The organism is Labrenzia sp. C1B70 (assembly GCF_000475395.1).
In the GTDB taxonomy this organism is placed as follows: Bacteria; Pseudomonadota; Alphaproteobacteria; order Rhizobiales; family Stappiaceae; genus Roseibium; species Roseibium algicola.
Genome location: NZ_AXCE01000011.1, coordinates 113,739 through 209,225, shown reverse-complemented (window position 1 = coordinate 209,225; position 95,487 = coordinate 113,739). Strand labels below are relative to the sequence as shown.

Below are 95,487 nucleotides of genomic sequence, written 5' to 3'. Positions count from 1 at the left end.
TGCGAATGAGTTGCAATATCATTCTTGTCTTCATGTGCCGTCGCCGGGCGACCCACCTCAGGAAGAACGCGGCGTCACCGGGCAAGCCCAACCTTGTTCCTGCATTAAGGTTGAAGCGTGTCACGCCGATGTATCAATCGAATAAAAAGCACCCCACCGGATCGGAGCCCAGTGGGGTGCCGAAGTGTTGCCTTTCCCGTTTGCCGTCAAGCTGCTGCAACGCGGGCCAGGAAGGTTTCAATTCCCTGCTTCAGAGCGTTGCTGCGGTTGCTCAGGTCTCCTGAAGCAGCCAGAACATCCCCCGATGCTTCCTTGGTATCGCCAACCGCCCGGGCGAGGCTGGACATATTGGTCTGAACAGCCTGCGTACTCTGGGCTGCCCGCTGCACATTTCCGGAAATCTCGTTGGTGGCCGCGCCCTGCTGCGTAACGGCTGCCGAGATTCCCTGAGTGTAACCGTTGACCTCTTCCATCGTGTCGGAAATTGCCCCGATGGCCGCGACGGCTTCGCTGGTGGAGTTCTGAATGGTCTGGATCTGGGACGAGATTTCTTCGGTTGCCTTCGAAGTCTGTGTCGCCAGTTCCTTGACCTCGGCGGCCACAACGGCAAAGCCCTTGCCTGCTTCGCCTGCACGAGCGGCTTCGATGGTGGCGTTCAACGCCAGAAGATTGGTCTGTTCCGCAATCGCCTGGATCAGGCTGACCACTTCGCCAATCTTCGAGGCAGCTTCCGCCAGTCCTTGAACCTTGCCATTGGTCTCGTGTACCGCGCTCGTCGCCGACGTGACGATGTCGGAAGACCGGCGTACCTGTTCCCCGATTTCGGCGATGGATGCCGACAGTTCCTCGGCCGCACCGGCAACGTTTTCAACGCTCATGCTGGCGTCTTCAGTGACCCTGGAAGTATCGCCTGCCTGTTCCGCACTGCTTTCCGCGATGCCGCCAAGTGCCGAAGCTGTGTTGGACATGCCGGCGGCCGTTTCGTCCAGCGCACCAAGAAGTCCCTGGATTTCACCTCGGAAGTTCTGGATCAGATCCTCGATGTCCTGCTGACGCGCATTCTGGGCCTCGCGATGGGCATTCGCTTCGATTTCCAGGCGAATCCGTTCGCGGGCGTTTTCCTGGAACACCTGAACGGTGCGGCTCATGTCTCCGATTTCGTCCCGCTGATCAGTCGAGGGAATGGTAGCGTCGATATCTCCCTCCGCGAGGCGGCCCATGGCTTCGGTCAAAGCCCGTGTCGGGCGCGTGATCACGAGAGAAAGAACAAAGGCCAGCAATCCACCGGCTGCAACGGCGACGACGAGTGCGACCGCGATCAGCCCAAGCGCGGTATCGGCCCGCGAATAAGCTCCCGCGGACTGAGCCTCCGTGAGGGCCGTGATGACACTGCGAACCTTGCCGGACAGTGCAACAAGCTCTGTCCGTCTGACATCGAACGCATCCTTCGCGGTGACCATGGCGGCGAATTCGGCCTCATAAGTGCCAACCTCCGCCTCGATCGAGGCAATGGCATCCGCGATTTCCGGGAAAGCGGCACTGTCCGCCTTCAGCAGATTGGCGAGGTAGCGCAGCGTTTCGATACGGTTGAGAACCTCTTCCGCACCAATTGTATCGAAGCCGGCAAAATACTCCATTGTCGCAGAGCGAATATCCAGGGACGCGTTCTGGTACTTGTTCACGTTCACATTGACGAGATCGACGATACCGAGTTTCGACGTTGCCGTGCCGGCAATCGACTTGGCGTCATCGGTTGCCGCATAAACCGTCTTGCGCAAGGCAGAGGCCTGAGTGTGGAGTTTCTCCAGTCCCGCTAAGAGATCCGCAGCAACGGCAGCCGACACTGGTGCCGGCCGAGCACCGTCCGCTTCCGGCTTCGGCAGTTTTTCACCGAGCGCTGCCGCCATGTCCGCCAATTCCTTGACCTTTGCCGGGTCGACGCCGTCCACCTTCAGCTTTCCGGCCTTCGCTGCCGTCTTTGCCAGGGTCTGCGTGCCCTCCACAATGGCCGCCACCGTTTCAGGCGGAAGATCAGCACCTTCACTCACCTCGGCGATCCTGGCTTCCAGACCGGCGACGAGGTCTTCCATATCCGACAACATGCGCCCGACCTTGTCAGCCCGGTTGCGTGTGCCTGATGCGGTCTTGGCGGCGCCGCCCGCATCACGCTGGATCTTGCTCATCTTGTCGTTGATCTGGGCAGCGATGGTTGCCAGATTGACAGCGGACCGCAGCAACTTGTCGACCTGAGCCTGCCTGTTCTCGACAGCCTGCACGACACCATCAAACTCGCCACCAAGCTGACCTACCAGCGAGATGGCCTCTGCGGTGGCCGTTTCGCCCTCTCCTGGCCCCGAGACGCCATCAAGCGTGACCAGCGCAGTTTCCAATTGTTCAATCTGAAACCGGGCTGCGTCAGCCAGCTCCGGTGTGCGATCCGAGAGATAGGCTTCCTGCGCTTGTGCGACCTGCTGAAGGTTTGCCATTGCGGTTGTTGCCTTCGCACTGACATCCGACTGTGTTCTGAGGCCGAGAATAGCGACCGCACCCACGGCACCGACCGCGGCGGCGACCAGAATCATGGCTGCAAAGCCACCGCCTACTTTCGCAGAAAGGCGCACATTCTTTAAAGGTGTAAGTAACCTGGACATTGTTTCCCCCGCACTTTCCGCGATTGAAGGTGTGGGCAGATAAACAATTGGTGAAAAATTTCGGGTTCGACTTTTGTTAGCCGTCACGAATTAAATCGGGCGTTTTTTAGTCTTTATCGACAAGGCGATACTGGACATTTTTCTAAAAATTATTTTTGCCCAAAATAATTCCGATTACCTGCATCGCTATCAGGTGAAACTGAAATTCTACCGAGGGTGTGATTGGGCGAATCTCTCACACCCTCGTCAAAAGCCTCGATGCCTACGGCAACAACACCTGCGCGACGCCCTGTTCGACCTATTGTTTGGCGGCCTCAAGCAGCTTTTCGAGCACCTGCCGCTCACCGATCTGGTTTGCCATCAACAGGATCAGCCGGGCATTGAACGCATCGCTTTCGGCCTTTGTGAGGCCTTCATGAGCGGTCAGCAGGTCAGCATAAAACCCGTCGGGCGTTTCAAGGTTCGCTTTGGTGACAATCTCCGCCATTAGGCCTCTCCGCCTTTCCCGAGTGCAATTGCAAATGCGTTTTCGACCGCGGTGCGGTCATAGCCTGTCCAGCGCGACGCCACATGCTGGTCTGGCCGGATCAGATAGACAGCCGAAGGCTCGTCGCCGAGATAGCGGTCCTTAAGCTCTTCACCGGCTGCGGAAGTCGCAATGCTGACACCGGTAATTTCGATACCGTCGATCAGAAGCTTCTCGGGTACTTCGGTGCCGATGCCAAGCAGATGGAAGCCGCTGCCAAGCCAGTCCAGCAGCCAGCCGTCTGCCAGAGGCGCATCCACAGCCGGGCTTCCCGGTCTTGTGCGCGCGGGCAGGCCTTCCACATCCGGTCCATTGAGCTTCGAACCGTCATAGACGCAAGGAACGGACAGTCTCCCGGAATTGACCAGTGGCCGGGCAAAGGCGTGATGTTCGGAAAGGTCCAGCACCGCATCACGGAAAATACGGCTGATTTCCGATTTGGGAGTAATGAAGTCGGTTGAACGCGAGCTTTGCAGGATATTCTCGTCTGCGGCCATTTCGCGCTCAAAAGCATAGCTGTCCAGAAGGCTTTCCGGAGCCTTGCCGTCAATGACCAGCTTCAGCTTCCAGCCGAGATTGTCGGCATCCTGGAACCCGGAGTTGGCACCACGCGCACCGAAAGGCGACACCTGGTGAGCACTGTCGCCGGCAAAGATCACCCGGCCATGGCGGAACTTTTCCATCCGGCGGCACTGGAATGTGTAGATCGACACCCACTCCAGATCGAATTCGACATCCGCGCCCAGCATCTGCTTGAGCCGGGGAATGACGTTTTCCGGTTTCTTTTCTTCTTCCTTGTCGATGTCCCAGCCCAGCTGAAGATCGATGCGCCAGACCCCGTCCGGCTGCTTGTGCAAAAGAGCCGACTGGTCCTTGTTGAAGGGCGGATCGAACCAGAACCAGCGTTCGGTCGGGAAATCCGCCTTCATGATGACGTCGGCAATCAGGAAGTTGTCTTCAAACACCCGGCCGACGAAATCGAGATCGAGCATCCGGCGGGACGGCGAGCCTGCCCCGTCGCAGGCAATCAGCCACTCCGCTTCCAGATTGTAGGCGCCATCGACCGTTTCAACGGTCACCAGCGTGTGGTCGTCCCGCTGGTTGAGGTTCGCAACCCGGCTGCCACCGCGGATTTCCACCGGCTTGCCTTCCACCTGCAGAGCGCGAATGCGCTCGACCAGATGAAGTTCGCAATAATATTGCTGCAGATTGATGAAGGCCGGGCGCTTGTGCCCCTGCTCCGGAAGCAGGTTGAAATCGTAGACCTGCCGGTCACCGAAAAACACCTTGCCGACGTTCCAGACGACGCCCTTGTCGACCATCTCGTCGCCACAGCCCAGCCGGTCGAAGATTTCCAGCGAGCGCTTGGAAAAGCAGATTGCCCGTGAGCCCACGCTAACCTTGTCGTTGTCATCGAGAACGACGACCGGCACATCCGCCTGAGCCAGATCGATAGCCGTGGCGAGGCCCACCGGTCCGGCTCCAATGATCACCACCGGATGGCGAACGGGTGTCGCTGCATCCTGATCCTGGGACCGCTTGTACGGATAAAGCGGCGCTTCAAACAACTTGGTCACAGGCGTTTCTCCCAATTGCCGAGGCGTACCGGCATCGTGAACCGGTTCGCCTTTGCCTGTTTCGCGGAACCCGCAGGGGGGCTTGCGCGTTTTCGTTAGACAATCCCCCAAGAAGGAGGTGTGACATGCCAGTCCTGACACGTCAGAACATGTTGACATCCGGCCGACGCTGGACATTCCGGTTGATTGCCGGACTGATGTCCGCGGTCGCCCTTGCGCTTCTCATCGCCGCTCCCGCCACCGTCCTTGCCGACAACTGGAGCATGGTCGGCATCGCCATCGTGGTGAGCGAGATCATAGTTCTTGCAGGTGGCCTCACCTGGCTCGCCCTTTTGATCCTTGCACCGAAGCGCTAGCCAGTTTCCCAGAAACGTTGCGCCGACTGGTGGCGATCGAACTCCAAAAAGAACTCGTCAAGTTGAGGCGGCGCAACACTGGTGCCTGCCAGCATGGCATGCACCTGCCCCCGGTGATGGATCTGGTGCTGAAAGAGATGCAGCAACGTGTTGGCGATCGTCTCGTGAAAGACACCGCTCTTGCCCCGGTCCTGAGCGACATTCCGGTCCAGGTCTCCTTCCACCACCCGGTCGCAGAATGCGATCAGAGCCTCGTCGGCACTCTTCTGGGCCGGTTTCAGCTCTGCTGCAGAGGCAAGATGCGGCGTGTCGAATACCGACAGCCCCTGCCCCTCTTCCTTCAAGGCATCCAGATAGTATCGGTCCACTTCCCAATTGTGGTTGAGCGTTTCCCGGATCGAGGGAAAGAACCCGGTTCTTTCCGCCTCGAACTCCGCCTGCGACAACCGGCAACAGGCGTCGTAAAGACGTTCGTTCGCGTAGGCGTTGTTGCGAGCCATCAGGCGGAGGTGGTCCAGGACAGTGTTCATGGGTCAGCCCTGCAGGTCCGCCCACATCTTGGCGTCGCGTTCCGCCGTCCAGATGCGCGGCGTGTCGATGCCGAGAGCCTCGTCATAGGCCCGGGCAACGTTGAACGGCAGGCAGTGTTCGTAGATGGCGTAATCCTTGAACTTCGGATCGCATTCGGCACGGCAGGCGTCCCAGGCTTCTTTCAGCGATCCGCCACCCTGGGCGACCCGGGCCACCGGCCGATAGGTCGAGGAGACGAAATCGGCGGTGTTGGTCAGCGCTTTGCCCACCATCTCCTTGCCGACCAGCGCATCGCCGCGGCCAGGCGCGATTGCCTCCACATCGAAGGAACGGATCGCTTCCAACGTTGTCGGCCAGTCGTTGAAATGGCCGTCGCCGCAATAGCAGGCCGAGTGGTATTCGACGATGTCACCGGTGAACATGACGTTCGCGTCCGGCACGTGGATAACAATATCTCCGGCCGTGTGGGCGCGACCAAGGAAGCTGAGGTCGACCCGGCGCTTGCCGAGATAGACAGTCATGCGGTCGTTGAAGGTGGTGGTCGGCCAGGTCAGAGGCGGAATGTCGTTGACGTTTTCATAGCCCATGAAAAGACGCGGGAAACGCATGAATTCGGATTCCCTGTCTTCCGCGCCCCGTTCCACGACCATCGAACGGGCCTTCTGGCTCATGATCACGGTCGGTGCCCGATAGGCGGCAGCCCCCAGCACGCGAACGGCATGGTAATGCGTCAACACAAGGTGGCTGATCGGCTTGTCGGTGACGGACCGCACTTTCTCAATGACCTTGTTGGCGAGTTCGGGGGTCGCCTGCGCCTCGACGATCATGACGCTGTCGTCGCCGATGATGACGCCGGTGTTCGGGTCACCTTCAGCGGTAAAGGCCCAGAGATCCTTGCCGATCTCGGTGAAGGAGATCTTCTTCTCGGTCATGTCTCCGGCGGATGCGAATTGCTTGCTCATTCAGAGGCTCCGTGTTTGCCTTCGTCCCATGCGGGCATCGCCTTTTTGGCGACGGCAGCCGGATGGGCTTCCATTGTGGTTGCCATGGTGTCATTCCACCGGTTGAGGTAGCCAAAGAGCGCGATCGAAGCGACGATCTCTACAATCTCGGCGTCGTTGAAATGCGGCTTGAGCGCCGCAAAATGAGCTTCGGTCACGTCGTTCGGAACACCGGCAGCCTCGCGGGCCAGCACCAGCGCCGCTTTTTCGGCCTCCGTAAAGAGCGGCGAAGTCTCGCATTCCCATACGGCGGCAATCTTTTCGTCCGGTACATCGTAGACGTGGCTCAGATTGGCCATGTGGCCCTGGCAATAGCGGCAGCCGGTCGCCATGGACGTCATGAGTGCGACCATCATCTTCAGGTCTTCCGGCACCGTGCCTTCATAAAGGATGGCCTGGTTCAGTTCCATGAACGCCTTGGCGATATTCGGCCGGCGCGCCATGGTGAGGATCGAGTTCGGCAGAAAGCCGCGGATTTCATCGTAACGCGCGAATTTTTCCTCGAACTGAGGCAGATCCGCCCGGTCAAGCGGGTCGACGTGAGGCATTGCCCTCTCCCTGAAATATTCTGGCGGCGGAAGGGCTCAACCCAACGCTGCGCTCTTGTCTTTCTCCTGGATGGAAAATCGCATCCCCGAGCCCCTCCCCACTAGGCGGAGGGGCTACTTGCCGAAAATGGTGTCGAGATCCCGGAAGGTCCGATCACTACCCTTCGTATTTCTCCACGGTCTGCTCGATGGCGCCGAAGATCGAATGGCCTTCGGTGTCGAGCATCTCGATGCGGACAGTGTCTCCGAACTTCAGGAAAGGCGTCTTGGCTTCGCCCGTGTTGATCGTTTCGATCATCCGGATCTCGGCAACGCAGGAATAACCGACGCCACCGTCTGCCACCGGCTTGCCCGGACCACCGTCCAGCTTGTTGGAGACCGTGCCCGAACCGATGATCGTACCGGCACTGAGCGGCCGGGTCTTTGCCGCATGGGCAATGAGCTGGCCGAAATCGAAGGTCATGTCGACGCCCGCGTTTGCGCGGCCGAACGGCTGACCGTTGAGGTCGACATGCAGCGGCAGGTGAAGCTTGCCGCCCTTCCAGGCATCGCCGAGCGCATCCGGCGTGACGGCAACCGGCGAAAAGGCGGAAGACGGCTTGGACTGGAAGAAGCCGAAGCCCTTGCCGAGTTCTGCCGGGATCAGGCCACGCAGGGAAACGTCGTTTACCAGAAGTACAAGAAGGATGTGATCGCGCGCGGCTTCCGCGCTGACACCCATCGGTACATCGCCGGTGACGACAGCAATTTCGCCTTCCATATCGATGCCCCAGGCCTCATCGCGCATGGAGATCGGATCGCGCGGGGCGAGGAATGTGTCGGAACCGCCCTGATACATCAGCGGGTCCGTCCAGAAGCTTTCCGGCATCTTCGCACCGCGCGCCTTGCGCACGAGTTCGACATGGTTGACGTAGGCCGAACCATCCGCCCACTGGTAAGCACGCGGCAGCGGTGAATGAGCGTCGTGTTCATGGAAACGCAGCGTCGGTACGACTTCGTGAGACAGGCTCTCGGCCAGCAGTTCCAGCTTCGGCGCCACATGTTCCCAGTCATCGAGCGCTGCCTGCAAAGTCGGCGCGATGTGACTTGCGTCGGTGCAGAAGGTCAGGCGGTCGTTGACCACCACCAGCTTGCCGTCGCGGCTGCCATCCTTGAGCGTTGCCAGTTTCATCGGGTTTTCAGCTCCTAATGTTCGCCAGACCGTGGTGCCCGGCGATGTTTCTCCCGGGAAGCCTCCAGCGGCTTCCTGCCTTTGTTCTTGTCCGCCCCCGGCGGGACGCCGGAGGTTCAGGGTAACCTACCGGTGCGGATCAATCTGCCGTTTGCGGTTGGTCAAATCCTGGATGATTTGGCTATTTGTTCCAGGTCCCTTCGGGCGTGCCATCGAATTTTTTGCCCAGCGAGTCCCAGCAGTCAATGTAATCGTCCTGCAGAGGAGCATCCTTGGCGGCGAATTCCGTGAGGTGCTGCGGGAAACGGGTCTCGAACATGAAGGACATTGTGTTGTCGAGCTTTTCCGGCTTCAGGTCGGCATTCGAAGCGCCTTCGAAGGCATTGTTGTCCGGCCCATGCGGCAGCATCATGTTGTGCAGGCTCATGCCACCGGGAATGAAGCCCTGCGGCTTGGCATCGTACTGGCCGTAGATGTTGCCCATCAGCTCCGACATGATGTTCTTGTGATACCAGGGTGGCCGGAAGGTATCTTCCATCACCATCCAGCGCTCGCGGAACAGCACGAAGTCGATGTTGGCGGTGCCCGGAACTCCGGACGGAGCGGTAAGCACCGTGAAGATCGACGGATCCGGATGATCGAACAGGATCGACCCGATCGGGCAATAGTTCCTGAGGTCATATTTGCAGGGCGCATAGTTGCCGTGCCAGGCAACAACGTCGAGAGGCGAGTGACCGATCTTTGTTTCGTGGAACTGGCCGCACCATTTCACTGTCACCGTCGACGGGGCATCGCGATCCTCGTAGTGCGCGACAGGCGTCTTGAAGTCACGGCGGTTTGCCATGCAATTGGCTCCGATCGGCCCCCTGCCCGGCAGTTCGAATTTCTGGCCGTAGTTCTCGCAGACGAACCCGCGCGCCGGACCTTCCACCAGCTCGACCCGGTAAACAAGGCCGCGCGGAAGGATTGCGATTTCCTTCGGCTCCAGCTCGATCACGCCCAGCTCGGTGCAAAACCTGAGGACACCTTCCTGTGGAACCACCAGCAATTCGCTGTCGGCGGAGTAGAAATATTCGTCCTCCATCGACTTGGTGATCAGGTAGATGTGGCTGGCCATGCCAACCTGTGTATTGACGTCGCCGGCTGTCGTCATGGTGCGCATGCCGGTCAGCCAGTTGAGGCCTTCATCCGTGTGTGGCACCGGGTCCCAGCGGTACTGGCCGAGCGAAACCACGTCATCGCAGACATTCGGAGCCGATTTCCAGTAAGGCAGGTCGATCTTCCTGAACCGGCTGGTGTGCTTGACTGACGGGCGGATGCGATAGCACCAGGTTCGCTCGTTCTGATGGCTTGGCGCGGTAAAGGCGGTGCCGGACAACTGCTCGCCATATAGGCCGTAGGCACATTTCTGCGGGCTGTTCATGCCCTGCGGCAGAGCGCCTGGCAGAGCCTCGGTTTCAAAATCGTTGCCGAAGCCCGGCATATATTCCAGATCCGCCGTGTTACGGCCGTTTCCAGCTAGATTTTGATTGCTGTCGGTTCTCTGATCCATGACGTCCTCCCGGTTCGGAGATGAATTTAGTTGCATATGTAACCATTTTGATCCCCGGGATCAAGCGGCATGTCGATGCTTTTGCGAACGCGCCGGATTTTCTCCTGCCGCAATGCAAAAAAGCCGCAGAACGTAAGCTTTGCTTTACGTGCGTCTCATAGGGTTCCCGCAGTCTCACCGTTGGAGCTTTTCATGTCTCTTAGAAATCGAATCTTTTTCGCCTCGAGCGGCGTGTTCCTGGTTGGATTCCTGACGCTTATTCTTGCCGTCACCTTCATGACCCAGGCCACGTCGCAAAAATCGGGTGAAGATCTCATCCGCAAGACTGCCGAGGCACTTGCTCTGGATGCCGGCAAGACACTGGCCCAGGCACAGCTTGCGGCCCGCGCTGCGGCCGATGCCCTGGAGGGAATGCAGCACGCAGGCGTCAGCGATCGCAATGCCTATGCAGCCGTGATGCAGCATCAGATCAGCCAGAACAAACATTTTGTCGGCGGCGGTGCGATCCTGGAACCGGACATGGCCGGCAATGACGCGGACAATGCAGGCGCCAACTTCTCCGACGACATGGGACGCTTCATTCCGTATTTCTATAACGACGGTGCAAAAGTCGCTTGGGAACCGCTCCTGTTCGGTGGCGATAGCGGCTCTGAAGAGTGGTACGACAAGCCGAAGAACCTGGGTCACGACACGGTCACCGAACCCTATCTCTACCCGGTCAATAATGTCGACGTGCTGATGGCGACGGCCTCCTCGCCGATCAAGGATGCTTCCGGACGCGGCATCGGTGGCGCCACCATCGACGTGTCGCTGGAAGGCCTGCAGAAGGCGGTGAGCGCCGGCCAGACCTATGAAAGCGGCTATGTCGGCCTTCTCAGCGAAACCGGTGTCTGGGTGTCCCATCCGGACGCAGCCCTCCTCGGCCAGAAGGCCGATGCGGCAATGGTCGGCAAGATCCAGTCGATCAAGAATGAAGCTGCCTTCACGACCCAAAACGGTACCGTGGAAGCCATCAAGGGCTTCGAACTGGACGGCACCGGCCAACACTGGTTCATCGTTGTCGCCGTTGACGAGAGCGAACTTCTGGCAAGCGCCAATTCCACCATGCAGATGAGCCTGCTGCTCGCCCTCGGCCTGCTGATAGCCGGCACGTTCCTGATGTGGATGCTTGGTTCCACAATTGCCGGACCGGTGCAGATGCTGACCGCTCGCATGCGCAAGCTTGCCGAAGGCGATGTCGATACGCCGGTGGCCTATCTCGACCGCAAGGACGAAATCGGCCAGATGGCCGGTGCGCTGGAAATCTTCGTTGAAAACGAAACCGAACGGCGGTCGCTGCAGAACGACACCGAGCAGGCCCAACACAGCCAGCTGGAGCGCCAGAAGACTGTCGAAGCCCTGATCGAAACTTTCGAGCGCGACGTCCACGCCGTTCTCGACCAGGTCAGCGGCAACAGCAAGCGCATGGAGCAGACCGCAGCGTCTCTCGATGCGATCGCGCGCGACACTTCCGCCAAGGTTTCATCGGTTGCCGGGTCTTCCGAAGTTGCACAGAGCAGCGTCCAGACAGTGGCCTCCGCCGCTGAAGAGCTGTCCGCCTCAATTTCCGAAATCGGTCGCCAGATCGGCCAGACGAAGGAAGTCGTCACGAGCGCAACCCGTGCCGCCAACGATTCCAACGACAAGGTCGGAAGCCTCGACAGCGCCGCGCAGAAGATCGGTGAAGTGGTCAGCCTCATCCAGGCGATCGCCGAACAGACCAACTTGCTGGCGCTGAACGCCACCATCGAAGCCGCTCGCGCCGGAGAAGCCGGCAAGGGCTTTGCGGTGGTTGCCGCGGAAGTGAAGGAACTGGCCACGCAAACCGCCAAGGCGACGGAAGAGATCTCCACGCAGGTCACCGGTATCCAGTCCTCGACACGCAATGCCGTCGGCTCGATCCAGGAAATCGCCAGCACCATGGAAGAGGTCAACCAGTTCACGGCAGCCATTGCCGCGGCGATCTCGCAGCAGGGTGATGCCACCAACGAGATCAGCCACAATGTCCAGCAGGCAGCCAGCTGCACCAGCGACATGAGCAACAGCGTTGGCGACGTGATGCAGGCAGCCGAGGAAACCAGCAGCTCGGCAGCCGACGTCCTGTCGGTCTCCCAGTCGGTTTCCGAACATGCCCAGGGCCTGCAGGCCACTATTGCAGACTTCCTGAGCCGCGTTCGCGCTGCTTAAGTCAGGCACACAACCTCACGAACCGGGTTCGCGCAAACCCTTGTGCGAGCCCGGTTTTTTGTTCTGTCCGGCATATTTCCCGTTCTCGGAAATAGCTGTTTTGAGATTCCACACTTGAATGAAAATACGAGCTGACGTAAAAAGAACAAAACAGGAACACTGGAGAAGATCGATGCGGCTCGCCGACACTGCTGTTGCGCATTCCTGCGCTGTTTCCTCCGCTGCCGCGTCGACGCCAGGCACGGAACAACTGACCTCCGTCACGCGCGGCGAGGTCCGCACCATGATTCTTTACCTGCGCAAGGCGCGGGAGCGGGCTATCGCGATCCGGGACAGGTCTCCTGGCGGCAGTTATCTGGAAAGCGTGCTCACACGCACGATCGACGGCATTTCGGTGGAGCTTTCACAACTCGACTATCTGCTGGCATCGAAACCGGCGGAAGTAAACCGGACTGAGCCGGGCCGCAGGATGCGTCCGGCGATTTGATTGTCATTGCCGTCCAGACTTTCGGCCCCCAAAGGGCAGACTGCACATGAGGAGCGTTCAGATTTCAGTGCCTGCGTGAACAGCGCCAGATCTGGCGGGGAACCATTGCCAGTCACCCTTCCCGCTTCAGTGGCCCGAAGAAGCCGAAGACCGCGCTCAGCTTGCCGCTTTGTGCGTCAATCCAGACGACATCAAGTCCTTCCGGCAGCACCGTTCCGTCCGCATTGACCATCTGCCACGCGAACCGCGCTGAACCGTGGTGGCTGTCGACACTGCTGGTCCGAAGGATCTTCGCACCGACCCTTTTGGCCAGAACGCCGGAGATGTGATCAACCAGCGCAGCGATACCGGTCACATCGGTTTCCGGGTCCGTGTATCTGACATCTTCCGCTACGGACCTTCCGAGCAGATCCTGCCGATAGGATGGGTCACGTTCAGACCAGGCTGCACAATAGATGTCGATGGTCTCTTCCAGCGTCATGTTTGCCTCCCTTGCAGTCTTCTGCAGAAGCATGCGCGAAAGTTTGCCAACTCGCCAGTCAGTGTGCTGGAAAGGCCGCGTCAGGCGGCGGCTTCGTCACCCGGTGCCGTCTGCCAGCCAAGGTCGGTCAGCGTCACGATACGATTGCCGCGCAAGTCGGTGGCGCAGACAAGAAATCCGCGTTCTTCCATATGGCTCAACAGCCAACGCGCCCTGCCGGGAGACCGTGTGCCGTAGGCGGTGGCAATTTCAATATTGCCGGGACATGGCGCCTTCGCGATCGCGGCCTTTGCCAGCAACAGGTACACACCGCGCATGTCTTCCGGCAGTTCGGAGGCGATCAGTTCCGCCTGGGCCCAGGCTCCGTCGTCCATTTCGCCCTTTTCGACGCCCGCACGGGCAACGGAGAGCTTTTCTCGGAAAGTCTGCAGGTCCGGTGCGCCGCCCGCCAATTTGGAAATGCGACAGCGGACCTGGAAGTCCTGATAGAGCGTTGCAATCGGCTGGAACGCAGCTTCCTCGTCTTCCAGAATACCTGCAATGATCTCGGAAATTTTCTGCTCGCGTTCGCCGAAATCGAGCAGGCTCTCAGCCTGTGGCACGTCTTCAGCGCTAGCTCGTTCTGCACTGCTGAGCTGGTCGAGCACGTCGCCGGTCGAAACCACAGGCTCGACGAAACGCTGGCGGACCGGCTGAACTTCGTCCGCTCCCGGCGTGAAGATCAGATCCTTGGCGTCTTCCTTGGGCTGCTCCGGCAGTGGCAGCAGTTTGTGAGTTCCGCCCCGCCCCATCGTCTCCACCGGGCCGATCTTGACCGGAACGGGACGGCGCGACATGGCCGGTCCGAGAGCGATGAAGTGGCCCCTGTCGAGATTTCTGAAACTTTCGGCCTGGCGCCGCTCCATGCCGAGAAGGTCGGCAGCACGTGCCATGTCGATATCCAGGAACGTACGGCCCATCAGGAAGTTGGACGCTTCTGCGGCGACGTTCTTGGCAAGCTTGGCGAGACGCTGGGTGGCAATGACGCCGGCAAGTCCGCGTTTGCGGCCGCGGCACATCAGGTTGGTCATGGCTCCGAGTGAACGGCGCCGGGCCTCCTCGGTCACCTCGCCGGCAGCGGCAGGTGCAAAGAGCTGTGCTTCATCAACGATGACCAGCATCGGATACCAGAGATCGCGGTCCGCATCGAACAGGCCGTCGAGAAAGGTTGCAGCCGCTTTCATTTGCCGGTCCGCATCAAGGCCTTCCAGGTTGAGTACCACCGACACCCGGTGCTGGCGCACACGTGCGGCGATCATCTGAAGATCCTTTTCGGTGCCGACCGCATCGACAACGACATGGCCGAACTTATCTGCCAGAGACACGAAGTCGCCTTCGGGATCGATAATGGCCTGCTGGACCCAGCTCGCGGACTGTTCAAGAAGCCGGCGCAGGAGATGCGACTTTCCCGAGCCGGAATTGCCCTGCACCAGAAGGCGCGTTGCCAGCAGTTCTTCCAGATCAAGACCGGCGCGTGCGCCGCCTGTCATTTCCCCGATATCGATTTGTACCGTCATGCGACCACTTTTCTTGCAGCCTCGGCAGCGCTGCGGCTTCTCCGTTTTCTGGATTTCGTGCAGTGCGGTAGTCAGCACGATTCCGTGCCACTTGCAAAGCCAGCCTGCCGGGAAAGCCGGGTTTTCCCAGAATTCCACCGAATAGCAACCTTTAACTGACAGGCTGTCTCCAGAAGAGGCCGAAAATCCGGTTCGGGCCTGCGTTAAGCAATGTCGGCTTTGCCAGGTGCCACGCAGGACTTCTGTGCTAAGGTTGGTAGAACGGGAGCTTTTTCAGGGAAATCGCTGTGACAGTCAATGGATTGGCAGGCTCTTCGTGCCGGCTCGTTTTAATACAACTCAAAACGCTGCTTGCCGGCGCTGTGTTGTCGATCCTTGCGCTTGCGGTGCATCCCGCCAAAGCCGATATCGTCCGTATCGCCGTCGGTGAGTGGCCCCCTTATTTTTCCGAAAGTGACGAAGGATACGGAACCTACGCCAAGGTCGTCGCAAAGGCCTTCGAACTTGAAGGCCTTACGGTGGAGTACGGCTTCTTTCCCTGGAAACGTGCCTTGCTGGAAGCCCAGTCCGGCCGCTGGCAGGCATCTGCAGGTTGGGGCAAAACCGCTGAGCGAGAACCTTTCTTTCATTTCTGCGACGCAGTTCTGGTTGAGCGCGAGCAATTCTTCTATTCGTCAGACCGACCTGTGAATGCGCAAAATGTGCAGGACCTCAGCGGATTGAGCCTTGGCGCACTTGACGGGGCAGCCCTTGGGGAGGACCTGGATAAACTGGTTACCGCCGATCAGATCACCGTCTATCGCCAAAGTTCCCTGGCAGACCTTTTCAAGATGCTTGATGTAGGGCGTGTCGATGTGGTCATGGGCAACGGAGAGGTGGCTGCCGATGCATTGGCTGACGCTTTTTCTCCCGAGGAGACCGCGCGTTTCAAGTCGTTGGAAAACGTCAACGTCCTTTGGGACTACCGTGTAATCGTTTCCAGGAACATCGAAAGCGGTGAGGAACTGTGCACCCGGTTCAACCAAGGTTTGAGGAAGCTTCGCGACACCGGAGAATATGACCGCCTTTTGTGGCCGGAACGCGATGGGGAGGGTCAGTCCCAGGCCAGCCCGTCCTGAGGCCCGGGCAGCCGAAAGAAAGAAGCAGGCCCTGATTTGGCTCGTTCGATTGGTTGCAATGCCTGAAAGGCTTCACAACGAGTTCAAATCTGTCCCCTTCCAAACGGGTATAACCTGCCCCATCTGAACATAATAAGAATCATATTGGGATGGACCGGATGAAAATTCATGCAGACCTGACGCAGCCTGCAATTGTCGACAGCGCCACGCTCGACTGGGTGCCCTCACCAATGGCAGGTGTGGAGCGGAGGATGCTGGAGCGCGATGGTGAAGAGGTCGCGCGAGCCACCAGTCTGGTCAGATACGCTCCCGGCTCTGCCTTTTCCGCCCACAAGCATGACATGGGTGAAGAATTTCTGGTTCTGGACGGTGTATTCTCGGATGAAAGCGGGGATTTTCCCAAAGGCATGTATGTGCGCAATCCTCCGGGCTCCAGCCATGTGCCTTCGAGCGAACCTGGCGCCGTCATCCTTGTGAAATTACGCCAGATGCAGCCTGACGATGATGCCTTTGTCCGGGTGAACACGCTGGATCCCAGCGGCTGGCAGGCCGGCAGACCGGGAGAGAGCATCCTGCCACTATTCATCCGACCTGAAGAGGAAGTGGTGATGCTCGACTGGGAAAGAGGCGCCAGACTGGCTCCGCAGACCTTCCCGGGCGGGGCGGAGTATTTTGTCGTTGAAGGCAGTTTCGAAGACCAGAGCGGCCGTCACGATCAAGGTACCTGGATACGCCTGCCGGCGGGAACCCGGCAGGAAATCACGACTACCCATGGCGCCCGCGTCTGGAGAAAGACGGGTCACCTGGCGTTCTGAGTTGCCCAGTGCTGGAGGGCCGTCCCCCTGGCAAGTTGGGTTTTGACGATCATCTTGTGCAACGGCAGGATCAACGCAAGATAGGCATGACCGGCCAGGTTATGCCGTTTGCAGCAGGTCGAAACATAGATCCGCGCGGCTCCTCCCCTTTTGCGGAACACGGAGACACGGAAATCCTGGTGCCAGTCGTTCTCGCCCAGAATGATCTCATCTTCTGAAACCGAATAGATCTTGAAGAAACCGATCCGGTCTCCCTCGCCCTTGCAGATGATGTTATCGGCACCTTGTTCCTGTGCCAGAGCCTTCGTTGTCTTCATGCCGACGAGCCCTGCAAGCTTGTCGCGGAACGAGAGAAGCGCAGTCACCCAGCCGATTTCTGCCATCAGAATGCGTTCGGCAAGTACGCGCATATCTGCGGTCAACAGGTCTTCCCGTCCGCGGATCGGGATGGAAAAGGTGTCGAGATAATCGTCGGCCGCCCTATAGGTATTGAGGAGACTTTCTTCCGGCAGTTTGTCGGTCATGGCCATGTCCTGGCTCCCTCCAGCAAATTCGACTTGCCAAACCTATACCTCCCGCCACCGGAAAAACCCCTTGCAGATTGCCGCAGCAAAAAGGCAGCGGAATCAGCCCGCTGCCTTTTTGGGAAAGTGATTGTGTGCCGACCTCGGCCCTCAGGCCCAGGCGCCTGCGAAAGCGATTTCAGCAAGCGGTTTGCGGCTGCTTGGGGTTTCGCGTTCCTGCAAGGTTTCAGGCAGGTCTGCAGTGTCACCCCGCCGGCCGATAGCAATGGCAATCTGAGGCAGGTAGCGTTCTGGCACACCGAGTTTTTCGTGGATCTCGTCTTTCAGGATCCCGGCCATGCCATGCGCATGAAAACCGAGTGCGGTTGCCTGCAGAGCCGCATGCGCCCAGGCTGAACCGGCATCGAAAGTGTGCAAGCCGTTGGCTCTGTTCGGTTTACCGTCCTTGCCGTCCACTTCGCTGTCGGAAAACAGATAGACAAGTGCGGAGGCGTGTTGCGCCCAGTCGCGGTTGAACGGGTTGAGAAGATCGACCAGGACCTGCCAGTCGGCATCGCCCCTGCGGGCATAGACGAAACGCCAAGGCTGGATGTTGAAGGCAGACGGCGACCAGCGGGCGGCCTCCAGAATGGTTTTCAGATCCGCTTCCTCGATCGTCGACCGGTCAAAGGCACGCGGTGACCAACGGTCGACGAACAGGTTTTCAATCGGATGATCGGGTGTACGGGCAGTCATGAGCAGTGTCTCCAGTCTATTCCGGGCAAATATCCATCGGGCTGAACAGGAGATAGGTGATTTTTATCTCGATATCAAGATACTTTACTCCAAGATTTTATGTTGTCGGTGCCACTTCCCGGTCCAATCGCGGTCCTGCCCCGATGGATGGCGCGATCAGGATTGCCGACAACACCACGGCTGCGGACAGCAACTCCCTCAAGCCAATTGCTTCGCCAAAGACCAGCCAGCCGACCAGAAACATGGTCGGCAGCTCGAAACTTCCCGCAGCTGCAGTGCGAACAGGCCCAACCTTCTGACAGGCGATCGTATAGAGGATCTGCGGAACAAGAGCCGTTCCAAGTCCCATGGCGACGATGAGGCCCCACTGGCCGGTGCTTGCCGGCAGAACTGAGCCCTGCCCTTCATTGATCGCGAGGGGCAACAAACCAATGACGGACCCGGAAAGTCCGCAAGCGGTCCGTTCCAGCGAATTCAACTCGCCTGCCAGCCCGCTGAGGACAACAATCAGAAAGCCGAACGCGATGGGAGCAGGAATGGCCCATAAAAGTGCCTGCAGTGCCTCGGGGGATAGCGACGACGGATCGAGCAGCAGCCCGGCTGCCAGGATAACCAGACCTGCCGAGGCAAATGATCTCCAGGTCAACGCTTGCCTGAGCAGAACCCAGGCAAAGAGGGCCGCGAAAACCGGATAGGACATGTAGACGACACCGGCAGCGGCAACGGGTGCCACGCGGATCGCCTCCAGATGACCGATCAGGCTGAACCCCAGCACCAGACCCGCCCCCGCCATCAACAGGGCGCCGCCGCGTTTGCGCTTCTCGAACGGCAGAAAGGGAAGCAGGAACAGGACGGAAAAGCCGTAACGATAGAGAGCGATTGTGGCCGGGCCGGCGCCCAGGCCCTGAAGCTCCCGCACGAAGATCGGCACGAGGCCGAAACAGGCTGCGGAGGCTGCAATGACGAGTGTAGCCCCAGTCGTCCCAAGGCTGATGTGAGGAAAGGTGATGTTGCTCATGCCTTGTCGATACCGCGCAACGATGAGCAAACAAAATTCCTAGTTTTCATTTAGTTCATGAAATGCTTTCATACAAATATGATCCCTCGACTGGCCCTCCATCACCTGACCCTTCTTTCCGCACTTGGCGAGACCGGCAGCATGACCGCGTCCGCCACGCGTCTCGGCGTGACCCAGTCTGCTGCTTCACACAGGCTGCGGGAAGCAGAGCGCCGCCTGGGGGTGGTTCTGGCACGCCGCGCCGAGAACCGGATTGAACTGACGCCGGAAGGCGAGCGTCTGCGGCATCTGGGCGAGACCTTTCTGGGGGAGTTGTTTCGTCTGGAGCAGGATCTTGAAGCCTCTGCAAGGGACGCCAGGATCCTTGTTCGTCTCGGCCAGGCAACCTACAGTCGCTATCACTGGTTTCCAGCGTTTCTGGAATATCTGGACACGGCCGACCCGAAACTGTCGGTCGATCTGTCATCGCGAGCGACGGCGCATCCCCTGGCCTCGCTCCTCGACGGTTCCGTGGATGTTTCGCTGGTTTTCGGCCGCAAACCGGCACTTGCCTCGCTGCGCGCGGTGAAGCTGGGCACGGACCCGATTGTCGCGGTGCTGGCGCATAATCACCCGCTTGCCGCAGAGCCTGTCGTCAACAGCGAGAACATGGGCGATGAGCGTTTCTTCGTTTATCCGCTGACCGCAGAACCCGGATTTGACTGGACAACCCTGCTTGGCGCCCCCACCCAGCCGTTCCGGCGGTTGACCCCGATGCCGACACCGGAAGCCGTGATCGATCTGGTGCGCGCCAAGTTCGGCGTTGCCATCTTCAGCAAGTGGGCCATCGAGCCGGAGCTGGCTGATGGAACGCTGGTTTCCCGCCCGATTGCCGAAGGTGGCGTTTCGCTGGACTGGTGGTGTGTTCGCCGCGCCTCGGACCCGCTGGACAGTCCGGCGGCACGCCTCTCATCTGCCTTGACCGCCTGGAGCCACCAGTCCGACAGGGCCTTGTCGACGCTTGCCTTCGGCGGAACGGGTCAAACTGCAGGGTTGGAACTGAAAAAAACCTAGGCGCGAAGCAGTAACCTTCGTAAGCTTTTCAAGGGGAGAAGGGGAAAAGCCGGTAATTTCCGGCGAACGGGGGAGACAGGCAGTGGCTTCACTCTCCGAAAAGGATCGCAAACGCGGGCTTGTTCTGGCCATGGGTACGCTTGGCGGCCTGGTGATGCTGGACGAGACAATCCTTGGCGTTTCACTCCCGGCAATCCGGTCCGAGATGGGGCTTTCGCCAACGCTTACCCACTGGATCATCAACGCCTACATGCTGACGTTCACCTGCTTCGCCGCTATCGGCGGCAAGGCGATCGACCTTTTCGGGTTGCGCCCTGCCCTAATTGTCAGCGCCAGTGTGTTTGCGCTCGCCAGTCTTCTGGCCGGATTTTCAAACGGACCTGAACTGCTGATCGGCATGCGCATCGTCCAGGGCCTTTGCGCAGCAGTGATGTTCCCGATGACGCTCGCAGCCGCGACCCTCACCTTCGACAAGGCAGAACGGGGCCGTGCAATCGGCATTCTGGCGGGGATGGCAACGATATTCCTGGCCGCGGGACCGCTGCTGGGCGGTGTCCTGACTGATTTTCTTTCCTGGCGTTGGGTCTTTTGGGTCAACATTCCCATTGTCGCTGTTGGAACTGTGCTTGCCTGCCTGTTCTGGCAACCGCCGCAGCAAACGCCTGCGCGCCCACTCATAGACCGGATAGGTCTGTTCCTGTTGCTTGTTGGCATGACGGGGATCATTTTCGGCCTGATGGAAGGTCCTGACTTTGGCTGGACGACGCCACTCATCCTTGGCAGCTTGCTGGCCGGAATTGCCGGGATCGTGTTTTTCGTAGCCTTTGAAGCCAGGCAACGGATGCCGCTGATCGATGTGCACCTGTTTCGACTGAAGGCGTTTCACGCCAGTGTTCTCGTGATCCTTCTGACACAGATGAACAAGATCGTCGTTGCGATCTTCGTGCCCCATTTCCTGCAGCTCGACATGAAATTCACGGCGCTGGCGGCAGGTCTCGCAACTGTCGTCGCCGTCTTTCCGTTTCCCTTCCTGTCAGCACCCGCCGGCAAGTTGGGAGACAGGCACGGTTCGCGCAAGCCGGTTCTGGTAGCCCTCGCGGTTCTGGCTCTGGCCAACATTGCTATCGGCACCCTCACCCTTGCAGAAAACTATTTGGTGCTAGCTCCGGCTCTTCTGGTCTGGGGAATTGCCCTTCCCTTTGCGATGATCCCGACCGGGCGGATCACCGCCAACGCGGTCCCTTCGGAAAAGCAGGGAGAAGTCAGTGGCCTGGTCATCACGGCGCGTCTGGTTGGAGGAACACTCGGTGTCACAATGGGCAGCGTGCTGCTGGCCATGGAGGCAGGGTTCGGCTCCATCTTCTGGGTGATGGGTGTACTGATCGCCCTGTGCTGCGCCTATGGCTTCAGGTCATTCGCCAATGATGCACCAGCTTACCATTCAGCACCCGGGAGCTGAGTGCTCCCGGGTGCCGGAACAAGTGACCTGGAAGGTCACGCCATTTCCGGTTCCTTCTTCCAGGCAAATTGCTTGACTGGCTCATCCAGCTCAGTGTGAGCCAACGCGTTGGTGAAGTTCGACAAGGTCTTGGCGGCGATGCCGACAAGAACTTCAAGTGCCTGCCGTTTGGAATAACCCGCAGCAAGAAATGCCTTCAACGCATCGTCACCGATATGTCCACGCTGCTCGACGAGGGTTCGCGTATAGACGCGAAGCGCTTCCAGTTTCGGGTCGTTCAGGCGTCCTCCAACGCGCAAGGCGGCAATCGCATCATCCGGCACCTTCACCATCTTCATCAGCATGGTGTGTCCTGCCATGCAGTAGTGACATTCGTTGAGGTAGTTCACTGTCATCATCACGACCTGCTGCTCGGTCGGCGACAGATCCGTGGCTTGAGTGAAAAGCCGGAACGTTTCCAGATAGGCTTCATAGACAGAAGGGGCTTCGGCCATCACCTGGTGCAGTTTCGGATAGAAGCCGTAATCCTTCTTCGATCTCTCGAGCAGGTCCAGAGATCCTTGCGGTGCAGTTTCAGGGGTGTGGTACTCAAACATGCCTTATGCTCCTTCAAAGCTTGGGCTGAGGAAAAGAAACGAGGTGGTCTTCAGGGGCGCCGACGCGACTGGAGGGAACCGGACCGTGCGTCCCGTCAGTCCGTGACAGCACTTGAACTTGCTACGTTTTGGTCACTTGTGTATAAAACTAGAACAAGCGTTTTGTCCACATATGAACAAAACTATCCGCATAACAAGTTCGTGAGACGAGGGCGATGGCACGACCGTCCAAATTCGACAGGGAAGACGCGCTCGATGTGGTGATGAACCAGATCTGGCAGACAGGCTATCGCAACAATTCCGTCAAATCGCTCGCGGAGGTGCTCGGGATAACCCGATCGAGCTTCTACAACGCCTTCGGCTCCCAGGAGCAGCTGTTCAAGGAAGTGCTTGCCCGCTACACCCGGGTCTCGCCGGACAGGGTTCTGGCTCACGACAATTCCAACAAGCTGGTGCGTGGCGTAATCACTGAATTCTTTCAGGACATATGCCGCCTGCGGGCCCGCGACCCGGAATGGCGCGGCTGCATGGCTGTCAACGCAATTAGCGAACTCTGCAGCAGCCATCCCGAACTGGGGCCGGTGTTGGCAGAAGTTATCTTCGGAAGTCTGGAACGGTTGGAAAGACTGCTCAAGCTGGGTGTCGAAACCGGCGAACTACCGAAGGACTATGACATTCGCAGCAATGCACTTGCGGTTCAGACGCTGATGATCGGCATCAACACGCTGAGCAAGGTTGTTCATTCAGAGAAATCCTTGTGGCTTGCATGCGAGGCAACGCTGAAAGGTCTCTACCTTCTCGAAAAAAGCGGACAGGCGAGTGAGTGCAAGATGACGTGATCAGCCGAAATCGCCGCTGAACCGTTCACGCAGCACGTTTTTCTGGATCTTGCCCATGGTGTTCCGCGGCAAGGCCTCCAGAATGTGGACCTTCTTGGGTTGCTTGAACTTCGCCAGACGATCGTTCAAGGAGGACTGAACGGCGTCCTGGCCCAGTTCGGCTCCCGGTTTCGGTGCCAGCACGGCGACCACCGCCTCGCCAAAGTCGGGATGCGGCACGCCGATCACCGCGCTTTCGGCGACGCCCGGCAGTTCGTCCAGCAGCGCTTCAACCTCGGCCGGATAAACGTTGAAACCACCGCTGATGATCAGATCCTTGGACCTGCCGACGATGGAAACATAACCGTCTTCATCGACGCGCCCCATGTCGCCGGTGATGAAATAGCCGTCTGCCCGAAATTCCTGTGCCGTCTTTTCCGGCATTCGCCAGTATCCCAGAAAAACGTTGGGCCCCTTGATCTCGATGATGCCGACCTCTCCGTCCGGCAGCTCTCGCCCGGTTCTGGCATCGACGACACGGAGCCCCACACCGGGCAGAGGAAATCCAACCGTTCCCGGCCGACGTGCACCGTCATAGGGATTGGAAGTGTTCATGTTGGTTTCAGTCATGCCGTAACGCTCCAGGATTGCGTGTCCGGTGCGCTCTCGAAACTCCTTGTGCACCTCTGCCGAGAGCGGGGCTGACCCTGAAATGAACAGGCGCATGTGGGCCGCCACATCCCGCGTGAACCGGTCCGATGCCAGCAGGCGCGTATAGAATGTCGGAACGCCCATCATGGCTGTTGCTTTCGGCAGAGCGGCAAGAACCTGATCCAGGTCGAACTTCGGCAGGAACAGCATGGAACCGCCTGCCATCATCAGACAGTTGGTGGCAACGAACAGCCCGTGAGTGTGGAAGATCGGCAGGGCGTGCAACAGCACATCGTCTTCGGTGAACTGCCAATATTTCACCATGGTCTGCGAATTCGACGCCAGATTTCCATGCGTGAGCATCGCTCCCTTGGAACGTCCCGTAGTACCGGACGTATAGAGGATGGCCGCCAGATCGTCGTCTTCACGCGGACGGTTATCGTAGTCCATCGGCATCTGGTCTGCGAGTAGACTGAGACTGCCCTCCCCGTTCTGATCGAGCGTGTGCAAACGCGCGCCGGCCTTTTGCGCCGTCCCGGCCAGCACGTCGGCCCTGGCCGGGTCGCAGACAAAGACAGCCGGTTCCGCATCACCAACGAAATAACCGATTTCGGCAGGGGTATAGGCAGTGTTCAGAGGCAGAAACACGCCACCGGCACGGATCGTGCCGAGATAGAGCATCAGGGTATCGGGCGTCTTTTCCACCTGGACAGCAACCCGGTCTCCCGCTTTGACACCCAGTTTCTGGAGGGCACCGGCATATTGCGCAGACCGCGCGAACATGTCCGCGTAGGTTATTTTCCCGCCGTCCAGTGTTTCGAGAAAGACCTTGGACCGATCCGGTATGAAGGCGGTCAGGGCGTCAAAGAGATGGTTCATCATCGCAGCGTTCCGAAATGGCGGGCAATCAGGAAGGATGTATTTGATACCAGTAGTGCCCAATTTTAAAGCAAGTCTGCGAATTTTGGGCAAGCCCGGGGAAATGCGGCCTGCCACCATCAAGCTTTCATAAAACTTTCACGCCATGCTTTAGGGTGTGAAGCCATAAATGGTGCTGAAATGGTTTGAGACCTATTGGCCCTCCTGGGCATTGCGAATTTGCTTCGTCAAATTATCCGCACGTTCAGCTGAGAGGGGTTGGACCACGCAATCGCACTCCGAACGACCGAGGGATACTTGATGCCGACAATCAGACCGCAGACCTTTGCAGAATTCGTCGCCGACGGTGCCGTTCATGTGATCGGCATCTGCCTGGGGCTGACGGCAACCATTGTCCTGGCAGCCACGCTCTGGAACGCGGGTGACCCTGCCCGGCAGGTCACTGTCATGATCTATGCTGCCTGCCTGATGGCGATGCTGATCTGTTCCGCGCTCTACAACATGCTGGCGAAAGACCACAAGACAGGGATCTTGAGACGGCTCGACCACGCGGCCATCTTCCTGATGATCGCGGGCACTTACACCCCCCTGGCGGCAATGATCATCGGCGGATGGACGGGCGGCGTGCTGCTGGCTGTCGTGTGGACCGGTGCGCTGGCCGGGGCCATCGTCAAGCTGGCACATCTGACCGGGCTTGATCGCCTCACTGTCCCCATCTACCTCGCGCTAGGCTGGGTGGTCGTTTTTGCCGTCAATCCGCTGATCGAAAAAGCATCCGCATTCGGGTTCTACATGATCCTGGCGGGCGGGCTGCTTTATACGGTTGGAACAGCCTTCTATGCCTGGAAACGCCTGCCATTCCAGAATGCGATCTGGCACGCCTTCGTACTGGCCGCCGCGGTCTGTCATTTCTCTGCCGTGTTCCACGACGTGGCCCTGATCAGAGCCGCCTGAAACCACTCGACAAAAAAGCGGCACCGACAGGTACCGCCCTTTTCCATTTCCATCAGCGTGACTGCTTAGGCGTCCGCGTTGGGGTCCTTGCTGAGCACGACCACCTTTGTCTGCAGCGGCACGCGGCTGTACAGGTCGATCACGTCCTGCTGCCACATGCGGATACAGCCCGAAGACACACTCTTGCCGATGGAGTTCGGCTGGTTGGTGCCGTGGATACGGTAAAGCGTGTCAGTGGCGCCTTGCCACAGATCCATGGCGCGCGCGCCCAGCGGGTTCTTCAGACCGGGCGGGTAGCCCTTTTCCCAATAACGCTCCAGAGACGGCTTGCGGGCAATCATTTCGCGTGGAGGGCGCCAGATCGGATGAGGCCGCTTGACGCGGATCTTCGCCTCGCCTGACCAGGCGAACCCGGCCTTGCCCACACCGATGCCATAGCGCAGCGCCTTGCCGTTGCCGAGCGTCCAGTACAGGAAGTTGTTATAAGGATCGACGATGATGGTTCCGGGCCGCTCGCGGGTTTTGTACTCCACGATCTGCCGCCAGTACTTCTGGTCGAAATTCTTGTAGTTGATTGCCGGCCAGGTGTAATCGCCATCGGGCCATGCCGCATAGGCAGCCGCATAGTCGAACTGCTCGTCCGGCAGATCGGCCTGATCCGGCAGACCAACCAGCCCGGCGGACTGACATCCTGCAAGGCCGGCTGCCGTAAGCACCAGGCCGGCGGCCAGGAAACCACGCCTGTTCATCGCGCCACCTGCTGGCGAACTGTCAACATCGAGCGGCGAATTGGAACGCTTCATGAGACCTCCACAAATTCTGGCTCCTTCTTGAGACAGGTTTTCAACAGTTGCAAGTCACATTCGCCGAACTGCCTTACATTCTTCAGATGAATCCTTAGATTATTCCCAGCCGACCTTCTCCGGCCCACCCCACACTCAAGGTCCTTCCGTGCAGACAAACGTTTCAAAGTCGCCTTTTCCCGTCTTCGACGGTCACAACGACACACTCCTGAAACTTGAAATCGAGGCCATGAAAGGCACCGAGCGCAGTTTCTTTGACCGCTCGACCACAGGCCACATCGACATGGTGCGGGCGCAGGAAGCCGGATTTGCCGGTGGGCTTTTCGCCATGTTCGTACCGTCCAACCCGGAACAGGACTTCACCCGCCCCTTCAACCCGAAGGACCCTGCCAACTATCAGCCCGTACCGCAGAAGAGCGCGTTTGATTTCACAAAACGTATGCTGGAACGGGCCGAGCAGATCGAAGCCCAGTCGGAAGGCAATGTCGTCATTTGCAGAACGCCGGACGAGAACCGTACAGCGATCGAATCCGGCCAGATTGCCATAAGCCTTCACATTGAAGGTGCCGAAGCCATCGATACCAACCTCTATGCGCTGGAGGAGCTCTACGGCCGCGGTCTGCGCTCACTTGGCCTGGTGTGGAGCCGAGAGAATGATTTCGGATACGGTGTGCCGATGGCGCACCCGGCTTCACCGGATATCGGCCCCGGCCTGACCGGCGCGGGACGCGACCTGGTTCGCGCCTGCAACCAGCTCGGGGTGCTGCTTGATGTGTCCCATCTGAACGAAAAGGGGTTCTGGGACCTGGCGCGCATAACAGAACGGCCGATCGTTGCCAGCCACTCCAATGTTCACAAGATTTGCGAAAGCAGCCGCAATCTGACGGACAAGCAGCTTGATGCCATCAAGGAAAGCGGAGGTCTCGTCGGCATCAATTTCCATGTTGCCTTCCTGCGCAAGGACGGCGGTCATTCGCGTGACACGCCGCTTTCGGTCATTGCCGACCATGCAGCCTATCTGGTTGACCGCCTCGGCGAAGACAGCGTGGCTCTCGGCTCGGATTTCGACGGCTGTGTCCTGCCGCGCGACATCGGCGACGTCACCGGTCTGTCCCGTCTGATGGAAGAGCTCGACGGCCGCGGCTTCAATACACCGGTACTGGAGAAGATCGCCTGGAAAAACTGGATCTCCGCACTGGAGAAAGCTGCCGACTGAACGGGCCTTTCTCGCCTTTGATCAAGATCACTCCGCCCGCCTCGCAAACTTGTTACCATGCGTAAACAGTTAGCGATTGCATTTGTGGACGGGCGGAGAAACAATGCATTTATTGTTATTTTTTGGCAGCCGTCTAAATATTAGATCCGGAATTCCACCTGAACTGCACGTTCAAGACCCACCCTCATCGGTGGCACAAGATGCAGGCAGGTTGCAGTATTCAGGCGGTTGTGCGTGGTTGGCACGTCCCATTGACCGTTCCTTCGCACCAGCGGATGGCCGGATGGAGAAAAAAACGCGAGATTGCAGACGGCGATATTTGTCGGCTGTGGTCTTTCTTTGCGTTGCCATTCAGACGCGATGCCAGTGGGGGGCAGCGACGTGAATGTATTACTTACCGCGGACAGACGTTCGCCGGTTCAAGCGGAAAACAGGGGCAAGCGCGCGCGCAAGTCCGATGCAGTCTATCAGGACCTCAAACGCCAGATCCTGACCGGGGAAATGACCTCGGAAAGCCCGATTACAGAACAATCCCTTGCCCAGGACTATGGCTGCTCGCAGAGTACCATCCGTGAAGCGCTCATGCTGCTTCAGGAATGCGGCCTCGTTGTTCGCCGCGGCTATCAAGGCACCTACGTCACAGATCCGAGCCCGCTAGAAGCCCGTCTGATGCTGAAACTGCGCATCGACATTGAATCGACCGGCGTCGTGGAAGCGGTCAAACATGTCACCAAGGACCAGGTGAACGAACTCTATGACCTTGAAGACCAGTTCGAAGCCTGCCGCGACAAGCGGGACGTGTTCGGCTGTGCCGAGATCGACCGTGCCCTGCATCTGAAACTCTTCAGAATTGCCCGGATGCCCGTTCTGGATCCTATGCTGGTCAGGACCTTCATGATCCTGCAACGGGTCATGCTTTCGAGACCGCGTTCCGAACAGTCATGGACCAGGCCGAATGTGACCCCGCACCGGTCCGTCATCGAAGCGCTGGAAGCTCATGATGTCGATGCGACGCTGACGGCTCTTCGAGCTCATATCCTGTCGAGCGCCGTTTTGCTGGCTCCACACTTTTACGGTACGGATATCGTGGAATTGCAGGACCAGTTCGACGCGTTGCCTGTTCAGGCAGCTGGTTTCAATTGGCGCTAGGGTAAGTTCAACCGACCTTCCCGCTCACACAGGCCGGGAGCCCACAGGGTGCGGGCGGCCAACAGCTTTAGATTGACCGCCCGCGCACCCGAGATGCTTATTGAGGGTTCAACTCAGGCGCTTTCCATCATTTGCTGCTGGGTCAGCATTGCGGCCCCGATCAGCTCCTTGGTGTAATCGCACTTGGGCGCCTCGAAGATCGCGTCGGCGGACCCCGCCTCAACAACCTTGCCACGTTGCATCACCATCACCGTGTCGGACAGCGCGCGCACGACGGCAAGGTCATGACTGATGAACAGATAGGTCAGGTCATGAGCCTTCTGCAGGTCACGCAGCAGTTCCACCACCTGCTTCTGGATCGTCCGGTCGAGAGCCGAGGTCGGCTCGTCGAGCACGACCAGTTCCGGCTTCAGAACCATGGTGCGGGCAATCGCGATACGCTGACGTTGTCCGCCCGAAAACTCGTGCGGATAGCGATTGCGCATGACCGGGTCGAGTGACACTTCCTCAAGTGCCTTGCAGGCACGCTCATCCCGCTGGCGGGCGTTGAGTGAGGGTTCGTGCACCATCAACCCTTCTGAAATGATCTGGCCAACCGTCATACGCGGGGACAGAGACCCGAAAGGGTCCTGGAAGATAAGTTGCATATCCTTGCGAAGCGCGCGCATTTCGGAGCGGTTCTTGCCGGTGATCTGCTGTCCGTGGAACACTACCCGGCCACCGGCCGGCAACAGGTTCAGCACTGCACGACCGAGGGTGGACTTGCCAGAGCCACTTTCGCCGACAATGCCCAGTGTCTGGCCCTTGCGCAGCGAGAAACTGATGTCGTCAACCGCACGCAACACATGCTTGGGCTTCAGGAAACCGGAATCGAGCTCGAATTCCACTTCGACCTTCTGCGCTTCCAGCAGAACAGGCGCGCTGTCCGGCACCGGCAGCTTGTGGCCTGTCGGCTCCGCATCCAGAAGCATCTTTGTGTAGGGATGTGCAGGCCGGGTGAAGATCTGCCCGGTCTCGCCGCTTTCCACCACTTCACCGGTCTTCATGACATAGACCCGGTCCGCGATACGGCGAACGATACCCAGATCATGGGTGATGAAGATCACCGCCATGCCGAGCCGCTTTTGCAGATCCGCCAGAAGGTCCAGGATCTGCGCCTGTGTGGTGACATCGAGCGCAGTGGTCGGCTCGTCGGCAATCAGCACGTCTGGATCGTTGGCAAGCGACATTGCGATCATCACACGCTGGCGCTGGCCGCCTGACATCTCGTACGGATAGGCGTTGATCTTGCGTTCCGGCTCGGGAATGTTGACGAGTTTCAGAAGCTCGAGGGCCTTTGCCTTGGCCGCTTTCCACGACAATCCGCCATGAACGACCATGGGCTCGGCCAGCTGCCGCCCGATGGTGTAAAGCGGGTCGAGCGAGGTCATCGGCTCCTGGAAGATCATGGTGATCTTCGCACCGCGGATCTTGTTGAGCTTGCCCACCGGCAAGCCGAGAATATTCCGGCCTTCGTAGATCACCTCGCCGCGTGTGCGCCCGTTGGACGCCAGAAGGCCCATAGCCGCCATCATGGTCTGGCTCTTGCCCGAGCCGCTTTCCCCGACGATCGCGACGGTTTCACCCGCCTGGACGTGAATGTCGACGCCTTGAACCGCATTGACGGTACCCGTCGCGGTTTCAAAGTCGACCTTCAAATCCTTGATTGAGAGGACCGTTTTCTTGGTTTCGCTGGTCATGGTCTTCTCCTCACCGGTCCTTCGGGTCCAGGGCATCGCGCAGGCCGTCGCCGATGAAGTTCAGCGCAAACAGGGTCGATGTCAGGAAGATGGACGGGAAAATCAGCATCCAGGGAGCCCCTTGCAGATTTCGCGCGCCTTCGGAAATCAACACGCCCCAGCTGGTCATCGGCTCCTGAATGCCGAGGCCAAGGAAGGACAGGAAACTTTCCAGCAGGATCACCTTCGGCACCAGAAGGGTCATGTAGACCACGACCGGACCAAGCGTATTCGGGATGATGTGCCGGCGCACGATACCGCCATCGGCCACACCGAGCGCTTCCGCCGCCTGCACATATTCCTGGCGTTTGATGGTCAGCGTCTGCCCGCGCACGATGCGCGCCATGTCGAGCCATTCCACGGCACCGACGGCGATGAACATCAGGATGAAGTTCCGGCCGAAGAAGACGACGAGCATGATCACGAAGAAGATGAACGGCAGCGAATAGAGGATATCCACGACGCGCATCATCATCTGGTCGACCCGGCCACCGAGATATCCTGAAGTCGCCCCGTAGAGAACACCGATCGATATCGCAACGATGGTCGCCAACAGGCCGATGGTCAGCGACACGCGGCCGGCGATGAAGGTTCGGGTCATCATGTCACGACCATTGGCGTCGGTGCCGAAATAGAAATGCATGAAGTTGATGTCGGCCCTGACCGTTGCAGACTTGTTGTCTGCGGACATGTCTGTCAGCTCGGTATTCCTGAACAGGTCGCTGCGGTCAAAATACAGCACGGATCGGGGATCGATATCCCGACTGGAGGTGACCTTGGCGACAATCGTGTCGCCTTCGCGCTCGAACGCTTCCACGGTCAGACGCGCCCGTTTGGCGGAAGACATGAAGCCGGGCTCGACCTGCTCAGGCTTCGGATAGGCCTCCAGGCTGGCCGGTACCTTCACGTAGTCACGATAGACGGTGTCGTAGTGATGAGGCGACAGGATCGGACCAAGGATCGAGATCAGGCCGATTGTCAGAAGCACGATGATGGAGGCGACCGCCGCACGGTTGGCGAGCAACCGGTCGCGCGCGTCGTCCCACAGGGAACGCCCCTTCGCAGGCGCCCCGGTGGATGATGTTGCAGTGAGGGTCACAGTCGTCTCCTCCTCAGTCGTAGCGCACACGCGGATCGAGCAGCGCATAAAGCAGATCCACGACGAGGTTGAACAGGATAACAAAGCAGGCAACGACAACAACCGTCCCCATGACCAGGGTGTAGTCACGGTTGAGAGCGCCCTGCACGAAGTAGCGGCCGATGCCCGGGATACCGAAGATGGTTTCGATCACGACGGAACCGGTGAGCAGCGCTGCCGCAGCCGGGCCGAGATAGGAAACGACCGGCAGGATCGCCCCTCTGAGCGCATGCACCACCACGATCATGTAGGAGGTCAGCCCATAGGCCCTTGCAGTGCGAACATGGTTGGACCTGAGCGCCTCGATCATCGAGCCGCGCGTCAGACGTGCCACGACCGCGATCTGAGGCAGCGCGAGAGTCACGACCGGCAGCACCCGGTTGACGAACGCCCCGCCATTCCAGCCCCCCACGGGCAGCCAGCCGAGCCACACCCCGAGGATCAGGGTCAGGATCGGCGCAACGACGAAGTTGGGGATCGTGACACCGAGCGTTGCCGCAGCCATGATCGAATAGTCTGCCGGTTTGTTCTGGCGCAGCGCCGCTGCCACGCCCAGGAAACCGCCGACCACCAGAGCCAGGCAGAGCGCGGACAAGCCCAGCTGGATGGAGATGGGAAGACTTTCCGCAAACAGTTCATTGATCGAGAAGTCGCGGAAGTAGAAACTCGGACCGAAATCCAGACGGGCCACGCTCTGCAGGTACAGCAGGTACTGGTTCCACAGGGGCTCGTTGAGATGGTAGATCTTGTTCAGGTTTTCCATCACCTTTGCTTCCAGGGGACGTTCCAGATCGAACGGTCCACCCGGCGCGATGCGGATGAGGAAAAAGGAAATCGTGACAATCAGAAAAAGCGTCGGGATTGCGCCGAGCAATCGTCCGAGGACATATCGGAGCATAGGCTTTGCCTCTGTTTGTTAAACGGCGGTCTTTCGGTCAATCTTGATTGATTGATGCCGCCTTGCAAGAACCGGCAGGGAAGCCCTGCCGGTCTCGATGTTGTCAGGTTATTCGGAGATGCTCATCCAGCGGGACGGATGGATGTTGAGGAGGTTGTCCTCAAATCCTGCCATCTTGTCGGAGACCAGGTTCATGGAACCGTAGTACATCATCGGAATGAACGGCAGGTCCCGCATGAAGAGCTCTTCAGCCTTCTTCAGGATTTCCGCACGCTTCTCCAGATCCACCGTGACGGCCGCTTCGTCCATGAGTGCATCATACTCAGGATTGTTGTAGCGGGCGTAGTTGAAGCCGTCGTTGTCGCTCTCGACCATGAACAGGAAGTTCTGCGGGTCGGAGTAGTCGCCGATCCAGCCGGCGCGGGCGACGTCGAAGTCCTGACGGTCACGCAGCATGGCGTAATGCGTCTTGGTGTCGGTGTTGATCAGCTTGACGTTGACGCCGAGAGGTTTCCACATGTCGGCAATCGCAACTGCCGTATTCTTGTGGTTTTCGGACGTGTTGTAGTTGATCGTCAGTTCGACAGGATTGTCCGGGCCGAAACCGGCATTGGTCAGAAGTTCGATCGCTTTTTCTTCGCGGTCGATCTGGGACATGTCCTTGTAGTCGGCATAGGCCGGTTCACCGTAGTTGCCGATGCCCGGCGGCACGAAGGAATAGCCGGCCACCATGGTGGAGCCCCAGATTTCGTCGGCCAGGAACTCACGGTCAATCGCCATGGACAGAGCCTGGCGGACGTCCGGGTTCTTCAGGACTTCGTCTTCGTGATTCAGGGCGTAATAGTAGGTGCCCAGATACGGCGCCACGTGGAACTGGTCGCCCAGGTTCTCACGCATGAAGGCGACCTGCTCGGTCGGCGCATCGTTGTTGGTGTGCAGCTCACCGGCCTGGAACCGGCGCAGAGCCGCGCCACGGTCTTCGGTCGGATAGAAGAAGACAGTGTCGATCTTCACCTGATCTGCATCATGGAAATGCGGGTTCTTGACCGCTTTCACATGTGCGTTCGGCACGAACTCTGCGAGGGTGAAGGCACCGTTGGTGACGATGTTTTCGGCTTTCACGAAATCGGAGCCGAATTTTTCAACGGAAGCCGGATGGACCGGAAGGCCGGTCTGGTGGCCCAGAAGGTCGATGAAATAAGGCGTCGGGGACTCCAGAGCGATCTCGAGCGTATGATCGTCAAGCGCCTTCACGCCGAGTTCTTCCGGCTTGGCTTCGCCCTTGTTGACCTTTTCGGCGTTCAGGATCGGATACAGAACGTTGGCGTATTTCGCGCCTGTTTCCGGGTTCATGATGCGCTGAAGCGAAAAGACGAAATCGCCGGCAACAACCGGATCCCCATTGGACCACTTGGCATCATCGCGCAGCATGAAGGTATAGGTCTTACCGTCGTCGGAAACCTTCCACTCCGAAGCAACGCCCGGAATGATCTGGCCATCGGCGCCATAGGCAACCAGGCCCTCGTAAAGATCACGCAGGATATGCGCTTCATAGGTTGTGGAGGTCTTGTGCTGATCCAGGGTTTCCGGGTCGGCAGTGTTGCCGCGGTGGTAGACCACCTCTGCAACCGCAGTAATAGATGTAGCAGCCATCAAGGCAGCCGCAAGCGCTGTCACACGCATGGACTTGAACATATCGCTCTCCCCTCTTGGGTTATAGTTGAAGCAAATGGAACGATGGGTCACAAGATTCCACGCTCTTTGCGAGCAATCAAGCATCCCCCAACGGCACATTTCGACCTTAGTCGCAAAAAGGCGATGTTTTTGCTTGTTTTTAAACGAAACCGGAAAATTTTTCCGTTGTTTTACTCGGCGGTCAAATAATTTGACCTCAACACGCGCAATTATGTTTCAATCCTAGCGGCAAAATCGATATTTTCCACTATGAGCCAGATACATGCCCGTATCAGGGTTGAAAGACTTGAATTTCCGCGCGCAATAGGCCGTCCACTGAGGGGTAAAAGGAGCCAGTCCAGTCTTGGTATAGGGGACACGCTGCGGTTGTCCACGATAGCGCGGCGGGTTCACATAGACCCGCGACCGGTAGGGATAGGCCCGCATGTCGTAGGGGTGGTAATAGTAAGGTGCGCCATAGGGACGGTAAGGCGGGCCGTAAAGACCATAAGGTGCGTAGAAGGCACCGCCGCGATACCCACGATTGCCGAAACCGAAGCCGATACCGACACCATTGAAATAGATCCCGTCGGCACGTGCGGGCGATGTGCCGGTCAAGCCGGCGACTGCCCCGGCCAGACACACGGCGACAGCGGCAAGACAGATCCGAAACCGCTTGCGGGCAAGAGAGCCCCTTTCGCGTTTCGCCAGGTTCAGGTCAGACATGATGCTCTCTCCTGTCGGCGCACGCCCCGCGCCTGTTGGTCGCCCCTGTCCACACGCTGCCCAGAATAACGCATTCGGGCACCAAAATCTCTCAGATCAAGATCAAAAATGCTGGGCGTTCTTTCCGGGCCGCTTGCGCGGTTCACGCGCGGCCAGTAAACCGGGCGCCGATCCGACATTCCGACCGGGAAAACAAGACCCTCATGGCTCCACCGCTGCTGACACTTCGCGACGTTCATCTGACCTTTGGCGGCACGCCACTTCTTACCGGTGCCGAGCTTTCCGTTTCCGAAGGTGAGCGCATGTGCCTTGTCGGCCGCAACGGCTCCGGCAAGTCGACCCTTTTGAAGATTGCTGCCGGCATGGTGGAGATGGACAAGGGCGAACGCTTCTTCCAGCCCGGCCGCACGGTGCGCTATCTCCCGCAGGATCCGGACCTTTCCGCCTATGCCTCCACACTGGAGTATGTCAATGAAGGCCTGACCGAGGGCGACGATCCCTATCGCGGCGCTTATCTTCTGGAAGTCCTGGGCCTTAGCGGCACGGAAGACCCGAAGTCCCTTTCCGGCGGCGAAGCCCGCCGAGCTGCCCTCGCCCGGACGCTCGCCCCCGAGCCGGATATTCTGCTGCTCGACGAGCCAACCAACCACCTGGACCTTCCCGCCATCGAATGGCTGGAACAGGAGCTCAAGAGCCTGAAGTCCGCCCTGGTGCTGATTTCCCATGACCGTCGCTTCCTGGAAAACCTGTCGCGCACCACTGTCTGGATCGACCGCGGTGTCGCCCGCCGGCTCGACAAGGGCTTTGCCCACTTCGAAGCCTGGCGCGACGAGGTGTTCGAGCAGGAAGAGGTCGACCAGCAGAAACTGGCGCAGAAGATCAAGCGCGAAGAGCACTGGATGACCTACGGTGTCACCGCCCGGCGCAAGCGCAATATGCGGCGCGTGCGCGAGCTTGCCGACCTTCGCAAACAGAAGCGGGAACACCGCGGGCCTCAAGGCACCGCCAAGCTTGCTGCCACGGATGCCGAAGTTTCGGGCAAGCTGGTGATCGAAGCCAAAGGCATTTCCAAGACCTATGGCGACCGTGCCATCGTCAAGGACTTCTCGACCCGCATCCAGCGCGGTGACAGGATCGGTTTTGTCGGCCCGAACGGCGCCGGCAAGACGACGCTTCTGAAGATGCTGACCGGCGAACTGGAACCGGACACGGGCACGACACGGCTCGGCACCAACCTGGAAATGGTCACACTCGACCAGAAGCGCGAGAACCTGAACCTCAACGACACGCTGTCCTCGGTCCTGACCGGCGGGCGCGGCGATACGGTGGTGATCGGCGACGAGACCAAGCATGTCATGTCCTACATGAAGGACTTCCTGTTCTCGCCGGAACAGGCCCGTACGCCGGTGGGGGTGCTGTCGGGCGGTGAACGCGCCCGCGCCATGCTCGCCCGGGCACTGGCCAACAAGTCGAACCTGATGGTGCTCGACGAACCGACCAACGACCTCGACCTTGAAACGCTCGACCTGCTGCAGGAACTGCTGGCCGACTATCCCGGCACGGCCCTGATCGTCTCGCACGACCGCGATTTTCTCGACCGGGTGGCAACCTCCGTGATCGTCTCGGAGGGCGACGGCCTGTGGCGTGAATATGCCGGTGGCTACACCGACATGCTGGCACAGCGCGGCGAAGGCGTGACCGCCCGCAAGGCCGACAAGGCAGCGCCCGTGAAGAAGGAAAAGCCTTCCGCTCCAGAGGCTTCGCCGCAAAAGCCTCAGGCAAAATCAAAACTGAGCTTCACCCAGCAGCATCTTCTGAAAACCCTGCCGGACACGATCGAGAAACTTGAAGCACGCCTTGAAACGCTTCAGGCGGAAATGAACGACCCGCAGCTCTATGTGAAGAACCCTGACAAATTTGCCAAGATATCCCAGCAAATAACTGATCTCACGAATGAAAAGGATGCTGCGGAAGAGCAGTGGCTGGAGCTGGAAATGCTGAACGAGGCGGGTTAGGCAAGCCGTTCGGCACATCAACTTCAGAAATTGATTCAACTCTGGGACCGCCCTGCTCTGCACTCCGGCACCGCGATTAAGTGGTCCACGAGCACTGGGCGCCCGCCAGGCTCATTGCACCAAATCAGGCCCTATGGCACCCAGCCGGGACACCGTGTTCTGGCGGAACCTGCCGCCACCTGTCGCGTTTCCTTTTCGAGCAAGAAGGAGACGCACAGATGCACAAGGCGACCATTCTCAAGATCGACCAGGTTACTCACGATGTGAAACGCTTCCGACTTGTCGAGCCTGAAGGGTTCGACTTCAAGGTCGGTGACGCGACAGAGATTGCGCTCGATGAAGACGGCTGGCGGGACGAGACTCGCCCCTTCACCATGACGTCCTTGCCCGAAGAGCGAACTCTCGAATTCACCATCAAGGGATACCCCGATCATGACGGGGTTACGGAGCGCCTTCACAAGCTGAAGGAAGGCGACCACGTGCTGATCGCCGATCCGTTCAAGACCTTCCGCTATGACGAGCCGGGCGTGTTCATTGCCGGCGGCGCCGGCATCACGCCGTTCCTTGCGATATTCCGGGACCTGGAGAAGAAGGGAAAGCTGAACGGCAACCAGCTGATCTTTGCCAACAAGACCTCGGAGGACATTATCTACCGCAAGGAACTTGAGGCTATGGACGGCCTGAAGATCGATCACGTTCTGTCAGACGAAGACACGGCCGGCAGCCACCACGGCATGATCGACGCGGACATGATCAAGGAATTCGTGCCTGATCTGGACCGCCGCTTCTACCTTTGCGGACCGCCGCCCATGATGGAGGCGGTTCAGGAAGTGCTCGAGGAACTTGGCGTCAAGGCGGACTCTGTGGAATTCAGCGACTAACGCAGGCGGGGTGGGTCTGCTTCCTCAGCTGAGCCACCCTGGCGACTGGCAAACCAGGCAAAGCCCAGCGGAGACCCGGGCCTCGGGCCTCCGCCGCCTGTACTGCGGAGCAAATCGCTTCCCCTCACCGTAAATCCTTGAAGAACACGGTTGTCGCATCCAGATGGCCGTGGCTGTTATAGGCGTAGTCCGGAATGACGCCGACCTTCTGGTATCCGCAAGTCGGGTAGAGCTTTTCCGCCCGATCTCCGGTGACCGTATCCAGCACCAGCATCCAGCGGTTCTCGGAACGGGCAAGGCCATCGATGGCCGACATGAGCTTTCTGGCAAGTCCCTTGCGCCGATGTGCCGGATGAACCATCAACTTGGCAACGTCCGCTCGATGGGGCTGGTTGTCGGCTCCTGCCTTCACAAGCATCACCACGCCCGCAATGTCCGCCCCTTGACGCGCGGCAAGCAGAAATGCCTCCCCACTTTCGATGGCGGGCAGCTTGCTCGCCCAGAAGGTTTCCGCCTTGGCCTGTGGCATCGGCAAAAGGAAGCCGATCCCGGCACCATCTTCGACACATGCTTTCAGAAGCTGCCCCAGGGCGGGAAGCGACCTGCGCACCTCATCTGCTGACATCAGACCGACGGGGGCGTCAGGCGTGAACGGCTGGACTTGCAGAGGTCCGGTCTCGGTAACAGGAAGTGTCATGGCGTGATCACCGTCAGGAAATAGCGTGCCGGAACCGTTCCAGACGCGTGGTAACTGTTGGGGGCGTTGAGACGGAACCGCAGGGCATCACCAGGCTCCAGGTCGTAGGCGTCCGGGCCGATGACCATCCGCAGGTTCCCCTCCAGAAGCACAAGTTGATGCTCCAGATCCGGAACCGGCGGAGCGGCATAGGCAACGGTGGCACCTGGGGGAATACAACCTTCGATCATGGCCCCGCGATACCCGCTTGCTGCCGGCGTTAATGTGCGGCGGACATAACCTGTCTCCGGGTCCGTCCAGACGGCCTGCACGTCCCGAGGAACAAGGCGCTCGATCGTTGCGGAGGCTGCTCCGAATAGTTCGGCCATTGAGAGGCCGAATGCCGCGGCAAGTTTTCCAAGAACGCTTGCGGTCGGGCTGGTGTCGCCGCGCTCGATCCGCGACAGGGTGGCCCGGCTGATACCGGTGCGTTCGGCCAGATCTTCCAGTGGCCAGTTTCTGGCCCGTCGCAGCTCGGTCAGCCGTCGGGCAAGATCTTGATCAAGGTTCGACATCAAAAAATCCCATAAATGAGAATTTTCTCATATATGGGATTTTTCATTTTACAAAGCTCAAAGAATGAGCAGTGTCTGACGGTCGTTTAGTTTCACACCTTCGAGAACACCGCGCTGGCGTTCACACCGCCGAAACCAAAGCCATTGGTGAGGATGTGGTTGACGTCACGAGCAATGGCCTTGCCGGGGATCATTTCGAACCGGCTCATGGCCTCGTCGGCCGCTTCCAGATTGCGGGAAGGCGGCAGCAGACCGCTCATCAGGGCCTTGACGCAGGCGATTGCCTCCACGGCTCCCGCGGCCCCCAGCAGGTGGCCGAACATCGACTTTGACGACGACACCGCAAGGTCCTTGCCACGGTTTTCGAAAAGCGTTGTCAATGCAGCAATTTCGGCAGCATCCCCGACTGGCGTCGATGTGGAGTGCGCATTGACGTAACCGATTTCACCGGGCGAGAGATTGGCCGTCGACAAGGCCTGCCGCATTGCCCGCAGACCACCCTCACCGTCCGGCGAAGACGCGGTAACGTGATAGGCGTCGGCGCTGGTGCCGTAACCGGCCAACTCGGCCAGGATCGTCGCACCGCGGGCGGTGGCATGGTCATGATCTTCCAGGATCAGGATGCCAGCGCCTTCGCCCATGATGAAGCCGTCACGGTCCTGGTCAAATGGCCGGGACGCATGGGCCGGATCGCCATTGCGTTTGGAGGACATGGCCTTCGCGGCACAGAACCCGGCGTAGGAAACCTTGTCGATACAGGCTTCTGACCCGCCTGCCACCATCACGTCGGCTTCTCCCGAACGGATAATACGGGCGGCATCGCCAAGGGCCTGAAGGCTGGCGGCACAGGCAGTCACCGGCGCGCCAATCGGCCCCTTGAGGCCATGTCGGATGGAAACTTGACCGGCAGCCAGGTTGGCCAGGAACGACGGCACCAGAAAAGGCGACGCGCGGCGGGGGCCTTTTTCGTCCACCAGCCGCGTACCGGCGGTCATGGCCGGAAACCCGCCAACCCCGGTCGCGATGATCGTGCCTGTACGTTCCTTGTCCCTGTCGGACTTCGGCTCCCAACCCGCATGGGCCAGCGCTTCCTGAACCGCTCCCATGGCAAAATGGATGAACCGGTCAGAGCGGCGCTGTTCGCGCGGATCCATCACTGCATCGACATCAAAGCCATGCTCGTCTTCTGCTTTCGAAGGAACCTCGCCTGCAATCTGGCAAGCCAGCTCACCTGCATCGAAGTGGGTGATCTGGCGGATGCCGTTGCTCCCGTCTTTCACCCGGTTCCAGAAGGCATCTACCCCGGTGCCCAGCGGGGAAACGATCCCCAGTCCCGTCACGACCACACGTCGCATGTCTTACCTCACATTGGTTTGCCAGCGCCCCCCGCCCCGGCAGTTAAGATGTGTCGAGGCGGTTTGCCAGTCCGCCCGAGATGGAAATCCTTTTTGCCCGGCTATAGCTCCGAGAGCCGTTTCAGGGTGTCGATGGCACGCAGAAATTCATCGCTGCCGAGATGTCCCTTCACGTCTGCCTGGGCCTGCCGCCACAACGGGACGGCAGTATCAAGAAGCTCCGCGCCCTTCGGGGTCAGCCGATACTGTTTGCTGCGGCCGTCCCGGACGGGTTGCGATGCGACCAGCCCCTTGCGCTCCAGAAGAGCGACATTGCGCACCAGTGTCGTTCGTTCCATGGACAGCCGCTTGGCCAGTGCTGCCGTCGTCACGCCTTCGTATTTCCGGATCGAGACAAGCACGGAGAACTGACCGGCCGTCATGCCAACCTGCCGCGCCAGCTTGTCATAGTGCCGGCTGACGGCACGTGCGGCCTTGCGCGCGTTGTCGAGAACGCAGAGCGAGAAATCGTCTTCTTCCATGCGGGCTTTGTGTGCATATACACATCAAAAGTCAAGTCACAGTCGAACGATCCCGTTCCCGGGCAATTTGTCATCAGGATATTGCGTTTATTTGCAAAGGGGTTACGGTCAACAACGGCAACCGGAGCGTGAGGAGGTCAAAATGACAGATGCTGTTCAGGCCGTAGAGAATATGAGAAGAAAGATCCAGGATAACTGGGGCTGGTTTCTGGCGCTCGGCATTGCGCTGGTCATAGGTGGCATCATCCTGATCGCCGCTCCCCTGGCAACGTCGATTGCCGTGACGATCCTGATCGCGGCCGTGCTATTCGTCGGCGGCCTGGTTCAGATCTACAATTCCTTCAAGACCCATGGTACCGCCAGTTTCCTCTGGAACCTGATCACCGGCATTATCGCCGTCATCGGCGGGATCGTGATTTATGTGAACCCGCTCGCGGGAACCATCGCGCTGACACTGGTGATTGCAGCCATCTTCGTGGCGCAGGGCATCAGCCAGATCCTGCTGGCCTTCAAACTGAAGCCGCATGACGGCTGGGTCTGGGTTCTGATCGCAGGGCTCGTATCCCTTGTGGCTGGCGCCATGATCTGGCTGGAACTGCCGAGTTCGGCCGCCTGGGCGCTTGGCCTTCTGGCCGGCATTTCGGTGCTGATCAACGGCTGGAGCTACATCGCCATAGCGCTTGCAGCCAAGGCATCCAAGAACTGAAACTGAATTTATTTGAGATGACTGGCACCCGGCAGAATTTAATTTGCCGGGTGCTTTTTTTGATGTAGCGTTTTTCAGGTTCAACAGCAGGCATCGCCTGCGTTCAGGCTGTTCCGTGGATGGTTTCTGTTCTCGGCCGCAATGGCGGCAATCCGCATAACAAGGCCTATTGGTGGTGGCCGCCCCCCGCCGACCGTTGATGTTTGCCGGCTCTTGCCGGTGTCCCTACTCTCCAAAACATCAACGGATTTTAGAAATGACGAACGTGACCTTGCGCGGTGAAGACCGCATGCTTTCTGTCGCCTGGACCGATGGCACCAGCGCCGACTTTCCCTTCATCTGGCTTCGCGACAACTGCCCGAGCGGGTTTCATCCGCAAACGCAGGAACGCCAGTTCGACCTGACCGGCATTGCGATGGATATTTCCATCGTGAAGGCCGAACAGGATGCGGATGAAATTATTCTAACCTGGTCCGGCGACGGCCATGTCAGCCGCTACAGGGCCGACTGGCTGTTAGATCACCGGCCAGGGGTCGGACTTGCCGATCCAGCCGAGATCGAGCCTGCGCTGTGGCGCGGTGATCTTGTCCCGGAAGCCCTTCCGCGCGCGGCGGCCGCCGACTTGATGGTCAACGACGATCTCCTTCTCGCTTTCCTGATCGAAGCCAAGAAAACCGGCCTTGCTCTTGTCGACGGCATGGCTGACGACGTGGAGGCAGGTGTCGATGTCGCCCGCAGGATCGGTTTTCTTCGGGAGACCAATTTCGGCACTACATTTGAGGTCATTTCCAAGCCGAACCCGAACAACCTGGCCTATACGTCCCATGCCCTTCCTTTGCATACGGACCTGGCCAATCAGGAATTGCCACCAGGCTTCCAGTTCCTGCATTGTCTTGCCAATGAAGCAGAAGGTGGCGGCTCGACCTTTTGTGACGGCTTCGCGATTGCGGACGATCTCGCCCGGCTTGATCCGGAGGCCTTCCGGCTCCTTGCCGAGACGCCGGTGCCCTTTCGCTTTCACGACGAGGACTACGACATCCGCCGCCATCACACGGTGATCGAACTCGATCTGTTCGCACGCGTGCAGGAACTCCATTTCAACGCCCATCTCGCCGGGATCTTCGATCTGCCGGCCGATCGAATGGAAGCTTATTACGGGGCGTATCGCACCTTGATGCAGATGACCCGATCAAGGAATTACGTCATCACCACACGGCTGAAAGGCGGAGAGATGGTGATCTTTGACAATCGGCGGGTCCTGCATGGCCGAGCCGCTTTCGACCCTGGCACCGGGTTCCGCCATCTGCGCGGCTGTTATGTCGACCGCGGCGAATTCGACAGCCGCATACGAGTCCTCAGCCGAAAAAGAAATTAAGGGTCTCATAGTCAAGAGCGCCCGAACATGTCCGGGCGCTCTCCAGTTCTTTACACCTTCCGGTGCTTTTCACACCGATGATCAGCGAGGCTCCCTCGCAAGACCCTTGCCGAGGATGGGGCCGGTCGGCAACCCGGTTGGAGAGCCTCCCGGCTGTTCGAAGGTGATCTCATAAAGCTGGTCAGGCTTGGGAACCGGCAACCCGGCAGCTTGCAGGATCGTTTGTTTAGGCTCATCGAAGATGCCCAGGGAAACCGGCGGCCCATCCGGATCCGGTTTGGTCCAGAGCTGAAGGATCGTGCCTGCCGGGACATCGGTCTGCCCCAGAAGCGTGACCTGGGTCGCGTTGTTCTCAGCCCCTTCGATCATCGCAACAGGCTGCCCGGCATCGTTGACAAGCACGGCAATCACCTGCGGTTCAACTGTCGTCATGAGGTTCCAGACAAGCGCGATGGCAAGTACGAGGCTCGCTGCCAGGCTGGCTGCCGCCGTCCACATCATTGGCCTGCTGCGCTTTTCTCTCTCGGACTTGAGATCCACCGGCGCTTCAACACGACTGTCTTTCGTCTCGGGAGCGACCATACTCTCTTCCACCGCGTCCAGACGCCTTTCAACGCGATGCCAAAGGCTCTCCGGCACGGCTTCACGGGGCGTCGCGGCGTCCAGAGCGGCGAACCGCTGACGGGCAAGTTCCACGAGAACGGCCAATTCCGGCTCCTTCATCAGGCGATCTTCCACTTCGCGCTGTTCTTCTGGGTCGCACAGGCCAATGACGAATTCGTCGGCAAGTTCAGCAAGATTTCGGCGAGCCGTTCTCATGACATGCACTCCCGCAAGGAAGTCAGGCCACGGCGCACCCACGCCTTTACCGTTCCAAGGGGGGCCGACAGACGGCCGGCAATTTCGCCATGGGTGTAGCCCCAGATATAGGACATCAGCACGGCACTGCGCTTTTCCGTTTCCAGTCGTCCGAGACAACGGCGCAACTCGCTGTCATGGCCCAGCATTTCCCACGCCTCGTTCAGTTCGCTGCCGTCGATCTGGCGTTCCAGCTTGTCGTCATCGGTTGCCGATTCCCGGGCCCCGTCACGAAGCATGTTCAAGGTCCTGTTCCGCAGGACCGCGAAGATCCACGCGCGCCCGGATCCTTTCGCAGGATCAAATTGGGAGGCCTTGCGCCAGATCAGGACCAACGCATCCTGGAGTGCATCTTCAGCAAGGTCCTGCCGGCGCAACATGCGCTTGGCAATGCCCAGCATCTTGGGGCCTTCCAGTTCCAGGATCTGTCGCAAAGCCTGCCGGTCCTTGCGTGCACAGGCGGCCAGTAGGGCCGCGTGATCCACTTCGCTTACGCTTTCCGGCATATCCAGCACGTTGGTCTCACTTGTTCAATCTCACCAGGGCTCCTGAGTGCTACGCATCAGAAGCGTTGCCGGACCAGTCGTACCGGTAAGGGACCGGAGCAGCCTGGGGTGGGTGGTCCAGGCTGCTCCGGCAATCGGCTTTGCGAACCAGGTGGGACGGGGCCGCAAAGCCCAGAGCATCCTTGTTCATTCAGCGGGCTGAAGATGCTCTGTCAGTATGTGTTTTGGATGGGGCTCACATCGCGGTCATGAACGTGATGTCGCGCAGCGGCCATTCCAGGCCACCCAGTTCCCAGCTGTCGGTCACCTTGCCGGTTTCCAGCGAAACGGTGTGCAGCCACGTGCCGGTTGCCAGCCAGGCCTTGTTGTTGCCTTCCGCGTCGGTGGCGACATCAAAGGCGTAGGTTTCGGCAGCGTCCACACCCAGCTTGCCAACGGCCGCAAGGGTGCCGTCGTTCGGCGAAGTCTGACGGATGACGGCACCAATGGTCGCGTCGATGTCATACATCGCAGTCGTTTCCGGCTGGCCGTAGGAGTTGATGTAGGCGGCAGCAACGATGTTCGGCGCCTCACCCGCATGCATGTCCTTTTCCTCAAAGGCCAGGCTGCCGTCGACGGTCACCTTGCCGCTTTCGATATCAACCCGGTGGTTGGTCACACCGGTCATGAAGCGCAACTTGTTGGCCTTGGGGTTGAAGTCGACGATGACAGGCTGCCCGTCTTTCAGCGGCAGCATCTTGTCCATCTTGGAAATCACCGTTGCCGCACCGGTCTTCGGATCAATCTCGACGATTTCATGAGCGCCACTGACGCCGATCAGCTGCCCTGTCGCCGGTCGCAGGTCAATGCCGAGCAGGCTGTCGACACCGGAAACTTCCATCGTGTCGGTGACCTTTCCGGAATTGCTGTCGATGACCACCAGGGTCTTTTCACCGGCAAGACCGATCGCAGGGGTCGCGTGAGCAGCGCCAGCGGCAAGAACAAGGGCGGATGCTGTCAGAAGGCTACGTGCAATAAGGGGCATTTCAGATCTCCGTCTTTCAAAGGCAGGAGGCATCGGATTGGCCTCACTTCCCGGAAACACGGCAGATCGAATTTTGGATGCAGCAGGGGGAGATTTTTTTTGGAATTTTTCAGAAATTGGCGATCAGATGAAATATAAGTGCCTGAAATTATTGAACTTAAGAGAGAAACCTCTCATCACAAAAAAATCCTGGTTCGCAGCAGAAACAGGAAACCGTGACCTCATCCGCCTTCGAAAACGCGTGTCTTTTCTTCTTCGGACAGCACTTTCCATTTGCCCTCTTCGAGACCTTCCAGACCGAGGCCGCCGATGTGACTGCGGGTCAAGTCGGTGACGTGATTGCCCGTTGCCGCAAACATGCGGCGTACCTGGTGATACCGGCCTTCATGCAGGGTCAGCCGGGCATGGGTTTCGTCCAGAACCTGAAGCTCCGCCGGCTTCAGCGGCTTGTCTTCACTTTCCAGCATCATGTCGCCGGAGGCAAACAGCGCGCCTTCGTCGCCCTTCATCGGGCGGTCGAGCGTCACTTCGTAAATCTTGGGAACTTCGGACTTCGGCGAGATGACGCGATGCAGGAATGTGCCGTCGTCGGTAAACAGCAAGGCACCGGACGTTTCCTTGTCCAGCCGACCGATGGTGGACAGAACCGGCTTGCGCATGCGGAACCTGTCCGGCAACAGGTCATAGACCAGCCGGCCCTGATCCTTGATGGAGCAAGTGTAGCCAAGCGGCTTGTTCATCAGGATCACCACCCCGTGTGCGGGGTCGAGCGGTTCATCGTCGAAGAGGATGTCCTCGTGAGCGGTCTTGGCATCCGCCTTCAAACGGCTGCCCTCGCGGTCTGTGAGCCACCCGTTGCGGATGGCGACCTGCATTTCCTTCCGGCTGCCATAGCCGAGATTGGCAAGGAGTTTTACAAGACGCATCTTACCGACCTCCCTTGCCTTTGACAGCCCGGATTACCTTGTAGCCACCTTCGTCGGCGAGCTGTTTCACATCGGCGAAGACTTCGCCCAGCGTGTGCTCGTAGGGAAGATGCCGGTTCGCGACCATGAAGAATTCGCCACCCGGCCGCAGTCCGCGGGCAGCGGCGCGAATGAAGCCCTGACCGACGTCGGCGCGGTCAGCCTTGCCGGCCTGGTGGAACGGCGGGTTGGAGACGATGAAGTCGTAAGGTCCTTCGATGCCCTGGGTCACATCCGACCAGATGCCGTTCATCGTTCTGAGGCCCTTGAAGGCAGCCAGGTTCTGTTCGGCCAGATCCAGCGCACGCTTTTCCGCCTCGTAGAGATCCATCGAAGTGACCTTCGGAGCCTTCTCGAAAACGGCACGTGTCAGATAACCGAAGCCCGCTCCAAGATCAGCGCCTCTGCCCTTTAGAGTTGCCGGCACAAGGTCTGCCAGAAGTCTGGAGGCCGGGTCGATCCTGTCCCAGGCGAAGATGCCCGGCCGGCTGACGAATGCGCCGTCAAGCACGGTCCGCGGCGCATCGAGTACCAGCCATTCGGCGAGAAGCTCGGTGTTCAGGCTGTCATCGGAAAGTTCACTCCAGACGACCCGGCACTTGTTCTTGGTCATTTTCTCGGCGCTGCCCAGAAGCTCCTGAAGATCGCTTTCCAGCGTCTTGGCACCTTCGGTGTTGGGCGCGCAGGCAATCACGGTTCCGCCCGGCCGTGTCTTTGAAACCGCACGGGCAAGCTGTGCCCTTGCTTCCTGCCGTTGACGACCGGGAAGAACGAGAACTGCGTCGAAGCTTTTGTCTTCCGTCTCCGCGTCTACCTTCAGCCCTGCCTTTTGCAGCGCATCCCGGTCTGGTGCGAAACTCTGTTCGCAAACAAGATCTGCGTCCGCAAGCGCTGCAAGCGGACGCCCTGTCCTTGCGCGCAGGAACAGGACGCGGCTCTTGTCGGCGAGCTCGACAGCCCCGGTTTCAAGAGGCAAGACGAGTGTATCGAGCGCGGGATCGGACATGGCGGTCTTTCAGACGGGTTTCAGCTGACGCGCTCATACCGCCAGAATGGCCGAAGGTCAAAAGATCGCATCAGACCGGAAAGCTTTTCCATCCACCAGCAGGTTTACGGGCAGCGACCGGCCGTCTTCGGTCAACGAGATTTCAAGAAGAATGCGCGATGTGTCCATGCGTTCGATTTCAAGTCCCTCGCCCTCGGGCAGGAAGAAGGCATCGATACCGTAGTCCACCCGTATTTCGTCACCAAGAACGGAGCGAACGGTACCGGCGATCGCCAGATCACCGGCGTCAGCTCTTTCCTTCGCGATCAAGACCGGCACCGCAGCACCCGTTCCTTCTGACTTCAGACCGACGAAGATACTGTCTCCCGACTGGACCTTGTCAGCTCCGGGCACCGTCCTGGAAATGCTGCCGATCGCAAGATTGATCACTACATAGTCGCCACGGAGCAGGTCTCTCGGGTCAACCGGCACCACGGCAAGCGAAACAGCGGTTCCGCTGTGTTGCACGTCCAGCCGGTCGAACAACGGGATTGAGATGAGGCCAAGCTGGATCAGGGCCAGAAGTCCCCAAAGCAGCCATTGGGCGCGGGACTGCGGTTTTGAAACGGGAGTTGCAGTTGCCGTGGTCATTCCAGAACCTCCCCGGTGACGTCACCTTGTTCCGGCGTCCGGCCACCGCGCCTCATCAGACGCGCCAGCCAAAGGGCCATTCCCAGCAGCAGAACTCCTGCCACCAGGAAGAACAGCGACTGCCCCAGCAAACTGCCGATGGTGACCTGAAGCAGCCAGAGCGCGACCGCAGTCAGGCCGAAATAGGCACAAAGCATCCAGAACCTGTTGTTATACCATGTCCCCAGTGCGCACAGACCAATCAGTGCGGCCAGAACAAAGGCTGCCAGCACGAGAACGTTGGCCGTCAGAACCGGCATCAGCACGGCCACGAGCGCCAGGCCGGTTGCCCCGAAGAGCGCCCCCGACTTCACGGTCTTGTAGGATAGCAGCAGGCCTGTCACCAGGAGAGCCAGAGCGACGGCCAACGGCACCATGGCAGGGAGTGTTGCAAGGCCGCCCAAGGTCGGTTCATCCGCAACCTCGGGAACAAACACGAGCGCCAGGACGACCAGCACCGACAAGACCAGAATACCGACATCCTGAAGGGACCTTGCCATCAGCCAATGCCCATGACTGCGCGTCGGCCGGTCGCTTGACCACTTCACAAAAAGATCGGCAACGGGATCGAGCAACATCATCGCGGCCGCCATACCACCGGTTCCGGCTAGGAACATTGCAGTGATGAAATCATCGCTGGAGCTCATCAGTTCCGCTGTTTCGCCAAACCAGCGGCCATAGGTTACCCAGAGCAGCGAAATCGCGGCCCAGCGCGAAAGCCGTGCGGGATGAACGACTGGATGTGCAAACACCGCGACAAGAAGGAGAAGCCCGATCAGATCTTCCATCAGCGGTGCCGAACCGAATTCGGACCGCATGATCTGCCAGGTTATGGCAGCACCGGCAGCGACGATCAGGGATGTTTTCGAACCGGTGAGCCACGCGGCAGCCAATGCACCGAGACAGACAAGGAAAGCACCACCGGGCCAGTCGGCGGGCAAGTGGAAGATCTGTCCGACCAGCGCCATGCCACCGAGAAAAACCAGCGTTGCAAAGCCAGTGGCAAGATCCGCGATACCCTTGCGCCCTCTTGTAGCGGCAAAGGCCGCAAGACCGTTGCTCGCAACGACAAGCAATGCAATGCCGACGAGCTTCACGGACTTCGGGATAGCTCCCCAGTTTGCCGCAATGAACGCCAGCAGCGCCAAAGCCACGCAGACCATTCCAATTCCAGCAAGGGCCATGGGCAGGCGTGAACGACCGTCGTCCTGATCCTGCTCCTTCAATATGGCCGTTGCACCGGCAGAACTCACCCAGCCCTTCTCGACCCAAAGTTCCAGGTCGTCCTTCAAGCGTTTCTTATAGGCCCAGTCGAACATGCAGCTCCGCCAGTTTTGTCTTCATTTTTCTCTCGCAGCAGGGTTTTCCCTCACCCAGGTACACGGGATTCCGAACCGCGAGCGGCTCTGCTTCGGACAAGAAGTAGGCACTCGGGTGGCGAATAGGAAGTTTGTCTTTCGCCATCACGCTGGAGCGTAGCGAAAAATGCAATAAAAACAGAGTTCGAAATTCGGCAGCTCAAATTCCTGCCGGAAGCCGCGTTCCGGCACTTGTGAGCAGCACCGATCTTGCTATGCTTAACGGACAAATCCGGCGGCTGGACATCGGCGCCACCTGTGCCGGATTGCCGGAAACATGTCTTAGCCTGCTAAGCGAAACACCGTTTCAGATCAGAGCCAAACTCCAAAAATAATTCCAGGGGGGCTCTGTGGGGGCGTCCGAGAGGCCCGGACGCCCCCTATTATTATTCAGCCGGTTCCTGCGGTTTTTTGGCACTGCTGCGTGATTTGCGTGGAGCCGTCGTCTTACGCGCCGCTGCCTTTCGCGTTGCAGTCATGCGAGGAGACGATTTGCTCGGCACTGCCGCAGCCGAAGCCGCCCTAACGGGAGCTGTCCGCGTTGGCGCCGACTTCGCGGGGGCCTTGCTCGCCGCCTCTTCCTGTGCCGCTCGGGCGTCTTCCTTGCCCGGCTCGACGACTACATCGGTCACGGCAAGGGGATCTTCCGTGATGTCTCCCGAAACAGGCGGCAGGTCCAGCACCTTGTGGAACTGCTGCAGCGTTTCCAGTGTATGCGGCGTCATTTCGTCTATTGCACCGGGAATGAACCGCACAACCTTGGCCGCAAGTTCCCGCTCTTCCGGGGTTTTCAGAAGCTTTGGCAAGGTTTCGATTGCCAGTTCGGGGGCAAATTCGACGATCAGCGTCTGTTCCTGAAGAATGAAGCTGCGTTCGTCCGCATTCAACGATTTGAATGGTTCGTCCTGTGTCAGAACACGGGCCGAGCGTTCCAGACGGTCGCGGCGAACATTGCCCCGGCTGTCGGCAAGCAGGATCAGCATACGGATCACCGCTTCGCAGAAACCACCTTCCTCGATATGCATCAGGGCTGCCTGGACCGGCGGCAGGCTGCGCAACTCGTCCTTGCGCTTCAGCGTCCGGCCCGGTTGCTTGGTCCGGCCGAACCAGCGCATGTAGGGCGTACCCCAGATGGAATAGAAGAGGTTCTCGTAGGCTGTGTCGCGCAAATCCCGGAAAAGATCCATGGACTGCTCGATCAGGGCCGCACTGACCTTTTCCAGTTCGACAAACGGATTGCCTGCAGCGGCCGGCGACCTTTCGTTCCTTGCACGCTCGGCAATGCCGGGCAACCAGCCGAGAGCCGGATTTAGGCTGGAAAACAGCGCACGCTGCATTCTGAGCGGATGGCTCTTGCGACGCAGATCCGCGCTCTGCTCGGTGACGAAAGCCTGGACGAAAGGCCGTACGCAGACATCGTAGAATTCGGCCTGCTGCTCGGATGCACGGGCAACAGCGGCAAAGGGTATTTCATCGTCCCGGCCATCATCGATCTTCGTCAGGTCTTCCATCTTGCGCTCATGGAAGCTGACCGTGAATTCCCGCTCCAGCAGCGGGCCTTCATAGTCGTCGATGGTCATTTCGTAGAGGCCTGGCGCCAGCGCCTCGATTGTCTTCAGTGTCGAGGTGACTTCCGTGTGTTCCTTCTTCGCAATCTTGGAGGACACGAAAATGCCGAGATGGCCGACCTGTTCGTGGACCATATAGATGATCCGCTGGCCACGAATGGCGATTTCCCGCTCATCCGTGTAGGTGTCGATGATCCAGTTGAGGGCCTGCTGCGGCGGTGTGATGTTGTCGCCATAGCTGGCGAAAACGATGATCGGCGCGCGAATATGCTTGATGTCGACGTTTCGGCCGGGCTCAAGCTGTGCCTCATTCTTGGAAAGACGGTTGCCGACGAAGAGCTGCTCGACGATCCACTTCATCTCCGCTTCGTTCAGCAGGAAATACCCGCCCCACCAGCGTTCGAACTCCAGGAAGCGCTTCGGCTCGGTGTCTACCTTGGCATAGAGATCGTAGTACTTGCCGAAGTAGTTCCGGGCCGGATTGAGCAGTTCGAAGTTCTGCACGATGTCGGCTCCATCGAAGATGCCGTGACCAAGGTCGGAGTAATACATCGCGTTCCAGGTCCCACCCAGGACGCCGGCATTGTAGCGCATCGGGTTTTCACCGACCCGGCCGGACCATGTGGACACAGGCGCCCCATTGAGGATGACCGGCCCGGTCAGATCCGGGTTCATGGCTGCCAGCAGCAGCGTCGCCCAGCCGCCCTGGCAATTCCCCGTCACCACCGGGTTCGGAGCTTCGGGGTGAAGCTCCATGACCTTGCGCACGAAGGCCGCCTCGGCATGGGTCACGTCCGCCAGTGTCTGGCCTTTCTCCGGCATCCGCTTGAAGGCAACGAAGTAGACCGGGTGACCGTCATGCAGGGCAACGCCCACTTGACTGTCCGGTTTGAAACCGCCGATCCCGGCTCCGTGTCCGGCCCGTGGATCGATGATGATATAGGGCCGTTTCCAGGGTTTCGGATCACGGCACGGCAGATCTGCGGGCGGAATGATTTTCAGCAACATGTAACAGCTGGGGCGCGGCAGATCGGCACCGTCCAGAACCACTTCATAATCATAGATCAGGACAGGTGGACAGCCGGCCTCTTCGTGATCCAGGAAGATGTCACCGCGCTGACGAAGCGTGTCCATTGTGAGGACCATGCGCTGGGCCGCATCCTTCCAATAGTCTTCCCAGGCCTCGTATAATGACCCTTTTTCCTGCGCACCGCCCATGGCTTCCACGGCTTTGCCGAACTCGGAAATATTCGACTGCCAACGGGTCTTGTGATCGTCCGAGATCCGGGTCAGGTGCTTGGTCAGTCCCCTGCCCATCAGTTCCGCCAGGTTGGACAGCTCCGTCGCCTGGGCCTGCAGTGCCGTAAAACGCTCCGAGGGGCCCCAGGCGGTGGCATCATGCAGCGATTCCAGAAATTCGTTCTGGCCTTTTTCAAGCGCGTCAAAAATGTCCTTCATCAGGACCTCCTATCCAAGAATGCTGTAGCCACCGTCGATCGGGTGCACTGCCCCGGTGACGTTGAACGCCTCCCGGCTGGCAAGAAAGGCGGCATAGGCTCCGACATCATCGATCGTGGCCAGTTGGTGTGTCGGCGCGCGTTCAGCCGCGTCGTTCAGCAATGCGTCGAATTCGGCAATGCCCGATGCGGCACGGGTCTTGAGCGGACCTGGCGACAGCGCATGGACCGAGATCCCCTTCGATCCGAGCTCGGCTGCCGCGTAGCGGGTGGCCGCTTCCAGCGCGGCCTTGACCGGGCCCATGACGCCATAGTTCTCGACGACCTTCTGTGCGCCCATGAAAGAGACTGTCATGCAGGTACCGCCATGGGGCATGAGCGGCTCGGCCCTTTTGATAAGCCGCAGGAAGGAGTGGACGGAAACGTCCATGGCCAGCGAAAAGCCGTCCGCGGAACAGTCGATCACACGACCATGCAGGTCTTCCTTTTTGGAGAAGGCGATGGAATGGAGCAAAGTGTCGAGACGGCCCCATTTGGCCTCAATCTCGGAAAACAGCGCGTCCATCTGCTCGGTATTACGCACGTCGAGCGGGGCAATGATTTCCGCATCGAGCTGTTCGGCCAGAGGCCGCACGTAGGCTTCGGCCCGCTCATTCAGATAAGTGATCGCCAGATCTGCTCCCTGCGCACGGAAGGCCTTCGCGCAGCCATAGGCGATGGACTGATCGTTGGCGACCCCGACAACAAGGGCCTTGTGGCCCGTCAAATCAAACATATGCGCACAGCTCCCGAAACCTTGGGCGGCCAGGACGGAGGGAAACCTGCCGACCACCACACTTTGCTGTCTCAAGCGCAACCTGAAACTGCTTCGCAGTGCAACATAAACCTTGTGACGGAACAATGACCTTTTCAAGGAGATAAGGGTTAGTGCTGACGAAAATGATCTGCTGCAGCGCAAAATCAGCACCGGACGGAAACCCCGCCCAAAGAAAACGGCGCCCCGGGAAACCCCGGCGCGCCGCCATCTGTCTCAAATTGCAGATACCGTCCTTAGATCAGGTCGAACCGGTCTGCGTTCATGACCTTGGTCCAGGCTTCAACGAAGTCCTTCACGAACTTCTCGTTGTTGTCGTCCTGAGCGTAGACTTCCGCATAGGCTCGCAGGATGGAATTGGAGCCGAAGACCAGGTCTGCGCTGGTCGCGGTCCACTTCAACGTGCCCAGCTGACGGTCGCGCACTTCGTAGGTACCGTCGGCAACCGGGTGCCAGCTGTTGGCCATGTCGGTCAGGTTGACGAAGAAGTCCGTGGTCAGGGCACCTTCACGGTCGGTGAAGACACCATGCTTGGAACCACCGTAGTTGGTCCCCAGCACGCGCAGGCCGCCCACCAGGACAGTCATTTCACGCGCGGTCAGGCCCAAGAGCTGTGCACGGTCGAGCATCATCTCTTCCGGGCTGACAACGTATTTCTTCTTCTGCCAGTTGCGGAAGCCGTCAGCGAGCGGCTCCAGAACTTCAAAGGACTCTGCATCCGTCTGTTCGTCGGTTGCGTCACCGCGGCCCGGAGCGAACGGAACAGAGACGTTGAAGCCACCTGCCTTGATTGCCTGTTCCACACCGAGATTGCCGGCCAGAACGATTACATCGGCAACCGAAGCACCGGTTTCGGCAGCAATCGGCTCGAGCTTGGCCAGAACCTTGGCGAGGCGTGCCGGTTCATTGCCTTCCCAGTCCTTCTGCGGCGCGAGACGGATGCGCGCCCCATTGGCACCACCACGCTTGTCGGAGCCACGGAAAGTCCGGGCGCTGTCCCATGCGGTTGCGATCATCTCTGCAGCGGTCAAGCCACTGGCGGCGATTTTCGCTTTCACGGCGTCCACATCGTAGGAGGTGGAACCAGCCGGGATCGGGTCCTGCCAGATCAGGTCTTCAGCAGGAACGTCCGGACCAAGGTAGTTGACCTTCGGGCCCATGTCGCGGTGGGTCAGCTTGAACCAGGCGCGGGCAAAGCAATCGCGGAAATAGGCTTCGTCAGCCATGAACTTCCGGCAGATCTCGTTGTAGACCGGGTCCATCTTCATGCCCATGTCGGCATCGGTCATCATCGGGTTCCGGCGGATCGACGGATCGGATGCATCAACCGGCTTCTTGTCTTCCGGCATGTTGACCGGTTCCCACTGCCAGGCACCAGCCGGGGACTTGCGCAGTTCCCAGTCGTAGTTGAACAGGTAGTCGAAGTAGCCCATGTCAAACTGGATCGGGAATTGCGTCCAGGCACCTTCGATACCGGAGGTGAACGCATTGGAAGCCTTGCCACCCTGTTCGGTGTTCGCCCAGCCGAAGCCCTGAGACTCAACACCGGCGGCTTCCGGCTCGACACCAATTCCTTCGGCAGACCGGTTGCCGTGGGCCTTGCCGACGGTGTGGCCGCCACAAGTCAATGCCGCGGTTTCCTCGTCGTTCATCGCCATGCGCTTGAAGGTTTCGCGAACATGCGCTGCGGTTCTGACCGGGTCCGGCTGGCCATTCACGCCTTCCGGGTTGACGTAGATCAGGCCCATGTGGATCGCCGCAAGCGGGTTCTCCAGGGAGGTCGCATCATCGGCGTTTTCAAAACGGTTCTCGACCGGTGCGAGCCATTCCTTTTCCGAGCCCCAGTAGACATCGGTTTCCGGACCCCAGATGTCTTCGCGGCCGAAACCGAAACCGAAGGTTTTGAAACCCATGGATTCGTAAGCCATGTTACCGGCCAGAATGATCAGGTCGGCCCAGGAAAGCGCGTTGCCGTATTTCTTCTTGACGGGCCACAGCAGACGGCGGGCCTTGTCCAGGCTGGCGTTGTCGGGCCAGGAGTTCAGCGGAGCGAACCGGATGTTGCCGGAGCCCGCGCCGCCGCGGCCGTCCTGCATGCGGTAGGAACCGGCGGAATGCCATGCCAGGCGGATCATCAGACCGCCGTAGTGACCCCAGTCAGCCGGCCACCAATCCTGGCTTTCGGTCATGAGCGCACGGACGTCGGCCTTGACTGCCTCGTGATCGAGACCCTTCACGGCTTCACGGTAGTCGAAGTCGGGGTCCATCGGATTGGTGCGTGCACCGCGCTGGTGCAGGATGTCGAGGTTCAACGCATCCGGCCACCATTTCGTTACCGGCTTGTCCATCGCCGTGTTGCCGCCGTGCATTACAGGGCAACCGCCTGTCTTTTCCACCTTAGCGTCCATAACTCTCTCCACTGTCATCTGAAACGTTCGATTATTCGGGCCGCGTGAGACGCCCGTGATATCCGCAAGGCCCGTATGAGCCCGGGACAGATCGGTTTCCTCAAATCTCCCAAAATCTCCGCGCACAAAAATCAACCGGCATCGCAAGGGGTGTTTACATGCCACCTGATCTCGTCTGTGCAGATTGACGCTAGCAAAGGCAATCGATCAGAGGAAGTTGAATTTTCTGATAAGTTCGATAAGTTATGCTTATGATCAATATCACCCTCAAACAGTTGCGCTATTTCGAGGCCCTCGCCCGGCACGGTCATTTCGGCAAGGCAGCCGAGGCCTGCGCCATTTCGCAGCCGGCGCTGTCCATGCAGATCAAGGAAATGGAGGAAGTGCTTGGCGCGAGCTTGTTCGAACGCGGGGCCAGACAAATCCGCCTGACACATTTTGGTGAAGTTGCCGCCGAGCGTGCCCGCGACATCCTGCGGGCCACCGAGGAGCTTGGTGACCTTGCCAGGGCATCACGCGAAAGGCTTGTCGGGCGGCTGCGCATCGGCGTCATTCCGACTGTCGCCCCCTATCTTCTGCCGAGCGTTGTCGGAGCATTGACCAGGAGCTATCCGGAGCTGGACATTCATGTGCGCGAGACAGTGACGCCGAACCTGATCGACGAGCTGGACGAAGGCCGCCTCGACACGGCCATTGTGGCCTTGCCGGTTTCCGAAGGCACGCTTGCCGAAACGGCCCTTTTCAGCGAGCGCTTCGTGCTGGTGCGCTCGGCGCGGGAAGCCAACGCACCAATGCCGAGCGCCGACAGCCTGCGCGAGATGCGGTTGCTTTTGTTGGAGGAAGGCCATTGTTTTCGCGATCAGGCCCTGTCCTTCTGCAACCTGCAATCCGGCCCGCCGCGCGAAGTGCTGGACGCAAGTTCCCTTTCAACGCTGGTCCAGATGGTCAGTGCGGGGATGGGTGTCACCCTGATTCCGGAAATGGCCGTTCCCGTGGAGACCCGATCCGCATCGGTGGCAATCTCTCGTTTTGAAGCCCCCGAACCCACCCGGACAATCGGCATGGTCTGGCGCAGAAGGAGCCCGCTGGCAGGCCAGCTCACCGAGATCGCTGATATCGTCAGACGGTCAGCAGAAGGACTGACGGCCTTGCGAGAACAGCCGGCTATCAGCTGATCTGCCACCCCATGCCACGTGTTACGACTGCGTGGCGGCGCGCCGGAATGTCATGACGCCCAGCACTGCCATTGCGCCGGCAAGGCCAAGCAGGACGGCCCTTGCGTCGTCTCCAGCTGCGAAGATGGCGACGATGAGGCCAGCCAGCGGCTGCGACAGATTGTTGAGGCAGATGATCACGCCGGTTGTCTTGCCGAATTCCTCCGGCGGTATGATCTCCTTTCGCAGAGTGCGTACATAGATGTTGAACATCTTGTCGAACCCGGCAATCAGCAGGAAACCTGCCGCATAGATCAGCGGATGGGCTCCAAGGCCTGTCAGCACGGCCCCCGCGCAGATCAACCCGTAAGCCGTAACGCCGAGGGTCTTCAGGCTGAGCGCGACATGTGCGGTCAGCGTCAGGACGGCAAGTGTCGCCAGGGCTCCGCCGACCTGAAGCCAGGCGTAGACCTGTTCGCTTTGGCTGAAAAAGCCCGTCATCATGGCGGCAGCCGTTGCCAGCGTCGCGCCAATGATCAGGTTGACGCCGGCGGCCTGCAGGATTGCCCGCGTCAGGCCCGGCAATGTCCAGACCAGCTTGAGCGCGTGATTGAGGTCCGCCACGGGATGGCGCGAAACACGCTTGCCAGGAGCGTCTTCCATTCGCGCCTGACCGGGCCAGAAGTAAAAGGCTAGATCGGCCAACACAAACAGGACTGTTGCCAGCACGACCACTGCCTGCCAGGGCCAGAACGCCATGAGGTAGGCGGCGACCAACGGACCGAGCACGACGCCCATTTGCGAGGCGAGCTGTCCGTAACTCGCCACTTTTTCGAAACGCTGGTCGGAGAAGGCACTTACAAGCACCATTTCCAGCGCCAGCATTCCCTGCGTCGTGAAAATGCCGACGACGGCAGAAAGCCCGATCAGCCACCAGACCCCACCAAATGCAAGCTGACCGGCGATACCGACAATACAGGCCACAGCCCGCAGGATGCGGCTGATACGCAGCAGCAGGATCGGCGAGAACCGGTCACACAGAATTCCTGCGACTGGAAATGTCAGATAGCGCGGCAAGGTTTCGAAGAAGAAGGCAAGGCCGGACCAGGCGACATCGCCGGTTATCTGGAAGATCACGAGCGGCACCAGAAACAGGAGGATCTGGTCGGCCAGAACCGTCAGGAACATGGACGCGAAAAAGGCGCGGTCGCGGACGAGCATTTGCAGCTTTCGAGGGAGCAAGTGTGGCGAGACAGATCACACCTAGCACTCAACACCCCTTATCTGCAAGTCGCCGCAACCGGCCAATTCAATCGATTTAACTTACATACGGGACGCTTCTTTTTCTGCGCCCCCCGTCAGAGCTTCCTTGCCACGACAAAGCGGCTGTAGGGTGCAGGATAGGTTCCTGTCTCGATGATTTCGAACCCTGCCGACCGGATGCCGTCTTCCAGTGTGTCGAAGGAAAAGAAACGGACAAAAGGTGCCTTGCCAACCAGTTGCATCACCTTGACGAGGGGAGCAAACAGCCACGCGCGCCTTTTCAGGCAAACGGTCTTGGAAATGTACAGCCCACCCGGTTTCAGGAGATGATGAATGCGGGACAGGGTATCCTCGGCGTTTTCCACCAGATGCAGGAAGTTGTAGGCAAGGATGGCATCGTACCCGGTTTCCCCCGGCTCGACCTTGTCGCTGAAGACATCGGCAACGGCAAACTTCAACCCTTGCGGATGAGCTTCGGTATCCGGCCCACCCTTCAATTTCGCCTGTGCAATCTCGATCATGCCGCTGGCGAAATCGGTGGCAAGATAAGACCTGACATTGCCGGCCAACAAAAGCGCCGTCGACCCTGTGCCGCAGCCCAGTTCCAGAACACTGTCCTGCGGCCCCAGATGTTCCGTCGTACGCTCCAGCGTCTTTTCGTAAGCTTCCTGGTTGCGGATTGGAGACGCAGCATATTTGCGCGCAGCCTTGCTCCAGAAACCGGCAGATGACGGCATTTCATTGGTCCATGTTGTCGCCATGGCGAATAGTCCATTTCTAACAGATAAGCGGGAACGGCAGTAACCGGTCGAACCTGGTCCGACTGCAAATATGACAGCCGGCACACAGTTATCCGTGCTTCGAAACAGCTTCGAAGCACAGGCTGCTTGAAACTCCCGTACCCGCTATTTCTTCTTCTTGCGGCCGCCGCGCAGACCGATCTGATGAAGAATGTCGCGGCCGATATCGCGGCCGCCAGTGGGTGAAGCCAGGAACTCCAGAACCGAAAGAACGATGTTTGCCAATTGGATCATCAAAGATGACGGGCTCATTGGCGTCTCCTTTCGACAAGAAATCTACTTGCTTCAGAAATGAATGAGAATTGCCGAATTCTGGCTAGTTGATATACATATTTGCATGAACTGGCAGACCATCACATTCGACTGGAACCAGGCTCGTGCGTTCCTCGTAACGGCAGAGGAAGGGTCTCTCTCCGCAGCTGCCCGGGCACTCGGACTGACCCAACCCACGCTCAGCCGGCAGGTGGCAGCGCTTGAGCAGACACTTGGCGTGACCCTGTTCGAGCGTGTGTCGAAGAGCCTGATCCTCACGGAAGCCGGGATCGAACTGGCTGATCATGTGCGTGCCATGGGCGACGCGGCCAGCCGGATATCCCTTGCGGCATCAGGCAAATCACAGCAAGTCGAAGGACTGGTCACCGTTTCCACGACGGATCTGATGGCAGCGCATCTCTTGCCCAATATTTTGCGTGAGCTGCGCAAAAAGGCACCGGGCGTGGAAGTGAAAGTGCTTTGTACCAACAGCCTGAGCGACTTGCGCCGACGCGAAGCCGATATTGCCATTCGACATGTCGAACCGGACCATCCAGACCTTTATGCCCGCAAGCTGCGCGCGGCCCCGGCCCGCATCTTTGGCGCCAGATCACTGGTTGAACAATTCGGCCGCCCCCTGACGAGGGACGATGCGCCAGATCTCGATTTTATCGGCTTCGACAACAACGAAGAGCTGGTCGGCTACCTGCGCGCCTTCGGTCTGAAGGTGACCGAGGCCAATATTCGCCTTGGCTCCCCCAGCGGTGTGGTCGCCTGGGAATTCGTCCGCCAGGGCCTCGGTCTGGCCATCATGGCGGATGAAATCGCTGCACGGTTCCCCGAGATCGTTCCCGCCTTTTCCGATATCGAACCGGTTTCGTTTCCAATCTGGCTGGTCACCCACCGCGAACTTCACACCAGCCAGAGGATACGCGTAGTGTTCGATCATCTGGCGGAAGGTTTGCTGAAGGCAAAGCTCACCAAGATATAGACGCCCGCTCCGGTCCCAGCCATGTGGCGCAGGTATCCGGTCATTTTTTAGCGGCATCCAAAACCAGTCGTTGATCTGCCCGAACTCTTCTTTACGCGGCCTTCGCCCGGCAGAGGCAGCTTGCCCGGATCGGAATGTCCGCACGCGCGATGGCCTGGTCGAGCAGAAGCTTGACGTGCGGCAGCTCCACCTTCTCCGAGCGCCTTACCAGACATTCATGCAATCCGTGCAATGCCCAGACATTGCGTGGATGCTGGCTCGGGCGCGGCAGCTTGCCGTCCAATCCGAGATCCGCGCGGTAGACCGCCTCGGCTTCCTCATATTTGCCGGCTTCCATCAGGAGCGCGCCCAAGGCATGGCGCGTTGGCTGTGGCCAGGACCACGGCTCTTCGTATTGAAGCCCGTCGTCCAGGTCGACGGCAGTGCGAAGATGGGCAAGCCCTTCTTCCTTCCGTCCAGCCTTGAAGGCCACCTCCCCCTTCATCATTTCCTCTGCAACGGCGAGGACATCCCTTGCGGTGTTGTTGAAGAGCATCCGGCTATCGGGCACCTGCGCATAAGCCGCGGTGAAATCCGCCATGGCGGACTGGGCTTCGTCATGACGACCGAGGTTGGCCAGGGCGATGGCCTTCGCGTAGTATATCAACGCGTTGGTGGTGACATAGAGTTCCTTGTCCACTGGCTGATCGAGCTCAAGGATTTCAGACCACATTCCGAACCGGATGTAGACATGCGGTGCGGCGGCCACGAAGGTTTCGAAAACGTCCGGATACGATCGAACAACTTCGTCGGGCACCTCGCCGCGCAATCGCTCGACAGCCTCCACCGCGGCGCCTTTCCTGCCAAGAAACATGGCGCCGTAGAAGGCGAAATGCAGATTGTGGATCCGGTACAGCGCATAGAAATTCGCCGGGCCAGCGTAAGCCTTGAACTTGTCGTCGACCTTGGCTGCCGCAAGATTGCGGTAGAGCACATTCTGATAGTCGCCGCACAAGACATCGATATGCGTTCCCATGTGTACAAGATGCCCGGCATCCGGAACCAGATCCTTCAGCCTGTCGCCATGGCGCAAAGCCCTTTCCGGGTGCGGCGACATTTCCATCAGGTGAATGTACATGTGCAAGAGCCCAGGATGATCCCAGGCGCCCGGCAACCTCTCAAATGCATGTTCCAGAACAGCCACGGCCTCGGTGGTGGAACCTTCAGGGTTCGGCACGCCCGTGTGGAAATCCCACAATTGCCAGGGCGTGCGGTTCATCAAGGCCTCTGCATAGATGCACGCGACATCCAGATCTTCCCTGTTGGCTTCGTAAACGGGTTTCATCGCTTCCGCGAAGCCATCGTTGAAGGGCTGATAGTTTTCGATTTCCGGATCTGTGGGATAACGCGACGCCAAGGCCTCGATCAGCGCACGCTCCACCGGCCTGGCCTCCTTCAGCGCCTTTGCGGTGGCCAGCGCTGCATGTGCGCGTGCCAGCGCAGGCCCCTTTTCCTCAGGCGTGAAGATTTCCCAGGCCTTGTTGTAATTCGGACCGATACCGTAAGCGATGCCCCAATGAGCTAACGCACAGGCCGGGTCGGCTGCCACCGCCTTTTCGAAACAGACAATCGCCTCTTCGTGATTATAGGCAAATAGCCAGACCAGACCGCGGTCAAACCAGATTTGCGCTTCCGGTATTGACGTCACGACACGCGTATAGCGGCCGAGATCAAAATACTCTGACATGATACATCCCCCCTGATACGCGACACCAACCCGAGGATCGAGGCTGGCACGCCGAAAACGGCGGTTTCGAGCCGTCTTCCAGATGATAGGCATTGGTGCCCAGAGGGTAATTTGAAATTAAAAGTGACGTAAGGGCAACCGCAAAAGCGCTTCAAGTTTGCTCAGGCGCCGTGCAGACCAATTCACACGAGCCAGTTTTGATCCTGAGCAGTGCCGAACCTTCGCCTAACCCAGCATCCAGTTGAGTATCAGGCGCCAGTCGGTCATGCGGATGGGGGTGCCGTGGGTGCCTGTATCGAACAGCGTGAACTTGATCGGATAGTTCGGAGCCCTGGTCTTGATCTGTTTGAAGAAGTTCGCCTGATCTTCCCAATTGTAGACCTGGTCGAGCGTCCCCTGCCCCATATAGATCGGCACGTTGCGCCCGAGTGCACCTGAAGACAGGAAGTTGGGATCCTTCGGTGAGCCAAGCAGCAGGATACCGGAAAGCATGCTGGCATAATTGGCGTTCTTTACCAGGTTCCAGCAGATGATGCCGCCCATGGAACCGCAGGCAACCACGACCTTGGCACGCGGCGACAGCTGCTTCTGATACTGGATCAGGGCTGCCACATCCGCCGTGCCGCGATTGTCGAAGTTCTTTATGTCGACGGTCAGGTAGGCGCCGCCGTTCCTGACCATCAGGTTCTGAACGCGGTTGAAGTTGCCACCGAACGAAACGTCGTTCATGCCCTGAAAGCGGTTGCCGCCCTGCCCGTGAATGTAGATCACGATGGCATTGGCACCGCCCTTCCAGTTGCCGGTGCCCATGAATTCGACAACCCGGCCGTTGGCTTTCAGTTCACCGCTGCCACGGCCTCGTTTTGGTTTGTAGGAGACATAGTTTCCATAGACCCTGCGTTCGTCGACTTCGTCGCGATCGCGCAGGTCTCGCTGTTTGGAATATTCAACGACGATAAAATCGCCATCATAGAGCGTTTCGGAGACCTTCTTGTATCTGAACAGCCCATCCTTGTAAGGCTTCAGGGCCTCAGCCCACGCTGACCCTGCCGTGCCCGCAAATGCCAACACCCCGCAAAGCAGAAGGTTCCGGATCAAGCAGGCCGGGCGGGAGTTGAGAAATCGGTGCAGCATGTGGCGTCCTTCAAGGCGCGGATCAAAGACATAATTCTGACCCCAAAGCATCTGGCGTTCAAATCAACGCGGACAAGTGCCCCGAATACCATGAGACAGATCAACAGCGGCAGACCACCGATTCAGGCACCCCTTCCGCACCGACAACCTACGCGGCACCCAAGGCGCATGCAATCGGTGGCGATCCAAAATCCGGCAGGATTTCTCTCCACCCCGGACAGAAGACGCACGCGGTGTTGCTGTTGCCAAATTCGCGTCATCGAGGCTGCCCATTGCGGCTGAACGCAGCTTTTCGCCAGACCCTTGCAAATAGTGCCAAGGCGTTTTGCTGGTCTTTATCCACATATCCTAACGTTTGTTGAATAAGTCTGCTGCAAATTGCGAATTTAAGGATTTGGTAACCATAAAAATCCAAGACTGCCAGACAGATAGGCCTGCAATGGGTCATCGGCGACACAAGCGGATTTGCAACGGAACACTCGGGAACCCGCTGACAGATCGCCTTCAAGGTGTTGGGGCAGCTTTCGGCATGCGCTCGCAGACGCAAGTTGCTCCAGACAATGCTCGGCAAGGTCAGGAGAAGCCAGATGCCAGTCATTTCCTTCGCAAACGCAAAGGGCGGCGCCGGAAAAACCACGGCGGCTCTGCTGCTGGCGACAGAAGTCGCAGCACGGGGAAAGCGTGTCACCATCTTTGATGCGGACCCGCAGAAATGGATCTCGAAGTGGTACGAGCTGCCACGCAAGAGCCCGGGCATCAACGTCGTCAGCGAAATTTCGCCGGCCTCCATTACAGAGCAGATCACACTCGCCGCCGAAACGTCCGACTATGTGATTGTCGATCTTGAAGGAACCGAAAACCTCATCGTCGCCAACGCACTTTCAGTGTCCGACCTTGTGGTCGTGCCGATCCAGGGGTCTTCGATGGATGCGCGCGGTGGCGCCAAGATCCTGACCCTGATCAAGAAGCTGGAAAAGATCGTCCGCCACGACATCAAGCATTGCGTGGTTCTGACCCGTACCAATGCCGCGGTGACAACGCGTGCCATGAAGGCGGTCCAGGACTTCCTTTCCGCCCAGAATATCGACGTTCTTATGACCCCGATTGTGGAACGCGCCGCGTTCCGCGATCTCTTCGAATTCGGCGGCGGCCTCTCCGGCCTCGACACATCGCTGGTCTCCGGTGTCGGCAAGGCCCGGGAAAACGCTTCGCTTTATGCTGCGGAAATCCTCGAACGGGCTATCACCGTTCCCAGGAAGCGCTGGTACAACGTGTTCAAGCGGGCGAGTTGACGGCGTTCGTTCCTGTCGTTTTTGCAAGAAAGGCTGCGGCTCAAACTGCGGCCTTTTTCGTATCGTTTGCAGAAGACCGGACCTGCGCCCTCCTGCTTGGCATGCCCGGTGTTGACGCCCGGAGTTGCCCCGAAGACGGCAGATCCGAACCGGCCTCAACCAGCCATGGCACAGGCCCGCGAAGCAGGCTATGGTGGCGGCAAGGCGATACCCTTCTTGCCGCATACCCTTGATCCATAGGGAGGAATTCATGTCTACACCCCGTCTGCGCAGTGTCCTCGCAGCCACCGTGTGCCTGTTTGCTGCCGGTTGTTACGGTGAAGACGGGAATGTTGCCCTTGGAAACCTCGAGCGAGACAGGGTCGCGCTGACCGCAACAGCAAATGAGGTTCTGGTCGAGTTGCCTGTGCCACAAGGAACCTTCGTCAAGAAGGGCACCGTGCTGGCTCAACTGGACCCGGCCGAACAGCAGGCCATCGTTGCCCAGGCGAAGGCAGAGGTGCAGAAGGCCAAGGCCAATCTCGTGAAGCTTGAAAACGGCGCCCGCGACGAGGAGATAGCAAAGGCTCGCGCGGCCGTAGCGGGTGCGAAAGCGGAGTTGGAAGATGCGCAGGCTTCGTTCGGGCGCTACGACGACCTGACCGGACGCGGCACCACAAGCCAGGCCCAGCTCGACAGTGCCAAGGCTGCGCGCGATGCAGCCGACGCGACCCTGAAAAGTGCGCAGGAACAACTGAAGGAGCTTGTCGCCGGCACAAGACCGGAAGACCTCGACATAGCCAAGGCCGAACTGGAGGCCGCCCAGGCAAGCCTCGCCACCCAGGAAAAGATCCTGTCCGATCTGACCATCACCGCCTCGCGTGATGGCACGCTCGACAACCTTCCCTGGAACCTTGGGGAACGAGTGACGGTTGGCAGTCCGGTCGTTGTGATGCTGGCCGGCGATGCACCTTATGCCCGCGTCTATGTTCCCGAACCGCACCGGGTAAAGGTCAAGCAGGGCGACAAGCTGGAGGTGCGAATTGACGGCCTCGACAAGCCGATCGAAGGCACTGTGCGCTGGATCAGCTCCGAAGCTTCCTTCACGCCCTATTACGCGCTCAATCAATCCGAGCGCGCCCGATTGATGTATGTCGCCGAAGTGCAGTTGCCCGACAGCGCCAACGACCTGCCAAACGGCGTTCCGGCCCAGGTTGTTCTGCCGTGAGTTCAAACGACGGCGACATCGTGATCCGGGCCGAGGGCCTGGTGAAAAGCTTCAAGGGGTTCCGGGCGGTCGACGGACTGGATCTGACCATCGAGCGTGGCATGATCTATGGCTTTCTCGGCCCCAACGGCTGCGGCAAGACCACGGCCATGCGCATGCTGACGGGACTTCTCACACCGACCGAAGGCACCGTCGAAGTGCTGGGGCTTTCCGTCCCCAAGGATGCCGAGACCCTGAAATACAAGATCGGCTACATGACCCAGGCCTTTTCGCTTTACGGCGATCTGACGGTTCTGGAGAACCTCAACTTCATGGCAACGATCTACGGCCTGCCATCGAAGCGGAAGAAGCAGCGCATTGCCGAGGTCATGGAGCGATATGAATTGAGCGAGCTGGGTGACCGGTTCGCAGGCAAGATGTCCGGCGGGCAACGCCAGCGCCTGGCGCTGGCTACCGCCGTTCTGCACGAACCGCAGCTTCTGTTTCTGGACGAACCGACCTCGGCCGTGGATCCGGAGTCGCGTCGCCATTTCTGGGAACAGCTGTTCGACCTGGTCGATGGCGGAACATCCATTGTCGTAACCACGCATTTCATGGACGAGGCGGAACGCTGCCACAAGATTGCAATCATGGAAGCAGGCCAGAAACGTGCTGACGGGGCACCGAAGGACCTGATGGCGGCAATGGGTGCCAATGTCGTGGAAATCGAAGGCCCCAACCTGCGCGAAATCCGCCGCCGGCTGCTGGGAACCGAAGGCATCATCACCGCCGCGCAGCTGGGTGCACGCCTGCGTGTTCTGGTGCGGGACGACATTGCCGATCCCGAAGCATTCCTGAAAAACAAGGACGAGACCAACGGTGCCACGTTGATAGAAAAGGTGCGCCCGAACCTGGAAGATGTCTTCGTGACGGCAACGGGAGAAGGCCGACAATGATCAGACCCCTTTCACGGATATCGGCCATCTTCTTCAAGGAGCTCAGCCAGCTGCGCCGGGATCGGATGACCTTCGGCATGGTCATCATGATCCCGTTGATCCAGCTGATCCTGTTCGGCTACGCCATCAACACCAACATTCGCGATATTCCCGTAGCTGTCGTCGATCACAGCCAGACCGGGCTGAGCCGGATCCTGATCCAGATGGTGGAAGCGACCCGTGTCGTAAAGGTGACCGAACGCCTGACCAGCATCGAGGAAGCGGAAACCGCGATCAAGGCCGCGCGCGTGCGCGCCGCCTTCATTCTGCCGGACGACCTCTCCCAGAGGGTCGCCCGCTCGCCCGCCGCCAACCTGGGCACGCCGCCTTCCACCGACGAGGAAACCAGCCGCCCTGTTGCCCAGTGGATCGTCGACGGCTCCGACACCATGATCGCAGGCGCCATCAAGTCGTTGCGCAACATGCCGCTGGCCGAATTGAACCGTCAGGCCCCGAACCGGTCGACGCCGACCTTCGAGGTGGCCCTGTTCTTCAACCCGGAACAGCGTACCGCCATCAACATCGTGCCCGGCCTGGTCGGCATCATCCTGACCATGACCATGATCATGTTCACATCGGCGGCAATCGTGCGCGAACGCGAGCGCGGCAACATGGAAATGCTGATCAACACACCGGTGCGGCCGATCGAGCTAATGATCGGCAAGATCATCCCCTACATCTTCATCGGCCTATTGCAGACGGTGATCATCCTCGGGCTCGGTCACCTGCTGTTCAACGTGCCTTTCGGCGACAAGATATTCGATCTCTTTGTCGGCACATTGCTCTTCATCGGAGCCAGTCTGTCACTGGGCCTGGTGCTGTCGACCATTGCCCAGAGCCAGTTGCAGGCAACCCAGATGACGGTGTTCGTGCTGCTGCCGTCCATCCTGCTGTCCGGCTTCATGTTTCCCTACGAAGGCATGCCGGTAATCGCGCAGTATATTGCCGAGGCGTTTCCGGCGACCCATTTCATGCGCATGATCAGAGGGTTCGTCCTGCGGGACGCCGGGCTGCTGGAGCTGCACCGCGACGTGCTCTGGATGTGCGGGTTCTTCGTTCTGGGCATGATCGTCGCCGCTTTCCGCTTCAAGAAACGGCTGGACTGAGGAATGTTTGGCCTGAGGCCGGTTGCTTAGCCAACTGCTGTGGTGACCTGGTTTCCTTCCCCCGCCTCCCTCCCGGCCTCATCCTGAGGAGCGCATTTCTGCGCGTCTCGAAGGATGGGCGGCATACTCAGGCGCAAGCGGCCCATCCTTCGAGACAGCGCTGAAGCGCTTCCTCAGGATGAGGCTGTCGTATTGTAGGAAGTCCGGATAGCCGCCAGTTGGGAGCCAGTCTCCCTCGCCCCCTACTTCGGCTGCGGGCCCGTATCGAAACGCGGGTTGGCGGTTTTCAGGACCGGGGTCTGTACAGAGACATTCTCCCGGCTCTCACGCCACACGACGAAGATACCCGAGGCAATGATGACTGCAGAGCCGAGGCCGACGTAGAAATCCGGTGTTTCGGAAAAGAACAGCATGCCGAACAGGCTTGCCCAGAGGATCTGGCTGTATTGCAGCGGTGCCACGACCGCGGCCGGTGCGGCCTTGTAGGCCGAGATCGTCAGGAACTGGGCAATGACCGAGAGAAAGCCGATCGCCGCCATAAGTCCGAGGTCGAGAAGCTCCACCGGCACATAGAAGACCGGCAGCGTCATCGACATGGCCATCATGGACAGGATCATCGGGTAGAGGATCAGGACGGCCGGACGTTCCTTGCCGCCGAGTTTACGCACCAGAATGGTGGAAAGCGAATTGGCGAAGGCCGCTGTCAGGGCGGCTGCATGGCCGAGGGTCAGCTCCGTCACGCCGGGACGTAAAACGATTAGAACGCCGATCAAACCGACGATCACGGCAGCCCAGCGCTGCGCCCGCACGGTCTCACCAAGCAGCGGTACGGACAAGGCGGTGATCAGAAGCGGCATGGCAAACAGCAATGCATAGACCTCGGCCAGCGGCAGCGCCGTAAAGGCGTAGAACCCGCAAGACATGGCGATAATGGCCAGGCCTGCCCGCGACAGCACCAGCCAGGGGTGTCTTGGACGGAAATTGTCGACTGCCTTGTCCGCCAGCATCATCATCGACATCGGCACGAAGGCAAAAAGCATCGTGAAGAAGATGATCTGAAAGACCGGATAGCTGCCACCGAGTTCCTTGATGATGGCGTCATGCGTGGAAAACAGGGCAAATGCGAGAAGCGCGGCGGCAAGTCCCTTGAGCGATTCAGTCATAGGCCGGGCCTTAATGGTGTGATGGCCGCCCGCAGAAACCGGACGGTTGCTGGGCTGGTTCCGGACGTGACGTCTTGTTTCGTCAGCCGAGCGGTGATGGCAAATCAGCGGTTGGTGGCAATGTCTTGTTTCGATCATCACTGAAACGAAGAAAAGTTCAAGAAAGGCCGCTTCGTTTCAGACGGGTTTCGGACCAAATGACCAAGAGTTTCCACAAAGCAAATGGCGCGGCAGAGGTTTCCCGCTGCCGCGCCATCATTTGCAGTTTGCCAAAACGGCTTTTCAATCCTGGCAACCGGTTCCGGCTCTTTTCAGAGGATCTTGCGCCGCAGGTAGGACGATACGACCTCCCCCACCACCACCAGGGCGATGATGGCCAGGAGCACCATGGAGACTTCCTGCCAGTTGAAGGTATCGATGGCCCCTTGCAGGATCACACCAATGCCCCCTGCCCCGACCAGCCCGAGAACCGTGGATTCCCGCAGGTTGATGTCCCAGCGCAGGATAGTCACCGCAAAGAAGGTCGGCATGACCTGGGGGACGATGGCATAGAGCACCACCTTGAAATGGCTTGCGCCGCACGCCTTCAGCGCCTCGACCGGTTTCGGATCGATTTCCTCGATGGCTTCGCCCAGAAGTTTGCCCAGGAAGCCGATGGAACGGAACATGATTGCAACGATGCCGGCAACCACACCCGGGCCGAAGATTGCCACGAACAACAGGGCCCAGATGATGGTGTTCACCGAACGCGACGAGACCAGGATGAACCGGCCGAGCCAGAGCGTCAGTGCGTTCGGCGTGGTGTTCTGCGCGGCGATATAGGCCACCGGCAGAGCCAGCACGACCGCCATAGCCGTGGCGATTGTGGCAAGGTTTACCGTCTCCCACAACGCACTCAGAATCTGGTCGAGGTGGGTCGGGTCTGGAGGCACCATGCGGCTGAAAAGATCGCCCATCTGGGTCGGCGCGTCCCACACCCAGGCCCAGATGATGTTGACGCTGCCGAGGGCCCAGGCAACGACGAGTGCGGTCAGGGCAAAGTAGCCGTAGCGCTGAAACCGTTGGGCCGGCGTGTAACGCGCCCAGTCTTGGAGCTGTACCTGTTCCATTATGCGATCCGCTTTCTGATTGCACCGCTGACGGCTTCGGAAATCAGGATGGCACCCACGATGACCATGGTGATGGCCAGGGCGAAGTCGTAGTCGTAGCGCCCGAAGGCATTCGCCAGGGTGGCGCCGATGCCGCCCGCGCCAACGATACCGACGACCGCCGAGGCTCTCAGGTTACTGTCGAGCTGATAGATGCCGAGGCCGATCTGGCGCTGCATGATCTGCGGGAACACCGCGTAAACCAGTGTCGACAGGAACGGTGCGCCCGCTGCCTTCATGGCTTCGACGGGCCCTGGATCGATTTCCTCGATCTTTTCCGCCAACAGCTTGGCAACAAAGCCGATGGAGTAGACGATCAGCGTCAGGACACCCGCGAAGGGACCAAAACCGACCGCTTTCACGAAGATGATGGCGACAATTACCGGATGGAAGCTGCGTGCGATGATGATGACCGCCCGGCCAAAATAATAGATCGGGAGCGGTGCGATATTCCTGGCCGCCATGAAGGCGATCGGGATCGACAGCAAGATGCCGCCGACAGTTGCAAGGATCGCGATCTTCAGGCTTTCCATAAACCCGTCGATGAGCAACTCGCTGCGCTGGAAGCTGGGCGGGAAGGCCCCGCCGAAGATCCGCCCTGCACGGCTCAAGCCTTGCATCATGCGGTCCCAGTCGATCGGCAACGTCGCAAAGGTGGTCACGATATAGACCGCTATTGCGACATAAAGGCCGTAGCGCAATAGCGGGTTGGCGATGAAGGGCTGCTTGCGCCAGGTATCCCTCGCCGTACTCATGCCGCAGCGCCTTCCATCTGCCGGTCCTCGTGGGGAACACCGGCATAGATCTCGTGCATCGCATCCTTCGTCAGGGCATCCGGCAGATCGTCGAAAATGATCCGCCCATAGCGCATGCCGACGATACGGTCGCTGAATTCCTTGGCTTCATTGACGTTGTGAATGTTGATGATCACCGGAAGCTTCAGTTCGCGTGCGAGGTCCCGCAGCAGCGTCATGATCTGTTCCGAGGTCTTCGGGTCGAGAGAGGCTGTCGGTTCGTCGGCCAGAAGGATTTCAGGTTGCTGCATCAGCGCCCGGATAACGCCGACACGCTGGCGTTCACCGCCTGAAAGTTCGTCCGCACGCTTGTTGGCGTAATGGGCGATCCCGACCCGCTCCATGAGCTCATAGGCCCTGCGGATGTCTTCCTTGGGGTAACGCCTCGAAAGCGCTGCCCAGGTCGAGATGTAACCGAGGCGCCCGCTCTGGACATTTTCCATCACGGTCAGGCGGTCAACCAGATTGAAGCTCTGGAACACCATGCCGATGCGGCGGCGGCCGACGCGCAGCTCGCGCTTGCCCAGGCTGGTGAAATCGGTGCCATTCAGGAAGATCTTGCCGGAGGTCGGCTCGACCAGCCGGTTGATGCAGCGAAGCAGAGTACTCTTGCCTGCCCCCGAAGAGCCGATCACAGAGACGACCTCTTCACCGGGAACCTCGAGGTCCAGGTCTTTGAGCACAGGATCCCCGGCCCCGTAACGTTTCACAAGGCTTGTTATCTTTAGCATGTTTTACCTCGATTGAACCGGCCCGCCGGAGTTCAACTCACGGCGGGCCGTCAAAGCCAGTTGTCTTACTTGGCAAGACCTTGCGGCGTGTATTCAACACCGTTGCTGGCCTGGATCTGCCGGATGACAGCCCACTGATCCTTGTAGGTGATGGGGACGAACTTGCTTACGCCCTCGAATTCCTCACCCAGTTTGTTGCCCTTGAAATCGAAGCTGAAGAACGCTTCCTTGATTTTTTCAACGAGGGCCGGGTCCAGGTCGTGGGCATAGTTGAAGGAGGTTGTCGGGAACGGATCGCTTTCCCAGACAATGCGCACTTCCTCCGGATCGTAAAGGCCACGTTCCGCCATGCGGTCAACAACTTCGGAAGCGACCGGTGCGGCGTCATAGTCGCCGGCAACCACACCCAGCATCGACTGGTCATGGGATCCGGAATAGATGACTTCATAGTCCTGATCCGGCACGACACCGAGGTCCGGGAACAGGGCCCGCGGCGCCTGGTTGCCCGAGTTGGACGTCGGAGACGTGTGTGCGATGCGCTTGCCCTTCATATCGGCAGGCGTTTTGATATCGCTGTCGGCTTGGGTGTAGATCTGAAGGCGGTAGCCGAACTGACCGTCTTCGCTGCCCATGATCGCAAACGGCACGGCACCAGCGAGATTGACGGCAAAAGGCGTCGGGCCGGTCGAGAAGCCCGCGATATGCAGACGGCCGGACCGCATGGCTTCCACTTCAGCCGAATTCGACTGCACGGCGAAGAACTGCACGTCCTTGCCGGTAACGGTTTCCAGATGCTCGATGAAAGGTGCCCAGATGTCGGCGTAAACGGCCGGATCTTCAACCGGAGTGTAGGCGAAGACGAGCGTGTCCGGGTTGCTCAGTTTGGCCGGATCGGACGGGGCATCGGCGACAAGATCGCCATTGGCATCGCAATAGATGCTATCAAGTGCACCCTGGTTCGCGCATTCAGCTGCATAAGCGGACGAAAGGGCAAAACCGGTCACAAAAGCCACGGAACCGAGCCGGGCCAGCATATTTCTCATATTTTCCTCCCATTACAGATCACTCGCGCCTCACAGCGCATCGCACCGCAAGGCTCTTGAAAGATCGACTTCAGCCTAGCGGGATGTGGCGAGGGAAAACGAGCGGCGAAGTGTTAACAGAAGCTGTTGGACAGCCCTATTTTGTTAACAGTGTTACAACCGCCCATGGGCGGGTGAAACAATTGTAACGAGATTCTGGTCTCGCAACCTGGTCCTTGTGTTAGACAGCTCATGAAGGTGCAAGAGAGCGACGGCATGGATGCAAGCGCGACAAGACCGGTGATTGCCATCATCGATGATGACGCGGATGTGCGCGAAACCCTGTCTGCTCTCATGGAGGCAAGCGGGTTTGAACCGGTTGCGTTTCAGGACAGCGACGGCTTCAAGGCGGCCGGCAGTCCCCAGGATTTCGACCTCGCGCTGATTGACCTGCGCCTCAAGGGCGAATCCGGTCTGACCCTTGCCATTCACATTCGCGAAACCAGCGAGCTTCCAATCGTGATGCTGACCGGTGTGGGCGACGAGATCGACAAGATCATCGGCCTTGAGACAGGCGCTGACGACTACCTGATGAAGCCGTTCAATCCGCGCGAACTCGTCGCCCGCATCCGCGCGGTTCTGCGACGCTACGGGCATGGCGTTTCAGCTGCGAAAGCCGGCAAGGATCAGGAGATCATCTTCGGCGACAAGAGGGTGAACCTGAAACGCAGGGAACTGCTTGACGGCAACGGCGACGAGATTCCGCTGACCAATGCGGAATATGTCCTCCTGGAATATTTCGTGAAGAACCCGGACCGGATCATTCCCCGCACGGACCTGATGCGCGAGATCGGCAGCGACATGCAGCGCTATGTCGACCGGACCATCGATGTCCTGATCCTGAGGTTGCGCCGCAAGATCGAGAACGTCCCGTCCAAGCCCGTTCATCTGCAAACCCGCCGCGCACAGGGATATATCTTCGTCCTGCAGGCGGACGGACCATGAGCACGTCCCGGCTCCGCCAACCCAGTATCCGCTCGCTGCTGCTTTCCTCCATCGGCCTGCTTCTTGTCGTGGTCATGGTTGTCGGGGCCATTGCCCTCATCACTCTCAACAGCGCCGAAGAGCAGCTCGGCACATTTCACGACCAGACCTTGAGCGACGTTTCCGACGCCCTGGAACTTTCCGGCAACGCTTCGAAACTGGCCGCCTCCGCTCCCTTTCTGATGACACTCAGCCCCAGCTTCCAACTGGAAAGCGAGGCCGAACGAATTCTCGCAACGCTTGATCACATCGAGACACTGGGTGGTGGCGATCCCGACCTCATCAGGCCTCTTGCCCGCATCCGGGTCGCGATCACCGATCTGGCCCGCGCAATGGTTCCGCAAGGCAGGAACGCTGCAGAACTCGCATTGATCGATCAGGATCTGGAGCGCCTTCAAAAACGCTTCAGGAGGCTCGCACAATCTCGGGACCAATCGCCTGAGGACCGTCAGGACTGGTCAGCCCTGCAGCAACTGGTCATGGCGGCCATCGGTGCGTTGCGCAGTCAGGAGCTGATCAAGGTCGGCGAGCAGCAAAGCAGCTTCCGGCGTATCCGTCAGGACATTGCTTCCAATGCCCCTGCCGCCGTACGCGCCGCCTTGGCCGAGGTCGATGACGCCGTGATGCGGCGGGGCGACCTGTTCTCGCTGCGTTATGCCAGCCTCGCCGCCAAGCTCGATGCCGAAAACGCGCTCTTCCGCATTCGCACGGAGCTCGCGCAGGTGAACGCCTACGCCCTTCAGAAGGTGACGGACACAAAGCTGCGGCTTCGCGTTTCACGCGACAAGACAACGACCAGCATTACCTTTGCAAAGGCCGTCATTCTTGTCCTGACCGGCATCAGCCTGATTGTTGCCATCGGCTCCGCCCTGTTTGTCTCCCGCTACGTGGTTCGCAACCTGCACCAGATCACCGCAGTCATGCGGCGGCTGGCGGCTGGAGACCTGAAGGCGCGGCTCCCCAAGAAGGCAAGCTCGTCGGACGAAATCGGGCAGTTGTCCGAAGCCTTCCGCAAGTTCCGGTCCAACGCCCTGCGCCTGGAACGGAAAACCAGGGAAGTCTGGCGCCGAAACGAGCTTTTCATCACCGTTTTCCAGAACATAAGCGACGGTGTCGCGGTCCTGTCGCCAACCGGGCAGATCCTGGCCGAAAATGATCGTGTCCGGGAGTTGCTGCGCCTTGAAAGGGCTGGCCGCGGCAAACGCATGACTTTGCCGGAACTTCTGGAAAAGTCACCGTTCGAGCGCCGCGCCAATGAAAACGACCGCGCCGGATTTGGCGAATACGCCGACACCACCGGCCGCGTGCTGGAAGTGCGCCAGTCGGCATTGCCCGACGGCGGCTCGGTTTGGCTGTTTTCCGAAACGACGGAACGCAAAAGGATCGACGAACGGCTGGAAGAAATCCGGCGAGTGGAAAGCCTCGGCAAGGTGACAGGCGAAGTTGCCCATGACTTCGGCAACATTCTGTCCACGATCTCCGGAAATCTTCACATGCTGGAGGGCGAGCTTAGCCCCAAGGCCTCCGTGCTGAAAGCAAGGATCAATGATGCCGTCGAACTCGGTGTTTCGCTGATCGAGAGGCTTCTGGCCTTCGCCCGCAAACAACACCTCGCCCCCATCGAAACCGATATCGCCGTGATTGCGGAAGGCATGGAAGACCTGTTGTCGATGGCCCTGCCCGAAACCGTAACGCTGACGATCAGGTGCGACGAAGGCCCGATGCATGCGCGGATCGACCCCGGCCAGCTGGAAAGCGCCATCTTGAACCTGTGCGTCAATGCAGGTCAGGCCATCGAAGACCAAGGACATATCGAAATTGCCGTGACGCGGCAGACAGACGGGACGATCTCGCTATCGGTGAAGGATGATGGCTGCGGTATGGATGCAGATACGTTGCGCCAGGCCGCAGAGCCTTTCTTCAGCGCCCGCGCGAACGGTGAAGGCACGGGCCTAGGGCTGTCCATGGTGCACGGGTTCGCGCACCAGTCAGGCGGCACCATCCACATTGCATCGCAGCCGGGGCACGGAACCTGCGTAACGTTGACCTTTCCCCAGCAGCCTCGTGGACAAACCTCCCATTCTGTCGAGACCGTGGCCGGGAACGGGATCGGGATCGGGCACGCTCTTGTAGTTGATGACGACCGGAGGTCGGCAGCTGCAATATCGGACCTCATGACAAGGTTCGGGTACAAGGTGACGACAGAGCATTGTTTTGAGGATGCCAAGGTCAGGATTGGCCGCGACATGCCCTATTCGATCATGGTGACGGACTTGCAGCTCGACAATGGTCACTCGGGCTGGGACCTTGTGGCGAAAGCTCTTGATATGCACCCCGATTGCCGGGTCGTTGCCGTTTCGGGGCATCTGCCACAGGACGACCAGTTTTCAGACAGATTTCCGGAACGTTTTTCGAAGCTGCCCAAGCCGGTGGATGCGGAAGCACTGGCCGAAAAGATCGGGATGCAGCTCAACGCACCTGCCTGAGCAGGCGCGAACCGAACCGAAGGCTCGGTTCAGATCAAACGAAGACCCGTGCCAGTGTCGCGACCGCGAGCGCAGTTGCGGCCCGCTTCGGGCCTGCAAGATCCGACGTGGTTCCGCCAGGCACCATCAGGTTGATCCGGTTGAGGTCCGTTGCATCCAGATGATCGAGATCGGCCGATTTGGCGGCTTCCTCGGCCGACAGGCGGATTTCGTCGAGCATGCGAACAAGGCCCTGCCAGATATGGATAGGAGGAGCCTCGCTCGTATTGCACCAGCGAAGAATTTCATCTTCAGATACATTGAGCACCATCGCAGCCTCACTCGTATCGAGACCGAGATATGTCATCATATCACTGAAGTTACTCATTCTTTTCCCCAAGACGCTCTGCGCCCCAAACACCAGAGCCTACATTTTGCACTGCAATATGGCAAAAATCCAGTTCTTTACGGGAATTGAGTTAACCAATGCGCCGGCAAAGCAGACGGGCAGCAACGCAATGCTTCGATTCTTGGCGGTTCTCTTGGTATTTTTGGCAAGAGTGGTCCATTGCAATTGACCAGCGCACTAGGTGGAAGAGCCAATTATCTGAAATATCTGATGAAAATTGATATCGGTGGAAAACGGTCGCCTGCCCGATTGTCCGGTTCGGTTAATGATAGGTTTATCCGACCAAATCAACCTGACCAATTGTGCCGCCGGACTCTTTGATGAAGTTCAAGGGAAAATCCTTCATTGCCATCGTTCTGAGCCCGGAGCCGCCCTTCGCGGACTGGTTCCGTGAAATCGACCGGATCATCGAACGCTCGCCGGGATTTTTCATCGACCGGCCGATCATTCTGGACGTTCGGGGAACCAAGATTCCGATTGAAGAGCTGGAACAGCTTCTTGCCGAACTTGCCGAACGCTCGATCCGGGTGATGGGAATTGACGGTGTCGCCGGAACACGCCTGAAAGCCGGCATGCCGCCGAGCTTTTCCGGTGGCCGTCTGGCGTCCGACGTGGATGTCCCGACCCCTGCAAACGCTTCGGCCGTGGCTGGAAACGGTTCTGAAACCGAAAAGCCGGACGCCAAGGACGCAGATGGCTCGGCCAGGAACACAACTGCAAAGTCCAAGAAGACAGCCGCTGAGCCCAAAGCCAAGGTGAGCAAGGCAAACGGTGACAGCGATGTCGAACCGGAAGCGTGGGAGACCTCGCCGGCCAGCATCGCAAGCGGATCTTCCATCGTGATTACCGAACCGGTGCGCTCGGGCCAGAGCATCCTGCATCCGGAAGGCGACGTCACTGTCATCGGCTCCGTTAGTTCCGGCGCCGAAATAATCGCCGGTGGCTCGATACACGTTTACGGCGCCCTGCGCGGACGTGCATTGGCCGGTGTCGCAGGGAAAGACAGCGCCCGTATCTTCTGTTCCAAGCTGGATGCGGAGCTGGTTTCCATCAACGGGCTCTACAAGGTCGCGGACGATTTCGATGGCGCCCTGCGCAACGCACCTGCGCAGATCCGCTTCGAAAACGAGACCCTCGTCTTTGAAGAGCTGAACTAACCACAGGGCCGGCTGCAGAAGGCCGCCGGACTGACAACAAAAACAGGACGAACACCATGAGCAACGCTACTGTCGTTGTGGTCACGTCAGGCAAGGGCGGCGTGGGCAAAACCACCACCACCGCAGCTATCGCCTCGGCGCTTGCCAAAGAAGGCTACCAGGTCTGCGCCATCGACTTCGACGTCGGGCTGCGCAACCTCGACCTGATCATGGGTGCGGAACGGCGGGTCGTGTTCGACCTCGTCAACGTGGTGCGCGGCGAAGCTTCGATCAAACAGGCGCTGGTGCGCGACAAGAAGCTGAACAACCTCTACCTGCTTCCGGCTTCCCAGACCCGGGACAAGGACGCATTGACCGAAGAGGGCGTTGCCAGCGTCATCAGCGAATTGCGGATGTATTTCGACTGGGTGATCTGCGACAGCCCCGCGGGCATCGAACGCGGCGCGACGCTGGCCATGCGCCATGCGGATGAGGCCATCATCGTGTCCAACCCGGAAGTGTCGTCCGTACGCGACTGCGACCGGATCATCGGCCTGCTCGACGCGAAGACCAAGATTGCCGAAGACGGCGGCCGGATGCCGAAGCACCTGATGATCACCCGTTACGACACCGAGCGTGCCAAGACCGGTGACATGCTGGCAACCGACGATGTCGTCGACATTCTCTCCGTGCCGCTCATCGGCGTCGTGCCGGAAAGCAAGGACGTGCTTAAAGCGTCGAACGTCGGTCTGCCGATCACGCTGTCGGACGAAAATTCGCCAGCCGCAAAGGCCTATACCGAGGCCGTGCGCCGTCTGCTGGGTGAAAACATCCCGGTCACAATCCCTGAGGAAAAGAAGGGCCTGTTCGGCAAGTTCTTCAAGGGGAGGGCCGCATGAACATCCTGAGCCTCTTTGGCAAAAGAGGTGAAAGTGCCTCTGTTGCCAAGAACCGGCTGCAAATTCTGCTGGCGCACGAACGGGCCGACGACGGCTCCGACGCGGTCCTGATCTCAAGTCTGCGGGAAGACATCCTGGCCGTCGTGGCAAAGCGCGTTGCGATCGACCCGGACTCCGTCCGTCTCGAAATGGACAGGACCGGTGACGTCACCACGCTCGGCATCGACATCGAATTGCCGCCAGCGAAAGCCTCCTGACGTTCAAGACCGGCCTTCTGGCCGGTCTTTTCCTATCAGCCCGGCTGAGCTGCCGACTGAATGGGGACATGCCGGAAATCCAGCAGGTCGGAAGAATAAACCGCGACCTGTGCCCTGCCCCGCCGTTTCGCCGAATAAAGTGCAACATCCGCCTGGCGAAGCAGTTCCGAAGGCTTGTGCGAAAAAGCGACGCCGACACTGGCTCCGAAGGTATAGGTAGCACCGTCCAGGTTCACCGGCCGGCTGAGCTGTTCCACGATCGCCCGGCTTGCCGAAAGCACCCGCTCGCGCCGTGCCCTGCCGAACACAATGACGAACTCATCCCCGCCCAGCCGAACCACCGTGTCGTCCGCATTGACAAGGCCGGTCAAAGCTTCCGCGACATGCAAAAGCACCAGGTCCCCTGTTTCATGGCCGAAGGTGTCGTTTATTTCCTTGAACCGATCAAGGTCGACATAGAGCAGCGCGTGACCGTCCGCCAACGGCTTGACGTCTTGCAGGAGCGCCAGCTTTTCATCCAGCAATCGCCTGTTGCCCAGCCCCGTCAGAGGGTCGCTCCTGACCTGATTGGCCAGCAGTTCCTTGACCTTGTCCGCCTGGTGTTTGGCTTCCGCAAGCGCCCGGACCGTATCTGTTGCACGGTGGAAGAACATGCGCGCGGACAAGTACATGCCGAGATAGACCGCCAGCACCCCAAGGGCCAGAAGAGGCAACATCCGAAATCCGGCCAATTCCGGGTTCCAAACGAAAAACCCGAGGTGCCGCCTGTCCACGGTCTCAATGTCGTATCCAGCCTGCCAGAAGGCCGGGGGTATTTGCGCCAACCCAAGACCGGGCAAGTGATATTTCTCCGCCATATCCGCCAGGACTGAGGCATTGATAGGCCGTGCGAAGACCAGCACATGATCGGTACTGGTGTCGCTGTCCTCTGTGTAGGACGTCAGCAAAACAGCGCTGGCGAGGTAAAGCGTCTCAAGGTTGCCAACCAGACCTGTTGCCGGAACCGGCGCCTCATCCTGCGGCGTATTTCGGGCATCGGCAATCAGAACGCTCATCGAAGGCCCATAGCGAACCCGCAAGTCCGTATTGGCGACCTTGCCTTCCACCACATGAACCTTGGGCTGGTTGTTGCCATCCAGCAGGTGGATCCCGTCGATCTGCAGTTCTTCCTGCATGTAGTCGACAAAGGTTTCCCGTATCCAGGTCATGTCAAAGGATTCGACAAGGTTTTCGACCGCGTCGTTCCAATAGCCGTACTCAAGCGTGATGTCCGCCAGATGATCGGAGCGATCGCCAAGCATGGCCGTGAAAATATGTTCTGAAGATCGGATGGAATTGCGGTCAAGGGTCCAGGAAAGGAACGACACAAACGCCATCAGGCTCACCGCGCTGATGATCACGGTTATCCAGAACGGCTTGGACAGACGGCGGATTTCTACCGCTTGCGCTTCGCCCTTGGCCTTTTGAAGCGGCGGCGAACCATGCCCGACAGGCTCGTATCGCACTTGCTTATTCGCTCTCTTAGCTGCATTCCAGCTGGAAATACCTATATTCCGGCAGCTGCAAGTATCCTAGAGAAGCCTTTCAGCTCTATCAACACAAGAAATATTATTTAAAATCAATACTTAGCCAAATATTTCACAAATACTCGACCTGAAAGACAATCACCGTTAAAAATTACAATAAATTATCCTCAAAACAACTTTCATGAATCCGTATTAGTCACGAGCCAACTTCTCAAACTCGAAATCGTTTCTTGTGAAAAACCCAAGCGAGATAACATAGCCCCCCGTGGACAGCGCACGGTTCGTGGGGCGCGGCAAAGCGCCGGATGAAGGCTGAGGCCAACCAGGTGGTCCGGCTCCCATGCTCATTCCTCTCAGCCCCTGAGGTCGCCCCAGCTCAATGACACTGAGGCTCAGTGAACGGAGAAAAGCTGGAGCCGGATTTTCCGGTTACGCCTCGTAGACGATCTCGCGGGTTTCGCGGAATTTCACGTCCGGGAACTTTTCGGTTACGTGACCGATTTCCCAGGCGTTCTTGAACAGGAACACCGGCTTGTCGTCACGGTCGTTGGCGATCGACATGCGGTGACCTTCCAGCATCTTCTGCAGGGTCTGGCTGTCTGTTTCGATCCAGCGGGCGGTGGTGTAAGGCACTGCTTCGAAGCCGATTTCAGTGCCATATTCCGCCTTCAGCCGATCCACCACGACATCAAGCTGCAGTGCGCCGACCACGCCGACGATCCAGTTGGAGCCGAGATCCGGTTTGAAGATCTGCACCAGACCTTCTTCTGCCAGGTCCTGAAGGCCCTGGCGCATCTGTTTGACGCGCATGGTGTCGGACAGGCGTACGCGGCGCAGGATTTCCGGTGCGAAGGCCGGCAGGCCGGTGACGTGGATGTTCTCGCCTTCGGTCAGGGTGTCGCCAACACGCAACTGGCCATGGTTGGGAACACCGATGACGTCGCCCGGATAGGCAAGGTCGGCGATTTCCCGTTCCTCGGCAAAGAAGAAGATCGGTGCGGAGACGGCAATCTGCTTGTCGGCGCGAACGTGCTTCAGCTTCATGCCGCGCTTGAAGGTGCCGGAGCACAGGCGCACGAAGGCAATGCGGTCGCGGTGCTTGGGGTCCATGTTTGCCTGCACTTTGAAGACGAAGCCGGTGACCTTGTCTTCCTGCGGCATGATTGTGCGCCCGCCGGTCGCCGGCTGCGAATGCGGCGGCGGGGCGAAGTCGGCGATGAAATCGAGCACTTCCTCGATGCCGTAGTCGCGCAGCGCCGAGCCGAAGAAAACCGGCGTCAGGTGACCTTCCAGGAAGCTTTCCTTGTCGAATTCGGCGTAGCCTTCCGCACCCAGTTCGACGTTCTCGGTCAGTTCATCCATGATCCGGTCGAACACGGTGCCGGTCAGGACCTCGTCATCAAGACCGGAAACGTCCTTGGTCTGGGTAAAGGCACCACCGCGCTCGCCGTCGGACGTGTGGAATTTCTTCTTCTGCCAGTCATAGACGCCGAAGAAGTCCGAGCCCATGCCGACGGGCCATGTCTGCGGAGAGACGTCGAGAGCCAGTGCCTCCTGTACCTCGTCCAGAATCTCCAGCGCATGCCGGCCTTCACGGTCGATCTTGTTGACGAAGGTGATGATCGGGATGTCGCGCAGGCGGCAGACTTCGAACAGCTTGCGTGTCTGGGTTTCGATACCCTTTGCAGCGTCGATCACCATGATGGCCGCATCGACAGCGGTCAGCGTGCGATAGGTATCCTCGGAGAAGTCCTCATGGCCAGGCGTGTCGAGCAGATTGTAGACAATGCCTTTTCGCTCGAAGGTCATGACGGAAGACGAGACGGAAATGCCGCGTTCCTGCTCGATCTTCATCCAGTCGGACCTTGCACGGCGGCGTTCGCCGCGGGCGCGCACTTGGCCCGCCGCCCGGATCGCGCCGCCTGAAAGCAGCAGCTTTTCGGTCAGGGTCGTCTTACCGGCATCCGGGTGTGAAATAATCGCAAAGGTGCGCCGGGACTGATAAGGCGCCGTGCCGTTTAGGCCAGTCATGAAGATCTCCTGATCCCAAATCCGGCGGGGCCGCGCAAACACGCCGGGAAAACCGGGGCGCAACCTTCCACTCAGAGCCGGACGGATTGATGTTTCGTTGGCGGAAGGTCATAGAGAGAATTCTTGAAGATTTCCAGTAGAGAATCGCCGATTTGCCCCGACAGTCCGAGGAGACCCCATGAGCCGAAGCAAATGTCTGATCGTCGGCCTGGTGATGATTGCCGCCACAGCGGCCATTCTCCTGGCCATGGGGCGGATCCCGATCTGTGATTGCGGCCATGTCCTGTTGTGGACACCGGCCAGCGATGTCGCCGGTTCCTCGCAACATATCGCCGACTGGTACACGCCCTCGCATATCATCCACGGCTTCCTGTTCTATCTGTTCCTGTGGCTGGTTTTCAGACACAGTTCCGTCGGTGAGCGCGCGCTCGGAGCGATCTTCATCGAAGCAGCCTGGGAAATCGTCGAAAACAGCCCCTGGATCATCGACCGGTACCGCGAAGCGACCATTGCCGTTGGTTACACCGGTGACAGTGTCCTGAATTCCGTCTTCGATATTCTCTGGATGCTCGCCGGCTTCTTCTTTGCCTGGCGCATGCCGGTCTGGGTGACGATCCTGGTCGGGATTGCCTTCGAACTGCTCGCGCTCTGGGTGATAAAGGACAATCTGACGCTGAACGTTCTGATGCTGGTCTACCCGGTCGAGGCGATCAAGGTCTGGCAAGGCGGGTAGGCACTGCCACCTGCTGCCCCCCTCCTACGCCGTTATCGTTGAGCCTGGCGAGAGAAATACATCCGAGTGAAGCTCAGAGCTGAAACAGCTTGTGCTTTTTCAGAAGCTCGATCAGCACTTCGCGGGCATCCTGGCGATGAAGATGATGGCGCTGGCGTGCTGCCTGGGCGTCGCCCTTGCGGATCGCGTCGAAGACAGCCCGGTGATCTTCGTTGGACTTGACCGGCAGCGGGCGAATGTAAAGCGTCATGGCGCGTGCCCGGCGTACCTGATTGGACATCATCGAGACGATGGACTGGACACGCGAGTTGCCACCGAGGCGGACAAGCTCCGTGTGGAAGGCATCATCGGCTATCGCCCAGGCTTCCCGGTCCTCACGCTCCAATGCATCTTCCATAGCCTCGATCGCCTGCTTGAGATCCGCAAGATCCGTTTCCGAATAGCCTTGTTCAGCGGCTTCTTCGGCAGCAAGGCTCTCCAGTTCGGTCAGGATGGCATAGATTTCCTCCATGTCCTTCAACGACAAGGTGGCGATGCGAACACCCTTGCGTGGTCGCACCTCCAGAAGGCCTTGCTGGGCCAGCATCAAGGTTGCCTCGCGCACCGGTGTGCGGGACATGCCAAGCCGGTCGGCAAGTTCGCTTTCGAGATGATCGGAGCCTGCCGCCAGTTCACCGTCGAAAATGAGCTGGCGGATCTGTTCCATGGCCTGGGTGGTGATGGTCTTTTGTTTCGGAGCCTCAAGCACAGTCAAACTCCCGGATTTTCTGCCCCTTGCGATCCGACTCATAGATGGCCTGTTCGATTGCAATCACCTTCAGGTAGCTCCGCGCCTCGTTTTCCAGCGGCTTTCCATCCAGGAGACCGTCTACAACATGGCTTATCAGATTCTTGACGCAATCGCCGCCAAAGCCAGGCCAATCCTGCGCCGCCAGCAGAAGAGTTTCGTCCTTGTCGCCGAAATGGCGCAAGCGCACCGAGCCGTCGCCTTTCAATGTCAGCGTTCCCCGGGTGCCCTCCAACAAAGCTTCACCAAGTGTGGTTCTGCAATTTTCGGCGGCGTGGTCCAGAAGCCTGTTGCCGTCGAAGAGCGCTCTCACCCCGTTTGAATAGTCGAAAATGAAATAGCCGGCGTCCTCTCCCTTGATGGCCGGGTTGAGCCTGCGAAGATCCGCATAGACCGCCTCGGGCTCGCCGATCAGGTAGCGAAACGTATCGATCCAGTGAACGCCGGTTTCATGGATCAGCAACCTGGGCATTTCCTGAAAATATGGCTGCCGGTCCAGGTAGGCCTTCGGCCCCTGCCCGTCCCCTGTGCGTAGCCGGAAAGTTACCTGCAGCAAATCGCCAAGCAGTTGCCGTTCCAGAGCCTGTCGGATTGTCCGGTACCAGGGCTGGAATCGGAAGTTTTCATGGATGACGATGATCACGCCGGCTTCTTCTGCCAGCTTCGTTGCCTTCCGGGCTTCCTCGAGCGAGGTACAGAACGGTTTCTGACAGATGATCGTCTTGACGCCCTTCCGAATGGCAAGCTCGATGGCGCTGAAATGCGTCGGCGGCGGCGTGATGATGTCCAGCAGATCGGGTTTCGCCATCTTCAGCATGCATTCCAGATCACTGAAGGCAGTCAGTCCAGTGGCCTTCGCCTTCGCGGGATCCTGATCACAGGAACCGACCAGCCGAACCCGTTCAACCCTGCGCCAGGCATCGTAGTGAAACTGGGCAAAGTAGCCCGCTCCAAGACAGGCAACGCGTAACGTGTCCGAGACGCCCAGGTCTTTTGCAGAGCCGTCGTTCATCTTTTTTCGTCCTCCCGCACACTCCTGAATTCGGCAGAAGACCCGAAGGCTTTCCCTGTTTCGAAGCGGCAATTCCATCATTGGATTTTTGATAGTCGACATTAGCGTCGTTGACAAGGGATTGGTTAGCGTATACGCAATCGAATGTGTAAATTGATACGGCCTTGGAGCGGCCGTGGGAGGAGATTGAAATGCTTGACAAGAAATCCTTGAGCCGCCTGCTGATGAGCGCGGCAATTCTCACAATGGGCATGAGCGGCGCGCAGGCTGTCGAAACCTTGCGATTCAGCCATACGGACAACCCTGGCGGATCCCGTCAGCAGGCTGCGGAACTGTTTGCGGAGAAGGTCGCGGAATATACGGACGGCCGTTACGAAGTTCAGATCTTCCCGTCCGGATCGCTCGCAAACGATCCGAAAGCCATTGAACTGCTGCAGCTTGGTGGCATCGACTTCACGGTCTCGGCCACGGGCAGCTACGCCACGCACATGCCGACGCTGAACCTCACTGCCATGCCCTTCCTGGTCGACACCTACGAGCAGGGTTGGGAACTCTATGACAATTCCGAATGGCTGCAGGGAGAATTCGCCAAGCTGCCGGAAAAGGGTTTCCGGGTACTGTCGACGTGGGAAGCCGGGTTCCGCAGCTTCACCACCAACGAACCGCTGAATTCTCCAGAAGACGCCAAGTCCATGAAAATGCGCGTCTTCCCGAACGACATGATCCGCTGGTCGATGGAAGCCATTGGTTTCCAGACGGTCGTCATGCCGATTACCGACGTCTACATTTCCATTCAGCAGGGCATCGTCAACGGCCAGGAGAACCCGGTCGACACCATCAAGTCACTGCGGTTCTATGAAGTTGCGCCCTACATCACGCTGACACGCCACGTCTACAGCCCTCTGCCCCTGACGGTGGCCGAAAAGACCTGGCAGTCCTTTTCCGACGAAGACAAGGAAGCCGTGATGAAAGCTGCAGCCGATTCCGCAGCCTTCAGCCGGAACCTCGTCAAGAGTTCGGTCGAAAGCCAACTCACGGAAATGCAGGAATCCGGCGCCACGGTCAGCGTTCCCGATATCGCGCCGTTCCGCGAGGCGGTGCAGTCGGTCTACGCAAAGGCCAAGGATGTCTACGGCGAGGAAGCCGTCGACCAGATCCTGTCAGATGCGGCAGCGATCCGCGAAAAACTCCCGGCCCAGAACTGATAGGCAACGAGATCAACGCACGGGTGATCGAGCCGGTTGCCCGTTCAACAGTTGATCGTTTCTTGTGGGTCGGAGCACCGAACGGCGTTCGAAAGAACGCAGGGTGCTCCGGGGCTCAACTGCCGGAACCGCACGTCACGCGGCGGTTCCGGCCCTTTTCAAGAAGAGACGACCCTTGGATTACCGAGATCACTATCCGGCTGCGCTTCGCTGGCTCAGTCACCTGGTCGATTTATGCCTGGCGCTCGGCGGCTTTTCGATCGTCACCCTGGTGTTCTGCAACGCCTGGCTTCGCGGCTTCGCCGGCTTCGACCTTGCCTGGTCGCTGGAAGTGACCAGCTTCCTGCTGCTCTGGAGCACCTTCATCGGCTGTGCGGCAGCGGTTGCCCGGGGCGCGCACATGCGCGTTACCGAAGTTGTCGAGAAACTGGTGCCGCTGACGGGTCAACGTGTCTTGTCGATCGCAATCGACGTGATCATCGTCGTCCTGCTGCTCAGCCTGATCTACACCGGTGTCAATATCTCGGTCCACACCTGGGCACAGAAGACAACCGTTCTCTACTGGCCTGTCGGTCTGCTCTACGCGTCCATGCCGGCCGGCATGACACTGACCCTGATCTTCCATCTCTTCAACATGGTCTACGACCTCAAAAATCCTGTCGTTCCTCATGCAGCGCACTCAGATGGCGGCGAGGCCCTCTCATGATCCTGATCTTCGTTGTTGCGGTCTTCCTGACCTCCGTTTTCATCGGCATTCCGCTGGTCTGGGCAATTCTGATCACTGCTGTCCTGCCGATCATCGTCTTTGACCTCGGTTACCCCTTGCAGGCGCTGTTCCTGAATTTTATCGGCGGGGTGGAGCCGAACCACTTCCTTGCGATCCCGCTCTTTATCGTCGCCGGGGAAATGATGAGCCGCGGCGGTGTCGGCCTGCGCATCATCGGCTTTGCAAGGGCTGCCTTCGGCTTCATGGCAGGCGGGCTCGGCATGGTCGTCGTCGGCGCCTCCATGATTTTCGGCGGCATTTCGGGTTCGGCCATTGCCGACAGTGCAGCCATCGGTTCGGTCATGATCAAGAACATGTCCCGCGAGGGTTACAACACCGCCTTCGCCGCCGGTCTGGTGGCTGCAGCCGGGACGATCGGCATCATCATCCCACCATCCATTCCGATGCTGATCTACGGCTTTGTCGGCAACGTTTCGGTTGCCGATCTCTTTCTCGGTGGCATGGTTCCCGGCATTCTGTTTGGCGCCCTGTTCATGGCGGTTTGCTATTATGTCGGCAAGACCACCAAGTGCGACCCCGGTGGGCGCACCACGACCTTCAAGGAATTGACCAGTTCCTTCATCGGTACCGCCCCTGCCCTGTTCATGCCGATCGTGATCCTCGGCGGCATATTCACCGGCTGGGTAACCCCTACGGAAGCCGCGGCCCTTGCCGTCGTCTACGGCCTGTTCGTCACAACTGTTGTCTACCGGGACTTCAAACTCCGCGATCTGCCGCGTCTTCTTATCGACAGCTTCGTCACCAGCGCGGTGGTGATGGTCGTGATCGGTGCAACGACAGTCCTTGGCTGGCTGATCACGCTTGAACAGATGCCCCAGATCCTGGTCGGTTTCGTGCAGGCGTTTTCAACCGGACCCTGGATGTTCCTGTTGCTGGTCAATGTCGTGCTTCTGGTCCTCGGTCTCGTTCTCGATCCGGTTCCTGCAATCCTGCTGACGGCACCGCTGTTCCTGCCGACCGCGCAAGCCTTCGGCGTCGACCCGGTCCATCTGGGTGTGATCATGACCTGCAATGTGGCCGTCGGCCTGTTCACACCTCCGGTTGGCGCAACACTCTATGTTGCCTCGCGGATATCCGGCGTCGGTGTTTTGTCGATCGCCCGCAACATGGCACCGCTCTACATAGCCGCAATCGCCGCCCTGCTCGCCGTGACTTACATACCCTTCCTGTCGATGGGTATGGTGAACCTGTTCCGCTGAGGAGAAGAGCATGTATGCCGTAACGGTGGTGTTTCAGATCAAGGCCGAGGCGGTGGAGGATTTTCTGCCGCTCATGATCGCAAACGCCGAAGCGTCCCTGAAGGACGAACCCGGATGCAGACAATTTGACGTCTGCACCGACCCTGATCGCCCCGGCGATGTGTTTCTCTATGAACTTTATGACGATGCCGACGCCTTTCAGGCGCATCTGCAAACCCCTCACTTCAAGTCGTTCGATGCAAAGGTTGCCGGAATGATCGCGCAGAAAACGGTCCGAACCTACGCGAAGGTGGCCTCATGAGCCCCTGGCAGGTTTTCGCGCTCAAATATGCCGACAGGAATGCGCGCACGCGCAAGGACAGTTTCCTGTTCGACGACAACCACGACCAGCCACACGAGATGGATTACTTCATCTGGGTGCTGCGGCGGCAGGACGAGATCATCCTGGTCGACACAGGTTACGACGGCGAGGAAGGCGCGCGACGCGGCCGTCCTGTCCGGCTCAATCCGGTAGAGGCCTTGGCCCCTCTCGGCATTGCACCTGAGGCTGTGACGACCATCATCGTCACCCATCTGCATTATGACCACGCGGGCGGCTTGAAGCATTTTCCCAATGCCACCATCCATCTGCAGGCAGCGGAAATGGCTTTCGCCACAGGTCCCTGCATGTGCCAGGGCGCGATGAAGGCTCCCTACACCGCGGAACATGTCTGTGAAGCCGTGCAAAGGCTCTACTCTGGCCGGGTAATCTTTCATGAAGGAGATGGCGAAGTCCGGGAAGGACTTACAGTTCATCGCATTGGCGGGCACAGCAAGGGATTGCAGGCGGTTCGTGTACTGACAGAAGCCGGCTGGATGTGCCTGGCTTCCGACGCAGCCCACTACTACGAGAATTTCCTGGAAGCCAAACCGTTCCCGATCGTGGTCGACATGCAGGACATGCTGGATGGTTTTGGAACCATTCAGCACCTTGCCAGCTCGATAGACCTTGTTGTGCCGGGACATGATCCCCTGGTGCGCACGCTCTTTCCGCAACACGGCCCGGACCACATCTTCCGTCTCGACCGTGGTCCGCTCAAGGGGATCCGCTCATGAAGCTGGGCGTGATCGCGGATGATTTTACCGGAGCCTCCGACATTGCATTGATGCTGTCGGAAGGCGGCATGACGGCGGCTCAATATGTCGGTGTACCCGATGTTCCGGCACTTGCGTCGGTAGACACCGGCATCATCAGTCTGAAGTCCCGAACGATCCCAGCTGCAGAGGCCGTTGCCCAGTCCCTGCGAGCCTGCGACTGGCTGACCGATCAGGGATGCAAGCAGATTGTCTTCAAGATCTGTTCGACGTTCGATTCGACCGACGAAGGCAATATCGGCCCGGTGGCGGAAGCCCTTGCCGACAGGCTTGGCGAGACATGTGTGATCGTCTGCCCGGCCTTTCCGGAAAACGGACGAACCGTCTACCAGGGACATCTCTTCGTCGCAGACAGGCTTTTGAGCGAAAGCGGCATGCGCCACCATCCGTTGACGCCAATGGGCGACCCGGACATCCGGCGCGTGCTGGCTCGTCAGACGTCCTGGACAGTCGGTCATGTCTCCCTCGATCACGTGGCAGATGGTCCGGCCGCAATCAACCTCGCCTGCCCTGCCGACGGCAAGTCGATGGTGATTGTGGATGCAATCCGTAACGATGATCTTGCCACCATTGGGCTGGCAATCGCGGCACGAAAGCTTCTTGTCGGAGGCTCGGGCATAGCCCTCGGCTTGCCCAAGAACTTTGGCCACGCGCCTGCGGTCGCCAACTGGACCGGACATTCGGGCAAAGCCGTGGTTCTGTCCGGTTCATGTTCAATGGCAACTCGCGCCCAGGTCGCGCGCTACAAGGCCATTGCACCCTCGCGTGAACTGACTGTCGACGACATCATGGCGAAGGCACTGTCGGTGCAGGAAATCGCCGGCTGGGTACTTCGCCAGGACGCATCGCCCCTGCTTTATTCCTCCGCCGACCCGGAGGTGGTGGGTGCTGCCCAACAAAAATACGGCAGGGAAAAAAGCGCGGCGGCGATTGAGGAGTTTTTTTCCGATCTGGCGGCGTCACTGTTCAGCGCCGGTGTCAGCCGAATGGTGGTCGCCGGCGGCGAAACGTCAGGGGCCGTTGTTTCCGGTCTCGGGGCAAACACGCTGGATATCGGTCCGAAGATTGCGCCGGGTGTTCCCGCGCTCAAGGTGAGCGGTCAGCCGCTGGCGCTGGCGCTGAAATCCGGCAACTTCGGTGGCCCGAACTTCTTCTCCGAGGCGCTCAGCGTTCTGGAGACAAGCCGATGAGCGAAAGCGCAACCACCCGCGAACAGATTTGCCTGATGGCAAAATCGATGTTCGACCGTGGTTTGACACATGGATCGACCGGCAATCTCTCCGTTCGTCTGTCGGATGGCACATTGCTCGTTACCCCGACCGGCTCCTCCATGGGGTTTCTGGACCCGGCCCGGATCAGCCATCTTTCTGTCCAGGGCGAACTGCTTTCGGGTGACAGGCCGACGAAGGAAATCCCGCTTCACACGGCCTTTTACGAGACCCGCCATTCGGCAGGTGCGGTCGTGCATCTGCATTCGTGCCACTCGGTCGCACTTTCCCTGTTGCCGGAGATCGATCCGGACAACGTTCTGCCACCCCTGACGGCGTACGGGATCATGCAGCTCGGCAAGGTGAAGCTTCTGCCGTTTTTCGTGCCGGGAGATCCGGCAATGGGAGACGCGGTCCGAGGACTTGCGGGCCGTCGCTCTGCCGTTCTGCTGGCCAACCACGGGCCCGTTGTTGCCGGCCGGGATCTGGCCGCCGCCGTCCATGCCATGGAAGAGCTGGAAGCAACAGCCAGGCTTGCCCTTCTGCTTCGCGGCACTGCCGCAACGGCGCTCAATCCGGACCAGATCGCCCGGATCGTCGAGCGCTACGACGTTGATTGGATTTGAGGAACAGTCCCATGAAAATTGCCCTGATAAAAGGTGACGGTATTGGCGTCGATGTGGCGGAAGCAGCCATTGCCGTGCTGGAAACAGCCTTGAAGCACACGGGAGAACCCGCGCCCCGCTATGACGAGATCCAGGCAGGGGCGGGTTACTTCAAGGAGACTGGCCTCGACATCGAAGACGGCGGAGAGGAACGCGCGGGGCTTGCCGATGCAATTTTCCTTGGGGCCATCGGCCTTCCCTCGATCCGACATGCAAACGGCACGGAGATCTCGCCGCATTTGCGCCTGCGCGATCGCTTTGGGCTTTATGCGGGTGTTCGCCCGGTCAAAGCCTATCCCAACGCACCGCAAAGGCTCGCCGATCCGCGCGCTGCCGGTATCGATCTCGTTATCCTGCGAGAATCAACCGAAGGGCTGTTCTACTCTGCAGCAGCACACAAGCGCAGCCTCGTAGTCAATGATGACGAAGTGCAGGACGTTTTGCGCATCACGCGCAAAACCACCACCAAGCTGCATCGCTTTGCATTCAACCTTGCCCGCAAACGGCGCGAGCGCGGCCATCCGGGCAGGCTCACCTGTGTCGACAAGGCGAATGTGTTCACCTCTCTGGCCTTCTTCCGCCAGATCTTTGACGAAGTGAAATCGGAATTTGCCGACGTGCCTGTCGGCTACAATTACGTCGACGCACAAGCGCTCGACCTGGTGCGCAAGCCCTGGGAGTTCGACGTTCTGGTGATGGAAAACATGTTCGGCGACATTCTTTCGGACCTTGCCGGTGGCCTGGTGGGTGGCATGGGCATGGCCGCCTGTGGGGAGATCGGCGACACCACCGGATTGTTTCAGCCTGCCCACGGCAGCGCCCCCGACATCATGGGAGAAGACAAGGCCAACCCGCTGGCCGCGATCTTGAGTGCTGCGCTGATGCTGGACTATCTCGCCGAGAAGTTGGACAAGCCCTCCCTTGCCGATGCCGCAGACCTGATCAACGGCGCAGTCGACACCGGCTTTCAAGAAAACGTGTTGCGACCGATGGAATTCGGAGGTGACATGGGAACCAGGGCGGTCACGAACCAGCTGCTTACGCTTATCGGATCATCGACTGCGATCAGAAGGTCTGCCAGCGCCTAGTGCGCACTGGCATTACGCCGACAGCACGTCACTTCAGCTTGCGGGAAATGCCACCACAGCTCTCGCGCACGATGAGATCCCCGTGGAGCAGATGAGAGCGCGTTTCCAGGGACCGGTTCGCAAGGCGATCAAGCAGGATTGTCATGGCCTTTTCGCCGATATGTTGCCGGGGTTGGCGGATTGTCGTCAATCCGGGTGTGAAATTGTTGGCAAAGGGAATGTCGTCGAAACCAAGCACGGAGAAATCTTCCGGGACGCGGTAGCCACGCAGTTGAAGCGCCGAGATGACCCCGATCGCAGTGTTGTCGTTGAAACAGAAGAAAGCGGTCGGCAGATCGTCCTTGATGAACAGCCGTTCGACGGCGGCACGCCCGCTCTCGCTGGAGCCGTCGCCCTCCACGCGCCAGTCGCGCAGTGCCTCGGGTGATTCTTTCAACCCTTGCAGATATCCGGAATGGCGAAGATCGCTGCGGATGTCGGCGGGCCCGCCGGAAATATAGGTGATCCGCCGGTGCCCCAGGGAGATCAGATATTCGGTCGCCACCTTGGAGGCCGCGACATCATCCACGCCGACGTAGCTGATTTCGGGATTCGAGACCGGACGCTCGGTCGCAACGATCGGCGGCAGATTGGTGAGCGGTGTTTGTGGCTGCCCGGCAACCGGAATATGTCCTGTCAGCAAGACAAGCCCGTCGGCCATGCCCGTCGACAGGAAACGCAGGTAGTTCTGCTCCAGTCCGCTGGTACCTTCGGTGTTACCGATGAGGACACCATAACCGCGGTCGTTTGCCGCCTTTTCCAGCCCTGTCAGAATGCCGGCAAAGTTTGGATCAGCAATGGAAGACGCCAGCACCAGCACCATCTGCGAGCGCTGCATGCGCAGGTTCTGCGCCATGGCGTTGGCGGTGTAGCCGGTCCGGGCAATGGCGGCCGTAACCTTCTTGCGCGTGCTCTCGGCAACCTTCTCCGGCGAGCGCAAGGCCCTGCTGACGGTCGCGATGGATACGCCCGCCAGTTTCGCAACGTCTTCAATGGTCGCCGGCCGCTCGCCCGGTTCGCTCATTTTCTATTTCCAGACATGCTGCGGTGCGGCCTCGTGGTAAGTCCATGAATCGCAACGCCATCTACGCTGTATAGAACGCATTGCACATAATGAAAAGGTTTACAGAGGCCAATGTAAAGGTTTACACGACCCATGAAAACGTTTACATCAAACGCACGGCGCCATTGAGGAAGAGGGCTTTGGCGCCTTGGGAGGAACAAGAATGAGCGTGGACACCACTGCTCCGGCAGCGGTCATCGAGGCCGTGAACATCAGCAAATCCTTTGGGCCGGTTCCCGTGCTGTTCAGTGTCAGCATGGACGTCCGCCCTGGCGAGGTTCATGCCCTGATCGGCGAGAACGGCGCCGGCAAGTCGACGCTGATGAAAATCCTCTCCGGTTTTCATGATCCGACCTCCGGCCAGATCCGTCTCGACGGCAAGCAGACCGACCTGCCCGCGAACGGCGGCGCAGAGAAACTCGGCGTCGTGCTGATCCACCAGGAGCTCAACCTCGCCGAACAGATGACGGTAGAGGAAAACGTGTTCCTCGGTCGCGAGATCAAATCCAACGGCTTTCTGGACAAGGAGGCCATGCAGGCAACCGTCCGGAAGTATCTGGACGAGATCGGCCTCGACATTTCCCCGACCGACCGCATTTCCGACCTTACCATCGCCCAGAAGCAGATGGTCGAGATCGTCAAGGCTGTCAGCCGGAACGCCCGCATCCTGATCATGGACGAACCAACCGCCGTTCTGACCGAAGAGGAAACCCAGGTTTTCTTCCGCCAGGTGGAAAAGCTGAAAGAAAGCGGCGTCGGCATCGTGTTCGTTTCGCACAAGCTCAACGAGGTCAAGGAAATTGCCGATCGCGTCACCATCCTGCGTGACGGTCAGTGGATCGACACGCGTGCCTCCAGCGATCTGACGCCGGACATGATGGCCCAGATGATGGTTGGCCGGGAGCTTTCCGACCTCTACCCGCCCATGCATGAGGCAGACGTCGATGCAGAGCTCGTTCTGGAAGTCCAGAACCTGCGTGCGCCGTCCGTCGACAACGTCAGCTTCAGCCTGCGCAAGGGCGAGATATTGGGCTTTTCGGGTCTGATCGGCTCCGGCAGGACCGCAGTCTTCGAGACGATTTGCGGCCTCGCTCCGTTTGAAGCAGGAACCATCAAGCTTTTTGGACGCGACACCGGCCCCATGACCGTCGCGCAGGCACGGGACCTTGGTTTGGCCTATCTCACCAAGGACCGGAAAGAAAAAGGACTGCTTCTCGACAAGAAGATGCGGCCAAACCTGACCCTGTTCGCCCTACCGAAATTCGTCCGCAATTTCGGCCTCGACAGCAAGGCGGAAGAAGACGCGCTCAACCGTGCCATCCGCCGCTTCGATGTTCGGGCCCGCGACAAGGAAATCACGGTCGGCAAGCTGTCGGGCGGCAACCAGCAGAAGCTGCTGCTCGCCAAGATCATGGAATGCGATCCGAAGATCGTCATCATCGATGAACCGACCCGCGGTATCGATGTCGGCACGAAACAACAGATCTACCACTTCATCGCTGCCCTTGCCGCCGAAGGGGTTTCGGTCGTGGTCATCTCTTCGGAAATGCCGGAAATCATCGGTATTTGCCATCGGGTGGTGGTGATGCGCGAAGGGCATATCACCGGCGTTCTGACCGGCGATCACATCAACGAAAACGAAATCATGCGCTACGCCGCCGGGCTGAAACGGGAGGAACTCCATTGACCATGATGACCGCGTCTGACGATACAGCGGCCAAGCCGGCCAAGAGGTCTTCCATAGACTTCAAGACGATTGGCCCCGCAGTTGCCCTTCTGATCCTTTGCATCATCGGCTTTCTGCTGAACCCTGCCTTCGTCAGCGAAGGCAATCTGACCAACCTTCTGACCCGCTCTGCCTTTATCGGCATCATTGCTGTCGGGGCGACCTTCGTCATCACCGCCGGAGGCATCGATCTGTCTGTGGGGTCCATGGCGGCAGCCATTTCCGGTGTCATGATCATCATCATGAACAACGCCGTCGAGACCATGGGCAGCGGTGTTCCGACAGTTCTGCTCGGCTGCGGCCTTGCCATCGTGCTGGGCATCGGGGCCGGTTGGGTGAACGGTGCCCTGACCACCAAGGGCAAGATCGAAGCCTTCATCGTGACGCTCGGCACAATGGGCATCTATCGCTCGCTGGTGACCTACTTTGCCGATGGTGGCACCCTGTCGCTCAACTTCGATATTCGCGGAACCTACCGGCCTGTCTATTACGACACGTTTTTGGGCCTGCCCTTCCCTGTCTGGGTGTTCATCGCGGTTGCCATCTGCGGCTGGCTGCTGCTGAACCGCACCGCGTTCGGCCGCTATTGCACGGCCATCGGCTCGAACGAGGCTGTCGCCAGATATTCGGCGATCAACGTGGACCGTGTGAAGACGCTTACCTATGTCATCCAGGGCCTGTGCGTTTCCTTTGCCACCATCATTTACGTGCCCCGCCTTGGCTCGGCGTCCGCGTCCACCGGCGTGTTGTGGGAACTTGAGGCGATCGCCGCGGTCATCATCGGCGGTACGGTGTTGAAGGGTGGGTATGGCCGGATCGGCGGCACCATCCTTGGTGCGCTCATTCTCACCACCATCGGCAACATTTTGAACTTCACCGATGTGATCTCGAATTACCTGAATGGAACCATGCAGG

At 59.1% G+C, this 95,487-nt stretch carries 88 protein-coding genes (1 of these 88 cut by a window edge); 37 read left to right on the top strand and 51 right to left on the bottom strand.

Translation table 11 applies throughout. The features are described 5' to 3' along the window. Nucleotides 1-206: 206 nt before the first annotated feature. The 3 genes from Q666_RS48285 to Q666_RS48275 form a co-directional block, all read right to left on the bottom strand. Nucleotides 207-2,651, bottom strand: a complete 2,445-nt coding sequence (locus Q666_RS48285) for a HAMP domain-containing methyl-accepting chemotaxis protein (RefSeq protein ID WP_081713262.1) — start codon at nucleotides 2,649-2,651, stop codon at nucleotides 207-209. A 298-nt stretch (nucleotides 2,652-2,949) separates the two neighbouring features. After that, the gene (locus tag Q666_RS48280; RefSeq protein ID WP_023000080.1) at nucleotides 2,950-3,138 is read right to left on the bottom strand and encodes a DUF2783 domain-containing protein; all 189 of its coding nucleotides are present in this window, start codon (nucleotides 3,136-3,138) and stop codon (nucleotides 2,950-2,952) included. Beyond that, nucleotides 3,138-4,754 carry an FAD-dependent oxidoreductase gene (locus tag Q666_RS48275; RefSeq protein WP_023000079.1) on the bottom strand — a complete coding sequence of 539 codons (1,617 nt, stop codon included), beginning with the start codon at nucleotides 4,752-4,754 and terminating at the stop codon, nucleotides 3,138-3,140. The genes Q666_RS48280 and Q666_RS48275 overlap by 1 nt, the downstream gene beginning before the upstream one ends. Before the next feature lie 125 nt (nucleotides 4,755-4,879). On the opposite strand from Q666_RS48275, the gene Q666_RS48270 reads away from it, so the two are divergent. Then, on the top strand, nucleotides 4,880-5,110 hold the full coding sequence (locus Q666_RS48270) for a hypothetical protein (protein ID WP_023000078.1): 231 nt from the start codon (nucleotides 4,880-4,882) through the stop codon (nucleotides 5,108-5,110). Here Q666_RS48270 and Q666_RS48265 read toward each other — a convergent pair. The 5 genes from Q666_RS48265 to hmgA form a co-directional block, all read right to left on the bottom strand. Then, nucleotides 5,107-5,640 carry a DinB family protein gene (locus Q666_RS48265; protein ID WP_023000077.1) on the bottom strand — a complete coding sequence of 178 codons (534 nt, stop codon included), beginning with the start codon at nucleotides 5,638-5,640 and terminating at the stop codon, nucleotides 5,107-5,109. The genes Q666_RS48270 and Q666_RS48265 overlap by 4 nt on opposite strands. Nucleotides 5,641-5,643: 3 nt before the next feature. Beyond that, on the bottom strand, nucleotides 5,644-6,603 hold the full coding sequence (locus tag Q666_RS48260; RefSeq protein WP_023000076.1) for an MBL fold metallo-hydrolase: 960 nt from the start codon (nucleotides 6,601-6,603) through the stop codon (nucleotides 5,644-5,646). Continuing rightward, nucleotides 6,600-7,190, bottom strand: coding sequence for a carboxymuconolactone decarboxylase family protein (locus Q666_RS48255; protein ID WP_023000075.1), 591 nt, complete (start codon nucleotides 7,188-7,190; stop codon nucleotides 6,600-6,602). Before Q666_RS48255 ends, Q666_RS48260 begins: the two co-directional genes overlap by 4 nt. A gap of 157 nt (nucleotides 7,191-7,347) precedes the next feature. After that, nucleotides 7,348-8,361 carry a fumarylacetoacetate hydrolase family protein gene (locus Q666_RS48250; protein WP_023000074.1) on the bottom strand — a complete coding sequence of 338 codons (1,014 nt, stop codon included), beginning with the start codon at nucleotides 8,359-8,361 and terminating at the stop codon, nucleotides 7,348-7,350. A gap of 181 nt (nucleotides 8,362-8,542) precedes the next feature. Further along, on the bottom strand, nucleotides 8,543-9,913 hold the full coding sequence (gene hmgA, locus Q666_RS48245) for a homogentisate 1,2-dioxygenase (RefSeq protein WP_023000073.1): 1,371 nt from the start codon (nucleotides 9,911-9,913) through the stop codon (nucleotides 8,543-8,545). A gap of 192 nt (nucleotides 9,914-10,105) precedes the next feature. Here hmgA and Q666_RS48240 point away from each other — a divergent pair, with 192 nt between their 5' ends. Beyond that, on the top strand, nucleotides 10,106-12,139 hold the full coding sequence (locus tag Q666_RS48240) for a methyl-accepting chemotaxis protein (protein ID WP_031268991.1): 2,034 nt from the start codon (nucleotides 10,106-10,108) through the stop codon (nucleotides 12,137-12,139). 172 nt (nucleotides 12,140-12,311) lie between these two features. Then, nucleotides 12,312-12,626, top strand: a complete 315-nt coding sequence (locus Q666_RS48235; protein WP_023000071.1) for a hypothetical protein — start codon at nucleotides 12,312-12,314, stop codon at nucleotides 12,624-12,626. Between the two features lie 112 nt (nucleotides 12,627-12,738). Here the strand turns inward: Q666_RS48235 and Q666_RS48230 are convergent, their stop codons facing one another. After that, complete coding sequence (locus Q666_RS48230) at nucleotides 12,739-13,107, bottom strand: nuclear transport factor 2 family protein (RefSeq protein WP_031268990.1); 369 nt, start codon at nucleotides 13,105-13,107, stop codon at nucleotides 12,739-12,741. Between the two features lie 80 nt (nucleotides 13,108-13,187). Then, nucleotides 13,188-14,663, bottom strand: a complete 1,476-nt coding sequence (locus Q666_RS48225; protein WP_031268989.1) for an ATP-binding protein — start codon at nucleotides 14,661-14,663, stop codon at nucleotides 13,188-13,190. Between the two features lie 287 nt (nucleotides 14,664-14,950). On the opposite strand from Q666_RS48225, the gene Q666_RS48220 reads away from it, so the two are divergent. Further along, nucleotides 14,951-15,781, top strand: a complete 831-nt coding sequence (locus Q666_RS48220; RefSeq protein ID WP_161633234.1) for a transporter substrate-binding domain-containing protein — start codon at nucleotides 14,951-14,953, stop codon at nucleotides 15,779-15,781. 158 nt (nucleotides 15,782-15,939) lie between these two features. Next, the gene (locus tag Q666_RS48215; RefSeq protein ID WP_031268988.1) at nucleotides 15,940-16,596 is read left to right on the top strand and encodes a cupin domain-containing protein; all 657 of its coding nucleotides are present in this window, start codon (nucleotides 15,940-15,942) and stop codon (nucleotides 16,594-16,596) included. Here the strand turns inward: Q666_RS48215 and Q666_RS48210 are convergent. From Q666_RS48210 to Q666_RS48200, 3 genes are all read right to left on the bottom strand, one after another. Next, nucleotides 16,581-17,120, bottom strand: a complete 540-nt coding sequence (locus Q666_RS48210; protein WP_208993867.1) for a DUF2867 domain-containing protein — start codon at nucleotides 17,118-17,120, stop codon at nucleotides 16,581-16,583. The genes Q666_RS48215 and Q666_RS48210 overlap by 16 nt on opposite strands. A 150-nt stretch (nucleotides 17,121-17,270) precedes the next feature. Continuing rightward, on the bottom strand, nucleotides 17,271-17,855 hold the full coding sequence (locus Q666_RS48205; protein WP_023000065.1) for a nitroreductase family protein: 585 nt from the start codon (nucleotides 17,853-17,855) through the stop codon (nucleotides 17,271-17,273). A 97-nt stretch (nucleotides 17,856-17,952) separates the two neighbouring features. Next, complete coding sequence (locus tag Q666_RS48200; RefSeq protein ID WP_023000064.1) at nucleotides 17,953-18,873, bottom strand: DMT family transporter; 921 nt, start codon at nucleotides 18,871-18,873, stop codon at nucleotides 17,953-17,955. A gap of 78 nt (nucleotides 18,874-18,951) precedes the next feature. Here Q666_RS48200 and Q666_RS48195 point away from each other — a divergent pair, with 78 nt between their 5' ends. After that, nucleotides 18,952-19,926 carry a LysR family transcriptional regulator gene (locus Q666_RS48195; RefSeq protein WP_023000063.1) on the top strand — a complete coding sequence of 325 codons (975 nt, stop codon included), beginning with the start codon at nucleotides 18,952-18,954 and terminating at the stop codon, nucleotides 19,924-19,926. Between the two features lie 82 nt (nucleotides 19,927-20,008). After that, nucleotides 20,009-21,385: an MFS transporter gene (locus tag Q666_RS48190; RefSeq protein ID WP_023000062.1), complete on the top strand. Its 1,377-nt coding sequence runs from the start codon at nucleotides 20,009-20,011 to the stop codon at nucleotides 21,383-21,385. A gap of 35 nt (nucleotides 21,386-21,420) precedes the next feature. On the opposite strand, the gene Q666_RS48185 is transcribed toward Q666_RS48190, so the two are convergent. Next, nucleotides 21,421-21,981 carry a carboxymuconolactone decarboxylase family protein gene (locus tag Q666_RS48185; RefSeq protein ID WP_023000061.1) on the bottom strand — a complete coding sequence of 187 codons (561 nt, stop codon included), beginning with the start codon at nucleotides 21,979-21,981 and terminating at the stop codon, nucleotides 21,421-21,423. 215 nt (nucleotides 21,982-22,196) lie between these two features. Here Q666_RS48185 and Q666_RS64900 point away from each other — a divergent pair, with 215 nt between their 5' ends. Then, complete coding sequence (locus Q666_RS64900) at nucleotides 22,197-22,820, top strand: TetR/AcrR family transcriptional regulator (RefSeq protein WP_023000060.1); 624 nt, start codon at nucleotides 22,197-22,199, stop codon at nucleotides 22,818-22,820. Here the strand turns inward: Q666_RS64900 and Q666_RS48180 are convergent, their stop codons facing one another. Further along, nucleotides 22,821-24,332 (bottom strand): malonyl-CoA synthase, encoded by a 1,512-nt coding sequence (locus tag Q666_RS48180; protein WP_023000059.1) that lies wholly within the window; start codon nucleotides 24,330-24,332, stop codon nucleotides 22,821-22,823. 297 nt (nucleotides 24,333-24,629) lie between these two features. Between Q666_RS48180 and Q666_RS48175 the strand changes: the two genes are divergently transcribed. Further along, nucleotides 24,630-25,283 carry a hemolysin III family protein gene (locus Q666_RS48175; RefSeq protein ID WP_023000058.1) on the top strand — a complete coding sequence of 218 codons (654 nt, stop codon included), beginning with the start codon at nucleotides 24,630-24,632 and terminating at the stop codon, nucleotides 25,281-25,283. 65 nt (nucleotides 25,284-25,348) lie between these two features. Here Q666_RS48175 and Q666_RS48170 read toward each other — a convergent pair whose 3' ends face one another. Next, nucleotides 25,349-26,086, bottom strand: a complete 738-nt coding sequence (locus Q666_RS48170) for a L,D-transpeptidase (RefSeq protein WP_023000057.1) — start codon at nucleotides 26,084-26,086, stop codon at nucleotides 25,349-25,351. A gap of 148 nt (nucleotides 26,087-26,234) precedes the next feature. On the opposite strand from Q666_RS48170, the gene Q666_RS48165 reads away from it, so the two are divergent. Together Q666_RS48165 and Q666_RS64895 are read left to right on the top strand one after the other, a co-directional pair. Continuing rightward, nucleotides 26,235-27,302: a dipeptidase gene (locus tag Q666_RS48165; protein WP_023000056.1), complete on the top strand. Its 1,068-nt coding sequence runs from the start codon at nucleotides 26,235-26,237 to the stop codon at nucleotides 27,300-27,302. Between the two features lie 381 nt (nucleotides 27,303-27,683). Beyond that, the gene (locus Q666_RS64895; RefSeq protein ID WP_161633233.1) at nucleotides 27,684-28,451 is read left to right on the top strand and encodes a GntR family transcriptional regulator; all 768 of its coding nucleotides are present in this window, start codon (nucleotides 27,684-27,686) and stop codon (nucleotides 28,449-28,451) included. Between the two features lie 113 nt (nucleotides 28,452-28,564). On the opposite strand, the gene Q666_RS48160 is transcribed toward Q666_RS64895, so the two are convergent. The 5 genes from Q666_RS48160 to Q666_RS48140 all read right to left on the bottom strand — a co-directional run bounded on the left by Q666_RS48160 (nucleotide 28,565) and on the right by Q666_RS48140 (nucleotide 34,665). Then, the gene (locus Q666_RS48160) at nucleotides 28,565-30,190 is read right to left on the bottom strand and encodes an ABC transporter ATP-binding protein (protein ID WP_035908324.1); all 1,626 of its coding nucleotides are present in this window, start codon (nucleotides 30,188-30,190) and stop codon (nucleotides 28,565-28,567) included. A 10-nt stretch (nucleotides 30,191-30,200) separates the two neighbouring features. Beyond that, entirely contained in the window at nucleotides 30,201-31,328 is a 1,128-nt protein-coding gene (locus Q666_RS48155; RefSeq protein ID WP_031268982.1) for an ABC transporter permease subunit, read from the bottom strand. 13 nt (nucleotides 31,329-31,341) lie between these two features. Then, nucleotides 31,342-32,265: an oligopeptide ABC transporter permease OppB gene (oppB, locus tag Q666_RS48150; RefSeq protein ID WP_031268981.1), complete on the bottom strand. Its 924-nt coding sequence runs from the start codon at nucleotides 32,263-32,265 to the stop codon at nucleotides 31,342-31,344. A 108-nt stretch (nucleotides 32,266-32,373) separates the two neighbouring features. Then, nucleotides 32,374-33,960 (bottom strand): peptide ABC transporter substrate-binding protein, encoded by a 1,587-nt coding sequence (locus Q666_RS48145; protein WP_023000051.1) that lies wholly within the window; start codon nucleotides 33,958-33,960, stop codon nucleotides 32,374-32,376. Between the two features lie 222 nt (nucleotides 33,961-34,182). Further along, the gene (locus Q666_RS48140; protein WP_023000050.1) at nucleotides 34,183-34,665 is read right to left on the bottom strand and encodes a BA14K family protein; all 483 of its coding nucleotides are present in this window, start codon (nucleotides 34,663-34,665) and stop codon (nucleotides 34,183-34,185) included. 203 nt (nucleotides 34,666-34,868) lie between these two features. Between Q666_RS48140 and Q666_RS48135 the strand changes: the two genes are divergently transcribed. Beyond that, a complete protein-coding gene (locus Q666_RS48135) occupies nucleotides 34,869-36,680 on the top strand; it encodes an ATP-binding cassette domain-containing protein (protein ID WP_023000049.1) in 1,812 nt (603 codons plus the stop codon). Nucleotides 36,681-36,898: 218 nt separating this feature from the next. Beyond that, nucleotides 36,899-37,561 carry an FAD-binding oxidoreductase gene (locus tag Q666_RS48130; RefSeq protein ID WP_023000048.1) on the top strand — a complete coding sequence of 221 codons (663 nt, stop codon included), beginning with the start codon at nucleotides 36,899-36,901 and terminating at the stop codon, nucleotides 37,559-37,561. Nucleotides 37,562-37,685: 124 nt separating this feature from the next. On the opposite strand, the gene Q666_RS48125 is transcribed toward Q666_RS48130, so the two are convergent. The 4 genes from Q666_RS48125 to Q666_RS48110 form a co-directional block, all read right to left on the bottom strand. Further along, complete coding sequence (locus tag Q666_RS48125) at nucleotides 37,686-38,258, bottom strand: GNAT family N-acetyltransferase (RefSeq protein ID WP_023000047.1); 573 nt, start codon at nucleotides 38,256-38,258, stop codon at nucleotides 37,686-37,688. After that, nucleotides 38,255-38,812: an XRE family transcriptional regulator gene (locus tag Q666_RS48120; protein WP_023000046.1), complete on the bottom strand. Its 558-nt coding sequence runs from the start codon at nucleotides 38,810-38,812 to the stop codon at nucleotides 38,255-38,257. The genes Q666_RS48125 and Q666_RS48120 overlap by 4 nt, the downstream gene beginning before the upstream one ends. Before the next feature lie 92 nt (nucleotides 38,813-38,904). Then, entirely contained in the window at nucleotides 38,905-40,167 is a 1,263-nt protein-coding gene (gene fabF, locus Q666_RS48115; RefSeq protein WP_023000045.1) for a beta-ketoacyl-ACP synthase II, read from the bottom strand. Nucleotides 40,168-40,268: 101 nt separating this feature from the next. Continuing rightward, nucleotides 40,269-40,688 (bottom strand): MarR family winged helix-turn-helix transcriptional regulator, encoded by a 420-nt coding sequence (locus Q666_RS48110; protein ID WP_023000044.1) that lies wholly within the window; start codon nucleotides 40,686-40,688, stop codon nucleotides 40,269-40,271. A 142-nt stretch (nucleotides 40,689-40,830) separates the two neighbouring features. Here Q666_RS48110 and Q666_RS48105 point away from each other — a divergent pair, with 142 nt between their 5' ends. Further along, complete coding sequence (locus tag Q666_RS48105; protein ID WP_031268980.1) at nucleotides 40,831-41,394, top strand: HdeD family acid-resistance protein; 564 nt, start codon at nucleotides 40,831-40,833, stop codon at nucleotides 41,392-41,394. A gap of 256 nt (nucleotides 41,395-41,650) precedes the next feature. Next, nucleotides 41,651-42,769, top strand: coding sequence for a TauD/TfdA family dioxygenase (locus Q666_RS48100; RefSeq protein WP_023000042.1), 1,119 nt, complete (start codon nucleotides 41,651-41,653; stop codon nucleotides 42,767-42,769). Nucleotides 42,770-42,850: 81 nt separating this feature from the next. Here the strand turns inward: Q666_RS48100 and Q666_RS48095 are convergent, their stop codons facing one another. The 10 genes from Q666_RS48095 to katG form a co-directional block, all read right to left on the bottom strand. Beyond that, a complete protein-coding gene (locus Q666_RS48095; RefSeq protein WP_023000041.1) occupies nucleotides 42,851-43,588 on the bottom strand; it encodes an anti-sigma factor in 738 nt (245 codons plus the stop codon). Continuing rightward, nucleotides 43,585-44,133 carry a sigma-70 family RNA polymerase sigma factor gene (locus tag Q666_RS48090; RefSeq protein WP_023000040.1) on the bottom strand — a complete coding sequence of 183 codons (549 nt, stop codon included), beginning with the start codon at nucleotides 44,131-44,133 and terminating at the stop codon, nucleotides 43,585-43,587. Before Q666_RS48090 ends, Q666_RS48095 begins: the two co-directional genes overlap by 4 nt. Nucleotides 44,134-44,368: 235 nt before the next feature. Further along, the gene (locus Q666_RS48085; RefSeq protein WP_023000039.1) at nucleotides 44,369-45,157 is read right to left on the bottom strand and encodes a DUF4394 domain-containing protein; all 789 of its coding nucleotides are present in this window, start codon (nucleotides 45,155-45,157) and stop codon (nucleotides 44,369-44,371) included. A gap of 221 nt (nucleotides 45,158-45,378) precedes the next feature. Further along, complete coding sequence (locus Q666_RS48080; protein WP_023000038.1) at nucleotides 45,379-46,083, bottom strand: pseudouridine synthase; 705 nt, start codon at nucleotides 46,081-46,083, stop codon at nucleotides 45,379-45,381. Nucleotide 46,084: 1 nt separating this feature from the next. Further along, a complete protein-coding gene (locus Q666_RS48075) occupies nucleotides 46,085-47,128 on the bottom strand; it encodes a class I SAM-dependent methyltransferase (protein WP_023000037.1) in 1,044 nt (347 codons plus the stop codon). Nucleotides 47,129-47,185: 57 nt separating this feature from the next. Then, on the bottom strand, nucleotides 47,186-47,758 hold the full coding sequence (locus tag Q666_RS48070; protein WP_023000036.1) for a GDYXXLXY domain-containing protein: 573 nt from the start codon (nucleotides 47,756-47,758) through the stop codon (nucleotides 47,186-47,188). Beyond that, nucleotides 47,755-49,116 carry a DUF2157 domain-containing protein gene (locus Q666_RS48065; RefSeq protein WP_023000035.1) on the bottom strand — a complete coding sequence of 454 codons (1,362 nt, stop codon included), beginning with the start codon at nucleotides 49,114-49,116 and terminating at the stop codon, nucleotides 47,755-47,757. Before Q666_RS48065 ends, Q666_RS48070 begins: the two co-directional genes overlap by 4 nt. 425 nt (nucleotides 49,117-49,541) lie before the next feature. Then, a complete protein-coding gene (locus Q666_RS48060) occupies nucleotides 49,542-52,181 on the bottom strand; it encodes a DUF3141 domain-containing protein (RefSeq protein ID WP_023000034.1) in 2,640 nt (879 codons plus the stop codon). A 9-nt stretch (nucleotides 52,182-52,190) separates the two neighbouring features. Beyond that, nucleotides 52,191-52,955, bottom strand: coding sequence for an enoyl-ACP reductase FabI (fabI, locus tag Q666_RS48055; RefSeq protein ID WP_023000033.1), 765 nt, complete (start codon nucleotides 52,953-52,955; stop codon nucleotides 52,191-52,193). Nucleotides 52,956-53,230: 275 nt separating this feature from the next. Then, nucleotides 53,231-55,402, bottom strand: a complete 2,172-nt coding sequence (gene katG / locus Q666_RS48050) for a catalase/peroxidase HPI (RefSeq protein ID WP_023000032.1) — start codon at nucleotides 55,400-55,402, stop codon at nucleotides 53,231-53,233. Between the two features lie 251 nt (nucleotides 55,403-55,653). Here katG and Q666_RS48045 point away from each other — a divergent pair, with 251 nt between their 5' ends. After that, nucleotides 55,654-56,577, top strand: a complete 924-nt coding sequence (locus tag Q666_RS48045; protein ID WP_031268978.1) for a LysR substrate-binding domain-containing protein — start codon at nucleotides 55,654-55,656, stop codon at nucleotides 56,575-56,577. Nucleotides 56,578-56,598: 21 nt separating this feature from the next. Here Q666_RS48045 and Q666_RS48040 read toward each other — a convergent pair whose 3' ends face one another. From Q666_RS48040 to Q666_RS66210, 3 genes are all read right to left on the bottom strand, one after another. Then, complete coding sequence (locus Q666_RS48040; protein WP_023000030.1) at nucleotides 56,599-57,777, bottom strand: MFS transporter; 1,179 nt, start codon at nucleotides 57,775-57,777, stop codon at nucleotides 56,599-56,601. Nucleotides 57,778-57,914: 137 nt separating this feature from the next. After that, entirely contained in the window at nucleotides 57,915-58,580 is a 666-nt protein-coding gene (locus tag Q666_RS48035) for a class I SAM-dependent methyltransferase (protein ID WP_023000029.1), read from the bottom strand. 144 nt (nucleotides 58,581-58,724) lie between these two features. Beyond that, the gene (locus Q666_RS66210) at nucleotides 58,725-58,871 is read right to left on the bottom strand and encodes a hypothetical protein (protein WP_023000028.1); all 147 of its coding nucleotides are present in this window, start codon (nucleotides 58,869-58,871) and stop codon (nucleotides 58,725-58,727) included. Between the two features lie 85 nt (nucleotides 58,872-58,956). Here Q666_RS66210 and Q666_RS48030 point away from each other — a divergent pair, with 85 nt between their 5' ends. Next, complete coding sequence (locus Q666_RS48030; protein ID WP_023000027.1) at nucleotides 58,957-59,862, top strand: LysR family transcriptional regulator; 906 nt, start codon at nucleotides 58,957-58,959, stop codon at nucleotides 59,860-59,862. 91 nt (nucleotides 59,863-59,953) lie between these two features. Here the strand turns inward: Q666_RS48030 and Q666_RS48025 are convergent, their stop codons facing one another. Both Q666_RS48025 and Q666_RS48020 read right to left on the bottom strand, forming a co-directional pair. Further along, a complete protein-coding gene (locus Q666_RS48025; protein WP_023000026.1) occupies nucleotides 59,954-61,588 on the bottom strand; it encodes a hypothetical protein in 1,635 nt (544 codons plus the stop codon). A 225-nt stretch (nucleotides 61,589-61,813) separates the two neighbouring features. After that, on the bottom strand, nucleotides 61,814-62,722 hold the full coding sequence (locus Q666_RS48020) for a phospholipase (RefSeq protein WP_031268976.1): 909 nt from the start codon (nucleotides 62,720-62,722) through the stop codon (nucleotides 61,814-61,816). 587 nt (nucleotides 62,723-63,309) lie between these two features. On the opposite strand from Q666_RS48020, the gene Q666_RS48015 reads away from it, so the two are divergent. The 4 genes from Q666_RS48015 to Q666_RS48000 all read left to right on the top strand — a co-directional run bounded on the left by Q666_RS48015 (nucleotide 63,310) and on the right by Q666_RS48000 (nucleotide 67,301). Continuing rightward, a complete protein-coding gene (locus tag Q666_RS48015; protein ID WP_035908315.1) occupies nucleotides 63,310-64,014 on the top strand; it encodes a ParA family protein in 705 nt (234 codons plus the stop codon). Between the two features lie 250 nt (nucleotides 64,015-64,264). Continuing rightward, on the top strand, nucleotides 64,265-65,221 hold the full coding sequence (locus Q666_RS48010; protein ID WP_023000023.1) for an HlyD family efflux transporter periplasmic adaptor subunit: 957 nt from the start codon (nucleotides 64,265-64,267) through the stop codon (nucleotides 65,219-65,221). Beyond that, nucleotides 65,218-66,156 carry an ABC transporter ATP-binding protein gene (locus Q666_RS48005; protein ID WP_023000022.1) on the top strand — a complete coding sequence of 313 codons (939 nt, stop codon included), beginning with the start codon at nucleotides 65,218-65,220 and terminating at the stop codon, nucleotides 66,154-66,156. The genes Q666_RS48010 and Q666_RS48005 overlap by 4 nt, the downstream gene beginning before the upstream one ends. Then, on the top strand, nucleotides 66,153-67,301 hold the full coding sequence (locus tag Q666_RS48000; protein WP_023000021.1) for an ABC transporter permease: 1,149 nt from the start codon (nucleotides 66,153-66,155) through the stop codon (nucleotides 67,299-67,301). The genes Q666_RS48005 and Q666_RS48000 overlap by 4 nt, the downstream gene beginning before the upstream one ends. Nucleotides 67,302-67,543: 242 nt before the next feature. Here the strand turns inward: Q666_RS48000 and Q666_RS47995 are convergent, their stop codons facing one another. The 5 genes from Q666_RS47995 to phnD all read right to left on the bottom strand — a co-directional run bounded on the left by Q666_RS47995 (nucleotide 67,544) and on the right by phnD (nucleotide 72,180). Further along, the gene (locus Q666_RS47995) at nucleotides 67,544-68,464 is read right to left on the bottom strand and encodes a DMT family transporter (protein ID WP_023000020.1); all 921 of its coding nucleotides are present in this window, start codon (nucleotides 68,462-68,464) and stop codon (nucleotides 67,544-67,546) included. A 311-nt stretch (nucleotides 68,465-68,775) separates the two neighbouring features. Further along, nucleotides 68,776-69,573 carry a phosphonate ABC transporter, permease protein PhnE gene (gene phnE / locus Q666_RS47990; protein WP_023000019.1) on the bottom strand — a complete coding sequence of 266 codons (798 nt, stop codon included), beginning with the start codon at nucleotides 69,571-69,573 and terminating at the stop codon, nucleotides 68,776-68,778. Next, nucleotides 69,573-70,367: a phosphonate ABC transporter, permease protein PhnE gene (phnE, locus tag Q666_RS47985; protein ID WP_023000018.1), complete on the bottom strand. Its 795-nt coding sequence runs from the start codon at nucleotides 70,365-70,367 to the stop codon at nucleotides 69,573-69,575. The genes phnE (Q666_RS47990) and phnE (Q666_RS47985) overlap by 1 nt, the downstream gene beginning before the upstream one ends. Then, nucleotides 70,364-71,137, bottom strand: coding sequence for a phosphonate ABC transporter ATP-binding protein (gene phnC, locus Q666_RS47980; RefSeq protein ID WP_006939395.1), 774 nt, complete (start codon nucleotides 71,135-71,137; stop codon nucleotides 70,364-70,366). The genes phnE (Q666_RS47985) and phnC overlap by 4 nt, the downstream gene beginning before the upstream one ends. 65 nt (nucleotides 71,138-71,202) lie before the next feature. Continuing rightward, on the bottom strand, nucleotides 71,203-72,180 hold the full coding sequence (gene phnD, locus Q666_RS47975) for a phosphate/phosphite/phosphonate ABC transporter substrate-binding protein (RefSeq protein ID WP_208984471.1): 978 nt from the start codon (nucleotides 72,178-72,180) through the stop codon (nucleotides 71,203-71,205). A gap of 231 nt (nucleotides 72,181-72,411) precedes the next feature. On the opposite strand from phnD, the gene Q666_RS47970 reads away from it, so the two are divergent. Next, complete coding sequence (locus tag Q666_RS47970) at nucleotides 72,412-73,164, top strand: response regulator transcription factor (protein WP_023000016.1); 753 nt, start codon at nucleotides 72,412-72,414, stop codon at nucleotides 73,162-73,164. After that, entirely contained in the window at nucleotides 73,161-75,689 is a 2,529-nt protein-coding gene (locus Q666_RS47965) for an ATP-binding protein (RefSeq protein WP_023000015.1), read from the top strand. The genes Q666_RS47970 and Q666_RS47965 overlap by 4 nt, the downstream gene beginning before the upstream one ends. 34 nt (nucleotides 75,690-75,723) lie before the next feature. Here the strand turns inward: Q666_RS47965 and Q666_RS47960 are convergent, their stop codons facing one another. Further along, entirely contained in the window at nucleotides 75,724-76,056 is a 333-nt protein-coding gene (locus Q666_RS47960) for a hypothetical protein (RefSeq protein WP_139314017.1), read from the bottom strand. A 341-nt stretch (nucleotides 76,057-76,397) separates the two neighbouring features. Here Q666_RS47960 and minC point away from each other — a divergent pair, with 341 nt between their 5' ends. Genes minC through minE form a run of 3 tightly spaced genes read left to right on the top strand, consistent with a single transcriptional unit; the run spans nucleotide 76,398 to nucleotide 78,369 of the window. Beyond that, nucleotides 76,398-77,234 (top strand): septum site-determining protein MinC, encoded by an 837-nt coding sequence (minC, locus tag Q666_RS47955; RefSeq protein WP_023000013.1) that lies wholly within the window; start codon nucleotides 76,398-76,400, stop codon nucleotides 77,232-77,234. A 56-nt stretch (nucleotides 77,235-77,290) separates the two neighbouring features. After that, nucleotides 77,291-78,112, top strand: coding sequence for a septum site-determining protein MinD (minD, locus tag Q666_RS47950; RefSeq protein WP_006939389.1), 822 nt, complete (start codon nucleotides 77,291-77,293; stop codon nucleotides 78,110-78,112). Further along, a complete protein-coding gene (minE, locus tag Q666_RS47945) occupies nucleotides 78,109-78,369 on the top strand; it encodes a cell division topological specificity factor MinE (RefSeq protein WP_023000012.1) in 261 nt (86 codons plus the stop codon). Before minD ends, minE begins: the two co-directional genes overlap by 4 nt. A 35-nt stretch (nucleotides 78,370-78,404) precedes the next feature. Here minE and Q666_RS47940 read toward each other — a convergent pair whose 3' ends face one another. Together Q666_RS47940 and Q666_RS47935 are read right to left on the bottom strand one after the other, a co-directional pair. Then, the gene (locus Q666_RS47940; RefSeq protein WP_023000011.1) at nucleotides 78,405-79,874 is read right to left on the bottom strand and encodes a diguanylate cyclase; all 1,470 of its coding nucleotides are present in this window, start codon (nucleotides 79,872-79,874) and stop codon (nucleotides 78,405-78,407) included. A 450-nt stretch (nucleotides 79,875-80,324) separates the two neighbouring features. Next, nucleotides 80,325-81,926 (bottom strand): peptide chain release factor 3, encoded by a 1,602-nt coding sequence (locus Q666_RS47935; RefSeq protein ID WP_031268973.1) that lies wholly within the window; start codon nucleotides 81,924-81,926, stop codon nucleotides 80,325-80,327. 178 nt (nucleotides 81,927-82,104) lie between these two features. Between Q666_RS47935 and Q666_RS47930 the strand changes: the two genes are divergently transcribed. Further along, complete coding sequence (locus Q666_RS47930; protein ID WP_023000009.1) at nucleotides 82,105-82,659, top strand: DUF2585 domain-containing protein; 555 nt, start codon at nucleotides 82,105-82,107, stop codon at nucleotides 82,657-82,659. 73 nt (nucleotides 82,660-82,732) lie between these two features. Here the strand turns inward: Q666_RS47930 and Q666_RS47925 are convergent, their stop codons facing one another. Further along, entirely contained in the window at nucleotides 82,733-83,407 is a 675-nt protein-coding gene (locus tag Q666_RS47925) for a GntR family transcriptional regulator (RefSeq protein ID WP_023000008.1), read from the bottom strand. Beyond that, nucleotides 83,400-84,458 carry a Gfo/Idh/MocA family oxidoreductase gene (locus tag Q666_RS47920; RefSeq protein ID WP_023000007.1) on the bottom strand — a complete coding sequence of 353 codons (1,059 nt, stop codon included), beginning with the start codon at nucleotides 84,456-84,458 and terminating at the stop codon, nucleotides 83,400-83,402. The genes Q666_RS47925 and Q666_RS47920 overlap by 8 nt, the downstream gene beginning before the upstream one ends. 191 nt (nucleotides 84,459-84,649) lie before the next feature. On the opposite strand from Q666_RS47920, the gene Q666_RS47915 reads away from it, so the two are divergent. From Q666_RS47915 to Q666_RS47880, 8 genes are all read left to right on the top strand, one after another. Further along, the gene (locus tag Q666_RS47915) at nucleotides 84,650-85,663 is read left to right on the top strand and encodes a TRAP transporter substrate-binding protein (protein WP_023000006.1); all 1,014 of its coding nucleotides are present in this window, start codon (nucleotides 84,650-84,652) and stop codon (nucleotides 85,661-85,663) included. A gap of 175 nt (nucleotides 85,664-85,838) precedes the next feature. Further along, complete coding sequence (locus Q666_RS47910; RefSeq protein ID WP_023000005.1) at nucleotides 85,839-86,369, top strand: TRAP transporter small permease; 531 nt, start codon at nucleotides 85,839-85,841, stop codon at nucleotides 86,367-86,369. After that, on the top strand, nucleotides 86,366-87,649 hold the full coding sequence (locus Q666_RS47905) for a TRAP transporter large permease (protein ID WP_023000004.1): 1,284 nt from the start codon (nucleotides 86,366-86,368) through the stop codon (nucleotides 87,647-87,649). Before Q666_RS47910 ends, Q666_RS47905 begins: the two co-directional genes overlap by 4 nt. Before the next feature lie 10 nt (nucleotides 87,650-87,659). Next, entirely contained in the window at nucleotides 87,660-87,950 is a 291-nt protein-coding gene (locus Q666_RS47900) for a putative quinol monooxygenase (RefSeq protein ID WP_023000003.1), read from the top strand. Continuing rightward, nucleotides 87,947-88,744, top strand: coding sequence for an N-acyl homoserine lactonase family protein (locus Q666_RS47895; protein ID WP_023000002.1), 798 nt, complete (start codon nucleotides 87,947-87,949; stop codon nucleotides 88,742-88,744). The genes Q666_RS47900 and Q666_RS47895 overlap by 4 nt, the downstream gene beginning before the upstream one ends. Next, entirely contained in the window at nucleotides 88,741-89,973 is a 1,233-nt protein-coding gene (otnK, locus tag Q666_RS47890) for a 3-oxo-tetronate kinase (protein WP_023000001.1), read from the top strand. Before Q666_RS47895 ends, otnK begins: the two co-directional genes overlap by 4 nt. After that, nucleotides 89,970-90,617 (top strand): 3-oxo-tetronate 4-phosphate decarboxylase, encoded by a 648-nt coding sequence (otnC, locus tag Q666_RS47885; RefSeq protein WP_023000000.1) that lies wholly within the window; start codon nucleotides 89,970-89,972, stop codon nucleotides 90,615-90,617. The genes otnK and otnC overlap by 4 nt, the downstream gene beginning before the upstream one ends. A gap of 11 nt (nucleotides 90,618-90,628) precedes the next feature. Beyond that, nucleotides 90,629-91,744: an isocitrate/isopropylmalate family dehydrogenase gene (locus Q666_RS47880; RefSeq protein WP_022999999.1), complete on the top strand. Its 1,116-nt coding sequence runs from the start codon at nucleotides 90,629-90,631 to the stop codon at nucleotides 91,742-91,744. A 28-nt stretch (nucleotides 91,745-91,772) separates the two neighbouring features. On the opposite strand, the gene Q666_RS47875 is transcribed toward Q666_RS47880, so the two are convergent. Continuing rightward, the gene (locus tag Q666_RS47875) at nucleotides 91,773-92,807 is read right to left on the bottom strand and encodes a LacI family DNA-binding transcriptional regulator (protein ID WP_022999998.1); all 1,035 of its coding nucleotides are present in this window, start codon (nucleotides 92,805-92,807) and stop codon (nucleotides 91,773-91,775) included. Between the two features lie 202 nt (nucleotides 92,808-93,009). Between Q666_RS47875 and Q666_RS47870 the strand changes: the two genes are divergently transcribed. Further along, nucleotides 93,010-94,533: a sugar ABC transporter ATP-binding protein gene (locus Q666_RS47870; protein WP_022999997.1), complete on the top strand. Its 1,524-nt coding sequence runs from the start codon at nucleotides 93,010-93,012 to the stop codon at nucleotides 94,531-94,533. 2 nt (nucleotides 94,534-94,535) lie between these two features. Then, nucleotides 94,536-95,487: the 5' portion of an ABC transporter permease gene (locus Q666_RS47865; RefSeq protein WP_022999996.1), read on the top strand. The gene runs 65 nt beyond the window's last position; the window shows 952 of its 1,017 coding nt (coding positions 1-952); its start codon is at nucleotides 94,536-94,538; the stop codon falls past the right edge of the window.

Bases quoted from the DNA above. Each gene is read 5' to 3' on its own strand.
- Q666_RS48285 (WP_081713262.1), bottom strand. From the start codon at position 2,651: ATGTCCAGGTTACTTACACCTTTAAAGAATGTGCGCCTTTCTGCGAAA.
- Q666_RS48280 (WP_023000080.1), bottom strand. From the start codon at position 3,138: ATGGCGGAGATTGTCACCAAAGCGAACCTTGAAACGCCCGACGGGTTT.
- Q666_RS48270 (WP_023000078.1), top strand. From the start codon at position 4,880: ATGCCAGTCCTGACACGTCAGAACATGTTGACATCCGGCCGACGCTGG.
- Q666_RS48265 (WP_023000077.1), bottom strand. From the start codon at position 5,640: ATGAACACTGTCCTGGACCACCTCCGCCTGATGGCTCGCAACAACGCC.
- Q666_RS48260 (WP_023000076.1), bottom strand. From the start codon at position 6,603: ATGAGCAAGCAATTCGCATCCGCCGGAGACATGACCGAGAAGAAGATC.
- Q666_RS48255 (WP_023000075.1), bottom strand. From the start codon at position 7,190: ATGCCTCACGTCGACCCGCTTGACCGGGCGGATCTGCCTCAGTTCGAG.
- Q666_RS48250 (WP_023000074.1), bottom strand. From the start codon at position 8,361: ATGAAACTGGCAACGCTCAAGGATGGCAGCCGCGACGGCAAGCTGGTG.
- hmgA (WP_023000073.1), bottom strand. From the start codon at position 9,913: ATGGATCAGAGAACCGACAGCAATCAAAATCTAGCTGGAAACGGCCGT.
- Q666_RS48240 (WP_031268991.1), top strand. From the start codon at position 10,106: ATGTCTCTTAGAAATCGAATCTTTTTCGCCTCGAGCGGCGTGTTCCTG.
- Q666_RS48235 (WP_023000071.1), top strand. From the start codon at position 12,312: ATGCGGCTCGCCGACACTGCTGTTGCGCATTCCTGCGCTGTTTCCTCC.
- Q666_RS48230 (WP_031268990.1), bottom strand. From the start codon at position 13,107: ATGACGCTGGAAGAGACCATCGACATCTATTGTGCAGCCTGGTCTGAA.
- Q666_RS48225 (WP_031268989.1), bottom strand. From the start codon at position 14,663: ATGACGGTACAAATCGATATCGGGGAAATGACAGGCGGCGCACGCGCC.
- Q666_RS48215 (WP_031268988.1), top strand. From the start codon at position 15,940: ATGAAAATTCATGCAGACCTGACGCAGCCTGCAATTGTCGACAGCGCC.
- Q666_RS48210 (WP_208993867.1), bottom strand. From the start codon at position 17,120: ATGACCGACAAACTGCCGGAAGAAAGTCTCCTCAATACCTATAGGGCG.
- Q666_RS48205 (WP_023000065.1), bottom strand. From the start codon at position 17,855: ATGACTGCCCGTACACCCGATCATCCGATTGAAAACCTGTTCGTCGAC.
- Q666_RS48200 (WP_023000064.1), bottom strand. From the start codon at position 18,873: ATGAGCAACATCACCTTTCCTCACATCAGCCTTGGGACGACTGGGGCT.
- Q666_RS48195 (WP_023000063.1), top strand. From the start codon at position 18,952: ATGATCCCTCGACTGGCCCTCCATCACCTGACCCTTCTTTCCGCACTT.
- Q666_RS48185 (WP_023000061.1), bottom strand. From the start codon at position 21,981: ATGTTTGAGTACCACACCCCTGAAACTGCACCGCAAGGATCTCTGGAC.
- Q666_RS64900 (WP_023000060.1), top strand. From the start codon at position 22,197: ATGGCACGACCGTCCAAATTCGACAGGGAAGACGCGCTCGATGTGGTG.
- Q666_RS48180 (WP_023000059.1), bottom strand. From the start codon at position 24,332: ATGATGAACCATCTCTTTGACGCCCTGACCGCCTTCATACCGGATCGG.
- Q666_RS48175 (WP_023000058.1), top strand. From the start codon at position 24,630: ATGCCGACAATCAGACCGCAGACCTTTGCAGAATTCGTCGCCGACGGT.
- Q666_RS48170 (WP_023000057.1), bottom strand. From the start codon at position 26,086: ATGAAGCGTTCCAATTCGCCGCTCGATGTTGACAGTTCGCCAGCAGGT.
- Q666_RS48160 (WP_035908324.1), bottom strand. From the start codon at position 30,190: ATGACCAGCGAAACCAAGAAAACGGTCCTCTCAATCAAGGATTTGAAG.
- oppB (WP_031268981.1), bottom strand. From the start codon at position 32,265: ATGCTCCGATATGTCCTCGGACGATTGCTCGGCGCAATCCCGACGCTT.
- Q666_RS48145 (WP_023000051.1), bottom strand. From the start codon at position 33,960: ATGTTCAAGTCCATGCGTGTGACAGCGCTTGCGGCTGCCTTGATGGCT.
- Q666_RS48140 (WP_023000050.1), bottom strand. From the start codon at position 34,665: ATGTCTGACCTGAACCTGGCGAAACGCGAAAGGGGCTCTCTTGCCCGC.
- Q666_RS48135 (WP_023000049.1), top strand. From the start codon at position 34,869: ATGGCTCCACCGCTGCTGACACTTCGCGACGTTCATCTGACCTTTGGC.
- Q666_RS48130 (WP_023000048.1), top strand. From the start codon at position 36,899: ATGCACAAGGCGACCATTCTCAAGATCGACCAGGTTACTCACGATGTG.
- Q666_RS48125 (WP_023000047.1), bottom strand. From the start codon at position 38,258: ATGACACTTCCTGTTACCGAGACCGGACCTCTGCAAGTCCAGCCGTTC.
- Q666_RS48120 (WP_023000046.1), bottom strand. From the start codon at position 38,812: ATGTCGAACCTTGATCAAGATCTTGCCCGACGGCTGACCGAGCTGCGA.
- fabF (WP_023000045.1), bottom strand. From the start codon at position 40,167: ATGCGACGTGTGGTCGTGACGGGACTGGGGATCGTTTCCCCGCTGGGC.
- Q666_RS48110 (WP_023000044.1), bottom strand. From the start codon at position 40,688: ATGGAAGAAGACGATTTCTCGCTCTGCGTTCTCGACAACGCGCGCAAG.
- Q666_RS48105 (WP_031268980.1), top strand. From the start codon at position 40,831: ATGACAGATGCTGTTCAGGCCGTAGAGAATATGAGAAGAAAGATCCAG.
- Q666_RS48100 (WP_023000042.1), top strand. From the start codon at position 41,651: ATGACGAACGTGACCTTGCGCGGTGAAGACCGCATGCTTTCTGTCGCC.
- Q666_RS48095 (WP_023000041.1), bottom strand. From the start codon at position 43,588: ATGAGAACGGCTCGCCGAAATCTTGCTGAACTTGCCGACGAATTCGTC.
- Q666_RS48090 (WP_023000040.1), bottom strand. From the start codon at position 44,133: ATGCCGGAAAGCGTAAGCGAAGTGGATCACGCGGCCCTACTGGCCGCC.
- Q666_RS48085 (WP_023000039.1), bottom strand. From the start codon at position 45,157: ATGCCCCTTATTGCACGTAGCCTTCTGACAGCATCCGCCCTTGTTCTT.
- Q666_RS48080 (WP_023000038.1), bottom strand. From the start codon at position 46,083: ATGCGTCTTGTAAAACTCCTTGCCAATCTCGGCTATGGCAGCCGGAAG.
- Q666_RS48075 (WP_023000037.1), bottom strand. From the start codon at position 47,128: ATGTCCGATCCCGCGCTCGATACACTCGTCTTGCCTCTTGAAACCGGG.
- Q666_RS48070 (WP_023000036.1), bottom strand. From the start codon at position 47,758: ATGACCACGGCAACTGCAACTCCCGTTTCAAAACCGCAGTCCCGCGCC.
- Q666_RS48065 (WP_023000035.1), bottom strand. From the start codon at position 49,116: ATGTTCGACTGGGCCTATAAGAAACGCTTGAAGGACGACCTGGAACTT.
- Q666_RS48060 (WP_023000034.1), bottom strand. From the start codon at position 52,181: ATGAAGGACATTTTTGACGCGCTTGAAAAAGGCCAGAACGAATTTCTG.
- fabI (WP_023000033.1), bottom strand. From the start codon at position 52,955: ATGTTTGATTTGACGGGCCACAAGGCCCTTGTTGTCGGGGTCGCCAAC.
- katG (WP_023000032.1), bottom strand. From the start codon at position 55,402: ATGGACGCTAAGGTGGAAAAGACAGGCGGTTGCCCTGTAATGCACGGC.
- Q666_RS48045 (WP_031268978.1), top strand. From the start codon at position 55,654: ATGATCAATATCACCCTCAAACAGTTGCGCTATTTCGAGGCCCTCGCC.
- Q666_RS48040 (WP_023000030.1), bottom strand. From the start codon at position 57,777: ATGCTCGTCCGCGACCGCGCCTTTTTCGCGTCCATGTTCCTGACGGTT.
- Q666_RS48035 (WP_023000029.1), bottom strand. From the start codon at position 58,580: ATGGCGACAACATGGACCAATGAAATGCCGTCATCTGCCGGTTTCTGG.
- Q666_RS66210 (WP_023000028.1), bottom strand. From the start codon at position 58,871: ATGAGCCCGTCATCTTTGATGATCCAATTGGCAAACATCGTTCTTTCG.
- Q666_RS48030 (WP_023000027.1), top strand. From the start codon at position 58,957: ATGAACTGGCAGACCATCACATTCGACTGGAACCAGGCTCGTGCGTTC.
- Q666_RS48025 (WP_023000026.1), bottom strand. From the start codon at position 61,588: ATGTCAGAGTATTTTGATCTCGGCCGCTATACGCGTGTCGTGACGTCA.
- Q666_RS48020 (WP_031268976.1), bottom strand. From the start codon at position 62,722: ATGCTGCACCGATTTCTCAACTCCCGCCCGGCCTGCTTGATCCGGAAC.
- Q666_RS48015 (WP_035908315.1), top strand. From the start codon at position 63,310: ATGCCAGTCATTTCCTTCGCAAACGCAAAGGGCGGCGCCGGAAAAACC.
- Q666_RS48010 (WP_023000023.1), top strand. From the start codon at position 64,265: ATGTCTACACCCCGTCTGCGCAGTGTCCTCGCAGCCACCGTGTGCCTG.
- Q666_RS48000 (WP_023000021.1), top strand. From the start codon at position 66,153: ATGATCAGACCCCTTTCACGGATATCGGCCATCTTCTTCAAGGAGCTC.
- Q666_RS47995 (WP_023000020.1), bottom strand. From the start codon at position 68,464: ATGACTGAATCGCTCAAGGGACTTGCCGCCGCGCTTCTCGCATTTGCC.
- phnE (WP_023000019.1), bottom strand. From the start codon at position 69,573: ATGGAACAGGTACAGCTCCAAGACTGGGCGCGTTACACGCCGGCCCAA.
- phnE (WP_023000018.1), bottom strand. From the start codon at position 70,367: ATGAGTACGGCGAGGGATACCTGGCGCAAGCAGCCCTTCATCGCCAAC.
- phnC (WP_006939395.1), bottom strand. From the start codon at position 71,137: ATGCTAAAGATAACAAGCCTTGTGAAACGTTACGGGGCCGGGGATCCT.
- phnD (WP_208984471.1), bottom strand. From the start codon at position 72,180: ATGAGAAATATGCTGGCCCGGCTCGGTTCCGTGGCTTTTGTGACCGGT.
- Q666_RS47970 (WP_023000016.1), top strand. From the start codon at position 72,412: ATGAAGGTGCAAGAGAGCGACGGCATGGATGCAAGCGCGACAAGACCG.
- Q666_RS47965 (WP_023000015.1), top strand. From the start codon at position 73,161: ATGAGCACGTCCCGGCTCCGCCAACCCAGTATCCGCTCGCTGCTGCTT.
- Q666_RS47960 (WP_139314017.1), bottom strand. From the start codon at position 76,056: ATGAGTAACTTCAGTGATATGATGACATATCTCGGTCTCGATACGAGT.
- minC (WP_023000013.1), top strand. From the start codon at position 76,398: ATGAAGTTCAAGGGAAAATCCTTCATTGCCATCGTTCTGAGCCCGGAG.
- minD (WP_006939389.1), top strand. From the start codon at position 77,291: ATGAGCAACGCTACTGTCGTTGTGGTCACGTCAGGCAAGGGCGGCGTG.
- minE (WP_023000012.1), top strand. From the start codon at position 78,109: ATGAACATCCTGAGCCTCTTTGGCAAAAGAGGTGAAAGTGCCTCTGTT.
- Q666_RS47935 (WP_031268973.1), bottom strand. From the start codon at position 81,926: ATGACTGGCCTAAACGGCACGGCGCCTTATCAGTCCCGGCGCACCTTT.
- Q666_RS47930 (WP_023000009.1), top strand. From the start codon at position 82,105: ATGAGCCGAAGCAAATGTCTGATCGTCGGCCTGGTGATGATTGCCGCC.
- Q666_RS47920 (WP_023000007.1), bottom strand. From the start codon at position 84,458: ATGAACGACGGCTCTGCAAAAGACCTGGGCGTCTCGGACACGTTACGC.
- Q666_RS47915 (WP_023000006.1), top strand. From the start codon at position 84,650: ATGCTTGACAAGAAATCCTTGAGCCGCCTGCTGATGAGCGCGGCAATT.
- Q666_RS47905 (WP_023000004.1), top strand. From the start codon at position 86,366: ATGATCCTGATCTTCGTTGTTGCGGTCTTCCTGACCTCCGTTTTCATC.
- Q666_RS47900 (WP_023000003.1), top strand. From the start codon at position 87,660: ATGTATGCCGTAACGGTGGTGTTTCAGATCAAGGCCGAGGCGGTGGAG.
- Q666_RS47895 (WP_023000002.1), top strand. From the start codon at position 87,947: ATGAGCCCCTGGCAGGTTTTCGCGCTCAAATATGCCGACAGGAATGCG.
- otnK (WP_023000001.1), top strand. From the start codon at position 88,741: ATGAAGCTGGGCGTGATCGCGGATGATTTTACCGGAGCCTCCGACATT.
- otnC (WP_023000000.1), top strand. From the start codon at position 89,970: ATGAGCGAAAGCGCAACCACCCGCGAACAGATTTGCCTGATGGCAAAA.
- Q666_RS47880 (WP_022999999.1), top strand. From the start codon at position 90,629: ATGAAAATTGCCCTGATAAAAGGTGACGGTATTGGCGTCGATGTGGCG.
- Q666_RS47875 (WP_022999998.1), bottom strand. From the start codon at position 92,807: ATGAGCGAACCGGGCGAGCGGCCGGCGACCATTGAAGACGTTGCGAAA.
- Q666_RS47870 (WP_022999997.1), top strand. From the start codon at position 93,010: ATGAGCGTGGACACCACTGCTCCGGCAGCGGTCATCGAGGCCGTGAAC.